Origin of the sequence: Kitasatospora sp. NPDC017646 (assembly GCF_044329365.1) — a bacterium.
Classification (GTDB): domain Bacteria; phylum Actinomycetota; class Actinomycetes; order Streptomycetales; family Streptomycetaceae; genus Kitasatospora.
In genome coordinates, this window is the sequence record NZ_JBIRJC010000018.1 from 1 (window position 1) to 111,642 (window position 111,642).

The 111,642-nt window shown below is 74.3% G+C and carries 103 protein-coding genes and 3 pseudogenes (1 of these 106 only partly in view); 53 read left to right on the forward strand and 53 right to left on the reverse strand.

Annotation, left to right across the window (positions count from 1 at the left end; genetic code table 11):
• The 5 genes from ACH4J0_RS25705 to ACH4J0_RS25725 all read right to left on the reverse strand — a co-directional run.
• A partial coding sequence (locus tag ACH4J0_RS25705) for a condensation domain-containing protein (RefSeq protein ID WP_396242926.1) occupies positions 1–1,470 on the reverse strand: 1,470 nt, incomplete at its 3' end.
• A gap of 78 nt (positions 1,471–1,548) precedes the next feature.
• Complete coding sequence (locus tag ACH4J0_RS25710; RefSeq protein ID WP_396242927.1) at positions 1,549–11,295, reverse strand: amino acid adenylation domain-containing protein; 9,747 nt, start codon at positions 11,293–11,295, stop codon at positions 1,549–1,551.
• Between the two features lie 143 nt (positions 11,296–11,438).
• A complete protein-coding gene (locus tag ACH4J0_RS25715; RefSeq protein ID WP_396242928.1) occupies positions 11,439–11,651 on the reverse strand; it encodes an MbtH family protein in 213 nt (70 codons plus the stop codon).
• Between the two features lie 108 nt (positions 11,652–11,759).
• A complete protein-coding gene (locus ACH4J0_RS25720; RefSeq protein WP_396242929.1) occupies positions 11,760–11,918 on the reverse strand; it encodes a hypothetical protein in 159 nt (52 codons plus the stop codon).
• 280 nt (positions 11,919–12,198) lie between these two features.
• Positions 12,199–13,479 (reverse strand): IS256 family transposase, encoded by a 1,281-nt coding sequence (locus ACH4J0_RS25725; protein WP_396242930.1) that lies wholly within the window; start codon positions 13,477–13,479, stop codon positions 12,199–12,201.
• A gap of 338 nt (positions 13,480–13,817) precedes the next feature.
• Between ACH4J0_RS25725 and ACH4J0_RS25730 the strand changes: the two genes are divergently transcribed.
• A complete protein-coding gene (locus ACH4J0_RS25730) occupies positions 13,818–14,801 on the forward strand; it encodes a LuxR C-terminal-related transcriptional regulator (protein WP_396242931.1) in 984 nt (327 codons plus the stop codon).
• Positions 14,802–14,847: 46 nt separating this feature from the next.
• Here ACH4J0_RS25730 and ACH4J0_RS25735 read toward each other — a convergent pair whose 3' ends face one another.
• A complete protein-coding gene (locus ACH4J0_RS25735) occupies positions 14,848–15,579 on the reverse strand; it encodes an MBL fold metallo-hydrolase (protein WP_396242932.1) in 732 nt (243 codons plus the stop codon).
• A 78-nt stretch (positions 15,580–15,657) separates the two neighbouring features.
• Between ACH4J0_RS25735 and ACH4J0_RS25740 the strand changes: the two genes are divergently transcribed.
• Genes ACH4J0_RS25740 through ACH4J0_RS25750 form a run of 3 tightly spaced genes read left to right on the forward strand, consistent with a single transcriptional unit; the run spans position 15,658 to position 18,200 of the window.
• On the forward strand, positions 15,658–16,917 hold the full coding sequence (locus ACH4J0_RS25740; protein WP_396242933.1) for a phosphotransferase: 1,260 nt from the start codon (positions 15,658–15,660) through the stop codon (positions 16,915–16,917).
• 42 nt (positions 16,918–16,959) lie between these two features.
• Entirely contained in the window at positions 16,960–17,529 is a 570-nt protein-coding gene (locus ACH4J0_RS25745) for a hypothetical protein (RefSeq protein ID WP_396242934.1), read from the forward strand.
• Between the two features lie 5 nt (positions 17,530–17,534).
• A complete protein-coding gene (locus ACH4J0_RS25750; RefSeq protein ID WP_396242935.1) occupies positions 17,535–18,200 on the forward strand; it encodes a hypothetical protein in 666 nt (221 codons plus the stop codon).
• 199 nt (positions 18,201–18,399) lie between these two features.
• Here the strand turns inward: ACH4J0_RS25750 and ACH4J0_RS25755 are convergent, their stop codons facing one another.
• Both ACH4J0_RS25755 and ACH4J0_RS25760 read right to left on the reverse strand, forming a co-directional pair.
• A complete protein-coding gene (locus ACH4J0_RS25755) occupies positions 18,400–18,657 on the reverse strand; it encodes a ferredoxin (protein WP_396242937.1) in 258 nt (85 codons plus the stop codon).
• Positions 18,654–19,874: a cytochrome P450 gene (locus ACH4J0_RS25760; protein ID WP_396242938.1), complete on the reverse strand. Its 1,221-nt coding sequence runs from the start codon at positions 19,872–19,874 to the stop codon at positions 18,654–18,656. The genes ACH4J0_RS25755 and ACH4J0_RS25760 overlap by 4 nt, the downstream gene beginning before the upstream one ends.
• 693 nt (positions 19,875–20,567) lie before the next feature.
• On the opposite strand from ACH4J0_RS25760, the gene ACH4J0_RS25765 reads away from it, so the two are divergent.
• From ACH4J0_RS25765 to ACH4J0_RS25775, 3 genes are all read left to right on the forward strand, one after another.
• Positions 20,568–21,653 (forward strand): S-(hydroxymethyl)mycothiol dehydrogenase, encoded by a 1,086-nt coding sequence (locus tag ACH4J0_RS25765; protein WP_396242939.1) that lies wholly within the window; start codon positions 20,568–20,570, stop codon positions 21,651–21,653.
• Entirely contained in the window at positions 21,650–22,282 is a 633-nt protein-coding gene (locus ACH4J0_RS25770) for an MBL fold metallo-hydrolase (protein WP_396242940.1), read from the forward strand. The genes ACH4J0_RS25765 and ACH4J0_RS25770 overlap by 4 nt, the downstream gene beginning before the upstream one ends.
• Positions 22,283–22,343: 61 nt before the next feature.
• Positions 22,344–22,745 (forward strand): pyridoxamine 5'-phosphate oxidase family protein, encoded by a 402-nt coding sequence (locus ACH4J0_RS25775; RefSeq protein WP_396242941.1) that lies wholly within the window; start codon positions 22,344–22,346, stop codon positions 22,743–22,745.
• 24 nt (positions 22,746–22,769) lie between these two features.
• Here ACH4J0_RS25775 and ACH4J0_RS25780 read toward each other — a convergent pair whose 3' ends face one another.
• The 5 genes from ACH4J0_RS25780 to bla all read right to left on the reverse strand — a co-directional run bounded on the left by ACH4J0_RS25780 (position 22,770) and on the right by bla (position 26,233).
• Positions 22,770–23,174 (reverse strand): SRPBCC domain-containing protein, encoded by a 405-nt coding sequence (locus ACH4J0_RS25780; RefSeq protein ID WP_396242942.1) that lies wholly within the window; start codon positions 23,172–23,174, stop codon positions 22,770–22,772.
• Entirely contained in the window at positions 23,171–23,485 is a 315-nt protein-coding gene (locus ACH4J0_RS25785; protein ID WP_396242943.1) for an ArsR/SmtB family transcription factor, read from the reverse strand. Before ACH4J0_RS25785 ends, ACH4J0_RS25780 begins: the two co-directional genes overlap by 4 nt.
• A gap of 114 nt (positions 23,486–23,599) precedes the next feature.
• Positions 23,600–23,974 carry a hypothetical protein gene (locus ACH4J0_RS25790; protein ID WP_396242944.1) on the reverse strand — a complete coding sequence of 125 codons (375 nt, stop codon included), beginning with the start codon at positions 23,972–23,974 and terminating at the stop codon, positions 23,600–23,602.
• Between the two features lie 142 nt (positions 23,975–24,116).
• On the reverse strand, positions 24,117–25,151 hold the full coding sequence (locus ACH4J0_RS25795; protein ID WP_396242945.1) for an MBL fold metallo-hydrolase: 1,035 nt from the start codon (positions 25,149–25,151) through the stop codon (positions 24,117–24,119).
• 149 nt (positions 25,152–25,300) lie between these two features.
• Entirely contained in the window at positions 25,301–26,233 is a 933-nt protein-coding gene (bla, locus tag ACH4J0_RS25800) for a class A beta-lactamase (RefSeq protein WP_396242946.1), read from the reverse strand.
• A 136-nt stretch (positions 26,234–26,369) separates the two neighbouring features.
• Between bla and ACH4J0_RS25805 the strand changes: the two genes are divergently transcribed.
• From ACH4J0_RS25805 to ACH4J0_RS25815, 3 genes are all read left to right on the forward strand, one after another.
• The gene (locus ACH4J0_RS25805) at positions 26,370–27,317 is read left to right on the forward strand and encodes a LysR family transcriptional regulator (RefSeq protein ID WP_396242947.1); all 948 of its coding nucleotides are present in this window, start codon (positions 26,370–26,372) and stop codon (positions 27,315–27,317) included.
• A 101-nt stretch (positions 27,318–27,418) separates the two neighbouring features.
• On the forward strand, positions 27,419–28,291 hold the full coding sequence (locus ACH4J0_RS25810) for a serine hydrolase (protein WP_396243079.1): 873 nt from the start codon (positions 27,419–27,421) through the stop codon (positions 28,289–28,291).
• A 10-nt stretch (positions 28,292–28,301) separates the two neighbouring features.
• Entirely contained in the window at positions 28,302–29,192 is an 891-nt protein-coding gene (locus ACH4J0_RS25815; RefSeq protein ID WP_396242948.1) for an NAD-dependent protein deacetylase, read from the forward strand.
• On the opposite strand, the gene ACH4J0_RS25820 is transcribed toward ACH4J0_RS25815, so the two are convergent.
• The 5 genes from ACH4J0_RS25820 to ACH4J0_RS25840 form a co-directional block, all read right to left on the reverse strand.
• Positions 29,155–29,991: a hypothetical protein gene (locus ACH4J0_RS25820; protein WP_396242949.1), complete on the reverse strand. Its 837-nt coding sequence runs from the start codon at positions 29,989–29,991 to the stop codon at positions 29,155–29,157. The genes ACH4J0_RS25815 and ACH4J0_RS25820 overlap by 38 nt on opposite strands.
• A 32-nt stretch (positions 29,992–30,023) precedes the next feature.
• Complete coding sequence (locus tag ACH4J0_RS25825) at positions 30,024–31,184, reverse strand: mechanosensitive ion channel family protein (protein ID WP_396242950.1); 1,161 nt, start codon at positions 31,182–31,184, stop codon at positions 30,024–30,026.
• Positions 31,185–31,658: 474 nt separating this feature from the next.
• On the reverse strand, positions 31,659–32,054 hold the full coding sequence (locus ACH4J0_RS25830; RefSeq protein WP_396242951.1) for an SsgA family sporulation/cell division regulator: 396 nt from the start codon (positions 32,052–32,054) through the stop codon (positions 31,659–31,661).
• Between the two features lie 132 nt (positions 32,055–32,186).
• Entirely contained in the window at positions 32,187–32,555 is a 369-nt protein-coding gene (locus tag ACH4J0_RS25835) for a PRC-barrel domain-containing protein (protein WP_396242952.1), read from the reverse strand.
• 93 nt (positions 32,556–32,648) lie between these two features.
• The gene (locus tag ACH4J0_RS25840) at positions 32,649–33,083 is read right to left on the reverse strand and encodes an SRPBCC family protein (protein ID WP_396242953.1); all 435 of its coding nucleotides are present in this window, start codon (positions 33,081–33,083) and stop codon (positions 32,649–32,651) included.
• Positions 33,084–33,308: 225 nt separating this feature from the next.
• Between ACH4J0_RS25840 and ACH4J0_RS25845 the strand changes: the two genes are divergently transcribed.
• The 5 genes from ACH4J0_RS25845 (at position 33,309) to ACH4J0_RS25865 (ending at position 38,094) form a co-directional block, all read left to right on the forward strand.
• Entirely contained in the window at positions 33,309–34,235 is a 927-nt protein-coding gene (locus ACH4J0_RS25845) for a SigB/SigF/SigG family RNA polymerase sigma factor (RefSeq protein WP_396242955.1), read from the forward strand.
• A gap of 316 nt (positions 34,236–34,551) precedes the next feature.
• Entirely contained in the window at positions 34,552–34,884 is a 333-nt protein-coding gene (locus ACH4J0_RS25850; RefSeq protein ID WP_396242956.1) for an STAS domain-containing protein, read from the forward strand.
• A gap of 98 nt (positions 34,885–34,982) precedes the next feature.
• Positions 34,983–35,453, forward strand: coding sequence for an ATP-binding protein (locus ACH4J0_RS25855; RefSeq protein WP_396242957.1), 471 nt, complete (start codon positions 34,983–34,985; stop codon positions 35,451–35,453).
• A gap of 179 nt (positions 35,454–35,632) precedes the next feature.
• The gene (locus ACH4J0_RS25860) at positions 35,633–36,319 is read left to right on the forward strand and encodes a hypothetical protein (RefSeq protein WP_396242958.1); all 687 of its coding nucleotides are present in this window, start codon (positions 35,633–35,635) and stop codon (positions 36,317–36,319) included.
• Between the two features lie 134 nt (positions 36,320–36,453).
• On the forward strand, positions 36,454–38,094 hold the full coding sequence (locus ACH4J0_RS25865) for a multicopper oxidase family protein (RefSeq protein WP_396242959.1): 1,641 nt from the start codon (positions 36,454–36,456) through the stop codon (positions 38,092–38,094).
• On the opposite strand, the gene ACH4J0_RS25870 is transcribed toward ACH4J0_RS25865, so the two are convergent.
• Positions 38,046–38,294, reverse strand: coding sequence for a hypothetical protein (locus ACH4J0_RS25870; protein WP_396242960.1), 249 nt, complete (start codon positions 38,292–38,294; stop codon positions 38,046–38,048). The two genes, ACH4J0_RS25865 and ACH4J0_RS25870, sit on opposite strands and share 49 nt — an antisense overlap.
• Positions 38,295–38,327: 33 nt before the next feature.
• The gene (locus tag ACH4J0_RS25875; RefSeq protein ID WP_396242961.1) at positions 38,328–39,536 is read right to left on the reverse strand and encodes a 4-hydroxybenzoate 3-monooxygenase; all 1,209 of its coding nucleotides are present in this window, start codon (positions 39,534–39,536) and stop codon (positions 38,328–38,330) included.
• Between the two features lie 57 nt (positions 39,537–39,593).
• On the opposite strand from ACH4J0_RS25875, the gene ACH4J0_RS25880 reads away from it, so the two are divergent.
• The 4 genes from ACH4J0_RS25880 (at position 39,594) to ACH4J0_RS25895 (ending at position 42,914) form a co-directional block, all read left to right on the forward strand.
• Positions 39,594–40,037, forward strand: coding sequence for a hypothetical protein (locus tag ACH4J0_RS25880; protein WP_396242962.1), 444 nt, complete (start codon positions 39,594–39,596; stop codon positions 40,035–40,037).
• Positions 40,034–41,119, forward strand: a complete 1,086-nt coding sequence (locus tag ACH4J0_RS25885) for an N-acetylmuramoyl-L-alanine amidase (RefSeq protein WP_396242963.1) — start codon at positions 40,034–40,036, stop codon at positions 41,117–41,119. The genes ACH4J0_RS25880 and ACH4J0_RS25885 overlap by 4 nt, the downstream gene beginning before the upstream one ends.
• Before the next feature lie 221 nt (positions 41,120–41,340).
• Positions 41,341–42,066, forward strand: a complete 726-nt coding sequence (locus ACH4J0_RS25890; protein WP_396242964.1) for a peptidoglycan-binding protein — start codon at positions 41,341–41,343, stop codon at positions 42,064–42,066.
• An 83-nt stretch (positions 42,067–42,149) separates the two neighbouring features.
• Positions 42,150–42,914 (forward strand): D-Ala-D-Ala carboxypeptidase family metallohydrolase, encoded by a 765-nt coding sequence (locus ACH4J0_RS25895; protein WP_396242965.1) that lies wholly within the window; start codon positions 42,150–42,152, stop codon positions 42,912–42,914.
• A 91-nt stretch (positions 42,915–43,005) separates the two neighbouring features.
• On the opposite strand, the gene ACH4J0_RS25900 is transcribed toward ACH4J0_RS25895, so the two are convergent.
• The gene (locus tag ACH4J0_RS25900; protein WP_396242966.1) at positions 43,006–43,476 is read right to left on the reverse strand and encodes a helix-turn-helix domain-containing protein; all 471 of its coding nucleotides are present in this window, start codon (positions 43,474–43,476) and stop codon (positions 43,006–43,008) included.
• Positions 43,477–43,844: 368 nt separating this feature from the next.
• Between ACH4J0_RS25900 and ACH4J0_RS25905 the strand changes: the two genes are divergently transcribed.
• Entirely contained in the window at positions 43,845–44,954 is a 1,110-nt protein-coding gene (locus ACH4J0_RS25905; protein ID WP_396242967.1) for a DUF2690 domain-containing protein, read from the forward strand.
• Between the two features lie 39 nt (positions 44,955–44,993).
• On the opposite strand, the gene ACH4J0_RS25910 is transcribed toward ACH4J0_RS25905, so the two are convergent.
• The 4 genes from ACH4J0_RS25910 to ACH4J0_RS25925 form a co-directional block, all read right to left on the reverse strand.
• On the reverse strand, positions 44,994–45,962 hold the full coding sequence (locus tag ACH4J0_RS25910) for a phosphatidylinositol-specific phospholipase C domain-containing protein (protein WP_396242968.1): 969 nt from the start codon (positions 45,960–45,962) through the stop codon (positions 44,994–44,996).
• A 70-nt stretch (positions 45,963–46,032) separates the two neighbouring features.
• A complete protein-coding gene (locus tag ACH4J0_RS25915) occupies positions 46,033–46,269 on the reverse strand; it encodes a hypothetical protein (RefSeq protein WP_396242969.1) in 237 nt (78 codons plus the stop codon).
• 119 nt (positions 46,270–46,388) lie between these two features.
• Positions 46,389–47,732 (reverse strand): glutamate-cysteine ligase family protein, encoded by a 1,344-nt coding sequence (locus tag ACH4J0_RS25920; RefSeq protein ID WP_396242970.1) that lies wholly within the window; start codon positions 47,730–47,732, stop codon positions 46,389–46,391.
• Positions 47,729–49,261, reverse strand: coding sequence for a flavin monoamine oxidase family protein (locus ACH4J0_RS25925; protein WP_396242971.1), 1,533 nt, complete (start codon positions 49,259–49,261; stop codon positions 47,729–47,731). The genes ACH4J0_RS25920 and ACH4J0_RS25925 overlap by 4 nt, the downstream gene beginning before the upstream one ends.
• A 555-nt stretch (positions 49,262–49,816) precedes the next feature.
• On the opposite strand from ACH4J0_RS25925, the gene ACH4J0_RS25930 reads away from it, so the two are divergent.
• From ACH4J0_RS25930 to ACH4J0_RS25940, 3 genes are all read left to right on the forward strand, one after another.
• Positions 49,817–52,069, forward strand: a complete 2,253-nt coding sequence (locus tag ACH4J0_RS25930; protein ID WP_396242972.1) for a hypothetical protein — start codon at positions 49,817–49,819, stop codon at positions 52,067–52,069.
• Between the two features lie 467 nt (positions 52,070–52,536).
• A complete protein-coding gene (locus ACH4J0_RS25935) occupies positions 52,537–52,899 on the forward strand; it encodes a hypothetical protein (RefSeq protein WP_396242973.1) in 363 nt (120 codons plus the stop codon).
• 158 nt (positions 52,900–53,057) lie between these two features.
• The gene (locus ACH4J0_RS25940; protein WP_396242974.1) at positions 53,058–53,681 is read left to right on the forward strand and encodes a sigma-70 family RNA polymerase sigma factor; all 624 of its coding nucleotides are present in this window, start codon (positions 53,058–53,060) and stop codon (positions 53,679–53,681) included.
• Here the strand turns inward: ACH4J0_RS25940 and ACH4J0_RS25945 are convergent.
• On the reverse strand, positions 53,678–56,524 hold the full coding sequence (locus ACH4J0_RS25945; protein ID WP_396242975.1) for a BTAD domain-containing putative transcriptional regulator: 2,847 nt from the start codon (positions 56,522–56,524) through the stop codon (positions 53,678–53,680). The genes ACH4J0_RS25940 and ACH4J0_RS25945 overlap by 4 nt on opposite strands.
• A 376-nt stretch (positions 56,525–56,900) precedes the next feature.
• Here ACH4J0_RS25945 and ACH4J0_RS25950 point away from each other — a divergent pair, with 376 nt between their 5' ends.
• From ACH4J0_RS25950 to ACH4J0_RS25960, 3 genes are all read left to right on the forward strand, one after another.
• Positions 56,901–57,371: a hypothetical protein gene (locus tag ACH4J0_RS25950; RefSeq protein WP_396242976.1), complete on the forward strand. Its 471-nt coding sequence runs from the start codon at positions 56,901–56,903 to the stop codon at positions 57,369–57,371.
• Between the two features lie 52 nt (positions 57,372–57,423).
• Positions 57,424–60,153 carry a BTAD domain-containing putative transcriptional regulator gene (locus ACH4J0_RS25955; protein WP_396242977.1) on the forward strand — a complete coding sequence of 910 codons (2,730 nt, stop codon included), beginning with the start codon at positions 57,424–57,426 and terminating at the stop codon, positions 60,151–60,153.
• Between the two features lie 238 nt (positions 60,154–60,391).
• The gene (locus ACH4J0_RS25960; protein WP_396242978.1) at positions 60,392–62,731 is read left to right on the forward strand and encodes a tetratricopeptide repeat protein; all 2,340 of its coding nucleotides are present in this window, start codon (positions 60,392–60,394) and stop codon (positions 62,729–62,731) included.
• Positions 62,732–62,759: 28 nt separating this feature from the next.
• Here ACH4J0_RS25960 and ACH4J0_RS25965 read toward each other — a convergent pair whose 3' ends face one another.
• Positions 62,760–64,052 carry a serine hydrolase domain-containing protein gene (locus ACH4J0_RS25965; RefSeq protein ID WP_396242979.1) on the reverse strand — a complete coding sequence of 431 codons (1,293 nt, stop codon included), beginning with the start codon at positions 64,050–64,052 and terminating at the stop codon, positions 62,760–62,762.
• 295 nt (positions 64,053–64,347) lie between these two features.
• Between ACH4J0_RS25965 and ACH4J0_RS25970 the strand changes: the two genes are divergently transcribed.
• Together ACH4J0_RS25970 and ACH4J0_RS25975 are read left to right on the forward strand one after the other, a co-directional pair.
• The gene (locus tag ACH4J0_RS25970) at positions 64,348–65,331 is read left to right on the forward strand and encodes a phosphatidylserine/phosphatidylglycerophosphate/cardiolipin synthase family protein (protein ID WP_396242980.1); all 984 of its coding nucleotides are present in this window, start codon (positions 64,348–64,350) and stop codon (positions 65,329–65,331) included.
• A gap of 82 nt (positions 65,332–65,413) precedes the next feature.
• Positions 65,414–66,322: an alkaline phosphatase family protein gene (locus ACH4J0_RS25975; RefSeq protein ID WP_396242981.1), complete on the forward strand. Its 909-nt coding sequence runs from the start codon at positions 65,414–65,416 to the stop codon at positions 66,320–66,322.
• A gap of 9 nt (positions 66,323–66,331) precedes the next feature.
• Here the strand turns inward: ACH4J0_RS25975 and ACH4J0_RS25980 are convergent, their stop codons facing one another.
• On the reverse strand, positions 66,332–67,624 hold the full coding sequence (locus ACH4J0_RS25980; protein WP_396242982.1) for an MFS transporter: 1,293 nt from the start codon (positions 67,622–67,624) through the stop codon (positions 66,332–66,334).
• Between the two features lie 82 nt (positions 67,625–67,706).
• On the opposite strand from ACH4J0_RS25980, the gene ACH4J0_RS25985 reads away from it, so the two are divergent.
• Together ACH4J0_RS25985 and ACH4J0_RS25990 are read left to right on the forward strand one after the other, a co-directional pair.
• Complete coding sequence (locus ACH4J0_RS25985; protein ID WP_396242983.1) at positions 67,707–68,231, forward strand: MarR family winged helix-turn-helix transcriptional regulator; 525 nt, start codon at positions 67,707–67,709, stop codon at positions 68,229–68,231.
• A 101-nt stretch (positions 68,232–68,332) separates the two neighbouring features.
• Entirely contained in the window at positions 68,333–68,932 is a 600-nt protein-coding gene (locus ACH4J0_RS25990; protein WP_396242984.1) for a hypothetical protein, read from the forward strand.
• Here ACH4J0_RS25990 and ACH4J0_RS25995 read toward each other — a convergent pair.
• Both ACH4J0_RS25995 and ACH4J0_RS26000 read right to left on the reverse strand, forming a co-directional pair.
• A complete protein-coding gene (locus ACH4J0_RS25995) occupies positions 68,920–69,969 on the reverse strand; it encodes a TolB family protein (RefSeq protein ID WP_396242985.1) in 1,050 nt (349 codons plus the stop codon). The two genes, ACH4J0_RS25990 and ACH4J0_RS25995, sit on opposite strands and share 13 nt — an antisense overlap.
• A gap of 157 nt (positions 69,970–70,126) precedes the next feature.
• Positions 70,127–70,597, reverse strand: a complete 471-nt coding sequence (locus ACH4J0_RS26000) for a DUF1348 family protein (RefSeq protein ID WP_396242986.1) — start codon at positions 70,595–70,597, stop codon at positions 70,127–70,129.
• A 101-nt stretch (positions 70,598–70,698) separates the two neighbouring features.
• Here ACH4J0_RS26000 and ACH4J0_RS26005 point away from each other — a divergent pair, with 101 nt between their 5' ends.
• The gene (locus ACH4J0_RS26005; protein ID WP_396242987.1) at positions 70,699–71,277 is read left to right on the forward strand and encodes a TetR/AcrR family transcriptional regulator; all 579 of its coding nucleotides are present in this window, start codon (positions 70,699–70,701) and stop codon (positions 71,275–71,277) included.
• 310 nt (positions 71,278–71,587) lie between these two features.
• On the opposite strand, the gene ACH4J0_RS26010 is transcribed toward ACH4J0_RS26005, so the two are convergent.
• Entirely contained in the window at positions 71,588–72,811 is a 1,224-nt protein-coding gene (locus ACH4J0_RS26010; RefSeq protein WP_396242988.1) for an alginate lyase family protein, read from the reverse strand.
• A 209-nt stretch (positions 72,812–73,020) separates the two neighbouring features.
• Between ACH4J0_RS26010 and ACH4J0_RS26015 the strand changes: the two genes are divergently transcribed.
• Both ACH4J0_RS26015 and ACH4J0_RS26020 read left to right on the forward strand, forming a co-directional pair.
• Positions 73,021–73,164 carry a hypothetical protein gene (locus ACH4J0_RS26015; RefSeq protein ID WP_158714175.1) on the forward strand — a complete coding sequence of 48 codons (144 nt, stop codon included), beginning with the start codon at positions 73,021–73,023 and terminating at the stop codon, positions 73,162–73,164.
• Positions 73,154–73,348 carry a hypothetical protein gene (locus ACH4J0_RS26020; protein WP_396242989.1) on the forward strand — a complete coding sequence of 65 codons (195 nt, stop codon included), beginning with the start codon at positions 73,154–73,156 and terminating at the stop codon, positions 73,346–73,348. The genes ACH4J0_RS26015 and ACH4J0_RS26020 overlap by 11 nt, the downstream gene beginning before the upstream one ends.
• A 4-nt stretch (positions 73,349–73,352) precedes the next feature.
• On the opposite strand, the gene ACH4J0_RS26025 is transcribed toward ACH4J0_RS26020, so the two are convergent.
• Positions 73,353–74,675, reverse strand: coding sequence for a DUF5685 family protein (locus ACH4J0_RS26025; protein ID WP_396242990.1), 1,323 nt, complete (start codon positions 74,673–74,675; stop codon positions 73,353–73,355).
• Between the two features lie 62 nt (positions 74,676–74,737).
• Complete coding sequence (locus ACH4J0_RS26030; protein ID WP_396242991.1) at positions 74,738–74,941, reverse strand: hypothetical protein; 204 nt, start codon at positions 74,939–74,941, stop codon at positions 74,738–74,740.
• Here ACH4J0_RS26030 and ACH4J0_RS26035 point away from each other — a divergent pair.
• Positions 74,940–75,626: an alpha/beta fold hydrolase gene (locus ACH4J0_RS26035; RefSeq protein ID WP_396242992.1), complete on the forward strand. Its 687-nt coding sequence runs from the start codon at positions 74,940–74,942 to the stop codon at positions 75,624–75,626. The genes ACH4J0_RS26030 and ACH4J0_RS26035 overlap by 2 nt on opposite strands.
• Positions 75,627–76,007: 381 nt before the next feature.
• Here the strand turns inward: ACH4J0_RS26035 and ACH4J0_RS26040 are convergent, their stop codons facing one another.
• Positions 76,008–77,420 carry a DUF2252 domain-containing protein gene (locus ACH4J0_RS26040; RefSeq protein ID WP_396242993.1) on the reverse strand — a complete coding sequence of 471 codons (1,413 nt, stop codon included), beginning with the start codon at positions 77,418–77,420 and terminating at the stop codon, positions 76,008–76,010.
• 143 nt (positions 77,421–77,563) lie between these two features.
• Between ACH4J0_RS26040 and ACH4J0_RS26045 the strand changes: the two genes are divergently transcribed.
• Positions 77,564–77,977, forward strand: coding sequence for a DUF2809 domain-containing protein (locus ACH4J0_RS26045; protein ID WP_396242994.1), 414 nt, complete (start codon positions 77,564–77,566; stop codon positions 77,975–77,977).
• 7 nt (positions 77,978–77,984) lie between these two features.
• Here the strand turns inward: ACH4J0_RS26045 and ACH4J0_RS26050 are convergent, their stop codons facing one another.
• Positions 77,985–78,767, reverse strand: a complete 783-nt coding sequence (locus tag ACH4J0_RS26050) for an SGNH/GDSL hydrolase family protein (RefSeq protein WP_396242995.1) — start codon at positions 78,765–78,767, stop codon at positions 77,985–77,987.
• A gap of 264 nt (positions 78,768–79,031) precedes the next feature.
• Between ACH4J0_RS26050 and ACH4J0_RS26055 the strand changes: the two genes are divergently transcribed.
• Both ACH4J0_RS26055 and ddaH read left to right on the forward strand, forming a co-directional pair.
• Positions 79,032–79,913 carry a 4Fe-4S domain-containing protein gene (locus ACH4J0_RS26055; protein WP_396242996.1) on the forward strand — a complete coding sequence of 294 codons (882 nt, stop codon included), beginning with the start codon at positions 79,032–79,034 and terminating at the stop codon, positions 79,911–79,913.
• Between the two features lie 158 nt (positions 79,914–80,071).
• Positions 80,072–80,896 carry a dimethylargininase gene (gene ddaH, locus ACH4J0_RS26060; RefSeq protein ID WP_396242997.1) on the forward strand — a complete coding sequence of 275 codons (825 nt, stop codon included), beginning with the start codon at positions 80,072–80,074 and terminating at the stop codon, positions 80,894–80,896.
• 9 nt (positions 80,897–80,905) lie between these two features.
• Here ddaH and ACH4J0_RS26065 read toward each other — a convergent pair whose 3' ends face one another.
• The 5 genes from ACH4J0_RS26065 to ACH4J0_RS26085 form a co-directional block, all read right to left on the reverse strand.
• On the reverse strand, positions 80,906–81,559 hold the full coding sequence (locus ACH4J0_RS26065) for a lactate utilization protein C (protein WP_396242998.1): 654 nt from the start codon (positions 81,557–81,559) through the stop codon (positions 80,906–80,908).
• A complete protein-coding gene (locus tag ACH4J0_RS26070; protein ID WP_396242999.1) occupies positions 81,556–82,971 on the reverse strand; it encodes a lactate utilization protein B in 1,416 nt (471 codons plus the stop codon). The genes ACH4J0_RS26065 and ACH4J0_RS26070 overlap by 4 nt, the downstream gene beginning before the upstream one ends.
• Positions 82,968–83,729, reverse strand: a complete 762-nt coding sequence (locus ACH4J0_RS26075) for a (Fe-S)-binding protein (protein WP_396243080.1) — start codon at positions 83,727–83,729, stop codon at positions 82,968–82,970. Before ACH4J0_RS26075 ends, ACH4J0_RS26070 begins: the two co-directional genes overlap by 4 nt.
• Before the next feature lie 98 nt (positions 83,730–83,827).
• The gene (locus tag ACH4J0_RS26080; RefSeq protein ID WP_396243000.1) at positions 83,828–85,009 is read right to left on the reverse strand and encodes a globin domain-containing protein; all 1,182 of its coding nucleotides are present in this window, start codon (positions 85,007–85,009) and stop codon (positions 83,828–83,830) included.
• 85 nt (positions 85,010–85,094) lie between these two features.
• Positions 85,095–85,538, reverse strand: a complete 444-nt coding sequence (locus ACH4J0_RS26085) for an RrF2 family transcriptional regulator (protein ID WP_396243001.1) — start codon at positions 85,536–85,538, stop codon at positions 85,095–85,097.
• Between the two features lie 321 nt (positions 85,539–85,859).
• On the opposite strand from ACH4J0_RS26085, the gene ACH4J0_RS26090 reads away from it, so the two are divergent.
• The 3 genes from ACH4J0_RS26090 to ACH4J0_RS26100 all read left to right on the forward strand — a co-directional run bounded on the left by ACH4J0_RS26090 (position 85,860) and on the right by ACH4J0_RS26100 (position 89,431).
• Positions 85,860–87,509: a beta-propeller fold lactonase family protein gene (locus tag ACH4J0_RS26090; protein WP_396243002.1), complete on the forward strand. Its 1,650-nt coding sequence runs from the start codon at positions 85,860–85,862 to the stop codon at positions 87,507–87,509.
• Positions 87,510–87,642: 133 nt separating this feature from the next.
• Complete coding sequence (locus tag ACH4J0_RS26095) at positions 87,643–88,287, forward strand: transcriptional regulator (protein WP_396243003.1); 645 nt, start codon at positions 87,643–87,645, stop codon at positions 88,285–88,287.
• 7 nt (positions 88,288–88,294) lie between these two features.
• Positions 88,295–89,431, forward strand: a complete 1,137-nt coding sequence (locus ACH4J0_RS26100) for an aminotransferase class I/II-fold pyridoxal phosphate-dependent enzyme (RefSeq protein WP_396243004.1) — start codon at positions 88,295–88,297, stop codon at positions 89,429–89,431.
• 64 nt (positions 89,432–89,495) lie between these two features.
• Here ACH4J0_RS26100 and nagB read toward each other — a convergent pair whose 3' ends face one another.
• The 3 genes from nagB to ACH4J0_RS26115 all read right to left on the reverse strand — a co-directional run bounded on the left by nagB (position 89,496) and on the right by ACH4J0_RS26115 (position 91,627).
• Positions 89,496–90,278 (reverse strand): glucosamine-6-phosphate deaminase, encoded by a 783-nt coding sequence (gene nagB, locus ACH4J0_RS26105; protein WP_396243005.1) that lies wholly within the window; start codon positions 90,276–90,278, stop codon positions 89,496–89,498.
• 301 nt (positions 90,279–90,579) lie between these two features.
• Positions 90,580–90,987, reverse strand: a complete 408-nt coding sequence (locus ACH4J0_RS26110; protein WP_396243006.1) for a hypothetical protein — start codon at positions 90,985–90,987, stop codon at positions 90,580–90,582.
• Between the two features lie 175 nt (positions 90,988–91,162).
• Entirely contained in the window at positions 91,163–91,627 is a 465-nt protein-coding gene (locus ACH4J0_RS26115; RefSeq protein WP_396243007.1) for an SDR family NAD(P)-dependent oxidoreductase, read from the reverse strand.
• 483 nt (positions 91,628–92,110) lie between these two features.
• Between ACH4J0_RS26115 and ACH4J0_RS26120 the strand changes: the two are divergent.
• The 3 genes and pseudogenes from ACH4J0_RS26120 to ACH4J0_RS26130 all read left to right on the forward strand — a co-directional run.
• Positions 92,111–92,338, forward strand: a pseudogene (locus tag ACH4J0_RS26120) (protein kinase); the annotation flags it as partial.
• A gap of 115 nt (positions 92,339–92,453) precedes the next feature.
• Positions 92,454–92,867 carry a transglycosylase SLT domain-containing protein gene (locus tag ACH4J0_RS26125; RefSeq protein ID WP_396243081.1) on the forward strand — a complete coding sequence of 138 codons (414 nt, stop codon included), beginning with the start codon at positions 92,454–92,456 and terminating at the stop codon, positions 92,865–92,867.
• 92 nt (positions 92,868–92,959) lie between these two features.
• Positions 92,960–94,067, forward strand: a pseudogene (locus ACH4J0_RS26130) (calcium:proton antiporter).
• 283 nt (positions 94,068–94,350) lie between these two features.
• Here the strand turns inward: ACH4J0_RS26130 and ACH4J0_RS26135 are convergent.
• Positions 94,351–95,379: an LPXTG cell wall anchor domain-containing protein gene (locus ACH4J0_RS26135; protein ID WP_396243008.1), complete on the reverse strand. Its 1,029-nt coding sequence runs from the start codon at positions 95,377–95,379 to the stop codon at positions 94,351–94,353.
• A 423-nt stretch (positions 95,380–95,802) separates the two neighbouring features.
• Here ACH4J0_RS26135 and ACH4J0_RS26140 point away from each other — a divergent pair, with 423 nt between their 5' ends.
• Positions 95,803–97,116 carry a geranylgeranyl reductase family protein gene (locus ACH4J0_RS26140; RefSeq protein ID WP_396243009.1) on the forward strand — a complete coding sequence of 438 codons (1,314 nt, stop codon included), beginning with the start codon at positions 95,803–95,805 and terminating at the stop codon, positions 97,114–97,116.
• Between the two features lie 276 nt (positions 97,117–97,392).
• The gene (locus ACH4J0_RS26145; RefSeq protein ID WP_396243010.1) at positions 97,393–98,784 is read left to right on the forward strand and encodes a hypothetical protein; all 1,392 of its coding nucleotides are present in this window, start codon (positions 97,393–97,395) and stop codon (positions 98,782–98,784) included.
• Between the two features lie 76 nt (positions 98,785–98,860).
• Here ACH4J0_RS26145 and ACH4J0_RS26150 read toward each other — a convergent pair whose 3' ends face one another.
• Positions 98,861–99,001 carry a hypothetical protein gene (locus ACH4J0_RS26150; RefSeq protein ID WP_396243011.1) on the reverse strand — a complete coding sequence of 47 codons (141 nt, stop codon included), beginning with the start codon at positions 98,999–99,001 and terminating at the stop codon, positions 98,861–98,863.
• Between the two features lie 84 nt (positions 99,002–99,085).
• Between ACH4J0_RS26150 and ACH4J0_RS26155 the strand changes: the two genes are divergently transcribed.
• The 3 genes from ACH4J0_RS26155 to ACH4J0_RS26165 all read left to right on the forward strand — a co-directional run bounded on the left by ACH4J0_RS26155 (position 99,086) and on the right by ACH4J0_RS26165 (position 101,834).
• A complete protein-coding gene (locus tag ACH4J0_RS26155; protein WP_396243012.1) occupies positions 99,086–99,682 on the forward strand; it encodes a GNAT family N-acetyltransferase in 597 nt (198 codons plus the stop codon).
• An 80-nt stretch (positions 99,683–99,762) separates the two neighbouring features.
• A complete protein-coding gene (locus ACH4J0_RS26160; RefSeq protein ID WP_396243013.1) occupies positions 99,763–100,389 on the forward strand; it encodes a TetR family transcriptional regulator in 627 nt (208 codons plus the stop codon).
• Positions 100,386–101,834, forward strand: coding sequence for an MFS transporter (locus ACH4J0_RS26165; RefSeq protein WP_396243014.1), 1,449 nt, complete (start codon positions 100,386–100,388; stop codon positions 101,832–101,834). Before ACH4J0_RS26160 ends, ACH4J0_RS26165 begins: the two co-directional genes overlap by 4 nt.
• Before the next feature lie 89 nt (positions 101,835–101,923).
• Here ACH4J0_RS26165 and ACH4J0_RS26170 read toward each other — a convergent pair whose 3' ends face one another.
• Positions 101,924–102,313 (reverse strand): VOC family protein, encoded by a 390-nt coding sequence (locus ACH4J0_RS26170; protein ID WP_396243015.1) that lies wholly within the window; start codon positions 102,311–102,313, stop codon positions 101,924–101,926.
• Positions 102,310–103,356, reverse strand: a complete 1,047-nt coding sequence (locus ACH4J0_RS26175) for a hypothetical protein (RefSeq protein ID WP_396243016.1) — start codon at positions 103,354–103,356, stop codon at positions 102,310–102,312. Before ACH4J0_RS26175 ends, ACH4J0_RS26170 begins: the two co-directional genes overlap by 4 nt.
• 203 nt (positions 103,357–103,559) lie before the next feature.
• On the opposite strand from ACH4J0_RS26175, the gene ACH4J0_RS26180 reads away from it, so the two are divergent.
• The 4 genes from ACH4J0_RS26180 (at position 103,560) to ACH4J0_RS26195 (ending at position 105,370) form a co-directional block, all read left to right on the forward strand.
• Positions 103,560–104,003: an HAD family hydrolase gene (locus tag ACH4J0_RS26180; protein WP_396243017.1), complete on the forward strand. Its 444-nt coding sequence runs from the start codon at positions 103,560–103,562 to the stop codon at positions 104,001–104,003.
• A 65-nt stretch (positions 104,004–104,068) separates the two neighbouring features.
• Positions 104,069–104,464, forward strand: a complete 396-nt coding sequence (locus ACH4J0_RS26185; RefSeq protein WP_396243018.1) for a DUF3040 domain-containing protein — start codon at positions 104,069–104,071, stop codon at positions 104,462–104,464.
• 21 nt (positions 104,465–104,485) lie between these two features.
• The gene (locus ACH4J0_RS26190; RefSeq protein ID WP_396243019.1) at positions 104,486–104,782 is read left to right on the forward strand and encodes a PRC-barrel domain containing protein; all 297 of its coding nucleotides are present in this window, start codon (positions 104,486–104,488) and stop codon (positions 104,780–104,782) included.
• Positions 104,783–104,785: 3 nt separating this feature from the next.
• Positions 104,786–105,370 (forward strand): type 1 glutamine amidotransferase domain-containing protein, encoded by a 585-nt coding sequence (locus ACH4J0_RS26195; protein ID WP_396243020.1) that lies wholly within the window; start codon positions 104,786–104,788, stop codon positions 105,368–105,370.
• 95 nt (positions 105,371–105,465) lie between these two features.
• Here the strand turns inward: ACH4J0_RS26195 and ACH4J0_RS26200 are convergent, their stop codons facing one another.
• From ACH4J0_RS26200 to ACH4J0_RS26215, 4 genes and pseudogenes are all read right to left on the reverse strand, one after another.
• Positions 105,466–106,320 carry a DNA ligase gene (locus ACH4J0_RS26200; protein ID WP_396243082.1) on the reverse strand — a complete coding sequence of 285 codons (855 nt, stop codon included), beginning with the start codon at positions 106,318–106,320 and terminating at the stop codon, positions 105,466–105,468.
• A 60-nt stretch (positions 106,321–106,380) separates the two neighbouring features.
• Positions 106,381–107,259 (reverse strand): annotated as a pseudogene (gene ligD, locus ACH4J0_RS26205) (non-homologous end-joining DNA ligase); the annotation flags it as partial.
• A gap of 82 nt (positions 107,260–107,341) precedes the next feature.
• Entirely contained in the window at positions 107,342–107,761 is a 420-nt protein-coding gene (locus tag ACH4J0_RS26210) for a VOC family protein (protein ID WP_396243021.1), read from the reverse strand.
• Between the two features lie 41 nt (positions 107,762–107,802).
• The gene (locus ACH4J0_RS26215) at positions 107,803–108,687 is read right to left on the reverse strand and encodes a helix-turn-helix domain-containing protein (protein WP_396243022.1); all 885 of its coding nucleotides are present in this window, start codon (positions 108,685–108,687) and stop codon (positions 107,803–107,805) included.
• A gap of 135 nt (positions 108,688–108,822) precedes the next feature.
• Between ACH4J0_RS26215 and ACH4J0_RS26220 the strand changes: the two genes are divergently transcribed.
• Positions 108,823–109,257 (forward strand): CBS domain-containing protein, encoded by a 435-nt coding sequence (locus ACH4J0_RS26220; protein ID WP_396243023.1) that lies wholly within the window; start codon positions 108,823–108,825, stop codon positions 109,255–109,257.
• 148 nt (positions 109,258–109,405) lie between these two features.
• Here the strand turns inward: ACH4J0_RS26220 and ACH4J0_RS26225 are convergent, their stop codons facing one another.
• Complete coding sequence (locus tag ACH4J0_RS26225) at positions 109,406–110,572, reverse strand: alanine--tRNA ligase-related protein (protein ID WP_396243024.1); 1,167 nt, start codon at positions 110,570–110,572, stop codon at positions 109,406–109,408.
• A gap of 295 nt (positions 110,573–110,867) precedes the next feature.
• Positions 110,868–111,642, reverse strand: partial view of a hypothetical protein gene (locus ACH4J0_RS26230; RefSeq protein WP_396243025.1) — the 3' portion only. 56 nt of this gene lie beyond the right edge of the window; the window shows 775 of its 831 coding nt (coding positions 57–831); its start codon lies off the right edge, out of view — the gene reads right to left on this strand; the stop codon is at positions 110,868–110,870.

Sequence of the window (111,642 nt, forward strand, 5' to 3'; positions counted from 1 at the left end):
GCGGACCAGCGCGACCGCCTCGGGCGTCGCCGCGGCCTGGGCCTCGAACAGCTCGGGCACCGTCCCCGGCGGCAGCTCGGTGACGGGACCGATCCAGCCCGACAGCAACTGCTCCCGCTCCGCCGGGCCGAGGATCCCGATCGTGCTGAGCGGCGCGTCGGGTTCGGCGGCGGCCGCCCGGAGCACCCGGACCAGGCGCTCGCCCAGGGTGGCGGCGGTGGCGTGGTCGAACAGGTCGGCCGCGTACTCCACGGCTCCGCTCAGGCCGTTGGCGACGCCGTCGGCGTCGTGCTGCTCGACGAAGGCGAAGGACAGGTCGAACTTGGCCAGGCGCTGGTCGAGGACGTGCTCCCGGCAGGTGAGCCCGGCGAAGTCCGAAGGGAGGTCCTCGTCGCTGTCCAGCGTCACCATGGTCTGGAACAGCGGGTGCCGGGCCGGGGTGCGGGCCGGGTTGAGCTGTTCGACCAGGCGCTCGAAGGGGACGTCCTGGTGGTCGAAGGCGTCCAGGTCGAGCCGTCGGACGCGCTCCAGCAGCCGGCGGAAGCTCGGATCGCCGGAGGTGTCGGTGCGCAGGACGAGGGTGTTGACGAAGAAGCCGACGAGGTCGTCGAGGGCCTCGTCGGTGCGTCCGGCCACGGCGGTGCCCAGCGGGAGGTCGGTGCCCGCCCCGAGCCGGGTGTACAGCGCGGCGACGGCGGCCTGCAGCACCATGAACAGACTGGCCCGCTCCTCGGCCGCCAACTCGGCCAGGGACGCGTACAGTTCGGCGTCCAGCGCGAGGTCGGCGGCACCGCCGCGGTGGCTGGGCATGCTCGGGCGCGGCCGGTCGTAGGGGAGGTCCAGCTCCTCGGGTGCGTCGGCCAGCGCGCCCTTCCAGTGGGCGAGTTGGGTGGCGAGCACGCTCTCCGGATCGTCCTCGGTGCCGAGCATCTCGTGCTGCCAGAGGGTGTAGTCGGCGTACTGGACGGGCAGCGGCTCCCACAGCGGCTCGGCGCCGGCGCGGCGGGCCCGGTAGGCGGCGTCCAGGTCGCGGAAGAGCGGCGGGACGGACCAGCCGTCGCTGGCGATGTGGTGCATCAGCACCAGCAGCACGTGCTCGTCGGCCGACAGGGAGAACAACGCGCAGCGGATGGGCAGTTCGGACGCCAGGTCGAAGACGTGCCGCACCGCCCGGTCCACCTCCGCGGTCAGCTCGGCCTCGTCGGCCACCGCCACCGCGGCCACCTCGGCGGACGCGACGGCGGGGCCGTCCGGCTCGGCGATCGACTGCTGTGGCCGGCCGTCGGTGGCCGGGAAGGTGGTGCGCAGCACCTCGTGCCGGGCGAGCACGTCCCGCAGTGCGAGGGAGAGGACGGCGGCGTCGATCTCGCCGGTCAGCCGGACGGCGAACGGCGTGTTGTAGAGCGCGCTCGGGCCTTCGAGCTGTTCGATGAACCACAGCCGCTGCTGCGCGAACGACAACGGGATCAAGGTCTGCCTCCGGCGGGTGACGTGCTGAGTGGGGACGTGGCGGTCGGGCCACCGGGGACGGCCGGTGGCGCGCGTGACCTACGACGGGCTGCCGGGCCGGCGCATCGGCCTGAGGGCGGGCCGGGCCTTGCGGGCCGCGGGCAGCGCGGTGGAGAGCTCGCCGACCGTGGGGTGGTCGAAGAGGGTGCGGATCGACATCTCGACGCCGAGGGTCGAGCGGATGCGGCTGACCAGCTTGGTGGCGAGCAGGGAGTGCCCGCCGAGGTCGAAGAAGCCGTCGTCGATGCTGACCGAGGCCAGTCCGAGCACCTGGGCGAACAAGTCGCACAGGCTCCGTTCCCGGGGCGTCCTGGGTGCCCGGCCTTCCGGGGTGCCGGTGTGGTCGGGGGCGGGGAGGGCGCGGCGGTCGACCTTGCCGTTCCCGGTCACCGGCAGGGTGTCGAGGGTGACGACGGCGCCGGGGAGCATGTAGGCGGGCAGGCGGTCGGTGACGAAGGTGCGCAGTTCGCCGGGCGTGGCGTCGCCGGTGACGTAGGCGACGAGGCGCTTGTCGCCGGGCTGGTCCTCGCGGACCAGGGCGAGGGCCTGGCGGACACCGGGGTGGGCGGTGAACGCGGCCTCGACCTCGGCGAGTTCGATGCGGAAGCCGCGGATCTTGACCTGGTCGTCGGCGCGGCCGAGGAACTCCAGGATGCCGTCGGCGTTCCAGCGGACGGTGTCGCCGGTGCGGTACATCCGGGCGCCGGGCTCGCCGTAGGGGCAGGCGACGAAGCGCTCGGCGGTGAGGTCCGGGCGGCCGACGTAGCCCCGGGCGAGACCGGCGCCGGCGATGTACAGCTCGCCGGGGACGCCCACGGGGACGGGCTGGAGGGTGTCGTCGAGGACGTACGTCCGGGTGTTGGCCATGGGCCGGCCGATCGGCACCACGTCCGGCACCGACTCGGCCGAGGAGAGAGGCAGTTGGGTCGCGCAGAGAGTGATCTCGGTCGGGCCGTAGAGCACCCGCACCCCGATCCCCGGGACGGCGGCCAGCACCCGGCGCACGGCGGCCGCGGAGACCACGTCCCCGCCCGTCAGCACCTCGCGCACGCCGTCGAAGACGCCCGGCTCCTCCTCCGCGATCACGCGGAACAACCCTGCGGTGACGTGCACGTGGGTGAGCCGGTGGGCCCGGACCAGCCCGCGGATGGCGGTGGCGTCCAGGTCGCCCCGCGGCGCGACGACCACCTGGCCGCCGGAGAGCAGCGGCGCCCACAGCTCGTACGTCGAGGCGTCGAAGGCGTGCGGGGCGTGGAAGAGGACCCGCAGCCCGTCGGGGTGCCGCCAGCAGGGGTCGGTGGCGAGCTGCACGACGTCCCGGTGGGTGATGGCGATGCCCTTGGGCTTGCCGGTGGAGCCGGAGGTGAACATCACGTAGGCGAGCTGTTCGGGGTGGGGCACGGCGCGGTGGGCGCGCCGCCGGCGTGGGCCGTCGAACCAGCCTTCGGCGAGTGGCAGGACGGGGCAGGGGGCGTCGGCGGCCAGCGGATGGTCCTGGTGCGCGGGGTCGACCAGGACGAGCGCCGCCCCGGTCTCGGCGGTGATCTGCCGCAGCCGCTCGGCCGGGTGCCGGTCGTCCAGCGGGACGTAGGTGCCACCGGCCTTGGTGATCGCGAGGACCGCCGTCACCAGCTCGGCGGAGCGGTCCATCAGCAGGACCACCGGGGTGTCGGCGCCGACCCCGGCCCCGGCCAGGTGGGCCGCCAGGTGCTCGGCCCGGGAGTCCAGTTCGGCGTAGCTCAGGTGCGCGGCGCCGGAGACCACGGCAACGGCGTCGGGGGCGGCGGCGGCCCGGGCCTCGAACAGCTCCGGCAGGGTGGCGTCCGGGACGGGCACGGCGGTGTCGTTCCAGCCGGTGAGCAGCTGCTCGCGCTCGGCCGGGGCGAGGACGTCGATGCCGCCGATCGGCGCGTCGGGGTCGGTCGCGACGGCGCGCAGCACCCGCAGCAGCCGCTCGGCGAGGGCGGTGGCGGTGGCGGCGTCGAACAGGTCGGCCGCGTACTCGATCGCCACCGTCAGGCCCGCCTGGGGGCCCTGCTCGGTGAAGCGGAAGGACAGGTCGAACTTGGCCACGTCCAGTTCGAAGGGGTGCTCCGCACAGGTCAGTTCGCCGAAGGCGGCGGGCACCTCGACGCGGCTCTCCAGGGCCACCAGGGTCTGGAACAGCGGGTGGCGGGCCGGGGTGCGGGTCGGGTTGAGCTGCTCGACGAGGCGCTCGAAGGGGATGTCCTGGTGGTCGAAGGCATCCAGGTCGGTGCGGCGGACGCGGTCCAGCAACTCGCGGAAGCCGGGGTTGCCGGAGGTGTCGGTGCGCAGCAGCAGGGTGTTGACGAAGAAGCCGACCAGGTCGTCCAGGGCTTCGTCGGTGCGTCCGGCGACGGGGGTGCCGAGCGGCAGGTCGGTGCCGGCGCCGAGGCGGGTGTAGAGGGTGGCGACGGCGGCCTGGAGGACCATGAACAGGCTGGCGTTCTGTGCGGTCGCCAACTCGCTCAGCAGCGAATGGAGTTCGGCGTCGATGACGGCCTCCGACAGCCCGCCGCGGTGACTCGGCTTCGCGGGGCGCGGGCGGTCGTAGGGCAGCGCCAGCTCCTCCGGGGCGTCGGCCAGGGCCTGCTGCCAGTAAGCGAGTTGCTCGGTCAGCAGCGCGGTGGGCTGTTCCTGGGTGCCGAGCAGTTCGCGCTGCCAGAGGGCGTAGTCGGCGTACTGCACCGGCAGCGGCCGCCAGGACGGGGTGGTGCCGGTGCTGCGGGCCCGGTACGCGGCGGCGAGGTCGCGGAAGAGCGGGGCGACGGACCAGCCGTCGCTGGCGATGTGGTGCATCAGCACCAGCAGCACGTGCTCGTCGTGCGGGAGCGAGAACAGCGTGCAGCGGACGGGCAGTTCGGTCGCGAGGTCGAAGACCCGACCGCCGGCCGCGGCCAGCGCGGTGCGCAGCTCGTCCTCGGTGGCCACCGGCACGGCCCGCAGGGCGCGTCGGGGCGCCTCGGTGACCAGCTGGTGCGGCTGACCGTCGGTGGTCCGGACGAGGGTGCGCAGCACCTCGTGCCGGGTCACCACGTCCCTGAGGGCCTCGGCCAGGGCTGCGGTGTCGACCACGCCGGTCAGCCGGACCGCGACGGGCGTGTTGTAGAGCGCGCTCGGCCCCTCGAACTGCTCGATGAACCAGAGTCGTTGCTGGGCGGGCGAGAGCGGGACGAGGGCGGGTCGGTCGGCGGGCCGCAGGGCCGGGCGGGCCGGTCCGGAGCCGGGCAGGGCGGCGGCCAGGGCGGCCACGGTGGGGTGGTCGAAGAGGGTGCGGATCGGCAGCTCCGCGCCGAGGGCGGTACGGATGCGGCTGACCAGCTTGGTGGCGAGGAGCGAGTGCCCGCCGAGGTCGAAGAAGTTGTCGTCGATGCTCACCGCTGCCAGCCCGAGGACGTCGCCGAAGAGTCGGCACAGCTCCCGCTCGGTACCGGTGCGCGCGGCGCGGCCTTCCGACGCGCCGGTGTACTCGGGGGCGGGGAGGGCGCGGCGGTCGACCTTGCCGTTGGGGGTGACGGGCAGGGTGTCGAGGACGACGACGGCGGCTGGCAGCATGTAGCCGGGCAGGCGGTCGGTGGCGAAGGCGCGAAGTTCCTCGGGGGCGGCGTCGCCGGTGGCGTAGACGACGAGGCGTTTGTCGCCCGGCTGGTCCTGCCGGACCGTCGCGAAGACCTGGCGGACGGCCGGGTGGGCGGCGAAGGCGGACTCCACCTCGGCGAGTTCGATGCGGAAGCCGCGGATCTTGACCTGGTCGTCCGTTCGGCCGAGGAACTCCAGTTCGCCCGTGGTGGTCCAGCGGACGAGGTCGCCGGTGCGGTACATCCGGGCGCCGGGCTCGCCGTAGGGGCAGGCGACGAAGCGCTCGGCGGTCAGGGACGGCCGGCCGACGTAGCCCCGGGCGAGGCCGTTCCCGGCGAGGTACAGCTCACCGGGAACGCCCACCGGCACCGGGCGCAGCCCGGCGTCCAGCACGTAGGCCCGGGTGTTGGCCAGCGGGCGGCCGATCGGGACGACACCCGGCACCTCGGCCGGGTCGGCCATGGAGTGGTGGGTGGCGAAGGTGGTGGTCTCCGTCGGCCCGTAGACGTTCACCAGCTTCAGGCCGGGGCAGCTCTCCAGCACCCGGCGCATGGCGGCGGGCGAGGCGATGTCCCCGCCCGTCCACACCTCGCGCAGTCCGGCGAAGGTCTGCGGGGCCTCGGCGGCCAGGACGTTGAAGAGGCCGACCGTCATCCAGGCGGCGGTCACCCCGCCCCGGCTGATGGTGGTGGCGAGTTCGGCGACGCCGAGGCGTCCGGCGGGGGCGATGACGAGCCGGCCGCCGGAGAGCAGCGGCGCCCAGAGCTCGTAGGTGGAGGCGTCGAAGGCGGTGGGTGCGTGGACCGGGACGACGGCGTGGCCGCCGCCCGCGAACGTGCCTCCCAGGGCGAGGTCGACGACGGAGCGATGGGTGACGCCGATGCCCTTGGGCCTGCCGGTCGAGCCCGAGGTGTGCATCACGTACGCCAACTGTGCTGAATCCAGCGGCAGTTCGAGATTGTCGGCGGCGGTCTCGTCGCCGACCGCGAGGGTGGTCAGCCCGGCGAGGGCGGGGTGGTCGCGGTCGGTGACGGCGATGGTGGCGCCCGCGTCGGCGAGGACGGCCCGCAGGCGCTCCTCCGGCTGGGCGTCGTCCAGCGGGACGTAGCTGCCGCCGGCCTTGAGGACGGCCAGCAGGGTGATCACCAGGGCGGGCGAGCGCTCCAGCAGCACCGCCACCGGCGTCTCGGTGGTGACGCCTGTCTCGACCAGCCGCCGCGCCAGGCCGTTGGCGCGGGCGTTGAGTTCGCGGTAGGTCAGCTCCTCGCCGCCGCGGACCAGCGCGACCGCCTCGGGCGTCGCCGCGGCCTGGGCCTCGAACAGCTCGCTCACCGCCCCCGGCGGCAGCTCGGTGACGGGACCGTGCCAGCCCGACAGCAGCCGCTCCCGCTCGGCGCCGGTCAACACGTCGACCGTGGCGACGAGTTCGCTCGGGTCGGCGACGATCCGGTCGAGCAGGGCGAGGAAGCGGTCCAGCAGCGCGCGCGCCTCGGCAGGCGTGAAGGCGTCCGGCTGGTGGTCCAGGCGCAGCTGGAGGCCGTCGCCGGGGGTGAGGGCGAGCAGCAACGGGTAGTGGGCGCTGTCGATGTCCTCGACCAGGGTGACGCGGGTGGCGCCGCTCGGGTCGGCGTCGTCCAGGGCGGACGGGTCCGGGTAGTTGCCGTAGACCGTGACGGTGTCGAACAGGCTCCCCAGCCCGGCGAGTTGCTGGATCTCGGTGAGGCTCAGGTGCTGGTGGTCCAGCAGCGCGGACTGTTCGTGCTGCAGGCGCAGAAGCAGCTGGCCCCAGCTCTCGGCCGGGTCGAGGGTGACCCGCACCGGCACGGTGTTGATCAGCAGGCCCATCATCCGCTCCACGCCCGGCAGGTCGTGCGGCCGGCCGGAGACGGTGGTGCCGAAGAGCACGTCCTCCCGCCCGGTGAGCCGGGCCAGCAGGACGCCCCAGGCGGCCTGGACGAGGGTGTTGAGGGTGACGCCGTAGCGGCGCGCGGTGCGGCCCAGGGCCTCGGTGGCCTCGGGGGTGAGGCCGGTGTGCAGGCGCAGCGGCAGCTGCGGGGCGGCGGTGGTGCGGCCCGGTACGAGCAGGGTGGGCTCGTTTACTCCGGCGAGGGCCCCGGCCCAGGCGGTGCGGGCGGCGGCGCCGTCGCGCCGGGTGATCCAGCGCAGGTACTCGCGGTAGGGAGCGGCCGGAGGCAGCGGCTGCCGGAAGTACAGGGCCCACAGTTCCTCGGCGAACAGCGGGGTGGACCAGCCGTCCAGCAGGATGTGGTGGGCGGCGGCGATCAGCCGGTGCCGGCCTGGGGCCAGGGTGAGCAGGGTGTAGCGCAGCAGCGGGGGCCGGGAGAGGTCGAAGCGGCGGCCGTACTCGGCGGCGGCGATCCGGTCGGCCTCGGCCGCCGGGTCGGGGTGGGAGGTCAGGTCGAGGACGGTGAAGGGCAGTTCGACGCGGTCCGGCACGACCTGGACGGGTGGGCCGTCGGGGCGCTGGTGGAAGCCGGCCCTGAGGTTGGGCTGGCGCAGCAGCAGTGCCTCGGCGGCGGCGCGCAGCCGGTCGGCGTCGACGGGCCCGGTCAGGTCGAAGGTGCAGACGGAGGTGTAGACGTCGGCGCCGTCGCTGTCGTACGCGGCGTGGAAGGCCATGCCCTGCTGGAGCGGGGAGGTGGGCCAGACGTCCACCAGGGCGGCGGGAGCGTGGTGTTCGGCGAGCCGGTCCAGCTCCTCCTGGCCGAGGGCGACCAGCGGGAAGTCGGAGGGGGTGTGCCCGCCGGCGTCCGGCCGTTCGGCGTGCTTCGCGAGGGCGCCCAGCGCCGTGAACCAGGCCTCGGCGAGTGCGCGGACCCGCTCCTCGTCGAGCAGTTCCCCGGCCCAGGACCACTGGGCGACCAGCAGCGGGCCCTGCGGGGTGTCGACGGTGGTGGCGTCCAGGCCCAGGACCCGGCCGAGCGCCAGGCCCGGGGCGGCGCCCTCGGACATCGCCTCGGTCCCGGCGAGGACGTCCTCGGCGGTGACGCCCCCGGGCTGGAAGCGGCCCAGGTAGTTGAACTCGACCTGCGGTTCGGCGTACCCGGCGAGCAGCTCGGCGGTGGCCGGGTTGAGGTGGCGCAGCAGCCCGTAGCCGATGCCGTTGTCCGGGACGGCGCGCAGCTGCTCCTTCACCCGGCCGAGGGCGCGCCCGAGTTCGGGCCCGGCGGCGGTGACGTCGGACCAGGACAGCTCCCCCGGGGCGAGTCGCACGGGGTAGAGGGAGGTGAACCAGCCGGCGGTGCGGTGCAGGTCGACGCCGTCGACGATCTCCTCGCGGCCGTGGCCCTCCAGGCCGAGCAGCACCGCGCCGTCCGGCACGGCCGGGGCGTCGCCGCGCCAGTGGCCGAGGGCGAGCGCCAGCGCGGTGAGCAGGACGTCGTTGACCTGGGCGTGGTAGGCGGCGGTGACGCGGGTGAGCAGTGCCCGGGTGGTCCCGGCGGGCAGGACGAGGCGCAGGGTGCCCTCGGTGGCGTAGGTGTCCTGGGCGGGGTCGAGGGGCCGCGCGCCGAGCAGCGGGTCCGGCGTGGACATGGCGGCCTGCCAGAGCGGGAGTTCGGCGGCGCGGCGGTCGGTGCGGGCCTCGGCGGTGAGTCGCTGGGCCCAGCGGCGCAAGGAGGTGGGCACCGGCGGCAGCGCCGGTTCGCGGCCCTCGCGGACGGCGGCGAGCGCGGCGAGCAGGTCCTCCTCGACGATGCGCCAGGTGACGCCGTCCACCACCAGGTGGTGGATCACCAGCAGCAGCCGGGAGGGCAGTTCCGGGCCGGCGTCGAAGCGGACGGCCTGGAGCATCCGGCCGTCCTCGGGGGAGAGGCGGTCGCGGGCGGCCTCGGTCGCGGCGCGCAGCGCCTCCCCGGTGGCCGGGCCGGCGGCGGTGCGCAGCACGGACTCGGCGGGGACGGCGCCGGGGGCGGGGACGTGCAGCGCCCAGGGGCGCTCGGCGAGCGGGGAGGTGCGGGCCCGGAAGGCGTCGTGGTGGTCGAGCAGCGTCTGGAGGGCGGTGACCAGCTCGGCGTGCGCCGTTCCGGTGGGGAGGGTGAGCACGGTGGACTGGTGGAAGCTCTCCACGGCGCCGCGCTGCTCGGACAGCCAGTGCACGATGGGCGTCGGGGGCACCTCGCCGAGGCCGGCCCCGGCGGGCTCGACAGCGACCGGCCCCTCCAGCGGGCGGGCGATCCGGGCCAGCGCCTCGACGCTGGGGGCGTCGAAGACCGAGCGGGGGGTGAGCCGCAGCCCGGCGTGCCGGGCCCGGGAGACCAACTGGATGGCCACGATGGAGTCGCCGCCGAGCTCGAAGAAGGACTCGGTGGCACCGACCCGGGGGATCCCCAGCACCTCGGCGAAGAGCCGGGCGAGGGTGTGCTCCAGCTCCCCGGCGGGCGCCCGGCCGCCCTCCTCGCCCGCGCCGAACACCGGCGCCGGCAGGGCGCGCCTGTCCACCTTGCCGTTGGGCGTCAGCGGCAGCCGGTCGAGCACCACGACGGTGGGCACCATGTGGTCGGGCAGCCGCTCGGCGCAGTGGGCGCGCAGCTCGGCCGGGTCGGCGGCGCCGACGGTGTAGCCGACCAGCCGGCGCTCGCCCGGGCGGTCCTCGCGCACCAGTACCACGGCCTGGCGCACCCGGGGGTGGGCGGACAGGGTCTGCTCGATCTCGCCGAGCTCCACCCGGAAGCCGCGGATCTTCACCTGGTCGTCGGCCCGGCCGAGGAAGTCCAGCTGGCCGTCCGGCCGGTAGCTGCCGAGGTCGCCGGTGCGGTACATCCGCTCGCCGGGCCCGCCGAACGGACAGGCCACGAAGCGGTCGGCGGTCAATGCGGGGCGGCCCAGGTAGCCGCGGGCCAGGTGCGGGCCGGAGACGTACAGTTCGCCGACGGTGCCGGGCTCGACCGGGCGCAGCCGCTCGTCCAGCACGTGGATCCGTACGTCCTGGCAGGGGCGGCCGATGGGGGGCTGCTCGGCGCCGGTGAGCGGCTCGCTCATGGTGACGATGACGGTGGTCTCGGTGGGCCCGTAGCTGTTGAGCATCAGCCGGTCGCGGCCGAGCCGGGCGGCCAGCTCGCGCGGGATGGCCTCGCCGCCGCCGATCAGCGTGCGCAGCGTGGGCAGCGGGGCGTCCGGCAGGGTGGCGGCCATCGCGGTGGCGACGTCGGCGTGGGTGACGCCGTGGCGGTCGATCAGGGCGGCCAGCGCGTCGCCGACCAGCTCGCTCTGCTCGCGGGGGAGGACGAGCGCGGCGCCGGTGGTCAGTGCCACCGCCAGGTCGGAGACGGAGACGTCGAAGCTGAGCGAGGCGGCCTGGAGCACCCGGCTGCCGGGGCCGACCCCGGTGGCGGCGACCTGGGTGCCGATCATGCTGGGCAGCCCGGTGTGGGTGACGGCCACGCCCTTGGGCACGCCGGTGGAGCCGGAGGTGTAGATGACGTACGCGGTGTTCCCGGCGCTCAGCGGCCGGACCCGCTCGGCGGCGGTGAACGGGGTGCCGGGCCGGTCGGCGAGCGCGGCGAGGTGCTCGGGGGAGTCGAGCAGCAGCCGGGGCGCGCCGGTGTCGGGCAGCCGCTCGGCGGTCGCGGCGGTGGTGAGCACCAGGGCGGCGCGGGAGTCGGTGAGCACGTGGCGCAGCCGCTCGGCGGGGTAGGCCGGGTCGGCGGGCAGCCAGGCGGCGCCGGTCTTGGCCACGGCGAGGATCGCCGCGACCGCCTCGGGGGACTTCGGCAGGGCGAGCGCCACGACGTCCTCGGTGCCCAGGCCGCGGTCGGCGAGCACCCGGGCCAGCCGGTTGGCGCGGGCGTCCAGCTCGGCGTACGTGAGGGTGGCGTCGTCCGTGTACAGCGCGGGGGCCCGCGGGGTGCGGGCCACCTGGGCGTCGACCAGCGCGCTGAGGGTGGGGCGCGGGTCGGGGCGGGCCGGGGCCCGGTCGGCCAGCCGGGTGGCCAGCGCGGAGGGGGTGGAGGCGTCCAGCAGGAGCGGCAGCGGCACGCGGAAGCCGAACTCGGCGCGTACCCGGGCCAGCAGCCGCACGGCGGCGGGCCGGTCTCCGCCCAGCTCGAAGAAGCCCGCCGCGGGGTCGACCGACTCCCGCCCGAGCACCTCCGCGAACAGTCGACACAGCACCTCGGCCGATGTGGGCCGCGGATCGGCTCTGTGCGTCTGCTGGTCCCCGGACATGTGCGTCTCTCCCTCGTCGCGGCTTGACCCGCGGGGCGGTCGGCCCGGTCGGCCCGGGGTGTCCGGGCGGCCGGCGGAGCGTGCGGTGGGATGGTTCGGTGCGGACGGGCCGGCGCCGCGGCGGCGCCGGGGCGGCCCCGCGGTCAGTCGGCGGACAGGTGGGCGACCAAACTCTTCGGGCGCAGGTCCTGCCAGTGCTGCTCGACGTAGTCGACGCACTCCTGGCGCCCGGTGGCGCCGAAGACTCGCTGCCAGCCGTCGGGCACCGGGCTGAAGACCGGCCACAGCGAGTGCTGGCCCTCGTCGTTGACCAGGACGAGGTACTCGGCCTCGGGGTCCTCGAACGGGTTCGCCATCGTCGGTTTCCTCTCTGTTCGGAGAATTACGAGGAGGGGGGAATTGCGCCGGAGCGAGGTGAACGGACTACGTCGACTTCCGGTTCACCGGTTTCGTGCCGAGTGCTTTCACGGGCCCCAGCCGGAGTCGTCCCCGTGCATGACCGAGGGCCCGGCGGCAACAGCGGACTGGTACGGTCCGGTGTGGCTCTGGAAGCCGAGGACGGCGACCAGCAGTACGGCGAGAATCCCGAGCATCTTGTGAATGCGAGCGGCAAGATTCGTCATGGCGAATTCCTCTTCCTGAGGCGGGCGGTGTGTGCGCTCGTCGCTGTGAATGAATCCTGCCGAGGCCCAAACTGGCGTGGAAGCTCTGGCCGTTATCGGGATCACGCAATGCGGGAACCGGAAGCGTGAACAGACTGTGTCAAAATCGGGCAGATCTGATGCAAAGAGCACCTGGCTCTGTCAGATCAGTGGTGGGAGACGAGGCACGCGGAGGCCCGGCTCAGCGCCGGGAACCCCCGGTCAGTGAGGGAAACCCCCGGTCAGTGCCGGGACCTCCCGGTCAGTGCCGGGACCCCCGCCGCAGCTCCTCACGGACGGCCGGCCAGTCCCCGGCCCCCGGCCGGGCGGCCCCGGCCGGCGACTCCAGGGCCAGCGTCGCCAGGTAGACCCGCTTGAGCGCCGCCCGCTCGTCCCGCACCCGCCCGGCGGCCTGCTCGATCCTGCGCAACCGGGCGTGCAGCCGCTCCAGCGCGCCCCCGCCCGCGAGCAGCCGCCGCGCCTCGGGACCGAACCCGAAGCCGGGCACCAGCAGCGGCCAGGCCGCCCGCCACACCCGGAACACCTCCCGGTGACCCGGCCCCCACTCCCGCTCGGCCCGGCCCAGCCGCTCCAGTGCCGCGGCCTCGGTGGGCGCCGTACAGATCTCGCGCAGCGTCCGGGCCAGCCCGCTCCAGTCCTCGCCCGGCGCGTGCCGCAGCGCGGCGTGCAGCAGGTGGGGCACCGAGGTGTGCACCACCGTGCGCGGCCACCGCGCGGCCGCCGCCTCGGCCAGCCCCGCGCCGGCGTCACCGACCAGCACCCAGACCTCGCGCACCCCGCGCTCGGCCAGCCCGGCCAGCACCTCCGGCCAGTGCTCACCGTCCGCGGCGGGCCACAGGCCCAGCACCTCGCGCACACCGTCGGCGGAGATCCCGAGCGCCAGGTGCACCAGCGGTCCGCCCGATCGGCCGCTGCGCACCGAGTCGAGGAAGACCACCGGGTAGACCGGGTCCAGCGGGCGCCCGCGCCGGTCGGCGAGCTCGTCGAGCACCTGGTCGGTGATCACCGAGACGGTCTCCCGGCTGAGCTCCACGCCGTACACCTCGGCCAGGTGCGCCACCAGCTCGCCCGAGCTGAGCCCGCGCGCGGTGAGCGAGACCACCAGCCGGTCGAGGCCGGGCAGCCGGCGGGCTCGGGACCGCACCGTACGGGGGGCGAAGCTGCCGTCCCGGTCGCGCGGCACCCGCACCTCCACCGGACCGATCTCGGTGAGCAGTCGTCTGGCCCTGGCACCGTTGGGGCCGTTGGGCCCGCCGGGACGGCCGGTGCCCGTACGGCCGTTGGCACCGGTGGAGCCGTTGCCGCCGGCGCCGCGCAGGTGCTCCTGGAGTTCGAGCTCCAGGGCTCGTTCGATCAACTGCTTGGCGAGCGACTGCAACAGCCCGCCGTCGCCCAACAACTGCACCGCACCGGAGCCGACCTGCGCCGCGGCGGCCTCCGCGAGCTGCCGCACCAGCCGCTGGTCCACCAGTTCGGCCGGGTCCACGGGTGCGGGCCGCGGGTCGGGATCAGCTCGCAACAAGGGATCGCCCTCCGTCCGTCGGCCGGCCAGTCCACCGGCCGTTCGCTCCGGCCGCCCCTGACGGGCCGACACGTGCAATGCGGCGGCCATCCGCCCGTCACCAGTACCGGGTACGGTCGTCCTCGCCGTCACCACCGTCGGACGCCGTTGCCGGGCATGCCCGGTTTCGCCGTGACCCGCTGATTTCCGCTCCTTCAGGGCGTACACTCGCGGCTGTCGTGGCCCGGGGGGGATGCGTCCGAACGGCAGGCAAGCACCATCCTGCCCCTTCGGGTGCCTGGCTGTTGCCGGTGCGGGCATTCGTGAAAGCGCAATGCCGAAGCCGGAAGGATGCCCAGATGTGCGTATTCCAGGACACCTGCACGGAAAAGGGGACGCCCCAACTCTGTGACCGGGGCATCGAGTACTACCGGACCGCCCTCGCCGAGGGCGGCGCCGCCGGGCAGGCCCCCGAATGCCTTCTGAGCATGGGCCTGTTGCGGACCCTGCCCGGCGCCGGGCAGCGGCTCGCCCCCGTCCCGCCCGACCTCGCGGCCACCGGACTCACCCGGCCGCTCGAACTCGCCGTCCTGGCCCACCAGGAGCAGCTCGCCGAACTGCGCACCGCCTTCACCGCCGCGGAGCAGGCCTACCGGGACGTGATGAGACAGGCCCAGCTCCCGATCCGCCTGCTGGCCGGCGAGGAGATCAATCCCGCGCTGGAGAAGGCCGTCGCCGCCTGCACCGAGGAACTGCGCACCGCCCAGCCCGGCGGCGGCCGCGGCGCCGACCAGCTCGCCGACGCCCTCCCGCGCGACCTCGCCCTCGCCGAACGCGGAGTGCGCCAACGCACCCTCTACCAGCACACGGTGCGCTCGCACGGACCGACGCTCGCCTACATCGAGCAGGTCACCGCCCGCGGCGCCCAGGTGCGGACGCTCAACGAGGTCTTCGACCGGGTCATCATCTGCGACCGCTCCACCGCCTTCATCCCGGCCGGCGCCAAGCGCGAGGCCGCCGCGGTGCTCATCCAGTTCCCGCCGCTGGTCGAGTACCTGCTCAAGATCTACGAGCTGATGTGGGAGCGCGCCGAGCCCGTCACCTACCTGGAGGGCCACCACCGCCCCCAGCTGCTCACCGACCGCACCCGCCGCAACGTGCTGCGGCTGATGGTCAACGGCTTCACCGACGAGGCCATCGCCTCCCGCCTCGGCATGAGCACCCGCACCGTCTCCAGCCACATCCAGAAGGCCAGCGAACTCCTCGGCAGCCGCAGCCGCGGCCACCTCGGCTACATCATCGCGCGCCAGGGCGTGCTGGACGACCCGCTCGACGAACTCTGACGCCGCGCCAGGAGGGACCGTCGGGAAGGACCCGGGCAGCCAAGCCTCAGCAGGGGAGCACCATCCCCTCCTCGGCCGCGACGACCTCGCCCGCGAACCCGCTCCCGGCCTCGGAGACCGACCCGCTGCGGTCGGCGCCGGGCCAGAAGTGGGTGAGCAGCAGACGGCGGGCCCGGGCGCGGGCGGCCCAGGCCCCGGCCTCGAAGGCGCTCAGCAGAAGCGGGTCGCGGTCGGTGCCGCGCAGGGTGACCCCGGCGATGAACAGGTCGCAGTCCGCCGCGAGTTCGGCCAGCGGCTCGCCCGGCCCCGCGTCGCCGCTGTAGGCGACGGCCAGTCCCGGGGCGGTCAACCGGACGCCCGCGTGCGGGACATGGTGCGGCAGCAGCGCGGACTCCAGTCGCAGCGGCCCGACCTGGCAGCCGTCCGAGGGGAGCCGGTGCACCTCGAAGACCTCGCCCAGCTCCTCGGACGGCTCCATCGCCTGGACCCGGTCGACCACCCCGGGGGTGCAGTACAGCGGCAGCCGGGCGCCCCGCGGCTCGGCGAAGTAGCGGGCGCGGCACAGCGCGCTCAGGTCGGCGCAGTGGTCGGGGTGCTCGTGGGTGATCACCACGGCGTCCAGCTCCCCGGCGCCGCAGTGCTCCAGAAGCCGGGGGAGCGTCCCGTAGCCGAGGTCCAGCACCAGTCGGAACCCGTCGTACTCCAGCAGGAATCCGCTCGCGGCCCGCCCGGCCTCCGGCCAGGCCCCGCACGTTCCCAGGACTGTCAGTCCGCGCACCACAGGATGCTCCCACGGATCGCACGTCCGGTGGAAAAGCGTTCGCGTTCCCGGGGGACGGTCGGCGAAGCTGCCCGGATGCAGCGAGCGAGCAGCCGGACCGTGACGGTCGACCTCACCCACCGGGACGAGTACTTCGGGCAGGTGGGCCCGTTCGAGGCGGACCTCGGATGGTGGTCCTCGGTGGACGGCGTCGTCGCGCGGGCGGCGGAACTGGCCGGAGCGCCGGTGCTGGTGACCAGGCTGGTCGACGGACACAGCGACGACCCCGGCCACGGCGGCCGGGTGCGCTACCACGCCGAGGCGCTCGAGCGGCCGACCGCCCTCGAACCCCGCCCCCTGGACGGCGAGACGGCCGCCCTGCTGGCGCCCGCCGCCCGGCGCGCCGCCTGGGCGACGCCCGAGGGCCTGGGCGCGGCGCTGGCCTGGGCGCAGAGCCGGCTCGCCGAGGCGGGACGCCCGGCCGCCGCCGCACGGCAGATCAGGACCTGGAACCTGTCCGCCCTCTTCCGCCTCCCCACCGCCACCGGCACCGACGCCTGGCTGAAGACCACCAGCCCGCGGTTCAACGCCCTGGAGGGGGAGGTCATCGCGCTGCTCGGCGGCGTCGACCCCTCGCTGGTCCCGACCGTCCTCGCCGCCGACCCGGTCCACGGCCGGCTGCTGCTCGACCACGTCCCCGGCGCGGACTGCTGGAGCCCGTCCACCCGGACCGTCGCCGACGTCCTGCCGCGTTTCGTCGCCGCCCAGGCGGTCCTGGCCGCCCGCCCGACCGCGCTCGCCGGCCTGCGCGACCGTACGCCCGCCGCACTGCACGCCCAGTTCGTGGCGCTGCTGGACCGGCTCCCCGCCGAGACCGACCTGACGGCCGGAGAGCAGGAGCGGCTGAGGGATCTCGCCGCCGACCTGCCCGCGCTGCTGGCCGAGCTGGCAGCCTGCGGGCTCCCGGAGACGCTGCTGCACGGCGACTTCCACCCCGGCAACTGGCGCACCAACGACGGCAGCCCGGTCGTCGTCGACTACGCCGACGCCTGCCTCGGCCACCCCGCCCTGGACGGTCTGCGCCCCCGCGCCTACCTCACCCCGGAGGCCTGGCGGCACGCCGCCGAGGTCTGGACGGCGGCCTGGCGCGAGCACGCCCCCGGCTCGGACCCGCGCCGCGCCCTCGAACTCGCCGAGCCGCTCCACCACCTGTCCTACGCGCTGCGGTACCAGGAGTTCCTGGACCACATCGAGCCCAGCGAGCGCCCGTACCACGAGGGCGACCCGGCCGCCGAACTGCGAGCGGTCCTGGCCCGGCGGCCGCCCGGCGGGGGCCCGGACGTTTCGACCCGCTGATTCTGGGCAGCGGCTGGGCACCGAAGGACGAGGGAGGACCTGATGTCAACCGGGACCCTCATCGCGATCATCGTCCCCGTGGTGGTCGTGCTGATCCTGGCCGCAGTGGCGCTGTGGTACGTGAACCGCCGCCGCCGGCTGCAACAGCGGTTCGGCCCGGAGTACGAGCGTGCCGTCCGCCGTACCGGCAGCCACCGGTCGGCCGAGCGGGACCTGCGGGAGCGGGAGCAGCGCCACGACCAGCTGCGGATCACGCCGCTGGCGCCGGACGCGAGACGGCAGTACGCCGAGGACTGGCGGCGGGTCCAGCAGGAGTTCGTCGACCGGCCGGGCGAAGCCGTCCAGCACGCCGACCGGCTGGTCACGCTGCTGATGCACGACCGCGGCTATCCCACCGAGGACTACGAACAGCAGCTCCGGGACCTGTCCGTCGACCACGGGCGGACGCTGGAGCACTACCGCACGGCCCACGCGGTCAACGCCTCGGCCGGACGGAAGGACGCCACCACCGAGGAACTCCGGGGCGCGATGGTGCACTACCGCGCGCTCTTCGCGGAGCTCCTGGACGGTGACGAGCCGCCGGGCCGGGCCCGCGGAGCCGAAAGGAGCTGACCGACATGCCACACATGCACTTCGACGACAAGGGACGGATGACCACCGGGAACACCGCCGAGGAGGAACAGCGGACCGCGCCCGTGGAGGACGCCGCCGCGGTGTTCGGCTCCGAGGAACGGGAGGAACCCGAGGAGCGGCAGGAAGGGGCGCAGCGTGCCGTCTTCCCGGGCGAGGCCACCGGCCCCACCGATGCGACCGGTGCCACGGGCACGACGGACGCGGCGGACACGGGTGGCACGACGGACACGGGTGGCACGACGGGCACGAGCGGTATGACGGGCACGACCGACGCCGGGACGCCCGAGGCGGGCAGCGGCCCCGACGAGGCGGGTGCCCACACGGGCCGGGCCGAGGAGGGCGAGGTCCGGGACCGGTCGGGCGACGGCCACAGCGGCGACCGCGAACCGCTGCTCCCGGCGGCGGAGGCCCAGGAACTGCGCGAGCGCTGGCAGCAGGTGCAGACGGACTTCGTCGACGATCCCCGTCAGGCCGTCCACACGGCGGACACCCTCGTCGCCGACCTCATGCAGCGGCTGACCGCGTCCTTCGCCGACCGCCGCAGCAGTCTCGAAGGCCAGTGGAACCGCGGCGACGCGGTCGAGACCGAGGAACTGCGGGTCGCCCTCCAGCAGTACCGCACGTTCTTCAACCGCCTGTTGCAGAGCTGAGCGAACAGGGCCCGCCCGCGGCATGAGCTGCCCGGCGGGGGCGCGAGGGTTTCCGCAGGTGTCATGCGACCAGCTCATTCGCGGGCGGGAGGGCCGAACAAGATCGAATACCCCATCGACCCACGAGCCGGGCTCATCGTCCGGAACGGTCGGGCCGGTGTCGCCCGGCGCGGGCGCGACGGGCGACACCGGCCGGCCGTCACTCCGCCGGAGCGATCCGGTACCCGCCGCTCGCCGAGTGGAGGGCCAGCGCCTCGACCGGGCAGAACTCCACCGCCTCGGCCAGCCCGTCCGTCAGCTCCGCGCCCCCGTCGGCGTACTCGGCCACCGGCCGGGCCCGTCCGTCGGCGTCCAGGACCAGTGAGTCGGGAGCGCTCAGGGCGCACATCCCGGAACCGATGCAGCGCTCCCGGTCGACCCGGACCACCACCGGCTCCGTCCCGGCGGGGCCCGTCACCAGGTGACCCGAAGTGCGTTGGGACTGCGGGTGAGCAGCCCGCGCCGCCAGTCGATGTCCTCGACCGGGTCGGCCATCCGCAGCGCGGGCAGCCGTCGGGCGAGCCGGTGCAGGGCGAGTTCCAGCTCCATCCGGGCCAGCCAGGCGCCGAGGCAGTGGTGCGGTCCGGCGCCGAAGGTGAGCATCGGCGCGGCCAGCGGGGAGAACAGCTCGGTGCGCAGGTCCCCGGTGAAGACCTCCGGGTCCTGGTTGGCGGCGCCGGTGTCGGCGGCGACGACGCTGCCGGCCGGGATGACCACCCCGCCGATCTCGACGTCCTCCACCGTGCGGCGCAGCAGCCCGGGCATGTGCTCCGCGGCGTCGCCGAGCGGGACGGCCCGCAGGATCTGCTCCGTCGCGGCGGCGGCGCTGGTCTCGTCGGAGGCGAGCCGCTGCCAGGCCTCGTGGCCGTCCTGGAGCAGGTAGACCAGGGCGTTGCCGAGGCTGGTCATGGTGGTCTCGTGCCCGGCCACGACCAGGCCGATGACCAGCGCGATCAGCTGGCCCTCGGTGATCGAGCCGTCCTCGGCGGCGGCCGCGAGCAGGCTGCTGACCAGGTCCTCGCCCGGGTCGGCGCGGCGCTCGGCGATCACCTCGGCGCCGAAGGCGGCGAACTCGGTCATCGCGGTGGCGATCGCCTCGGCGCTGTGGGCGGTGGTGGAGAGCGCGTGGTCGCTCCAGTGCGCGAGGCGCTTGCTGTCGAGGTTGTCCAGGCCCATCAGGCGGCTGATCACCGCGACGGGCAGCGGCCGGGTGTAGGCGCCGACGATGTCGGCGGGGGAGCCCCGGTCGATCAGCTCGTCGATCAGCGACTCGACCACCGAGGCCACCCAGGGCTTCCAGCGGGCGATCGCGCGCGGGGTGAACGCCCGCTGCACCGTGCGGCGCAGCCGCTGGTGTTCGGTGCCGTCGATGTTCAGCATGCTCTGCGGGTCGTCCAGGATGTTCGGCGTGACCATGAGCGGCGGGGCGTCCGGCGCGTAGAGCGGGGCGCGGCCCAGGCGCGGGTCGGTCAGCACCTGGCGGACGTCGGCGTGCCGACTGACCAGCCAGACCGGGGTGCCGGTGGGCAGCGCCGCGAGTCGGGGCGGGCCGGGCTCCAGGTGGCGCAGGCAGTGCATCGGGGGGAGCGGGGCGGTGCCGGTGCCGGCACCGGTCGCACTGTTCTCGGTGGACATCCGTACTCCAGACTCCAGGGCAGGGACCGCTCGGGGCGGTCCGACGGGGGGTGGATCCGGGGTTTTGGTGCGGGGACGGGTGGTTCGGCCGGGGCGGCTCGACTCAGGGCCGGCGGTGCGGGTGGTGTCGGTTCTCGCGGTGGTTCAGGCGGTGCGGTGGTTCAGGCGGTGCGGTGGTTCAGGTGGTGCGGTGGTTCAGCGGTGCGGTGGTTCTGGTGGTTCCGGTGGCTCCGGGGGGAGCGGTGGTACCGGGGACGGCTGCCCGCGCGGGGGCGCGGGCCGTGCGCGGGATGGCGCGAAACGTGCGGGAGCGTAAGGTCGGTGCGCCCCCGGCACGCGCGGCGCGCGGTGGCGTGCCGTCAGGTGGGACGGATGTGCTGAGCGTGGTCGCGTGGACCGTCTCAGCTACGACCGTACGTGGACGGCGGGGCGCCCGTCTGCGGCACTTCCAGCCAACGGCGGCGCTTTCCGGGCAGTTCGTGGCACGCTGACGGGCGCTCAGCGCCACCCGCGCGCCCCTCGGCGCCGGGCCGCGCGGGGGCGGGCGCCGCGTCGGCGGCCGAGTGGGTGGACGCTACCCTTCGTAGGCAGTCTTTCAGCAGTGCTCCTACAGTTCTCCTGCAGTCCCTCTGCAGTCGTTTGTCGCAGGTCACGCCGGTGCAGAGGCGCATCGGCCGACGGAGGTGGAATCGGATGGCCCAGCAGGTCAAGGCAGTCGTCGCGCGCGCCAAGGGCGCGCCCGTGGAGGTGACCACGATCGTGGTACCGGACCCGGGGCGGGGCGAGGCGGTGGTCCGGATCCAGGCGTGCGGCGTCTGCCACACGGACCTCCACTACCGCGAGGGCGGCATCAACGACGAGTTCCCGTTCCTGCTCGGCCACGAGGCCGCGGGCATCGTGGAGTCGGTCGGCGAGGGCGTGACCGAGGTCGAGCCCGGCGACTTCGTCGTCCTCAACTGGCGCGCGGTGTGCGGCCAGTGCCGGGCCTGCAAGCGCGGTCGCCCGCAGTACTGTTTCAACACCCACAACGCGAAGCAGAAGATGACCCTGCTGGACGGCACCGAGCTGTCCCCGGCGCTGGGCATCGGCGCCTTCGCCGAGAAGACCCTGGTCGCGGCCGGCCAGTGCACCAAGGTCGACCCGGCCGCCGAGCCGGCCGTCGCGGGCCTGCTGGGCTGCGGCGTGATGGCGGGCCTGGGCGCCGCGATCAACACCGGCAACGTGGGCCGCGGCGACACCGTCGCGGTGATCGGTTGCGGCGGCGTCGGCGGGGCGGCCGTGATGGGCTCCCGGCTGGCCGGCGCCTCGAAGATCATCGCGGTGGACATCGACGACCGCAAGCTGGAGACGGCCCGCAAGCTCGGTGCCACCCACACCGTCAACTCCCGTACCACCGACCCGGTCGAGGCGATCCGCGAGCTGACCGGCGGCAACGGCGCGGACGTCGTGGTGGAGGCCGTCGGCCGCCCCGAGACGTACAAGCAGGCCTTCTACGCCCGCGACCTCGCCGGCACCGTCGTCCTGGTCGGCGTGCCGACCCCCGAGATGACCCTCGAACTGCCGCTGCTGGACGTCTTCGGCCGCGGCGGCGCGCTCAAGTCCTCCTGGTACGGCGACTGCCTGCCCTCCCGGGACTTCCCGATGCTGATCGACCTGTACCTCCAGGGCCGCCTGGACCTCGGCGCCTTCGTCACCGAGACCATCGAACTCGACGCGGTGGAGCAGGCCTTCGAGCGCATGCACCACGGCGACGTCCTCCGCTCGGTGGTGGTCCTGTGACCGGCGCCCGCATCGACCGCCTGGTCACCGCCGGGACCTTCGAACTCGACGGCGGCAGCTGGGAGGTGGAGAACAACGTCTGGATCGTCGGTGACGACCAGGAGGCGGTGGTGATCGACGCCGCGCACGACGCCGACGCCATCGAGGCCGCGCTCGGCGGGCGCCGGCTGCTGGCGATCGTCTCCACCCACGCCCACAACGACCACGTCGACGCCGCCCCGGCCCTGGCCGAGCGCACCGGCGCGCCGATCCTGCTGCACCCGGACGACCTCCCGCTGTGGAAGCTCACCCATCCCGAGCGGCTCCCTGACGGCGCCCTCGCCGACGGCCAGCGGATCGAGGTGGCCGGCACCGTGCTGACCGTGCTGCACACCCCCGGCCACGCGCCGGGCGCGGTCTGCCTGTACGCGCCCGAACTGGGCACCGTGTTCACCGGCGACACCCTGTTCCAGGGCGGCCCGGGTGCGACCGGCCGCTCGTTCTCACACTTCCCGACCATCATCGACTCGATCCGCGAACGGCTGCTGTCCCTCCCGGCCGACACGGTGGTGCGCACCGGCCACGGCGACCCGACCACGATCGGCGCCGAGGCCCCGGCCCTGCCGGAGTGGATCGCCCGCGGCCACTGACGGCCGCACCGGTACGGCCCCCCGGACTTGATCACTCCCCGGGGGCCGTACCATCGCGATCATGGCCCACGACCCGCGCGACCTCGACGACGCCTTCCTCGCCTTCTGGCGCGAGCGGCACATCTCCACCCTGACCACCACCCGCCCGGACGGGACCCCGCACGTGGTGCCGGTGGGCGTCACCTTCGACCCGGCGACCGGCACGGCCCGGGTGATCACCAGCCGCACCAGCCGCAAGGCCCGCAACGTCGCGGCCGCCGGGCCCGAGGGTCTGCCGGTCGCGGTCTGCCAGGTCGACCGGGCCCGCTGGTCCACCCTGGAGGGCGTGGCCGTCCTGCGTGACGAGCCCGAGCAGGTCGCCGACGCGGAGCGCGGCTACGCCGAGCGCTACCGCACGCCGCGGGAGAACCCGGACCGGGTGGTCATCGAGATCACCGTCCGGCGCGTCCTCGGCCGCGCCTGACCGCCACCGGACTCCTCACGGCGCTCACTCCGCGAGCGCCGGGGCGATCCTGCGCAGCACCGACGGCCAGCCCTGCCCCATCCCGTGGTGGGCCTGCCGACCCATCGGGGTGTCCAGGTCGAACCCCGCGTGCTCCAGCAGCAGCCGGGTTCCGTGGCCCTCGGGCACCAGCCGCCAGGTGACGGTGGTGTCCAGCGATCCGGCGGCGAAGCTGTACCGCAGCAACCGCTCCACCTCCACCTCGACCACCTCGCACGGCTGCTGCCCCCACGGCCCCATGTCCAAGGTGAACCGGTGCCCCACCACCGCCTTCACGTCCCCGGCGGCCCACCACCGCGCGTGCAGCTCCGGATCGGTCAACGCCTCCCACACCCGCGCCGGCGGGTACGGCAGGAACTCGTCGCAGTGGATCGCTGCCTTCTCGGTCATGAACCCTCCTCGTCCAGGAGTTCGCGCAGCGAACGCATCCGCGTTCGCCAGTACCGCTCGAACGGATGGAGCCACTCCTCGACCTCGGCCAGGGGCCCGGGCTCCAGGTGGTAGTACCGATGCCGCCCGCGCGGCTCCTCCCGCACCAGCCGGGCGTTGCGGAGCACCGCCAGGTGCTCGGACACGGCCGGCCGGCTGAGCTCGAACTCCCCGGCCAGTTCCCCGGCCGCCCGCGGCCCGGCCTGGAGGCTCTCCAACAGTTTCCGCCGCACGGGGTTGGCCAGCGCGCTGAAGACATCGACGTCCGCCATGCCCCCACCATGCGTCGGAGACTCCCGACATGTCAACTTCTTCCGACACGAGAAGCCCGGATCGCCCACGGATCCGGCGAAGGCTCCGACCGCTGAACGAGCAGGGGAGCGGGATCAGTTGTACATGCCCCAGGAGAGCGCGAGGCCGAGGTTGTCGATGATCTGGGTCCGGACGGAGTGGCCCGGACCGTCGTAGATCCAAGGGGACTGGGCGCCGCTGTAGGAGTCGTACCGAATCTGGCCGTTGTCCCAGACCAGGAACTGGCAGTGGCCGTTGGTCCGGGTCGGGTCGATGGCCTGGAAGTCGTGGTACAGGCCATCGGTGTAAAGGCGTGGTTCGATCTTCTGGATGGCGTCGCAGTTCGGGGTGGAGGTCATCGGAAAGTCGCCTTCGACGGCGAAGGCCGGCGTGGACGTGGTCAGGACGAGCAGGGTGCCCGCGCCGAGGACGGCGAGGGCGGTCCGCAGCGGAGTACGGCGGGACGGCATGGTGTGGTTCCCCCGGCAATCGGTACCCGGCACACGCGTCGACGGACGGCTCCGCCGGGGTACGGCCGGACGGAGCGATGCTTCCAGCGGCCGATCGCCGTGACAAGGGCCGGTTTTCGGACGTTCGGAACCACACCCCGCGTCAGAAGGTGAAGGCCTCCAGATGGTCGAGCCGCAGGAAGCGGGCCTCGGGGCTGGCCCGGTGGACGGCGGCTTCGAGGGCGGGGAGGCCGCCCCAGTCGCGGGCGGGTTCGCTGAGGGGGTGGTCGAAGTCGTCCCAGTGGGTGGGGACGACGTACGGGGGGTGGTCGAGGACGTCGAGGAGGCGCGGGACGTAGTCGGGGACGGAGGCTCCGCCGGGCTGGATCAGGAGGACGTCGGGGGTGAGGCCGGTGAGGTGGCGGGCGTCGTAGTTGGCGCCGCCGCTGTCGAGGATGCTCAGCTTGTCGCCGACGGTGATCAGGTAGGCGAGGGTACCGCCCTCGACGAGGTCGGAGATGACGCGCGGGCGGGGCGGCGGTGAGCCGGGGCGCGTGCCGGGGAAGGGCACCCTGGAACGGGGGCCGGTCATCGAGTGCAGCGAGTTGATCACCTGGATGGTGTAGCCGTCGAACTGCAGGTACTCGCCGCCGTGCACCACCGACAGCTGGTCACCGGGCGCGCCGAGCGCGGTCAGCAGGTTGGCGTGGGTCTCGGTGCCGAGGACGGTCGCGCCGGTCCGGGCGGCGAGGTGCGGGATGTCGGGCAGGTGGTCGTAGTGGCCGTGGGTCACCAGGATCTGGTCGGCGCGCAGCCGGAGGCCGTCGATGAGCGCGGTGTCGACGCTGAGCGGGGTGGCGGGGTCGGCGCCCTTCGGCGTGTACGTCCCGGTGGGGAACCGGGTGATCCAGGGGTCGATCAGGATCGTGGTGGGCCGGTCGGGGTCGCCGAAGGTGATCTCCCAGCCGTTGTTGCCCAGCCAGCGCAGCCGTACCCCGGCCGAGCCGGGCGGGCCGGGCCGGTGTCGTCGGCGGTCCGACGGTCCGGCCGCCGGGGCGGCCTCGTACCCGGCCGCCCCGGTCAGGGCCGCGGTGCCGGAGAGGGCCGCGGCGCCGGTCGCGGAGGCGGTGAGCAGACGGCGGCGGGACAGACGGTCGGCGGTGGTGGCCCGCCGACCCGGCATCTCGAACAGGGTCATCGTCAACAATTTTCTCGCGTGGGGTCGGTGTGCAGGGCGGCGAGCTGGGCGAGGCGGAACCGGGAGAAGTCGGCGGCGGTGGCGGTCCGCCGAGGCGGCTGGATCATGGCAGGCGGGACTCCTCGGGCCTGGGCGATCGGGTTCGAGGGTCAGCCGAGGGCGGTCACGACGGCCTTGGTCGCCTCGGCGATCAGCGCGTCGTCGGAGGTGGCGTCGGGCTTGCCGCGGTCGGACAGCACGACCAGGACGATCGGGCTGCGTCCGCCGGGGGGCCAGGCGACGGCGACGTCGTTGCGGGTGCCGTAGCCCCCGTTGCCGGTCTTGTCGCCGATCCTCCAGTCGGCGGGCACGCCCGCGCGGATGAACGGGGCGCCGGTGGTGTTGCCGACCAGCCAGTCCGTGAGCAATCGGCGCCGGTCCTCCGCCAGCACGTCGCCGAGGACGTAGCGGCGCAGGTCGGCGGCGAAGGCGCGGGGCGTGCTGGTGTCGCGCGGGTCGCCCGGGGTCGCCTCGTTCAGGGTGGGTTCGGTGCGGTTGACGTTGGTGGTCGGGTCGCCGAGCTCGCGCAGGGTCCGCTGGACGGCCTCCGGGCCGCCGAGTTCGGCCATGAGGAGGTTGGCGGCCGTGTTGTCGCTGTACTCGATGGCGGCGGCGGCCAGGTCGCGCACCTTCATGCCGGTGGCCACGTGCTGGGAGGTGATCGGCGCCCACGTCAGCACGTCCTCCTGACGGTAGGTGACCACCTTGTCCAGCTCCTCGTCGGTCGCCCCGCGCAGCAGGGCCCCGGCCAGGAGCGACTTGATCGTGGAGGCGAAGGCGAAGCGCTCGTCGGAGCGGTAGGCGACCTCCCGGCCGCTGCCGGTGTCCACCGCGACCACGCCGAGGCGGGCGCCGAACCGCTGCTCGAGTCCTTCGAAGGCGCCGTCGGTCGCGACGGTGGAGGCCGTGGCGGCGGTGGTCGCGGCCGCCGCCGGAGTGCTGGTGCCGCCGGAGGTGCCGTGGCCGCAGCCGACCGTCAGGGCCGCCGCGAGCAGGGCGACGGCGGGCAGCGCGGTACGGGGGCGCCGGAACGCGGACGTCATCGGTGATCTCCAGATCAGGGGGTACGGGAAGGCCCTCGTGGCCGGGCCGTGGCCTCAGCTAAACAGGCCGTCAGCTGCCCGGTCCAAGACCATGATGATGAAGGGACCGATACCGAATTGCCTATGATCGCTGTTCATGGACCTGTTGGGGCACCTCCGCCACTTCCGCGTCGTCGCCGAGGAACGGCACTTCGGGCGCGCCGCCGAGCGGCTGCGGATCGCCCAGCCCTCGCTCTCACAGCGGATCCAGCGGCTGGAACGCGAACTCGGCGTCACCCTGTTCGACCGCGGTCCGCGCGGGGTCGCGCTCACCCCGGCGGGCCGGCTGCTGCTCGACGAGGCGGAGGAGGTGCTGGAGAGCTCCGCCCGCCTGCTGGCCGTCGCGGCCGACCTGCGCACCGGCCGGGCGGGAACCCTGCGCGCGGCCGTACCGCCCGACCTCGGACCGGCGGCCCTGGCCGCGCTGCTCACCGGCTTCGAGAGCGCCTCCCCGGGCACCCGGCTCGACCTGCGGGAACTGCCGGTCGCGGCCGCGGTGCGCGAACTCGCCCAGCAGACGGTGGACGTCGCCGTCGTCCGCCACCCCTGCCCGGCCGCCGGCCTGGCCTTCGGGCCGGTGCTGCACCAGCCGCTGGGCGTGCTGCTCGCCGCCGACGGCCCGCTCGCCGACTGTCCGGACCTGGCGGTGGCGGAGCTGACCGGGCGGCGCCTGGTGCTCTTCCCCCGCGCCACGGCCCCGGCGCTGTACGACGAGATGCTCACCACCCTGGCCCGGCACGGCTGCACCCCGGAGGCGGTCGTCGACCCGCCCGGCCCGGACGTCGCGGGCGCGCTCGTACTCACCGGCAGCGCCGTCGCCCTGGTGCCGCGCACGGCGGCGCCGCCGGGTACAGTCTGGCGTCCGCTCACCGGCACCCCGCTGACCTGGCGCACCTCCACCGCCTGGCCGGCCGGGCGCGAGGGGCCCGCCGTCCGCCTGTTCGCCGAAGCCGCCCACCGGGCGCTCACCGAACCCGGCGGCCTGCTGCCCCAGCCGCCCCACCGCCCGCTCTTCCCCCGGCCCGCAATGGAGTTCCCGCTGTGACCAGCGACCGTACGAGGGGTGACCGAGCCCGCAGAGACCGTCAGGGAGACGCCGCCCCCGTCCACCGCGACCCCGCCGGCACCCGGGCCGCGCGCGCCCGCATCGCCGCCGCCTTCGCCGAAGCCGGCGTCACCGGCCTGCTGCACGCCCGCGACCTCGACACCGGCGCCGAACTCGCCCTCGGTGCCGACACCCCGGTCAGCACCGCCAGCGTCCACAAGCTCTGCCTCCTGGTCACCCTGCACCGCGAGGCCGCCGCCGGGCGGATCGACCTGACCCGGCCGGTGGACCTCCCCGCCCCCGGCCGCACCCCGGGTCGTACGGGCCTGTCGGCCATGCTCGACGCCGCCCGGCTCTCCCTGCGCGACCTCGCCTACCTGACCGTCGCGGTCAGCGACAACGCCGCCGCGGACGTGCTCTGGGACGTGATCGGCCTGGACACCGTCAACCGCACCATGACCGAGCTGGGCCTGACCCGTACCGTCGCCGTCCACACCGTCCGGGAGCTGATCGGCGCCCTCGCCGAGGACACCGGTCAGGACTCCCCGCTCGACCCCGCCGTCGTCGCCCGGCTCAGGGTCCTCGACCCGGCCTTCACCAACCGCAGCACCGCCCGCGAGATGACCGCCCTGCTCGCCGCCCTCTGGCACGGCGAGGCCTGCCCCGGCGAACCCGGCGCCGCGCTGCGCCGCCTGCTCGGCCTCCAGGTCTGGCCGCACCGGCTGGCGTCCGGCTTCCCGTTCGACGACGTCCGCGTCCACGGCAAAACCGGCACCCTGCCCACGCTGCGCCACGAGGTCGGCGTCGTCGAGTACCCCGACGGCGGCCGCTACGCCCTGGCCGTCTTCACCCGCGCCGCCGCCACCAGCATCACCCTCCCCACCGCCGACGCCGCCATCGGCACCGCCGCCCGCCTCGCCGTCGACGCCCTGCGCCTCATGCCGACCGCACGCAACGGCGCGGACGGGTCATAGGCTGGACGGCATGGGTGTGCCGGTGGCGAGTCCTGGTGGTACGGCGGCCGATGCGGTCGGGCTGGAGGTGCTGGTGCGCCTGTTGGCCGGGCGGGGGGTGGTGGTGCTCAGCGGGGCGGGGCTGTCGACGGAGTCGGGGATCCCGGACTATCGGGGGGAGACGGGCAGCCGGCGGCGCGGGGTGCCGATGACGTACCAGGAGTTCACCGGGAGCGAGGCGGCCCGGCGGCGGTACTGGGCGCGCAGCCATGTGGGGTGGCGGACGATCGCGGGGGCCGAGCCGAACGCCGGGCACCGGGCGGTGGAGCAGCTGCGGCGGTCGGGGCACGTGTCGGCGGTGATCACCCAGAACGTGGACGGCCTGCACCGGGCGGCCGGGACGCGCGGGGCGGTGGAGCTGCACGGTGCGCTGCACCGGGTGGTCTGCCTGGCGTGCCGGCGGACCGGGTCGCGCGAGGAGCTGGACCGGCGGCTGGAGGAGCTAAACGGCGGCTTCCGGGACGGCCCGGCGCGGGTCAATCCGGACGGTGACGCCGAACTGTCGCAGGAGCTGGTGGACGGGTTCCGGGTCGCCCCCTGTGCGGCGTGCGGGGGAGTGCTCAAGCCGGACGTGGTCTTCTTCGGCGAGAGCGTGCCCCGGCCGAGGGTCCAGCGCTGCTACGAACTCGTGGACGCCGCCCAGGCGTTGGTGGTCCTCGGCTCATCGCTCACGGTCATGTCGGGGCTGCGCTTCGTGCGCCACGCCGCCCGGGCGGGCACGCCCGTGGTGATCGTCAACCAGGGCGCGACCCGCGGGGACGAGCTGGCCGCGGCCCGGGTCGCGCTGCCGCTGGGTGCGGTGCTGACCGAAGCGGCCCGGCGGGTCAGGGCCGGGTGGCGAGGGTACGCAGGGACGCCTTGAGGGCGGCGACGAACCGGTCCCGGGTGGCCTCGTCGACCAGGTCGAGGGAGAGGTAGGGGTTGAGGTCCTCCAGCTCGACGAGGAGCAGCCCGCCCTCGGGGGTGCGGCAGGCGTCCACCCGCTGGATGCCGTGCTCGACGGTGTTCCAGGCGATGAAGCGCTGGGCGAACTCCAGGTCGGCGGCGGTGGGTTCGTACGGTTCGAGGCGCCAGCGCCGCTCCGGGTCGGGGGCGTGCAGGGCGTACTGGAAGGCGTCGTCCACGAAGTAGAACGAGACCTCGTAGGCGAACCGGATCAGCGGCTGGACCAGGACGTCCTCGTCGTACGGGACGGTGTCGAGCTGCTCGCGGGGGACGATCCGCAGGCCGATCGAGTCGGCGCCGAGCTTCGGCTTGACGACGTACTCGGGGACGACGGGCAGCCGGGCGAGGTCCCCGGCCCGGTCGACGGTGGGGATCACGGGGTACCCGGCGGCCGTGAGGTCGAGCAGGTACTGCTTGCCGGCCATGTCGGCGCGCCCGGTCAGCTGGGTGTACACCCGGGCGCCGCGTTCCAGCGCCTGGCTGCGGAAGTCCTCGTACTCGGCGCGGTAGTTGAGCACCGGGCCGCTGTTGCGGACGAGGACCACGTCGAAGGAGTCCAGTAGCGCGGCGGCGTCCAGCGGGTGGCACAGGGCGACGTCGAAGTCCTCGCGCAGACGGGCGGAGAGCCGGATGTCCTCGTCGCAGTACCGCCGGCCCCTGGCCTGGTAGGCCAGGTCGGTGACGAGCAGGACGCGGGGCCGGGCTGCGGCGGGCATGGTTCTCCTGAAGATCATCTGATCCGCCCAGCCTACCTGGCGTCCTGCCCCCGTCGGCCCGTGGCCGGCGACCGGGGGCCGCGGGGGGTGCGCGGGGCCTCGGCGCAGTCCGGGCGGCGCACCGGGGCCTCCGCCACCGGGGCCTCCGCCACCGGGGCCTGCGCCCCGGGGGCCTCCGCCACCGGGATGCGCGGCAGGGCGTACGGGTGCTGGTCGCGCAGGTAGCCGATGAGGTGCTCGCGCAGCCGGCAGCGCAGCTCGAAGGCGTCGCTACCGTTCGCCGCCGTGGCCAGCACCCGGACCACGATGGTGGTCGGGGTGGTGTCGACCACCTGGAGGGCGCTGCCCTGGCCGTCCCACAGTTCACTCTTGGCGAGGTAGTCCTCGAACTCCTCCCGCAGCAGCCCGACCGGGGCGTGGTGGTCGAGGTGGAGCAGCGCGGTGCCGGTGATCCGGCTGGAGCGGCGGGACCAGTTCTCGAACGGGCGGCCGACGAAGTACGACATCGGCATCACCAGCCGCCGCTGGTCCCAGGTCTCGATCACCACGGCGGTGAGGGTGATCTCCTCCACCGTCCCCCACTCGCCGGCCACCACCACGACGTCGCCGATGCGGGCCAGGTCGCCGAAGGCCATCTGCACCCCGGCGAAGACGTTGGCGAGGGTGCTCTGCGCCGCCACCCCCGCCACCACGCCGACCAGCCCGGCGGAGGCCAGCAGGCTCGTACCGACCCCGCGCACCGTCGGGAAGGTCATCAGGACGGCCCCCAGGGTGACCACCGCGACGACCGCCTGGCATATCCGGCCGAGCAGACTGGCCTGGGTCCGGGCGCGGCCCGCCCAGGCCGGCTCGCGGCGGTACACGGCGAGCCGGGCGGCGCCGTCCACCAGGACCGCCACCACGCGGGCGCACAGCCAGCCGCCGGAGGTGATGGCGAGGATCACGGCCAGGTGCCGCAGCCCCTCGCGGGCCTCGGACGGGGCGTTGATCCACGGCTGCGCGGCGGAGAGCAGGAGGCACCCGGTCAGTACCAGGACTGGGCGACGGCACCTGCGCAGCACCTCCGGGACGCCGCCGGCACCCCAGGGGGCCGCCAGCCGCCGCGCCAGCACCTGGACGGCTCGGTCCAGGCCGTAGGTGAACAGGGCGGTGGCGACACCGGCGAGGGCGAGGCGGAGCAGGCTCCACCACATGTGCGGCGCTCCTTTCGGGTTCCGGCGGCGGGCCGATGCCGACCTGGACCGGGGGCGGTACGGCGCCGGTCCAGCCACGGGTTCGGGGACCGCCTGGACGGGCGGTTCGGCGCCGGGCGGTTCGGCGCGGGGCAGTTCGGTCGGGCGGTTCAGTCGGGCGGTTCGACCGGGTGGGGACGGCCAGGGTGCGGTGTGACCGGTTCGGGCACCGGGCCCGGTGCGGGCCGCGGCTCCGTCGGAGGGACGGGCGAGCCGGGCGGGGGCGGGGGGTCGGGCACCAGCGGCGGGCCGGGCGACGGCGTCGGCCGCGGCGGCGCCTCGGGCTCCGGCGCGAGAGGCGGCAGACCGGGCTGGGCGGGGGCGGTCGTCATGACGGGGGGTCCTCTCGGTGCGGTGCGGTGCGGTCCTGTGCGGTGCGGCGCGGTGCTGTGCGGTTCTGTGGGGTGCGGTGCAGTGATCTGCGGCTCGGCGGGTTCAGGCGGCCAGCAGGTCCTCCAGGCCCCGGTCCCAGTCGATCCGGGCGTGTTCCTGCCCCGGCGGGACGAGCCTGACGGTGGCGGCCAGGAACTGCGCGACCTCCGCGGCGAGGACGGACAGCAGGGCGACGCCCTCCCGGCCGGAGAGCGCGATCAGCAGGTGGGTGTCGTCGAACGGGGTGACGTGGACGTCCCCCTCGCCGGAGGGCTCGTGCACGCCGGCCATCAGCAGGTCGCGCGAGAGCGACCACACCGCCTCGGCCTGGTAGGACGTGAAGTCCAGCTCCACCGCGTGGGGTTCGTCGGCCCGGTAGGACCAGTCGACCTCCAGATCCCGGCTGCGTTCGTCGCCGGTCATCAGTCGCATGGTGATCCGGGTGGTGAGACGTTCCATGGAAGGGTTCCCTTTCCCGGGTTCGTCGGGCGGGGACGGCCGAGGCTGTCCCCGCCCGCTCGTCCGTGGTGCCTGTCGGTCTGTCGGGTCGGGTGCTGTCCGGTTCTCCCGGCGGGTCCTCCGGCTGCCCGCTCAGAGGATGCGGCCGCCGTAGAGCCGGTCGTAGTAGGGCCCGAAGCGTTCTCGGGTGTCGTTCTCCTGCTCGGGCCCGGCGTCGTCCAGCTCCGGGCTGTGCTTGATCTCCTCCTTGGACCGGTCGACGTAGACCTTCTGCTCGGCGATCTCGATGCGCGTCACGGTGCCGGCCGGGAGCAGGACCCGTCGGCCGAAGATCCACGGTCCGGTGTCGACGACCAGGTACTGCTCGCCGACCTCCTCCGACAGCTTGTCGACCTTGCCGATCGGACCGTCGCTGGCTTCGACGTGGAAGCCGATGAGGTCGGTGCCGGCGGTGTGCCCGGCGGCGGTGCGGAACTCCCAGATGTCGTGGCGCTCGTTCATGACTGCCTCCGTTCGTCCGAGTGGGGCGTACGGGCTCGGCTGCCCCCGATGCCGCGGTCCATGCCCACGGATTCGCGATCCGTCGGCGGCAGTTCAGCCTTCGGGCGTCCCGCTGGTCTGCTCCACGTGGTGCTTGAAGTCGTTCAGGTCGTCGATGACCCGGCGGTCGACGAAGCCGAGCGCCTCGGCGAGGTGGGCCCAGAGCCCGTGCGGCTCGACCTCCAGCTGGAGCATCACCCGGGTGGTACGGTCGTCGACGTGGTGGAAGGTCACCACGCCGTTGTGCCGCACCGGGCCGGTCCCGCCGTCCCAGGCGACCCGCTCGCCCTCCACCACCTCGGTGGCAACGGCCTCGAACTCCCTTCGCCCGCCCGCGGTTTCGACCACCCAGCTGCTGCTGCCGCGGCCGGACACGTCGACGCTCACCACGCCGCGCATGAACTGCGGGAAGTTCTCGCAGTGCACCCAGTGGCGGTAGACCTCGCCGACCGGTGCGGCGATCTCGACCGATTCCTCGATCCGTCCCATCGTCCCCTTCTCCTCCCTCTCCTCCTCGACCTTCGGTCCTGCACCGTGTCCGGGTGCCCCGATCCCCGCCCGGCATGCACGGGCCGCGACCCGAGATGCACGGAGCGCGCCCGCCGCTCCAGCACCCGGCCGTTCGTTCACGCAATCCTCACAGAACGGCCCGGCATGCAACCGGCCTCGGCGGGTACCCGGGGACGGACCGTACGCCGAGGGGAAAGGACCGACATGGCCACGACCAGTGACGAACTCCTCCACCGCGTGACAGCCCCGGCCCCGGACGAGGCCCCGACGGTCGACGCGCCCGGTGCCGACCGCGCCGCCGCCCCGGGGCTCGCCGGACACCCGCAGATCCCGGAACTCGCCGACATCGAGGACCCGCGCCAGGTGGCGCCCGGCGACGCCCGTGAGCTGACCAGGGTGCTGCTGGCCCGGCTGTCGACCCTGGAGGAGGGCACCGCCGAGTACTCGTACGTGCGGGCCACACTCATCGAACTCAACCTGTCCCTGGTGCGCTACGCGATCCGCCGGGTCGGCAACCGCCAGGAACCCGAGGAGGACCTGCTACAGGTCGGCTCGCTCGGCCTGATCAAGGCGATCGACCGTTTCGACCCCGACCACGGTGCGGAGTTCGTCACCTTCGCCCTGCCGACCATCCTCGGCGAGATCCGCCGCCACTTCCGCGACGCCACCTGGGCCGTGCACGTGCCACGCCGTTTGCAGGAACTGCGCATCACCCTGGCCAAGGCCCGCGACGTGCTGTTCCAGCGGTTCGGCCGCTCGCCCACCGTGGCCGAGCTCGCCGAACACCTCGAACTGTCGGAGGAGGAGGTGATCCAGGGTCTCGCCGCCGCCAACGGGCACACCGCGGGTTCCCTGGACGCCCCCGCGACCGAGGGCGAGGACGACCTCGGCCCGCTCGCCCAGCGCCTCGGCGAGGAGGACACGAGGTTCGACACGATCGAGAACCTGATCGTCCTCAAGCCGCTCGTCGCCGCCCTGCCGGAACGAGACCGGCTGATCCTGTCCATGCGCTTCGGCGAGGAGCTCACCCAGTCCCAGATCGGGGCCCGCCTGGGGCTGTCCCAGATGCACGTCTCCCGTCTCCTCAACCGCACGCTGACCAGCCTGCGCGCGGACCTCACCGCCACCTGAGTCGGCCCCACGGCCCCCAGGAACAGCCACGACGCCACGCACGTCACCCGCGGCCCGGTCACGGCCTGGCCCCGCGCCGGGTGCCGTGCGTAGGCTCGTGGGGCACACCCGTGGAGGGAACACGACGACGATGCCAGCCGAGAAGACGATGCCCGCAGAGAACGAGTCCGTGACCGTGCCGCCGACCACCGCACCCTCCGAACCGGCCCGGACGGGCGCTCCGTCCGGATCGGACGCACCCGGTTCAGACCCGTCCGGATCAGAGGCGCCCGGATCAGACCCGTCCGGGCCCGACCCGTCAGGGCCGGCCCTGGCCGTGCGCACCTGGCACACCCACGCCCGGGCCGCCGTCTGCACGCTGGCGGGCGACCTGGACATCGAGACCATGGAGCCCGCCCGCAGCGCCCTGGACGACCTGGTGGGGCAGCACCCGCCGCTGCTCGTCGTCGACCTCGCGGGCGTCGACTTCTGTGACTCCTCCGGCCTGAACCTTCTGCTCCAGACCAGGATGGCGGCCGTCGCGGCGGAGGTGGCCTTCCGCCTCGCGGCGCCCTCCGTCACGGTCCAGCGCCTGCTGGAACTGACCTGCGCCGACACCGTGTTCTCGCTCCACCCGACCCTGGACGCCGCCCTCGCCGCGCACCCGTGAGCGCCGCGACCGGTCGAGGGCACGCATACTTCGGCAGTGGCCGGGAAACCGAGCAGACGAAGCGGAACACAGCGCCGAAATCGAAGGGGACCCCGCACATGACGACCAGCCGGGCAACCCTCGACGGCGACCGCCCGGGCACCGGCCCCACACTGCCGCCCGGGGGCCAGCGCCGGCGCCTGTACCTGGCGGGGCTGCCGAAGCCGGTCGCCCGCGCCCGCGCCTACGCCGCGCAGGCGGTCGCCGACTGGTCGTGGCCGACCAGTGCCTCCGGCGCCGAGGAGGACATCGTGCTCCTGGTCGCCGAACTGGTCGCCAACGCCATGCTGCACGCCGGGGGCCCCGTCGACCTGGTCCTCGACGCCTCCGAGGCACGCCTACGAATCGAGGTCAGCGACCGCTCGACCGTCCTGCCCGAGCCGCGCAACCCCCACCGCCCGGGCCTGCCGGGCGGCCACGGGCTCTTCATCGTCCAGAAGGCCGCGACCCGCTGGGGAGCCCTGCCGCACGCCGAGGGCAAGACGGTCTGGGCCGAGATCGACACCCGGCCCCCGCACCCCGGCGGCTGACCGCGGATCCCGGTCGCCGGCCGCGGCCGCGAGGAGCGCGCGCTGACGGCCGTGCCCGGGCGCTCGGGGTGGACCGTGGCCGGAGTCGGCGGTGAATTGCCCTGCCGTCGCGTCAGGTTCCCGGTACCATCTGCGCGTTCGATCACAGTGGCGCGGGCAGGGCATGGGGGGACGGGGCCGTGGCAGGAACCATCACGTTGTGGGTGTTCGGACTGCTCTGCTTCGTCGTGGCCTTCGCGAAGGAGGCCGCGAGCGGGGCGGGGATCAGCCTGCCCGGTCCGAAGAGCGGGGGAGCCCGGGTCGGGGTGATCGCGGTCGGGGTGCTGGCGCTCATCCTGGGGACGGCGATCCGGCCGAAGGACGGCACACCCGCGGACCCGACCCCGGCGGCGGGCACCGCGGTGGCGACCCAGGGCACGGCGGCGCCCGCACCGGCCACCGCCACCACCGGCACCGCCGCGCCGGCTCCGCCCGCGCCCTCGCCGACCGGGCTCGCCGTGGCCTGGAGCGGCCAGGCCGGGATCTCGATGGAGGGTGGCATCGACTTCGACCTGACCCCGCCGGGGCGTCACCCCGGGTTCCCGCAGGGCATCTACGCGACCGGGTTCACCGCGACCACGGCCGTGCTGCGGGAGGAGATCCAGAGCGACCACGACAGCTTCGGCCTCTGGACGGGCCAGGCGCCGCCCTCCGCTGCCGCCTGCGCCGACTGGGCCGCCAGCCACTCGGGTGACTCGGTGCACGTGAACGTCGGGTCGATGGTCTGCCTGAAGAGCCCGGGCGGCCGTACCGCGCTGATCAAGATCGACTCCATCGCGCCGGCGGACTACCAGCTGGAAGCCACGGTCACGGTCTGGTCGGCCTGACCCCGCCGAGGAGGGCGGCCGAGGCCCGCGAAGGGGTGGAGTCGGGTCAGGACTGGTACGGAAGGCCCAATGTGGGGCGGGTGCGCGGTGCGCTTTCCGGGCGACATCGGTGAGTTGATCTAGATTGCCCGACCATGAGTGAAAATGTCGGAATCAGTCGTCGGTCGATGCTCAAGGCGATCCCCACCGCCGTCCTCGTGGCGGCGTCCGACGGGATCCTCTCCCGGCGGCGCGCCGCCGCGGCGCCCGTACCCTTCCCGCAGCCGGCCCTCCGGACCCGGCGGCCGGTGCCCGGCACGCCGGGGGCTGTGCTGGAGCAGACGCTCGACGTACGGTTCACGGACACCGTCGTCCCGGGGTACGGGACGGCAACCACCCGCACCTACAACGGCACGATCCCCGGGCCGACCCTGCGGCTGCGCGGCGGGGACACCCTGCGGCTCACCCAGGTCAACGGGCTGCCGCCGAACGAGCCCCACAGCGGCGGCCACAACCGGCCGCACAACCTCAACAGCTTCAACGTGCACACCCACGGCCTGCACGTCTCCCCGTCCGGGGACGCCGACAACGTGCACCGAGAGTTCGCGCCGCGCACCGCCGAGCAGGTCGACGCCGGAGACCCGGAGCCGACGTACGTCACGACCGTCGAGATCCCGGCCGACCACCCGGCCGGCACCCACTGGTACCACCCCCACCTGCACGGGGCCACGGCCGTGCAGGTCGCCGGGGGCATGGCCGGGGTCCTCATCGTCGAGGGCGACGTCGACGAGGTGCCGGAGATCGCGGCGGCGGCCGACATCGTCGTCTGCGTCAACGAACTCAGGCTCAAGGACGGCAAGGTCCCCGAGTTCACCTCCGGGAACGCGCTGGCCGCCGTCCCCGCGACGCTGACCGTCAACGGCGAGGTCAACCCCACCCTCACGCTGCGCCCGGGCGAGGTGCAGCGCTGGCGGCTGGTCTGCGCGACGGCGTTCACCGCGCTGTCGCTCCAGCTCACCGACGGTCAGCAGAACCTCACCCTCCACCAGATCGCCCAGGACGGCGTGACCTTCCCGGCCACGGTCGCCACCGACAGCCTGCGCCTGGCCATGGGCAACCGGGCCGACGTGCTGGTCCGCGGCGGCGACCCCGGCAGTTACCAACTGCGGGCCGACGGGGTGTCCGAGCCGCTGATGACGGTCGACGTGACGGGACCGGCCGTCGAACCGCCGATGGGGCTGCCGACCACCCTGCCGGCCGGCAAACCGTTCCTCGACGAGGGCGACATCGTCAACCCCGACGCGGACCGCGAGGTGGTCTTCCACATCGACTCCGGCGTCTTCGGCGGGACCTTCCCCAACGCCTACCGCGTCCTGGGGAGCAATCCGACCCCCGCGGCCGATCCCGACGGCGACTCCACCCAGGACCCGGCCTACGGCCTGTTCGACCCCGGCTACGTCAACCACACCCTGAAACTGGACACCGTCGAGCGGTGGACCGTGCGCACCGATGAGACCCGCCAGGCCTCCAGCCACCCCTTCCACCTGCACACCAACCACGTGATGGTCACCCACCGCAACGGCGAGCGGCTCGACCCGCCGGTCTGGCAGGACACCGTCGACCTGGCCGGCGGCAGGCCCGGGGACACCGTCACCTTCCTGGTCCGGTACGAGGACTTCACCGGCAGCACCGTCGCCCACTGCCACCAGCTCCAGCACGAGGACCTCGGGATGATGCAGACCGTCGACTACGTCGAGCCCGGGCGGCCGGGCCGGCACCCGTCGCGCCCGTCCTGAGGGAGGACCGGGGCGGGCGGCGGGCCGGCCGGGGTCGGGACGGTGGCCTTGCGGGCGTGCGGGACGGCGGCGCTCAAGGGGAGCGGGGTGGGGTCCGGGAGGCGCAGCCCGGCCTCGGCGAACAGCGGGAGCAGGGTGGCGGTGTCGTGCTCCCTGACGAAGTCGGCCGTCGCGCGCAGGCGGGCCGAGTCGGCGGTCATGGCGAGGGGTCCTTCGTCCGGTGGACGGGACGGTCAGATGCCGACGTAGTTCTCGGCGAACCAGTCCTGGTGGGTGCGCGAGGTGCGCAGGGATTCGACGCGGGAGCGCCGCATGCCCTCGTGGAAGAACGATTCCCCGCCCGCTCCGGCCGGGGCGTGCAGGAGCTGGATCATCCAGTGGGCGAACTCCTGCGCCCGCCATATGTGGTCGAGGCAGCGCCGCGAGTACCGGTCGAGCGCCCGGGAGTCACCGCGGGTGAGCTCGTCGATCAGGGCCTCGGCGAGCAGTTCGGCCTCCAGTACGGCGAGGTTGGCGCCCTTCGCGGCGGCGGGGGCGGGCAGGCTGGCGGCGTCCCCGGCCAGCAGCAGCGCGCCGTGCCGCAGCGGTTCGATCACGTCGGACTCCAGGTTGACGACGGAGCGCTGGAGGATCCGGCCGTGGTGCAGCGGTCCGTGGTCGGCGGTGAACATCCGCAGGTCGAGCGCCGCCCAGATCCGCTCCTCGGACCAGGCGTCGCCGGGGGTGCCGCGCTCGTACTGGAGGTAGTAGCGGGTGACGTCGGCGGTGCGGGCCATGTGGCCGGCGAAGCCGTCGGGGTGCATCGCGTAGCCGACGGCGTCCAGGCTCGGGGGCGCCTCGGCGAGCAGGCCGAGCCAGGTGACGCCGTGGTCGCGGTGGTACCGGCGGGTGCCGGCGGGCAGGGAGCGGCGGGCGGCGCCGTGGCGGCCGTCGCAGCCGGCCACGTACCGGGCCCGCCACCGGCGGGGGCGGCCGTCGGCCTCGCGGACGGCGACGGCGGGGCGGTAGCCGGCGGCCTCCCCCACGGACTGGGCCTCGGTCCCGAAGCTGATCCGGCCGCCCGCGTCGAGGTAGTGGGTCAACAGGTCGGTGACCAGGTCCTGTTGGGGGTAGACGGTGTGCTGCTCGCGGCGGCCGAGGGCGCCGTAGTCGAGTCGGAAGCTGCCGTTCTCGGCGCGGAACTCGCAGGTGCCGTGCGGGTGGCCGCGCCGGTGCAGGCCGTCGGACAGGCCGTGGCGGTCCAGCACGCGAACGGTGTTGGCGGCGAGGAAACCGGCCCGGGCCCTGGTCTGGACGTGGGCGCGGTCGGCGCGTTCGAGGACGACGCAGTCGATCCCGGCGGCGTGGAGGATGTTGCCGAGGGTGAGTCCGGCCGGTCCGGCGCCGAGGATGACGACGTCGGCGGATTCATCGGCTGTTCGGTTCGTCTGACGTTCGGTCACAGTAAGGGGAGCTTAGTCACTGCTGGATGCAGGGAAGGGACGGAACGGCTCGCAGCGGTGAAATGCACCACGCATGACGAGATGGAGGCGCAGACCGACCGGGCCTTCCTGCGCAGCAGCGCACACACGGTGGTGCTCGCCGACCGGACCAAGGTCGGCCGGGTCACCTTCGCCACCATCTGTCCGCTCGCCGACGTCCACGACCTGGTGACGGACTCCGGACTCCGGACTCCCGGACGCCCAGGAGCACGCGATCGCGGAGTGCGGCGTCCGGGTGCGACGGGCCTGACGGCCCGCGGCCGAAGCCCAGGGGCCGTCCCGGGACGGCGGGGGGACAGGGGAGGGACGGCGAAGCGTGGTGGACCGGACCGCCGCGCTCCTACCGTGGCAGTCGTCCGGTCCGACCCCCCTTGCACCCCTGCCCCCGCGCCGTCAGCAGGCCCGGCGGCAGGGGCCTTTCCGTCTCCCCTGACCCGCGAAGGACCAGGTAGTCCCGTATGAACCACGTTGACCCCGCCGGCCCCGTCGGCCCCGGCCGCCGCTCCTTCCTGGCCGGCGCCCTCGCCGTCGGCACCGGTGCCCTGCTCGGCACCGCCCTGACCGCCGGGGCGGCCCGCGCCGCCACCGGACCGGTGATCGCCGACACCGGCGCCTGGGGCGCCCGGCCGGCGAGCAGTCCGCTCACCTTCCTGGCGGGCGCGCCGGACAAGGTGATCGTGCACCACACCGCGACGCCCAACGTGACGGACTACTCGCAGGCTGCGGCGTTCTCGCTGGCCCGCTCGATGCAGACCTACCAGATGGACTCCGAGCGCTGGATCGACACCGGACAGCACTTCACCGTCAGCCGGGGCGCGTACGTCATGGAGGGCCGGCACAGCAGCCTGGCCACCCTGCGCGATGGCACCCAGCACGTCGAGTCGGCCCACTGCACCGGGCAGAACACGGTGGCGATCGGCATCGAGAACGAGGGCACGTACACCACCGTCGACCCGCGCAGCCAGCAGTACGCGGCGCTGATCGACCTGATCACCTACATCTGCCAGCAGTACGGGCTGCGCGCCTACCAGGTCTACGGCCACCGGGACTTCAACAACACCGAGTGCCCGGGCGACCGCCTCTACGCGCTGATCCCGCAGATCCGCCGCGACGTCGCGGCGCGGATCGGCGGGGACCCGACCGGCCCGGTCTGGCCGGTGCTCAGCGGCGGCGCCTCGGGCGAGAACGTGAAGACCCTGCAGTACCTGCTGGTGCAGCGCGGCCAGACGCTGACCGTGGACGGGGCGTACGGGCCCGCCACCCAGGCCGCCGTGACGGCCTTCCAGAACACCACCCACGCCTCGGCCGACGGCGTGGCCGGCAACCAGACCTGGTCGCAGGCCGTGGCGCCGCTGGCGCGGGGCGCCTCGGGCAGCGCGGTGCAGGGCGTGCAGAGCCAGCTGGTCGCCCACGGCATCCAGGTGAGCGTGGACGGCGCGTTCGGACCCGGCACCCAGGCGGGGGTGACGTCCTTCCAGTCCTCGGCGGGGCTGCCGGCCGACGGCGTGGTGGACGCCCGGACCTGGAGCCGGCTGCTCGCCTGACCCCTGTGCACCGGTGGCCGGCCCGTCCGTGGTGAACGGGCCGGCCACCGGCCGTCCCCGGCCCCGTCGCCAGCGTCCCGACGCCGTCCCACGGCCGTCCCACGGTGTCCCCGGACCGCACCGGGACGTCCCCGCTGCCGCCGTTCCGTGGCGGGACGGTCGGGTGGCCCCCGAGAGTGGGCGGCACCGCCTGATCACCCGACAGGCACCGGAGGAATGGGATGACCGTGAAGACAACCTCGGCCCTGCGCGGGCTGGCCGTGGCCGTGCTCGCCTTCGTCGCGCTGGCCCTGCTGCCGGCCCAGGCCCAGGCGCTGGACAGCACCACCTGGGTCCAGCGCAACCTGGTGGGCATCGGCTACCTGGCGAGCAGCGGCGTTGACGGCGACTACGGCCCGCAGACCACTGCCGCCGTCCGCAGCTTCCAGCACGACAACGGCCTCGACGAGGACGGCGTGTACGGCGCCCGCACCGAGCTGGCCCTGCACAACAAGGTCGCCGAGGTCCAGCGCGCCGCCGGCGCGGGCGCGGACGGCGCCTACGGCTCCGGCACGACCGGTTCCGTCACCGACTGGCAGCGCGCGCACAACCTGGGCGCCGACGGCATCGCCGGCCCGGCCACCATGAACGCCATGGGCATCGCCCGCACCGTGCAGATCACCGCCCAGTGGAAGTTCCCCAGCCACGGCTGGAGCGTGAGCGGCCAGTTCGGCTGCCTGGACCAGATCTACATCCACGAGAGCGGCTGGAAGGTCTACGCCACCAACCCGTCCTCCGGCGCCTACGGCATCCCGCAGTCGCTGCCCGGCGACAAGATGGCCACCGCCGGTTCCGACTGGCAGACCAACCCGGCCACCCAGATCCAGTGGGGCCTGGACTACATCAAGGGCCGCTACGGCGACCCGTGCTCGGCCTGGAGCTTCTGGCAGGCCCACAACTGGTACTGACAGGCCCCTCCGGTCCCGGCTCGTTCACCCCTGATCGTCCCCGCTCGACGTCTTCCCGTGCCGACTCCTCGAAGGAGCACGTAGTGAACAGCTCTTCCCTCGACCGCCGCTCACTCCTGCGCTACGGCACCGGCGCCGTGGCCGCGGCCGGGCTCGCCGCGGTCGCCGACATCGGGTTCGCCCGTCCCGCGGCCGCGTACGGCTGGTCGGGCAACCTCAGCCAGGGGTCCTCAGGTTCGGCCGTGTCCGAGCTCCAGATCCGGGTCGCGGGCTGGGCGGCGGACTCCGCCTCGCAGTCCTACGTGGCCGTGGACGGCTCCTTCGGGCCGGGCACCGCCGCCGCGGTGCGCCGCTTCCAGGCCGCGTACGGGCTGAGCGCGGACGGCGTCGCCGGCCCGCAGACCTTCGGCGTGCTCAACTCGCTGGAGAAGTCGGACGGTTCCACCGCCCATTTCAACTGGTCGGAGTTCACCAGCCACGACGGCTCGGGCTTCGGCGGCGGCAACGTCGGCTCCGGCGAGGTGCAGGAGAACGTCCGCCGCACCATGTACAAGCTGGAGGCGCTGCGGAAGAAGGCGGGCGACCGCGCGATCACCATCAACTCGGGCTTCCGCAGCACCGCGTACAACTCCTCGGTGGGCGGTGCGGGGAACTCCATGCACACCTACGGGGTGGCCGCCGACATCGCCGTCTCGGGGCTGTCGACGCTCTCCGTCTACCGGATCGCCGAGACCTGCGGTTTCTCCGGCCTGGAGACCTACACCGTCTCCTGGCAGCACGTGGACAGCCGGATCGAGCACTCCAACTACGGCTCGGGCTTCTGGTGGTGGCAGGACGGCGTCGCGTAACGGCGAGCGCCGTCCGCGTGCCGCGGCACCGCGCCCTCCCCACGGGGCGCGGTGCCGCGTTGCGTATGTGCCCTTCTCGCGCCCGGTCCGGTCAGACCTCGCGCCGGAACGGACGCCGGCCGGCGGCGGCCAGCACCCCGCCCGCCCCGAGCGCCAGGGAGACCAGGGCCACCCGCCGCAGCAGGGTGGCCTCCCGGCGGTGCGGGCACGCGGAGTCCGCGTCCCCGGCCGGGCTCCCGTGGGCCGGCTCGGCCACGGGCGCCGTCGCGACGGGCACCCGGGCGCCCAGCGGGACGAACGTGATCCGGCGGCTGTCCGCGAGACGCCAGAGCTCCAGCAGGCGCTCGGCGTCGCCCCCGCAGACGGACGCGATGCTCTGCACCGCGTCACGCGGGGGGAACTGCTTCCCGTTGACCCAACGCTCCCACGAGGACTTCGCGTAGTGGGTGCGTTCGCTGAGCCGGGCGTAGGTGAGCCCCGACCCGGACTTCAGCGACTGCAGCTCGCTGGTGAGCTGGTCGGCGGGCGACGGTGTTGTGATCTCGGACGTCTGGCGGCCCATGAGGTATTTCCCCGAACTTCCTCTGAGATGACCGTTGTGGTGCGCAGTACTCGGTGGTGCACCGGGCGCCCTCGTCCGCTCTGACTCGCGGAGGTCTTTACCCGAACCAGGACCGGTGTTGACCTCGGGGCTACCCGGCGTAGCCAACTCTGCGCGATCGTGCGCGAATCTTCGACCGTCTCCGAATGTTCTGAGACGAGCGGACCCGTTCCATGGCCTCTGAGCTGGGGGTTGGGACGCCGGAGTGGAGACGGTTGAGACGGAGGGCCGGATTCCGCAGGAGGCGAGGGCGGAGCGCGATTAAGCTGATCATCCTAACGAAGACCAGTCCATGTCAGCCGTCGACCCGCCCGAGGTGCACCCACACGATGAGTCAGTCCTGGAAGCCGCTTCCTGACGACCTTTCGGAGCCGGCCCGGCGCCTGGCCGAGGAACTGCGCGCGGTCAAGGACGCGCACCGGATCTCGCTCGCCGAACTCGGGAAGCGGACCTACCTCAGCAAGGCCTCCTGGGAACGCTGGCTGAACGGCAAACGCCTGATCACCCCTCAGGCGCTGGCCGGGATGATCGCCGCCCTGGACTGCGACGGGGAGCTGCTGACCTCCCTGCTGCGGCAGGCCGAGGCGGCGCGCGACGCGGCCGAGGGGCCGGTGCCGGATCCGGTGCCGGAACCGGTGCCCGCGCCCGTGCCGGTCGCCGTTCCGGCGTGGCCGACCGAAGCGCCGGTCCAGCCCTCCGGCCGACGCGGGGCGCGGGTCGAACGGTTGACGGACCTGCCCGCCGTCCTCGCCCGCGCCGCCGGGTGGCGCCGCCCGTCGGCCCTGCTCGCGGTCGCCGTCGGCCTCGCGCTCGTCGTGGTCGCGAGCCTGTACATGCACGGCCTGAACGGTGACACCAGCGCCGCGGCGGCCGGGCTCCCGACCGCGAGTGCGGCGGCCGGGCCCGCCCCGCTCTGCCAGGGCATCGGCTGTGCCGGCAAGGATCCCCAGCTCATGGGGTGCGAGGCCGACGACCACACCCTGCTGACCGGCAACGTCGGCCAGGTGATCCTCTACCTCCACTACAGCCCGCGCTGCCGCGCCGCCTGGGCGGGGATCACCGACGGCGCCCCCGGGGACACGGTCACCATCACCACCAACACCGGCTGGCAGGAGACCGCCCTGATCCACTGGGGCTACGACAACTACTCAGTCATGGTCGACGCCGGCGCGGCCGACACCACCCTGAAGGTCTGCGGCCACCAACCGGGCGGAAACGGCTGCATCCCGGTGGTCACCGACCCCGCGGCCCGGGCCGGCGCCATGCAGACCCCCGCCCCGGCGCCCATGACCTCGGTGCCCGTGACCCCGGTGCCGGAGACCCCGACGGCCGCGAGTCCGGTGCCGGAGACCCCGGTGCCCGTGACCCCGACGGCCGCGAGCCCGGTGCCCGTGACCCCGACGGCCGCGAGCCCGGTGCCGGGAGCCGCGAGTTCGTGAGGGCGGCTCGGTGGCCGGGCCGCCCTCCGACCACCGGGCTCAGACGAAGTTCTTGTCGACGAGCATCTGCAGCACGTTGACGTGGAGGTCCGGGAAGTCCATCGGGACGATGCCGAACCGGGCGCGCTGCCCGGTGCGCGCGGCGAGGTACGGGTAGACGCTCCGGTCCATCAGGGTCTGCGAGCTGGTCCTGGGCCAGTAGCCACCCGCGTACGAGCAGAAGTTGACGAACATCTTCGGGTAGGACGCGTTGGCGGAGGCCTTGTCGAACTGCTCGACGATGCGCCGGCCCTTGGTCCCGAGGGGGTCGAGGCCGCCGGTCTGCCAGAGGTCCTGGGTGTCGAAGTAGCCGTTCTCGCCGCTGGACCAGTCGATCAGGCCCCACGGACTCGCGAAGTCGGCGATCAGGACGACCTTCCCGCGGGCGGTGGCGAGGGTCGGCCACCCGTGGAGGTGGAACAGGCCGCGGTAGCCCAGCGCGTCGAGGTAGTGGTCGACCCGGCGCAGGAACTCGGTGTCGTCGAGCGACTGGCCGCCGGCGCGCTCGTTGCGCAGCCGCATCAGGACGGTCTCGCCGGGGTGGGCCTGGAGGAAGGAGCGGCACTGGTCGAGCACGTCCTGGAGGCGGATGTGCTGATAGGCGTCGGAGTGGTAGATCCCGAGTTCGTCGGGCGCACCCTCCAGGCCGTTGCAGCGGATGTCGAGGAAGCGGACGCCCTCCTGTAACTGCTGGGGAACGCCCCAGTTCTGGGTGTGCGACCACTCGGTGCCGTACCAGGGGTTCTGGCAGCACGAGTCGTGGGTGCCCGGGACGGTGAGGTCGAGCAGCGACAGGCCGCCGTCCAGCCGGCTCATCCAGCTGTCCGTCGGCAGCCCGCCAGGGGTGGCCGAGGAGGAGGCCGTGGCCCGGGCGGCGGTGGAGGCGGCCGGTCCGAACAGGCTCCCGACGGCGGCCGCGCCGCCCGTTACGGCTCCCCACCTGAGAAGGTCACGACGTGCGATGTCCATGGCCCGGCTCCTCCACCCCGTGTGCGGCTGCGACGACTTGACCTGACACTGGTCCAACGCGGCCGCCGCGTCAACGGGTTCGGCGCGAGCCCGGCTCCCGCGCGTCCGGTCCGACCACCAGCCACCAGGCGGGCCGCGGTCCGGCCGGGCGGGAGGTCGAGCGCGGCGCTCCCATCGCCCGGAGGACGGGGCTGTCCAGCGGGCTGGCCGCGAGGCGGTCCAGCACCAGCGAGAACGCGGCGCGCGGCCCGTGGCCCCGGCGGCGGGTACCGGGGGCGAGGGAACGGGACGCGGTGACGACGGACATGCGGCTCACCTCCGGAGTGCCTGCGGACGTCCCCCAGATTGCACCGTTCCGCCCGCGTCCGGCGTCGGATTGACGGGCTGCTGACGTGCTGCTGACAGGCTCCTGACGACCGGTGGGCCTCAGACCCGGTGGGCCGCGACGTAGCGGGCCGGGTCGCGGCCGAACTCGCCGTGCCAGCGGTCGAGGCACTGCTCGGCGAAGGTGCGGCCGGTCGCGACGATCTCGTCCAGCGGGTCCAGGTAGCCGGGGACGTGCGGAGGTTCGCGCCCGGCCGCGACCCGGGCGCACAGGCCGGCCCGGGCGAGGCGGAGGAGTTCGGCGGCCAGTGGACGGACGGGGTCGCCGCCCAGCCGGGTGGCGAGGCCCTGGACGGGCAGCTCGGTGAGTGCGGCGCGGTGCTGCGCGAGGGCGTGGTGGCCGAGCAGTTCCCAGACGGCGGCGCGGGATTCGCGGTGGTAGGTGAGACCGGTCCACAGGGCCGGGACGGCGGCGATGAACGGGTAGGGCGGTCCGTCCGAGCCTCGTAGTTCCAGGGTGTTGCGGACCCGGGTGTGGGTCCAGAGCTGGTTCAGGTGGGAGGCCCAGTGGGCGGCCGTGGGGCGCGACCCGTCGTCGTAGCCGTGCCGGAGGAGGTCGGCGAAGGGGCGGTCGGACGCCGGGTGGTAGCGGCCGTCCGGGGTTCGGTAGTGGATCAGGGGGAGGCCGAGGGCCCAGTCGATCACGTCGTCCACGCCGACGTCCGGGCGCAGCGCGGGCGCGAGCACGCCGCACCGGCGCGGGTCCATCCGCAGCCAGGCCCAGCTGCGGTGGGACAGCAGGCCCTCCGGACGTCCCTGCTGGATCGGTGAGTTGACGAGCAGGGCGGCGACCACCGGCGCGGCGGCCATCTGGGCCCGCAGCTTCTCGGTGAAGTCCTCGGGCGAGAGGTAGTCCAGGGTGACCTGGGTGGAGAGCGACAGCGCCATGACGTACCGGGCCCGGTCACCCGCCGGGCCCAGCCGGGCGAAGTAGTCCCGCATGATGGCGCCCCTGGTCATGGGCACCCACTGCACGTCCGCCAGCCGGTCGAACGGGAGGTTGGCGCCGGGCACCAGGGCCAGGCCCAACCGTCTTGCCAGGTCGGCGAGTTGCTCCAGCGCGGCCCGCATGTCGTCCACCGCCTCGGCCACGCTCGGGACGGGCACCGAGGAGTATTCGAGCTGGCCGCCGTGCTCCAGGGTGATCTGGCTGCCGTCCGGGCGCAGCACGCCGGTCAGCCGTCCGGCGTCCTCCTGGCGCTCACCGCCCCAGCGGGCCAGCACCGCCTCCAGGACGGCCAGCACGCCGTGGTCCCCGAAGTAGCGGGCGGCCAGCCCGGTGGCCGGGTCGAGCAGGCCGCACTCGACCTCGATGCCGATCTGCTCGCTGCCGGCGGGCCGGAACGGGGCGCGGAGGTCGTCCCGGGTCGGCTCCCGGTCGGTCACGCGGTGCCCACCCGCGTGGCGATCCGGGGGTGGCCGGCGCGGTCGAGGACGGCGTCCACCGCGTCGAGGGCGGACCGGGCGGCGCCCTGGCACCAGGCGTGGGCGCCGGACAGGTGCTCGCCGGCGAAGAAGATCCGCGGGTCGTCGGCCGGGTGCGGCGAGCCGAGCACCGTCAGGTAGCGGGTGTGCTCGCCGGGTGTCAGGTGGGCGAAGGCACCGCCGCCCATGCCGGTCTGCACGTCCCAGTCGCAGTGCAGGATGTCGTCCACGTCGGCGGAGATGCCGGGGTGTAGCCGCTCCAGGCAGTCCAGGACCAGGGCGTCGCGGTCCGCCGGGGGCAGGGCGGCGAAGCGCCGGGCGTTCGCGCCCCACTGGTAGGCGCCGAGCAGCGCGGTCGGCTCGGCCGAGCGCAGCGGGTCGCGGGCGGCCCAGCGGTGGTCGGCGCTGCCGTTGACCCCGTCCGTGACCGGCATCGCGTTGTCCGACGGGTACCAGCACTGCTGGATCGGCAGGTCGGTGAAGCTCCCGCCGCCGTGGATGCCGTCCTCCAGCTCCCAGCGGCGGCGGGTGAGGTGGAGGACGGTCTTGCTGCTGCTGGCGTAGCTGATGCCGCGCACGGCGTGCCGCTGGGCATGGGGCAGGCCCGGGCTGACGGTGATCTGGTCGAATGCGGGCGCCGGGACGCAGCACACCACGTAGTCGGCGCGGTCCTCCAGCGGGGCGCCGAGCCGCTTGCCGCGGATCCGGACGCCGTCCGTGGTGAGCGCCAGTTCGTCGATCCGGCTGGAGAGCCGGAGGGTGTCGGGGCGCAGGGCCCGGACGAAGGCGTGGATCAGCGCGTCCAGCCCGTCCACCAGCTCGACCTGCCCTTCGTGGAACAGGCCGAAGTAGTCGACCAGGACCTCCAGCAGGGAGGACTGCTCGTAGTGGGCGAGCCCGCTGGCGTGGCCGATGAGGTCCCAGGCGTCCTGCGACAGGTGCTCGTGGACGAACTGCCAGAGGGACACCGAGGCCGCCTGCTCCAGCGCCGGGTCGTCCCAGTGGCCGGCCAGCGTGTGCTCCTGCTGCTCGACGGTGAGCGTGCGCCACACCGGGCCGAGCAGGCGGTCCAGCACCGGCGTCGGGGCCTGGCGCTCGTCCGGGCGCAGCGCGTACGCGGGGTAGAGGGAGGCCACGTCCTGGACGCGGACCCGGCGGCCGCGCAGGTGGTAGTAGGCGCGCGGGTTGGCATTGACGAAGGGGCGGGTCTCCAGGCGGAACCGGGAGACGTAGTGCAGCACGCAGTGGTGGTTGCCGGGGATGCGCATCGCGCCGAGGTCGACGTGGGTGCCGTCCCAGAAGCGGTGGGTCCGCACCCGTCCGCCGGGCCGGTTCGACCGCTCGTAGACCACGACGTCGAAGCCGCGCCGTTCGAGCTCGTACGCGCAGACCAGGCCGGCGATCCCCGCGCCGACGACGGCGACCCGCCCCCGAGCGCCCGCCACCGGGTTCAGCAGGGAACGCGGGAACGCAAAGCTCGTATCGAACATCGACACCGCACCCCTCTGGCGACCGGACTTCCGCCTCAGCCTGGTCCACGCCTGGTTCGTGTGCCACTCAGCGGCGCCGACGCGAGTGACGGGACGGACCCGGCGTGAAGGGCCAAGGTTGCTACCCGATTGCCCCGCTCCGGCGCGTGGGGCGATCGGGCCGGGCACGGCGGCGAAACCGGCTTCCACGCGCCGGGGCGGGCCTTCGCGCGGAGCCCGGAAATTGACCTGACCGGTATTCCGGCGGCGGCGCGGAAAAGCCGGTTCGGTGTACACGCCAGGGTAATTGTCAGGCGCCCGCCAGAACCGCGGGATGCGGCCGCCTCGGAGGTGGCAGGACGGGCAACACCACTGGTTGTGGCGGTGTGCGCATGGTTCCGTCAAATTCCGTTCACGTCGCGGACATTGAGTGCGGGCCGGTTCCCGGTCCGCTTCTGCCAGCAATTCCCCACCCCTTGGCAAATCTTGTTCCCAGGCTGCTGCGCCGGGCCGATCCGGCCGGGCATCATCGGCTCCCATGAGTCGACTCACCGCAATACCGCAGGGGGCTTTCGCGTGAGAGCCTTCCGCTTCCTCCCCGTCGTCGCGCTGGCCGTCGCCACCGCGGTGATCGGGTTGGCCACCGTCGTGCCGGCCTCGGCCACGAGCTCACGGGTGGACCTGAACGTCCTGGTGGTCACCGACGGGAACCCGTGGGTCGAGGGCATCCGGCAGCAGCTCTCCGCCGAGGGCGTTCCGACCACCGTCATCGACCTGACCAGTACCAGCCGTGCCACGATCGCCGCCACCTTCCTGGCCGACACCCTCGCGGACGGCACCCCGCACGGGCACTTCGAGGGCGTCGTGCTGCCCAACGACGCGCCGGCCCAGCTCTCCGCGGCCGAACTGAGCGCGCTCAGCGGGTACGAGCAGACCTACCAGGTCCGGCAGGTGGACGCCTACGTCTGGCCCGGTGCCGACACCGGCCTGTCCGCCCCGAGCTGGTCCGGTTCGTTCGACGCCACCACCGCCACCGCCACCGCCTCCGCCCGGGCGGACGCCTTCCGCTACCTGAACGGGCCGGTGACCTTCGAGGGCACCGCCGGCGGCAACGGCTCGTACGGCTACCTGCCGACCCCGCTGCCCGACAACCCGGCCACCGGCTCGCACTTCGAGCCGTTCCTGACCGAGACGATCCCCGGCACCGAGACCCAGGGCACCCTCGCCGGGGTCTACAGCTCCGGCGGGCGCCAGCAGCTGGTGCTGACCTTCGCCTACAACTACTACCAGCAGCAGTTCCGGCTGCTGGCGCACGGCATCGTGGACTGGGTGACCAAGGGCGTCCACCTCGGCTACTGGCGCAACTACTTCTCCGCCCACATCGACGACCTCTTCAACGCCAACTCCCGGTGGAGCCAGGTCGGCAACTGCACCCCCGGCGAGGGCGACTGCGTCGGCACCGTCCCGGCGACCACGCCGATCCGGATGACGCCCACGGACGTCAGCGCCACCGTCGCCTGGGAGCAGCAGAACGGCTACACCCTGGACTTCCTGTTCAACGGCGGCCCCAGCCTGGACTACGCGGCGGCCAACGGAGGCACCGACCCGCTGACCACCGCGCTGCTGGCGAACAAGAACAGCTTCATGTGGCTCAACCACACCTACCAGCACCCGTTCCTGGGCTGCGTGCAGAACTTCACCGTGATCCCGTGGAAGTGCCAGACCGACTCCACCGGTGCCATCCAGTACGTCGACCAGGCCACCGTCAACAGCCAGATCCAGCAGAACATCCAGTTCGGCCAGGCCAACGGACTGCCGTTCCGCCCGGGCGAGCTGATCGCCGGTGAGCACTCCGGCACCGTGATGCTGCCGCAGCAACCCGCTGACAACCCCGGTTTCCTCGCCGCGCTCAGCCAGAACAACATCCAGTGGCTCGGCGTGGACGCCTCCCGGGAGACCGGCCAGCGGCAGATCGCCTCGGCGCTCGGCGTGCCGCGCCACCCGATCAACGTCTTCTACAACGTCTCCACCCAGTCCGACGAGGTCAGCGAGTACAACTGGCTCTACACCTCGAAGGCCAACGGCGGAAGCGGCAACTGCGAGGCCAACCCGACCACCACGACCTGCATCTCGCCGCTCGACCTCACCACCGGCTGGGCGAGCTACGTCCTGCCGATGCAGGTGAAGATCACCCTCGGGTACGTGCTCAGCGACGACCCGCGCCCGTTCTTCATGCACCAGTCGAACCTGACCGACGACCGGCTCGCCCTCCAGACCCTGACCAACATCCTCTCCACGTACCGCGGTTGGTACACCGCCGACACCCCGGTGGTCAACCAGACCCTCACCGACGCGGGCACCACCCTCCAGGAGCAGACCGCCTGGCAGCAGAGCCTGACCGCCGGCAGCGTCAGCGGCTACGTCCAGGGCGGCGTGGTCACCGTCCAGGGCCCGGCCGGCACCACCGTCCCGGTCACCGTGCCCTCCGGCACCACCGTGACCGGCGGCGCCGCCTTCGGCAGCGTCTACGGCGGCGAGCAGTCCGCGTTCACCACCCTCGGCACGACGCCGACAAGCCTCACCGTGGCCAGCGCCCTGTTCGGCACCGCGCCCAGCGCCGGTGCGACCCCGAGCACCGGGATCGCCCTCGCCTCCTACTCGATCGGCTCGCCGCACGACGTGCGCCGCAACGGCAACGCCGTGACCGTCACCGACCCCTTCGGCACCCACGTGCTGCCCAGGCTCGCCGGCAAGCCCGACGAGGAACTGCACGTCGGCAGCACCCACCACCACCCCTACCAGACCCCGGTGGCGCAGACGAAGAAATAGCGAACACCGAGTACCGACGGCCGGTCGGGGCAGCTGCCCCGACCGGCCGTCGGAAGGCCGTCGGAAGGCCTTCCGACGGCCTTCGGTGGGGCCGGCTGCGCTCCCCGTGTGACGTGCACGGCGGATGCCCGGTTGGTGGCGGGCGAGGACGAACGGAGGCCGCCGGACGCGCTCTTCGTCTCCGGAGAGGGCCCGGGGAGGCGTGGGGACCGGCGCCGACGATCCGCTGACGGAGGTCCGGGAGGTCGAGGTGGCGACGGAGCCGGGGGCGACCTCGTGACCTTCGCGGCGGACGAGGACAATGCGGTCTGGCTCGGCCGGGCGGCGGACGGAGCGGTCGCCTCCGTCGTGGCGGTCGGCGGCTTACCGGCCGTACCCGTACTGCCCGGGTGGCGGCCGCCGGGCGCGGCTGAACCCCGGTCGACGGAAGCCACGTAGAGCGGAACGGGACGGGGAAGGAACAGGGGATGGATGCGGACGGCCCGGAGGTGCGCGCGTACATCGCGGCCCTGGTGCGGATGGGCACGCCGGAGGTGCCGGGGCTGCCCGCACTGGAAGTGCCGGCCGGCACCGCGGCGGAGGTGACGGCCGTCGCCCGGCGGCTGGCGCTGCGGGCGCTGCCGGAGCGGCAGCGGCGGCCGGAGCCGACGCCCGGGCTGCTGGCCGTGGCGCGGTCGCTGGTCGTGGAGGTGCACCCGTCCGCGCCGGGGTGGACGGTGGCCGAGCGGGAACGGCTGGCGGGGTGGGTCGCGGTGCTGATCGAGCACCGGGGCGAGGACGGCGTCCAGGAGCTGGTGCGCGAGTTGGTTCGGGAGGCCGGCGAGGGCTGAGCGGTGGCACTCGGCGGCGGGCTCGGTGTCGCAGGCCGGGGCGTTGGCGGATCGTTGGCCGGTCCTTGGCGGCGCCCGGCAGGCTGCTGTCCGACCGCCACGGGGGATGTACGGCGGAAGCCCTGCCATGTGCCCTTGCCCGACCTGAGAGGTAGCGCGTGTCGAAGCCGTCCGTCGCCCAGTCCACGCCCGTCGCCCAGCCGCCCGCGGGCCCCCCGGCCGCCACGGCGGCGACACCCGAGCCGGCCCCGGCCCGACCGACCCTCGACCCCGACACCCTGGCCGAGATCCACCGGCTGCACGGCGGCTACCTGCTGCGCGCCCTGATGCGCACCACCGGCGGGGACCGTGGCAAGGCCGAGGACATCCTCCAGGAGACCCTGCTGCGCGCCTGGCAGCACCCTGAGGCCCTGGCCGCGGGCCCCGCGCAGGCCCGCCCCTGGCTGTTCACCGTCGCCCGGCGGATCGCCATCGACCACTACCGGATGGCCGCCGCCCGCGCCAAGGAGGTGATCGGCGAGCCGGTCGAGGACCGCCCGCTCGCCGATGACCCGTACGAGCAGGTGGTGGTCGCCCGGGACATCGCGCTGGCGCTGCGGCGGGTGCAGAAGCACCACCGCGAGGTACTGGTCGAGCTGCACCTGAAGGACCGCTCGGTAGTGGAGGCCTCGGCCCGGTTGGGAGTGCCGCCGGGGACGGTGAAGTCCCGGAACTTCTACGCGGTCCGGGCCCTGCGGCCGGTCCTGGCGGCGGAGCACGGGTACGCGCCGGTCACCGGTTAGGGTCCCGGCTCAAGGGTGCGCAGGCTGAGCGAGGCCTCCAGGCCCGCGGTGAACTCGCTGCGGTGGGCCGCCAGCCGGTCGTGCCGACGGAAGCGCTCCAGCGCCGAGGCCAGCCGCGCCCGCACCTCCGGGGCGCGGCCCCGGGCCACCAGGTGGGCCGCGTAGGACCGCTCGGTGACGGCGTGCAGGTAGAGCAGGCCCGCCTCCTCGCAGGCGGCCAGCAGCCGGTGCCAGGCGAGGTCCGCCGCGTCGTCCCGGACGGTCGGCGGCAGCGCCTGCGCCTCGGTCAGCAGCGACCACAGGTGCACCTGGGTGACCGGGCGCGGCGGCAGCAGTTCCCTGGCCTCCCGGGACCGGCGCTGCGCACCCGCCGGATCGCCGGTCGCCAGGCTCACCCAGCCCTGGTGCACCAGGGCGTCGACCAGCCGCTTGCGGTTGCCGGACTCGACGGCCAGCGCGGCCGCCCGGGCCGCCAGCCGCCGCGCCTCGGCGGAGTCCCCGAGCATCGCGGTGACCAGGCCCAGCGTGGCCAGGGAGCGGACCCGTGCCGAGGCGGCGGCGGGCCCCTCGGCGGACTCGGCGGCGGCCACGCCCTTCCGCGCCGCCTCGGCCGATTCGTGGCGGCGCTCCAGGGCGACCAGCGCCTGCGCCCGGCAGTTGTGCAGGAAGGCCACCGCGACCGGGTCGGCACAGCGCTCGGCCGCCGCCAGGCCGACGTCGGCCCGGGCCAGCCAGTCGGTGAAGCGGCTGGCGCCGTAGTAGAGGGAGCCGGTGGTCAGGGCGAGCCGCCAGGCCCGGTCCGGATGGGTGACGGCGGCCCCGTCGATCAGCGCCCGGATCGCGGGTTCCTCGGCGCGGAACCAGTCCAGGGCGGTGCGGATGTCCACGACGGGCGGCAGGGGCTGCGACGGCTGGGCGGGCGCCCCGGCGTCCTCCTGGCCGGGGTCGAGGTAGGTGCCGCAGTGCTCCAGGGCCGCCTGGTAGTGGTCCAGCAGGCGCAGGAGGGCCCGCTCCCGGCGCTGTCCGGACGGTGCGGGCTGCTCGGCGAGCAGGTCGATGCTGAACAGCCGGACCAGGTCGGAGCGGTGGTAGCGGCCGGGGGCGACGCCGGTGAGCAGGTGGTGGGAGGCCAGCTCGCCGAGTGCCCGGTGGGCGGTCGCCGCGTCGGTGCCGAGCAGCGCGGCGGCGGCGTGGCTGTCCAGCTCGTGGCCCGGGTGGAGGGCGAGCAGGGCGAGCAGTTCCGCTGCTTTCCCGTCCAGTTGACGTATGGTCAGGCGGAGCTGCTGCCGCAGTCCGGTGTGCGGGTCGAGCTCCAGGGCGGCCAACCTGGCCGGCTCGTCCGCGAGTTCGGCGACCAGTTCGGCGACCGTCCAGCTGGGGTGGGCGGTCAGCCGGGCGGCGGCGATCCGCAGGGCGAGCGGCGACTGCTCGCAGAGCCGGACGAGTTCGGCGGCCGACTCCGGCTCGGCGCGCAGGCGTTCGGGCGTCAGCAGGTGCTCCAGCAGGCCCAGGGCGTCGTGCTCGGGCAGCGCGGTCAGGCGCAGCAGGGCGGCGTCCTCGGTGGCGACCAGCTTCTCCAGCGAGCCGCGCGCGGTGATCACGGCGGCGCAGCCCGGCCCCTCCGGCAGCAGGTCGGTGAGCTGGTCGGCGTCGGCGGCGTCGTCCAGGACCACCAGCAGGCGGCGGCACCTGGTGTGATCCCGGTAGAGCGCGGCGCGGTCGGCCGGTTCGGCGGGGACGGCGTCGTCCGGGACGCCCAGGGCGCGCAGGAAACGGCCGAGGACGGCCCCGGGCTCGGCCGGCCCGGCCGGGTCGAGACCGCGCAGGTCCGCGTACAGCCGGCCGTCCGGGAAGCGGTCGGCGGCCCGGTGGGCCCAGGCGGTGACCAGGGTGCTCTTGCCGATCCCCGCCGGGCCGACCACGAGGGCGGGCCCGTCGGTGGCCCGATCGGGGGCGCAGGCGCGGTCCAGCCACTGGATCTCGGTGGTGCGTCCGATCAGCTCCACGCGCTGGCGGGGGAGCTGTCGAGGGGCCCGATGGCTCGGTCCGGCGGTCGGGGGAGCGGCGGCGGTGACGGCGGTGGGGGAGGCCGGGGGTGCCTCCGGGTGGTCGTCCGCCAGCACCTCGGCGAACGCGGCCCGCAGCGCCGGCCCGGGGCGGATGCCCAGCTCACGGTCCAGCCGCAACCGGGCCCGGTGGTAGGCGTTCAGCGCGTCCGCGGGCCGTCCGGCCTGGTGGAGACAGCGCACCAGCAGCGCGACCAGCTCCTCGCGCAGCCCGTCCCGCCGGACGCTCTGCTCCAGCACCGCCACCGCCGCCGCACCCGTGCCCTGGCGCAGCCGCAGCCCGGCCCAGCGGAGCAGCGCGGCGGTGGAGGACTGCTTCAGGTGGTCCGCGGTGGCGGCGCGCAAGGGGGTGTCGGGCAGATCGGCCAGGGCCTCACCGCGCCACAGCTGGAGCGCCTCCTCCAGCAGCGCGATCGCCTCGTCGGCGGCCCCGCGGTCGGCGCGCTCCCCGGCCCGCTCGGCGAGGGCCGCGAACCGCAGCGCGTCCACCTCCTCGGCCGGCCCGCTCAGCAGGTAGCCGGTGGCCCGGGTGTGCAGCTCGAACGGGCTGTCGGCGAGCACCTTGCGCAGCGCCGCGACATGCCCCTGCACCGCCGCCCGGGCGCTGGCCGGCGGCCGCTGCCCCCACAGCAGCTCGCAGAACTGGTCCATGCTGACCACCTGGCCCAGCCGCAGTGCCGGCAGGGCCAGGACCGCGCGCCGCTGCGACCCCGCCAGTGTGGCGAGACCGCCCGCCGCGACCTCCAGCTCCACCGGCCCGAGCAGCCGAATCCGCACCAGTACCCCCACCTCGCCGCACCCGAGACCCTGAGGCGGCCTCCGGGGTCGAGCAGTGTAGTGCGCGCGGGTGTCCGGTCCGCACTCCAACGCTCGCAGCCGGCGGAGCCGCCACGGGTACAGAGGCCCCGGGGGCGGAGGATGGTTGCCTCCCGAAACCAGGACCGCTGATTCCGACGGTCCAGGCGGCCGGGTGGTTCTTCCGGCGCGCACCGCCGCCGGCACCTCGCCGCCGTCGCCGATCCCTGTGTGGAGGCGCCGCAGCTGGGCGGGCGCTCGGCGGGACCGCTCACGGGCCGGAGCCCACGGGCGAGGACCGGCACCGCGGTGGGAGGGGGCGGAACAGGGCGTCGCGGCGGGCCGGTAGCGTGCGGGCATGGACGAGACTCTCGGGAGACACGTGAACGCCCGGTTCGAGCGGTTGGCCCAGCGGGTCCGCGACGAACTCGCCGCCGCCGGGCTGCCCGTGGTGGCTCCGGGCCTGGACCGGGGCCTGGCCGCCGGTGCGGAGGTCCGGGTCAGTGCCTGGAACCAGCACTTCGGCGAGGATCCGGAGGTGGTGGTGAGCTGGCACGTGAGCCCCCGGCTGCGCGGCAGGGCGGTGGCGGACGTGCAGCGCGACCACGGGGTGACCCCGGCGATCCGCCGGTCCGGCGAGGTGCAGGAGGCGATGGCCGCCGCGGTGATCGCGATCCTGTCGCTGGCCGGCTACACGGCCCGGGACCGCGGCAGCGAGTACTCGCCCTTCGACGTGCTGGTCCTCGCCGGTCCGGAACGCGGGGCCGCACCGGTCTGGTCCGACCGCGCGGAGGGCCCGGGCCGTACGGAGGGCGAGCCCGCGAAGTGAACCGGCCCGGCCCGGTTCGGCGTACTGTCCCACGACGAGAGGGAAGGGGAGCATGCACATCGAGCTGCTCGGGCCGATGGTGGTCCGGCGGGAGGACGGCACGGTGGCCACGCCCTCGGCGCCCAAGCGGCGCGCGCTGCTGGGGGCGCTGGCGGCACGGCTGAACCAGCCGGTGGGCGCCGAGGAGCTCATCGAGCTGGTCTGGGACGGCGCCGCGCCGCCCACCGCCCGGGCGGCGCTGCAGGGCCATGTCGCGGCGCTGCGGCAGCAGTTGGACGATCCCCGGCTGCTGCTCGGCACCCGTGGCGGCGGGTACGTCCTGGAGGGCGACGCGGACCGGGTGGACCTGGTGCGCTTCTCAGCGCTGTGCGACCGGGCGGGGCTCCTGCTGCCCGATGCGGCGGCCCGGGTGGGGGCGGACGACCCGGCCGTTCCGCTGCTGCGCGCGGCCCTCGACCTGTGGCGCGGGCCGGCGCTCGCCGACTGCGGGTCCGCCCTGTTGCGCGAACGCACCGTCCCCTGCCTGACCGACCGGCGGCTGCGCGCCCTGGACCGGCTGGCGCAGGGGCTGGTGCTGGCCGGTCGCGGCGGCGAGCTGGTGGCCGAGCTCACCGAGGCGGCGGACGCGCACCCGGGCCGGCAGCCGCTGGCCGCCCGGCTGGTCGAGTGCCTGGAGCAGGCCGGGCGCGGCCTGGAGGCGCGGGAGCGGTACGAGCAGGCGGTCGCCCGGCTGTCCGGCCCGCCGGGGCCGGAACTGCGGCAGGCGGGTGAGCAGTTGGCGCGCCACGCCGCGCCGGACCGCCGCTTCGTCGGCCGCGCCGCCGAACTCGCCCGGCTGCACGAGGCATTGGCCGTCGCCGCCCGGACCGCCCGGCCGATCCTGGTCACCGGACCGGCCGGCGTGGGCAAGACCGGCCTGGTCCGGCACTGGGCGGCGCAGCGCTTCCCCGAGGGCGTCCTGCACGCCGACCTGCGCGGCTGCGACCCGGACGGCCCGCGCCGGCCCGCCGACGTCCTGGCCGGGTTCCTCACCGACCTCGGCGTCGCGCCGGAGGCCGTCCCCGCCGGGCTGGAGGAGCGTGCGGCCCGCTACCGCGAACTCCTCGCCGACCGCCGGATCCTGATCCTGCTGGACGACGCCGCCTCGTACCGGCAGCTCGCCCCGCTGCTGCCCGACCGGCCCGCGGCGATGAGCACTGTCCTCGGCCCGGTGGCCGTCATCACCAGCCGCGACCGGCTGCGCGAACTGCTGCTCCACGAGGACGCCGTGGTGCTGCCGCTCGGCCCGCTCGGCGCCGAGGAGGCCCGGGCGCTGCTGGCCCGCGGGCTCGGCCCGGACCGCCCGGTCACCGATCCGGGGACGGCCGCCGAACTCGCCGACCTCGCCGAGCGCTGCGACCGGCTGCCGCTCGCCCTGCGCCTGGCCGCCGCCAGGCTGGCAGCCCGCCCGGACTGGTCCCCGGGCGACCTCGCCGCCGAACTCGCCGACGAGCAGACCGGCCTCGCCGCCCTGGCCGGGGCCGGTGCCGCGCGCGGCCCGATCGGCGTCGGCGCGGCCCTGGACCGCACGTACCGGTCCCTGCCGCCCGCCGCCGCCCGGCTGTTCACCCTGCTCGGGCTGTACCCGGGCGCGGAGATCGACACCGCCACCGCCGCCGCGCTCGCCGACCTGCGCCCCGCCGCCGCCCGCGCCCTGCTGACCGCGCTCGACGCCGTCCACCTGCTGGCGGAGTCCACCCCGGGCCGCTACGCCCGGCCCGAACTGGTCCGACGCTACGCCGCCGGACAGGCCGCCGCGCTGGACTGCGAGGAGCGGTTCGGTGCCCTCGACCGGCTGATCGCCCACTACCTGGAGCTCACCGCCCCGTGGGCCGGCGAGGGCGGTGACGGAGGAAGGCTCCCGTCGGCCTGGTTCCGCCGGGAGGAGAGCGCCCTGCGCGCCGTGGTGCTCTGCGCCGAGCAGTACGGGCGCACCGGCGCGGCCTGGCAACTCGCCCACCGGGTCAGCCTGTTGTACGAGCGGTCGGACGAGCCCAGCGGCCGGGACCAGGCGCACTGGCGGACCGTCGCCGAGATCGGGCTGCGCGCCGCGCACGCCGACCGGGACGAGGCGGCCCTCGCCCGGCTGGGCACCGACCTCGCCGTGGTGCACGTGCGCCGGGCGGCCCACCGCACCGCCCTGGAACACCTGGTCACGGCGGTCGCGGCCGCCGACCGGGCCGGGGACGCGGTGCTGCGCCACCACTGCCGCAGCCGGGTGGCCGCCGCGCTGGTGCGGGCCGGGCAGTACGACCGGGCGCTGCCGCTGCTCACCGACCTGGTGACCGCCGCCCGGACCCCGAGCACCGGGCACCTGCTGGTGCGCGCCCTGACCGACCTCGCCGAGGCCCTGGTCCTGGCCGGTGCGCCGGAGCGGGCGCTCGCCCACGCGGACGAGGCGGTCCGCGCGGCCACCGCACGCACCGACCCCGCTCGCACCGACCCCGCCCGTATCGCCGCCGCCCATCCGGAGGGCGGCCTGCCGGCCGGCGCGCGCCCCGACGGCGTCGAGACGGTGCTCGCCACCCACAGCCGGGCCCGCGCCCTGCACGCCCTCGGCCGCCGGGACGCCGCGCTGTCCTCGGCCCGGCTCGCGGTCGCGCTCGGCCGCACCGTGGGCGACCCCGCCGTGGAGGCGCGCTCGCACGGGCTGCTCGCCGACCTCCTGTACGAGCTCGGCCGCAGCGTCGAGGGGGCGGAGGCCCGACGGCAGGAACGGGTGCTGGCGGCGGGGGAGCGCTGACGGCGAGCACTGCGGACCGGTGCACAACTGCCTCCCCCCCCGCCGGCATAGGCGGAAGTATCGGCGGTTCCGGCACGCGGATCCAGTCGCCCGGCCGCCGCGTCCCCGGCATCCCCGCAGGCGGAGGGCTGGTACGCGCGCCACTTCCGCCGGGGCATACTTCTGCCTGAGGGGGAACTGCCCGGCCCGGCGCCCGGCAGAACTGCGGACGTACGGAACCAAGGGGCGGGGCGGGGACATGACGGTGGTGAGCGGAACCGGGGAGTTCGGCCACCTGCTGGCCGGGTACCGGGTGGCAGCGGGCCTGACCCAGGAGGACCTGGCCACCCACGCGGGCGTCAGCCTGCGGGCCCTCGGCGACATGGAGCGCGGACGCACCCGTGGCCCGCAGCGGCGCACCGTCCGGGCGCTGGCCGCCGCCCTGGGCCTGGACGGCGCGCAGACCGCCGCACTGGAGGGGGCAGCCCAGTCCGGTCGGCCCCGGGGCGTGCGGCTGGTGCCGCCGCAGGGGCAGGCCGCCCGGCGCGTCGGCCCCACGGTGCCCGTACCGGAACCGGCGGCGCCCGTACCGGACGCCGCCGCGGAGCCCGCGACCCCCGGCGCGCTCGCCCTCCCGCGTGACCTCGCCGACTTCACCGCCCGCGAGCAGGCCCTCGCCGAACTCGCCGCCCTCACCGCCGACGAGCACCCCGCCCACCCGAGGGTGGTGCTGATCAGTGGTCAGCCGGGGCTGGGCAAGACCGCCTTCGCCCTGCACGCCGCTCACGCGCTCGCCCCGGCCTTCCCGGACGGCCAGCTCTCCCTCGACCTCGGCGGCATGGCCGCCACCCCGCTGCCCGCCCGTGAGGCCCTCGGCCAGGTGCTGCGCGCCCTCGGGGTGGCGGACGGCGCGGTGCCCGCAGGGACGGAGGAGCGGGCCGGCCTGTTCCGTGCCCTGGTCCGCGACCGCAGGCTGGTCCTGGTGCTGGACAACGCCGCCGACGAGGGTCAGGTGCGCCCGCTGCTGCCCGGCTCCGGCCCGGCCGTGACCATCGTGACCAGCCGTCACGCCCTGCCCGGCCTGGAGGCGGTGCACCGGCTGCGGCTCGACGCGCTCTCCCCGGCCGAGGCGTCGGCGCTGCTGGCCCGGATCGCCGGGCCCGAACGGGTCGAGGCCGCCCCGGACGCGGCCGCCGAGCTGGCCCGGCTCTGCGGCTACCTGCCGCTCGCGCTGCGGATCGCCGGGCAGCGGCTGGTCGCCCGCCCGCAGCAGCCGGTGGCCCAGCTGGCGCGTCAGCTCGCCGTCGAGGAGAACCGGCTGGACCTGCTGGAGACCGGGGACCTGGCCGTCCGCCCGGCCTTCGAACTGTCCTATCGCCGACTGCCCGCCGAATCCCGGCTGGTGCTGCGCCGCTGCGCGCTGACGGCCGGGGCGGACTTCACCGCGGCCGTCCTGGCCCGCTACGCCGGGCTGTCGGCCGCCCGCACCGAACTGGTCCTGGAGCAACTGGTGGACGCCGGCCTCGTGCAGCCGGCGACCCCGGAGCGGTACCGGCTGCACGACCTGGTGCGGCTGTACGCGGGTGAGCGCCTGGCCGCGGACGAGACGGCCGAGGCCGTGGCCGAGGCCCGTACCCGGGCGGGGAGGTGGCTGCTGCGCGAGGCGGCCGCCCACGGCCTGCGGTTCGACCCGGACCACGCGGCGGCCGACGGGGCCGCGCCCGCCGAGGGCGGCTCCGTCCCGCTCACCGAGGCGGCGCGCTGGCTGGAGGAGGAGCACCCGGAGTGGCTGGCCGCGCTGTACCGCGCGCAGCGGGAGGGCCGCCACCGGGAGGTGATCGACACCGCCGAGGCCATGCACTGGTTCTCCGACCGCCTGCTGAGCTGGGACCTCTGGGGCGAGGTGTTCCAGCTGTCGGTGGACGCGGCCCGCGCGAGCGGCGACCGGCAGGCCGAGGCGGTGCACGTGAACTACCTGGCCTGGACGTACGTCACCTGTCTGCACCGCTACCAGCGCGGCACCGAACTCGCCAACGAGGGTCTGGAGTTGGCCCGGAGCGTGGGTGACCACGAGCAGCAGGGCTGGGCGCTCACCTACCTCGGCTCCGGGCTGCGGCACCTCCAGCGCTACCGGGAGGCGAGCGAGAGTTACCAGCGGGCGGCGGAGGCCTTCGCCGAGGTCGACAACCGGGCCGCGATGATCGGCCGGCTGGTCACCCTGCGCGGCGCCGCGACCTGCCTGCGCCACCTGGGCCGGGCCGAGGAGGCGCAGGACCTCCGCCGCCGCGCCCTGGCGCGCGCCCTGGAGCTGGTGGAGCGCTGGTCCTCGCCGCTGATGCACCTGATGGCGGCCATGACGGCGCACGAACTCGGCCAGGACCGGGCGGCGCTGAAGCGCTGGCCGGCCGCCGAGAAGGCCTACCGGCAGGCGCTGGTCCACTACGAGGCGATCGGGCGCCCGGACAGCATGACCAAGACGCTGACCGAGCTCGGCACCGCGCTGATCGAGCAGGGCCGCGCCGACGAGGCCCGGGAGATCCTCACCGAGGCGCTCACCGACCTGAGCGCGGACGGCCGTCACGGCCGGGGACCCGTGTAGCGGGGCCCCGGGCCGCTGCGGTGAACGGTCAGATCCGGGTGTCCTCCACCACCGGCAGCCCCTGGTCACCCCGGTCGCCCTGGTCACCCGGCTCGTTCCGGGAAGCGGCCGGGGCGAAGGCCGTCCGCGGTGCGGCCGCCGGCTTCTTCCCGCAGAAGGCCGGCTCCAGCGCGTTCATCAGCCCCTGGGTGACGGAACCGTTGTTGGAGGCGTTGGCGAAGACCACCACCGAGCGGTGCCCGTCCGGGGTGGTGAAGGACTGGGACTGGTAGCCCTGGACGATGCCGCCGTGCCCGTACACGTCCCCGCAGGACAGCGAGACGCGGCGCAGCCCCAGCCCGTAGGAGATCTTGGCGGTCGGCGTGGGCAGCGCGGCCTCCATCTGGCGCAGCGAGTCGTCCGAGACCAGCCTGCCGGAGCTGCCGGCCATCAGCGCGGTGAGGAAGGTGTCGAGGTCCTCGGCGGAGGAGATGACCGCCCCGGCGGCCCACACCCAGGAGCCGGTCTGCTCGGTCGAGTCCAGCAGCGGCTTGCCGCGGTCGTCGTTGGTGAGGTAGCCGGTGATGTGGGCGCCCGCGATCCGCTGGTCGGGGACGACGAAGGAGGTCCGCTTCAGGCCGAGCGGCTCGATGATCCGCTCGCGCAGCACGTCCGCGTACGGGCGGCCGGTGAGGTGCTCGACGGCGAGGCCCATCAGCACGAAGTCGGTGTTGGAGTAGGAGTAGCGGCTGCCGGGGGCGTACTGCTGGCCGTGCTTGACGGACATCGCGACCAGATCGGCCGGGGCGTACGCCTTGGTGCGGATGCGGGCCTCGAACGCGGCGGTGGTCTCCTCGCCGGGCTGCTCCAGCAGGTCGTTGGTGTGGTCGTAGACGCCGGCCCGGTGCTCCATCACCTGGCGGCCGGTCATCGTCCAGCCGTCCGGGAGGGTGCCGGCCGGGAGGTAGTCGCGCAGCGGCTTGTCGAGGTCGATCCGGCCCTGTTGCGCCAGCTGCATCACGAGAACGGCGGCGAACATCTTGCTGTTGCTGCCGACCCGGAACCTCCACGCGGAGTTCATCGGCGTCCCGTCCAGGTTCGCCTTGCCGACGGTCAGCCAGCGGGTCCGGTCGCCGCCGCCGTGGTCGCGGATCACCGCGAAGGCGCCCGGGGCGCCCGCGCCGGTGGTGGCCTGGAGTGCGCTGAGCACCGCGGCCGTGTCGGGGGCCGGCAGCGCCGCGCCGTCCCGGTCGGCGGCCAGGGCGGGCGTGGACGCGCCCGCCACCAGGACGGCAGCGGCGGCGGCCATCGCGAGCGGACGCAGAAGGCTGGTCTTCGCCATGTTCCTCGGCTCTCTCGTGGTCTGACGCGATGTCGGATCGCGTCCATCTGCGATCACTATCACCGGTTCGTGCGGCTGGTGGCAATGTGAACCGGATCGTCGGCATTGTCCGTTGTCGGGCCGGTCCGCCGGGCGCACCGTTCGTTTTCCGGCCCGGGGGCAAGGTTTTACCTCCCGTCATCTACCCGCGTTGACCGCGCCGCCGCATGCTGTTCGGGCGCTCGCTCCGCCGTCCGGTGCCACACCGCACCGGCCTCCCCCTCAGCGACCCCCCCTCACCGACCACGGAGTCCCCATGCCCCTGGCCACCCTCGCGCGCCGTGCCGGCGCCCTGCTGCTCGCCGGTGCCGGCCTGATATCCGCCACCGGCACCGCCCACGCCGCCGGCACCTACACCGCCGTGGTCTTCCCCGACCAGGACCACACGGTGGTCTACGACCTGATCAACTCCGCCACCAGGACGATCGACGTCACCATGTACGAGCTGCGCGACACCACGGCCGTCGACGACCTGATCGCCCGTCAGCGGGCCGGCGTCAAGGTCCGGGTCATTCTGGATGGCCGGCACACCTCGGTCAACGGCACCGCCTACAACGCGCTGAAGGCGGCCGGCGTCGGCGTCACGTACTCGTCCTCGGCGTTCGTCTACACCCACCAGAAGACCGTCACGGTGGACGGCACCACCTCCCTGATCCTGACCGGGAACCTGGACGCCACCTACTACTCCGGCAGCCGCGACTACGGCGTCCTCGACACCGACGCCAACGACGTGGCCGCGATCGAGCAGGTCTTCGCCGCCGACTACGCCAAGACCTCGGTCACCCCCTCCGACGGCGACGACCTGGTCTGGTCGCCCACCGACTCGCAGGAGCGGCTGCTGGCGCTGATCAACGGCGCGCAGACCTCCCTGGACGTCGAGGAGCTGGAGTTCGGCGACCCGGCTCTGGTGGACGCGATCACCGCGGCCGCCGACCGGGGGGTCACCGTGCGTGTGGTCGGCATGGACCCCGGCTCGTACGGTTCCTCCTTCGACGAGGTCACCGCGGCCGGCGCCAGGGTGGTCACGTACTCCTCGACCACCGGCCTGTACGTCCACGCCAAGGCCATCGTCGCCGACTACGGCACCTCCACCGCGAAGGTGTTCGCCGGTTCTGAGAACTTCTCGGACAACTCGCTGAACAACAACCGCGAGCTGGGTCTGATCGTCTCCGACTCCGGCGTGCTCAACACGATCGAGTCGACCTTCGCCACCGACTTCGCCAACGGCACGCCCTACTAGGCCGTCGGCGAGAGCACGACAGACCGTCACCTCCCGTTCCGGGCGGCCCGGCCGGGGCCGCCCGCCCACCCGAGGACCTGTCATGACTTCGTCCGCGAAGCCCCTGAACGACTCCCCCCGCCCCCGATCCCGCCGCACCGCGACCGCGCTCGGCTCGGCCGTCGCCCTCGTCGCCGCCTCGGCCGGGCTGTGGGCGGCCACCGCCACCACCGCGCAGGCGGCCGGGCTGCCCACACCCGACCACATCATCGTCGTGGTGATGGAGAACCACTCGTACAGCCAGATCATCGGCAGCAGCAGCGCGCCGTACATCAACAACACCCTGAAGGCGGGCGGAGCCAACCTCACCCAGTCCTACGCCATCACCCACCCCAGCGAGCCGAACTACTACGCGCTGTTCTCCGGCTCCACCCAGGGCCGGGTCGACGACAGCTGCGTGACGGTCGGCGGCTTCCAGGCCCCGAACCTGGCCTCCGAGGTGCTCGCCGCCGGGAAGACCTGGGCCAGCTACAACGAGTCCCTGCCCGGCCAGGGCAGCACGGTGTGCAGCAGCGGCAACTACGCGCAGAAGCACAACCCCTGGTTCGGCTTCGGCAACGTGCCGCTGAACAGCGCCATGACCTTCGCGCAGTTCCCGACCGACTACACTGCCCTGCCGAAGGTCTCCTTCGTGATCCCGAACCTGTGCAGCGACATGCACGACTGTTCGGTCAGCACGGGCGACACCTGGATCAAGAACAAGCTGGGCGCGTACGCCACCTGGGCGCAGAGCCACAACAGCCTGCTGCTCGTCACCTTCGACGAGGACAACAGCTTGTCCGGCAACCGGATCCCGACCGTCGTCTACGGCGCCCACGTCACCCCGGGCAGCAGCTCGGCCACCACCTACAACCACTACAACGTGCTGCGCACCCTGGAGGACCTCTCCGGGGCGAGCGGCCACGCGGGCAACGCCGCGACCGCGACCGACATCACCGGCATCTGGAACTGACCCCAGGGCCTAGGAGTCGACGGGGACCGGCGGCCGTTCGGCGGCGGCCGGTCCCACGGCTTCCGGCGCGGCGCCCAGCCGGCGCACCCCCGGGACCGCCGCGGTGCCCACGCACGCCAGGGTCACCAGCGCGGCCGCGGCCAGCAGCGGCGCCCGGCTGCCCCAGGCGTCGGCGGCCAGCGGGGCCAGCACGTAGCCGAGCGGCGCGGCGGCCAGCGAGAGCAGCCAGTCGTACGAGGTGACCCGGGCCAGCACCTGCGGCGGGAACTCCTCCTGGACCACCGTCTCCCACACCGGGTTGAGGAACCCCAGCCCGGCCATCGCCACCCCGTACGCCGCCACCGTGACCGGCGCGGGCGCCGGAACGGCGAGCGCCAGCAGCGGCAGCCCGTACAGCGCCAGGGCCAGGTTGCCGACCAGCACCGGGCGCCGGGGCCGCAGCCGTCCGGCCGCCACCGAGCCGAGCAGCAGGCCGACGGCCCCGGCCTGGGTGACCGCCACCCAGACGCCGTCGCCGCCGAGGCGGGTGGCGGCGATCAGCGGACCGAGGGTGAGCGCGACCGCGCTCGCGCCGTTCCACGCCCCGTGGGCGACCAGGCTGGTCCAGTACCAGTCCCGGGCGCGCACCTCGCGCCAGCCCTCGGCGAGGTCCCGGCGCAGCGGGCGCGCCCCCGCGGCCGCGATCGGATCGCGGGCCGGGGCGAGGCGGACCCGGGTGAGCAGGGCGGCGCTCAGCAGGAACGAGACGCCGTCCGCGACGAAGGCCCAGCCGGGCCCGGCGGTGTACACCAGGAGCCCCGCGAGCGCCGGGCCGCCGAGTCGGGCGGCGCTGGTGGCGGAGCCGAGCAGGGAGTTGGCGCGCAGCCGGTGCTCGGTCGGGACGGCGGCCCGCACCAGCGGGGAGGTGGTCGGCATGGCGAAGGCCGAGGCGAGGCCGCCGGCCGCCGAGGCGACCGCGATGTGGGTCAGGTCCGGTCGGGCGCCGAGGAGTTCGAGGCCGACCAGCAGCTGGGTGGCGGCGCGCAGCAGGTCGGTGGTGAGCGCGACCAGGCGCGGGTCGAGGCGGTCGCCGGCCACTCCGCCGAAGGGCAGCAGGAGCAGCCGCGGCACCATCGCGCAGCCGAGGACGAGGGCGAGCGCGGCGGAGGAGCCGGTCGCGCGGGTGATGGCGATGGCGAGGGCGGCGGGGACGACGGCGTCGCCGAGGGTGGAGACCGTCCGGCCGAGGAAGAGCAGGCGGAAGTCGCGCAGGGCCAACGGGTGTCGGGCCGTCGGGTGCCGGGGTGCGGGGTTTCGGGTCACGCTGCGGAACTGTATTTCGGTAACGAAATTTTGGCAACGAATATTTTGGTGCCGATGCATTCGCCCTTTGTAGACTCCTCCCATGCCCCAGCACCCCCACCAGCAGCCGACCCCGCCCCGCGACTGGACGGACGGCCACCTCGACCGCTGGCTGCCGGTGCTCCCCGAGCTCGACCCGGACATCGAGGGCGCGGTGACCCGGATGTCCCGGCTCACCCGCCACCTCGGCCGGGTCCGCGAACAGGGCGTCGCCGACTACGGCCTGCACAAGCACGAGTTCGACACCCTGCACGTCCTGGCCGGCCGCGGCGGCCACGCCGCTCCCTCCGACCTGCGCGCCGACCTCAACCTCGCCCCCGCCTCCGTCACCGGTCGGCTGGAGGCCCTGGAGCGCCGCGGCTTCGTGCTGCGCACCCCCTCGACGGAGGACCGCCGCAAGGTCGACATCGTGCTGACCGAGGCTGGCCGCGCCGCCTGGCAGGAGGCCCTGGACGTGGTCGGCCGCGAGGAGCACCGACTGCTGGGCGTGCTCTCCGGGGGCGAACGGCGCACGCTCTCGGACCTGCTGCGGAAGGTGATGCTCGCGCAGGAGTCGGCGGGGGAGTAGGGCGCCACCCGGATACGGGCCCCACGCCCGGAGGGCCGCCCGGTGGTGGAGTGTCAGCCCGTACTCGACCGGTGGTGCGTGCGCCTGGTATCGATAGGGGCGTGCGATTCGAACTAGTGCCGATGCCGGACGAGGTGGGGGAGCGGCCCCGGGACGGGCGCGGGTACCCGGTGCCGGCGATCACGCCGTGGCAGGACGGGCAGCCGCAGTTCGCGCTGACCGACCACGGGCGCAGCGCCGACTGCGCGTTGGAGCGCCGGTGTTCGGTGTGCGGGGTGTTCATGGCGCGCGGGCCGGTGTGGCGGGTGGTCGGGCCGGCCGAGAGCGCCGCGATCGCCGAGGCGATCGCGGCGGGGCGGCCGTACCGGAATCTCGCGCCGACCATGGAGGGCCCGGGGCACCGCGCCTGCATGCTGTACGCGTCGATGGTGTGCCCGTACCTGGCCCGGCCCAACGCCCGCCGGAAGGTCACCGCCGAGAACGGGGAGGACCGGCTGACCGCCGCCGCCGTCCGCGGTGCGGTCCGTGGCGGCACGGGCGCGGTGGTCGGGTTCGGTGACTACGAGTACGCGGTCACCGAGACCCGGGTGCTGTTCCGCTTCCTCGACGTGGTCGAGTTCCTGCCGCACGAGTCCGCCGACGAGCACCTGGCCGAGCTGCGGGCCGAGTTGGACCGGTCGGCGCGGGATCAGGGCCGGTAGACCGGCAGGCCCGGGAGGGTGGAGACCTGGGCCGGCGCGGCGGAGCCGTCGGCCGGCACGGTGTCGATGCCCTCCGGGGTCCGGGCGGCGACGGTCTTGCCGTCCGGGGACCACGCGGGCTCGGTGAAGTCCGTGGTGGCCGAGGGGGTGAGGTCCTTCTCGGCCTTCTGGTCGTGCTCGGTGGAGCGGGTGAACAGGTGGTCGTGGCCGTTCACCGCGCGGACGAAGACGATCTGCCCGCCGTCCGGGGACAGGGCCGGCTGCGAACCCTTGCCGATGTCCTGCGTGGCCGAGCGGATGTAGTCGTCGTAGATGTACACCTCGTTCGCCGGGGTGTTGGCGAACGCGATGGCGGCCTGCTGGCCGCCCGCGTTGGCCCAGGTGTTGCCGGTCTGCGGCGGCTGCGGGAGGCCCGAGTTGTCGCCGCCCTCGGAGTTGTACGGGCTGAGGTCCTCGACGGCGCCGCCCTTGGCGGGGACCTTCACCAGCCGCAGCGTGCCGGCCTTCTTGGCGGTGAACACGATGTTGTTGTAGCGCTCGGTCTCGTCGGGGACGACGCCGCCGCTGGGCCCCTTCGCGGCGTGCTGCCAGGTCGGGTGGGACCACTCCTCACCGTCCGGGTGCTTGGCGAGGGTGGACTTGCCGCTGCCGTCCGGGTTGGCGGTCATCAGGTCGCCGCTGTCGCCGACGTAGACGACCTTCTTCCCGTCCGGCGACCAGGCGAGGTCGCGCACCACGGAGCCGAAGTCGACGAGGGTGCCGTTCATCGCGACGTTCCTGGTGCCCGTGCTGATGGTCAGGTGGTTGGCGACCGAGGTCCCGTTGACCTCCTTGCCGCCGGGGGCCGGGCTGCCGGAGTGCGAGGCGCCGCCGGGCGCCGCCGTTCCGGTCGCGTTGCTGCCGGGTGCGGCGGTGCCCGGCGCGGCGGTGGCGCCGGAGTCGGCGTTCTCAGGGCCGCAGGCGGAGAGCAGGACCGCGCTGACGGTGGTCATCAGCGCGATCGCGGCGGCGCCGCCGAATCGGTTGCGCACGGACATTCCGGTTCCCCCTTGGTGGTGCTGTTCGCTTCCGTCGAAGAGGTTCCCAGTCCAAGGTCAGCGCCCGGTGCCCGCTCTGTCACAGCCCTGGAACATTTCGGCTGATGCCTCGTCAGTCCGCGTGCCCCGCAGGGCGGATGCCGATTCCGGCGCGCGCTCAGAGGCCGAGTTCGGTGAGCCCCGGGTGGTCGTCGGGGCGGCGGCCGAGCGGCCAGTGGAGGAGCCGCTCCCCGGGGGAGATCGGCAGGTCGTTGATCGAGGCGAGACGGTGGGCCATCAGGCCGTGCTCGTCGAACTCCCAGTTCTCGTTGCCGTAGGAGCGGTGCCACCGGCCGTCGTCGTCGTGCCACTCGTAGGCGAAGCGGACGGCGATCCGCTCGCCGCCGAACGCCCACAGCTCCTTGACCAGGCGGTAGTCGTGTTCGCGCTGCCACTTGCGGGTGAGGAAGGCGGCGATCTGCCCCCGGCCGGTGAGGAACTCGGCGCGGTTGCGCCAGCGGCTGTCCGGGGTGTACGCGAGGGCGACGCGCTGGGGGTCGCGGGTGTTCCAGGCGTCCTCGGCGGCCCGGACCTTGCGGCGGGCGGTCCCCTCGGTGAAGGGCGGGACGGGAGGGCGCTGCTCGGGCATGGGTCTCTCCTTGAGAACGGGCGTTCCGCTGGCGAGAACGATCGTTCTCGCGTCGTTCGCTACCCTAGGAGAACCATCGTTCTCACGCAAAGGCACGGCAGATGGAGCAGACGGAACAGGTCGATCCGCGGAACCGGATCCTCGACGCGGCCGAGGAGCTGTTCTACGGCCAGGGGGTCCAGGCAGTCGGGATGGACGCCGTCCGGGCCGCCTGCGGACTGACCATGCGCCGCGTCTACCAGCACTTCCCGTCCAAGAACGACCTGGTCGAGGCCTATCTCCGGCGCCGCGACGCGCGCTGGCGGGCGAGCCTGGCCGTCCACGTCTCGCGGGCCGGCGGCACGCCCCGGGACCAGGTGCTCTCGGTCTTCGACTGGCTCGGCCGGTGGTTCGCCGAGCCCGGCTTCCGTGGCTGCGCCTTCGTGAACTCCTTCGGCGAACTCGGCGCCACCACGCCCGCCGTCGCGGCTGCCGCCCGGCACCACAAGGACGAGTTCGCCGGGTACCTGGCCGGCCTGGTCGAGGCCGCCGGTGCCCCGCCCGCCACCGCCGCCCAGCTGGCCCTGCTCGCGGAGGGCGCGATCACCACCGCGGCCGTGCACGGGGACCCGAGCGCCGCCGCCGACGCGGGGACGGCGGCCCGGCTACTCCTGGACGCCGCGCTGGACGCCCGGAGTTGACACCGGCCGGGTGCGGGACCGGTCGGGGTCCGGGCCCGCACCCCCGGGCCCCGGCCGGTACGGCTCAGCCGGTGGTGTAGCCGGAGCCGTAGGCGGTGATGTCGAACGGGCCGTCCAGGTCGTAGTCGCCGGTGGCGGCGATCCGGCGCAGGCACTCGACCCGGTCGACGGACTTGCGCCACTCGTCCGCGGTGGAGGAGTTGGCCGGGTTGTTCAGGGTCGATCCGGACGTCGAAGAAGGCGTCCAGCCCAGGCGCGCTCACCGGCGGCGGAGGGGCGGCCGATCTTGGCGTTGGTGCGGCCGATCAGATCAGCTGGCCGGCGCGTCGGTGTGGGTCAGGGTCTCCCAGCCGATGAAGTAGTTCGCCCCGAACGGGCTGTGCGCGGCCACGTACTGCTCGGTCTGCGGCATCGGGAGCCCCTCGCGCAGGTGGTACTCGTCGTACGCGAGCTGCACGGCCGGGCCGAGGCCGGTGTTCACCGAACCGTCGCACAGCCAGTCCGGCACGCTCGCGCCGTTGTCGTAGCGGGTGTGGAACTCCACTGCCTTGACCAGCCGTTCGCGGCCCTCGCCCCACAGGTCGACGCCCTGCAGCCGGGCGGTCTCGGCGGCCTGGGCGGCGGCCTCCAGGCCCCAGCCGGTGTGGCCGAAGTCCCGGCAGGTCTCCTGGGACAGCCCGTCGACGAAGGTGGACTGCCCGTTCCAGTACTTGACCAGCGCGGATTCGCCCCCGATCCCGGCGTTCGGCGGGGGCACCGGCAGGTCGCCGTCCGAGGTGAGGTAGACGTACGCGGGCAGCCGGTGGCGCCACAGGTCGACGGCCCGGTCGAACAGGCCGCGGTCGTCCAGGAACACCGCGATCCCCATCAGGGCGTCGGTCTCGATCAGTTCCCAGTTGCCGTTCTTGCGCGGACTGCCGGGGGTCAGCAGCGGCACGTAGACGGTGCGCAGCATGGTGGCGAAGCGGTCGACCGAACCCGCCGACCAGCCCGCGCCGGTGTGGCGGATCAGCTCGGCGGCGCGGGCCCAGTTGTTGCCCGACCAGCCGGTCTGCAGTGGGGCGTTGGTGTTGGTGTGCTGCCGGATCACGCCCGACCAGGCGTCCATGATGGAGATCGCCTTGTCGGCGTACCGCTGGTCGCCGGTGAGCACCCACTGCAGGGCCTGGGCGTAGGCGGCCATCGAGTCGTCGCGCTCGTCGGAGCATCCGTTGTCGGGGTGCGAGCTGGATCCGCACTCGACGGTGGCGCGCGGCTCGGGCTGCCAGGCGAGTGAGGCGTACTTGCTCGTCCGCAGGCCGGCGAGGGCGGACGTCCAGGGCTGTGCTCCGGTGGCCAACTTGGCCTTCACGAATTCGAGTTGCCGCGCACCGACCAGCACGCCCGGGTGCTGGAAGGCGGCGGCGCCCCGGGTGGCCGCCGCGGGGGTGCGGGCTTCGGCGGCGGGGGTGGTGGCGGCGGGCAGCAGGAGGGCGGCGAGGGCGGTCCCGCTGATCAGTGTCCTGAGGGTGTTCCTGGTGCTGCTACGGCCCATGGGTAAGTCGTCCTCTCGGTGGGAGGAGGTCGTGCTCGGGTCCGGCCTTGCTGGATGTTAGGAAACCTTCCTAACCAGTGGCATTGAACCACCAACTCATGTCCACGCCAAGCGGTCCGGGGTCCCGGAATTCGGCGGGATTGTGCCCCTCCCGTCCCACCAGCCCCTCGTTTATCGCCCGTTGATCGTCGACGTCTAGCGTCGGGACCATGGACGACAGGACGGCCGAGTGGCCGGGGGCGGCGCCCGAGGGGCGGATCACGGAGCAGGACACCGAGCGGTTCCGGCAGTTGTTGGCCGGGCTGGAGAGCTCGCTGGCGGCGGACCGGGAGGTGGCGGGGCGTGAGGCCTGAGGCCGCCGAAGCGCGCGGTCCGGCGCCCGGGTCCGCCGAGTGGGGCCCGGTGGCGGTGCTGCCGCTCTGGCGGCGTGACGAGCGCGGGGAGGAGTGCCGGGACGCGGACCGGCCCGGGGTGCTGCGGGGGCACCCCGGGCCGGTGGCGTCCGATCGGCCGGAGGCCGCACCGGACGAGGCTTGACGGATCAGGAGCAGTCGCACCCGCAGCCGTCGCAGCCGCAGTCGTCGCACCCGCAGCTGTCGCAGCAGTCGCACCCGCACTTGCAGCAGTCGCAGCAGCCGGGGTCGCAGGAATTGCAGCAGTCGCAGCCGTCGCAGCAGTCGTGCCGCTCGCAGAAGCCCTTGCGGCGCTCGCGGCTGAACGGGTCGTTGTGCTCGCAGCAGAGCAACTGGCAGGTGCAGGCCATCAGCGCCCAGACCGCGCACCCGGCGAGCAGGTTGCGCCGCTGCGGAGGCTTCCCGCCGGGCGGGGTGAAGCCGGGGCCCTGCGGCACCCACGGGGGGACCGGCGCCTGGTTCGGGTCCTGGCCCGGGTGCGGACCACCCGGGTAGCCGGGCGGCACCTGACGCGGCGGCGCGTCCTGCGGGTGCTCGGCGACGATGCCGTGGGCGGCGCCGTGACCGCCGCTGCGGCAGCTCGCCCCGTGCCCGGCCCGGCCGAAGACCCGGTCCACCGCGCTCTCCGTCTCGTGCCCGAGCAGCACGTGCACCAGCGCCCGGTCGGTCAGTTCGACCTCGCGCAGCGCGAGCCGGATGCCGTGCACGGCGTCGCGGCAGAGCCGTTCGGCCTCGGCGCGGTCGGTGCCGGTGGCGGTCAGCGGATTCCAGGCGCCCGAGGCGGCGTCGGCGGCCTGGTCCTCGGCGGCGTCGAGGAGGTGGGCGAGCCGGCCGAACAGGCGGCCCGCCTCGGCGAGCGGCGCGGCGTTGCCGGGGCGGCCGGCGATCACGGCGGTGTGGGCGAAGGCGGCCGAAGTGGCGGTCTCGGTGGGCTCGGTCACCAGCAGCACGGAGCCGCCGGGCAGCAGCGAGCGCTCCAACTCGCCCTGCCGGGAGGCGGCGTCGAGCAGCACGGCGGTGTCGAAGCCGACGGCGGAGGCGCTGCCCGCGCTCTTGCGGTCCCAGCGCCGGGTCACCGCGCGGGCCCCGACGGCGACCGGGCGGCGGGCGAACACGCCGTCCCGGTCCTCGACGTGGTCGCGGATCTTCACCGAGGCGAGCGCGAGCGAGACGGCCGCCGCCAGCCGGGCCCCCTCGCCCTTGGCGACGGAGGCCGTTCGCATGCCGCGCAGCGGGCACGGCCCGGCGGTGCGGCGCCAGCTGGAGTCCTCCCGGGCGGCCTGGGCCTCGACCAGGACGGAGATGATCAGCCCGTCGTAGTTGGTGGCGGTCCGGGCGAGCTGCCCGTGGTCGTCCCGCAGGGCGAGGCAGAGTCCGCACAGGTGCGCCATCCAGGAGGCCTGGAGACGTTCGGACAGCCGGTGCCTGCACGGTCTGATGATGCCGAACACGATCCTCGTCCCCCTCGCCGATGGGCCGCTGACCGGCCACTTTCTCGGCGGACATCATATGATCACCGGCCCGCCGGGGTGGACCGGTCGGCCGAACCGGAGCCGACCTGCCGTCGGACCGTCACCCGGCCGTCGAAGAGCCGCGCCGTCCCCGGTGTTCGCCGGCCGGTGAGCGGCGGGAAGGGCCGTCGGAGGAGCCGGTCGCGCTGAGCCGAGGGCGAACAGCCGTCCGGTAGCGGCCGGTCGGCGCGTACGGTGGCGGGCATGACGACAGTACGGACGGTGCGGTTGCCCGGACTCACCCTCGCCTACCGCGAGAGCGGACGCCCCGACGGCCCTCCGCTGGTGCTGCTGCACGGCCTCGGCGAGCGCGCCACCGGCTGGGACACGGTGCTGCCCGACCTCGCCCCCCGCCACCACGTGTACGCCCTCGACCTGCGCGGCCACGGCGACAGCGGCCGCACCGCCGCCTACGGCCTGGAGGCGATGCGTGAGGACGTGCTCGCCTTCCTCGACGCCCTCGGCCTGGACCGGGTCGACCTGGTCGGCCACTCGATGGGCGGCGCCGTCGCCTACCTGCTCGCCCAGGCCGCGCCCGAGCGGGTCGAGCGGCTGGTCCTGGAGGAGATCCCCGCCCTGCACCCGCGCCCGTCGAGCGTGCCGCCCGAAGGAGCGGACGAACCGGCGCACTTCGACTGGGCGATGGTGCGGGCCGTCAAGGCGCAGCTCGACACCCCCGATCCGGCCTGGCGGGAAGGGCTGACCCGGATCACCGCCCGCACCCTCGCCGTCGCGGGCGGGCCCACCAGCCACGTCCCCCAGGAGCGGATCGCCGAACTCGCCCGGCTGATCCCGGACTGCCGCCTGGTCACCATCGAGGCCGGACACCTGGTGCACAACGCCCGCCCGGCCGAGTTCATCGCCGTCGTGGCGCCCTTCCTGGAAGCCTGAGCCGGGACGCCGGGACGCCGGGACGGCGCACCGGCGCCCCGGCCTGCCCCGCCCCGGCCGTCACCCGAAGACGGTGGCGTGGCCGGTGGCGAGGCAGGCCCGGTACGGCTGGTGCCAGGCGAAGACCTCCGGCCCGAACGGATCGTCGCCCGGCAAGGCCTCCAACCGGTGTGACTGCGCAAGGGTCGAGAGAACCGTCGGCCGCCGGCCGGATCCCGATGGCTGCGAAGAACCCTCGGAGCTCCGCGAGCAGGGCGCCGCTGGAGCCCACCATCCCGGCGCCGGGCACATCGGCGTCCTCCGGGAGGAAGAGCGGGTCGGCGTCGTCCCGCAGCTCCGGGGTGCCGAGCGTCCGACACCGATGGACAGTCCCGTGCCCCGCTACACCCCCTGCTCGGCGGGCAGCCGCCCGCTGCGCACCGCGGCGACCAACTCGGCGTGGTCGGCCTCGGTCCGGTCCGCGTAGGCGACGGCGAAGGCGGCGATCGCCTCGTCCAGGGCCTCGCTCTTGCCGCAGTACCCGGCCAGCAGGCCCGGGTCGGCGGTGTGGGCGTGCGCCCGGGCGAGCAGGGCGCCGGTGATCCGGGCGTAGTCGTCGAGCTGGGCGGGCAGCAGCACGGCCGGGTCGACGCTGCCCTTGCGGTTGCGGAACTGCCGTACCTGGTAAGGGAGTCCCTCGACCGTCGTCCAGCCGAGCAGGGTGTCGCTGACCACCTGCATGTGCTTCTGGCCGAGCACCACCCGCCGACCTTCGTGCTCCTCCTCCGGACGCCGCCCGTGGCCGTCGAGGTACGGCAGCAGCGCGGACGGCCGGGCCTCCTTCACCTGGAGCACCAGCGGCTGGTCCCGGTGGTCGGTGAGCAGCACGACGTACGAGCGGGTGCCGACACTGCCCGTGCCGACCACCCGGAAGGCGACGTCCTGCACCCGGTACCGGGACAGCAGGGTGCGCACCTCGGCGGGCACCGTCGCCACGTACGGGCCGAGCGCCCCGGCCACCGCGCGGGCGGTCGCGTCGGTGACCTCGGTCAGCACCGGCGGAGCGGCGGTGAACCGCCAACCGCCGTCCGCGGTACGGGCGGTGCTGCGGGCAGCGAACCGGGCACTGGTGTTGCCGAGAGCCTTCGCACCGACCTTCCGGAGCACCTCGGTGAGGTCGTGCGCCTCGGCGAAGGACACCAACTGCTCGTCGGCCACGGCGTTCCAGGCGTCCAGGGCGGGCAGCTTGGCGAGCGTGCGCAGGGTGCGGCGGTAGGAGCCGGCCGCGTGCTGGGCGGCCGCGCGGGCGGTGGTCCCGCTCGCCCCGGTCTCCCGGCCCGCCAGCACCAGGCTGGTGGCGAGCCGCTTGAGGTCCCACTCCCAGGGGCCGGGTACGGTCTCGTCGAAGTCGTTGATGTCCATGACGAGTTGGCCGCGCGCGTCGCCGTACAGCCCGAAGTTCGCCGCGTGCGCGTCCCCGCACAGCTGGGCGGTGACGCCGGTCACCGGCGTGCCCGCGAGGTCGGCGGCCATCAGCCCGGCCGACCCGCGCAGGAAGGCGAAGGGCGTGGCGGCCATCCGGCCCACCCTGATCGGCACCAGGCCCGGGATCCGGCCGGCGTTGGACGCCTGGAGCGCCGCCACCGCCGTGGGCCGGTCGGCCGCGGGCGCGAACTCCGCGTGCCGCTCCCGGGGGACGCGTCCCCGCAGCGCCTTGCCCTGCTCCCGCGCCCGCTGCGCCCGGCCGTCCGGCCCGGTCGCGAACCCGGGGACGGTGAACTTCCGCCGCCCCGTGGTGTTCTCCTTGTCCGTCACTGTTCCCCGCCCGCTCGCCCTGCTCGAACTCCCGCCCGTGACCTGCACGGATGGCTCATCAGGGGGAGTGACGTCCGGCGTCGCGCGGTGGTTCCGGGGACTGCCCGGGTTGGGCGTGGGGGCCACCACGTAGCCTGGGGAGGGTGAACGGTCTCCGGAGGGGCCTGGCGGTCCGACTCCCCGCAGCCGCAGCCGCGTTGCTCGTCGTGGCGGCCGGCCTCGGCGTACGCGCGGCGATGACCGGCGACCCGGCCAAGTACGCGGGTGACGCGCTCTACACCGTCCTGGTCCACGCCCTGGTGGTGCTGGTCGCGCCGGGGGTGCGGCCGGTGCGGGCCGCGCTGGTGGCTGCCGGGGTGAGCTGGGCGGTGGAGCTGTTCCAGGCCACCGGACTGCCGGACGCGTGGGGGCGGCGCAGCGGGCTGGTGCACCTGGTGCTCGGGTCGACCTTCAACCCGCCGGACCTCTTCTGGTACCTGGTCGGCGCGGCCTGCGCCGCACTGCCGCACGGGGTGCTGCGGTCAGGTCGGACCGCAGCACCCCGTGACGCTGTCTGACCGACCGTCAGAGCGGAAGCAGATCGGGCCGCTTGGCCTCGACGTGGTCGCCCGAGGACTCGCCGCGCAGACGACGGCCGACCCACGGGATCAGGTACTCGCGAGCCCACTGGAGGTTCTCCCGCCGCTGGTCCGCGGGGGTGAGGACGCGGGCGCTCGGCCACGGGGCCTCCGGGTCGGCCTCGGTGCGCAGTCCCAGCGAGCGGGCGGCCAGCAGGGCGACCCGCTGGTGCCCCTCGGGGGACAGGTGCAGCCGGTCCTCGCTCCAAGCACGGCGGTCCTGCACCGCGCGCAGCGACCACAGGTCGGCCACCTTGCAGTCGTAGCGGTCGGCGACCGCCCGCATGTGGCCGTTGTAGGTGGCGATCTTGCCGCGCAGGTGCTTGAGCAGCGGTACCTCGCGGGTGTCGAAGCCGGTGCAGATCAGCACCGTGCCCGCGCTCCCGGCGAGTTGGGCGATGGCGGCCTCGAAGCGCTCGGCCACCTCGTCCGGGTCGCTGCCGGGCCGCAGGATGTCGTTGCCGCCGGCGCAGAAGGTGACCAGGTCGGGCTGGAGCCGGCGGACCTGCGGCACCTGCTCGGCCACGATCTGGTCCAACAGCCGTCCGCGCACCGCCAGGTTGGCGTAGCGGAACCCGCCCGGCGGCCTGCCCTCGGCGAGCATCCCGGCCAGGCGGTCGGCCCAGCCGGCGAAGGCGCCGTCGGCACCGGGGTCGTTCAGACCCTCGGTGAAGCTGTCCCCGAGGGCGGCGTACGAACTGAGGTCAAGGGTCTCCTGGAGGTTCGGCATGAAAGAGATAGTTCACCCATTCAAGTGACCTACGCCACCGTAGGTGACCCTGGCGGCACGTGAGATGGGCCACGTACCCTGCGCGACCCCCGGCGCGACTCGTCGCGGCCCCTCGCGGCTCCCCTTCGCACCGCCGCGCCGCAGAGCGCCCGGTCGCGGAAAGCACAAGATCCGCGCCCCCTTCCGCTTCCCGGCCCGTTCGGCCCATGCTCGAAGCACGGCGCGCCGTACCGGCCGCCGTTCTTCCTGGGGGACGACCACACCATGAACCTCTCCGAGAACTGGACCGTCGACGACCGCTGCACCAACTGCGACGTGGCCCGCCAGCTCGCGCCCGACCTGATCCGCGAGCACGCCCGCAAGTCCGAGCTGATCCGCCAGCCGCGCGACGAGGCCGAGCAGCGGCAGCTGCTCGCCGCCGCCCACGCCTGCCCGACCCGCTCGATCCGCCCCGGCACCGGCCGGCTCGACCAGGCCACCGACCCGTTCCCGCTCCCGCTGGACGAGGCCGGAGACGTGCTGCTGCTCGGCCACAACTCCCGGCAGACCGCGGGCGCCAACTCCTACCTCTGCCGCCGGCCCACCGGCTGGGCGATGATCGACACCCCCCGCTACAGCGAGGCGCTCGCCGCCCGCTACCGGGCGCTGGGTCCGGTCACCGACGTCCTGCTCACCCACCGTGACCACGCTGCGCACGGTCGGGAGTACGCCGACCGGCTGGGCGCCCGGCTGTGGATCCACGAGGGCGACCTCGCCTCCGCCCCCGACGCCGACGAGGTGCTGCGCGGCACCGACCCGGTGGAGGTCTCGCCCGGCCTGGTCGCCCACCCCTTCCCCGGCCACACCCTGGGCAGCGTGCTGTACGTCGCCGACCAGCGCTACTGCTTCAGCGGCGACAGCCTGTACTGGTCCCGCACCAACCAGGACATCGAGGTGCAGGAGGCGGTGACCTGGTACTCGATCGAGGAGCAGTCCGCCTCGCTCGACCGCAGCCTGGACGCGTTGCGCTTCGAGTGGCTGCTGCCCGGCCACGGCGACAAGCAGCGGATGCCCGCAGAGGAGGCGGACCGCCGACTGCGCGCCCTGGCCGTCCGGGCCCGGGCGCTGCGGACCGAGCCGGTGGACTTCGCCGCCGTGCGCTGGTGACCCCGCGCGGATCGGCCGTGCGCCGGGGCTCGCGCCGGGTGCGCGGGGGGTTGCGCCCGCCGGGAACGCCCGCGCGGGTGTGCGAACGGTGGCGACGGGGCAGCCGCCTGTCGAGCGATGCGCACTCCGAACCCCCGCGATCCGAGGACGGTTGAGCAATGCCCACGCACACCCAGGCGCGCACGGCGCGACCCCGGCGCTACCTGATGTGCCGGCCCACGTACTTCACGGTGGACTACGCGATCAACCCGTGGATGGACCCGGCGCAGCCCACCGACACCGAGCTCGCCGTCCGCCAGTGGGAGCGGCTGCACCGGACGTACCGGAGCCTCGGCCACACCGTCGAGCTGATCGACCCGGTGCCGGGCCTGCCCGACATGGTCTACGCCGCCAACGGTGCGACCGTGCTGGACGGCCGGGCCCTGGTGGCGACCTTCCGCTACCCGGAGCGTGCCGCCGAGTCCGAGGCCTACCAGTCGTGGTTCCGTCTGCACGGCTACCGCGCGGTGCGCCGCGCCGGCCACGTCAACGAGGGCGAGGGCGACCACCTGGTGGTCGGCCGCCGGGTGCTCGCCGGGACGGGCTTCCGCACGTCGCGGTCCGCGCACGCCGAGGCGGAGCAGCTGTTCGGCGTGCCGGTGGTCAGCCTGACCCTGGTCGACCCGCGCTTCTACCACCTGGACACCGCACTGGCCGTCCTCGCCGACGACCACGTCATGTACTACCCCGAGGCCTTCGACGCCGACAGCCGCTCGGTGCTGCGCACGCTCTACCCCGACGCGATCCTCGCCGACCGGGCCGACGCCGAGGTGTTCGGGCTGAACGCGGTCTCGGACGGCCGCCGGGTGCTGCTCCCCGAGACGGCCAAGAACCTGGCGGGCCGGCTCGCCGAGCACGGCTACGAGCCGATTCCGGTGGACGTCTCCGAGCTGCTCAAGGGCGGCGGCGGGGCGAAGTGCTGCACCCTCGAACTCAGGCCGTGACCCCTCGCCTCACGCGGTGACGAGCAGGACCTCCAGGGTGCGGGGCCCGTGCACCCCCTCGACCCGGTCCAGTTCGATGTCGCTGGTCGCCGACGGGCCGGAGATCCAGGTCTGCGGGCGCGCCGGGACGAGCCGGGGCAGCGCCAGCGGGACGGAGGCGACGACCTGCTCCGGCGCCCGGACCACGCAGAGGTGGTGGTCCGGGACGAGCGACAGCAGCCGTCGGCCCTGACCGGGCCCGCCGTCCAGCACGATCGTCCCGGTCTCGGCGATCGCCAGCGCGCAGCCGGTGACCACGCTGTCCACGGCGTCCAGCCGGGCGGCGGTGAGGCTGCCGTCGTCCGGCAGCAGCTCGGTGTCACCGGCCGCCGAGAGCCAGGAGGGCGGCAGCCCGGCCGGCAGGACGACCGTGCGGCTGCCGCGTGCCGCGAGCAACTCATGGATTCGGGAGGGGAGTTCCGCCTCGGTGCAGCGGTGCACCAGGGCCCGGTAGTCGGCCAGGTTGCGGTGCAGGAGGTCGAGCAGCGCCGCCGGGTCGTCGGCCGGGGCGTGGGTGCTCAGGTACCCCCGCGCCAGCGGCTGTTCGGGCACCGTGCTCGCGTCACCGAGCGCGGCCCGGACCCGCCCCAGGATCAAGTCCCGTGCGGAGGGGAGCGGGTTCATGTGCGGTTCCTCCGCCACCAGTCACGGAACGGTTCGGCCGGCACCTCCGGCAGGTCCCGGCTGTCCGTCCAGGCCCGCCCGGGCCCGGGCAGTCGGCGCGGGTGCAGGGCGCGGGTGCGCCCGGCCAGCCGTTCGGCGGCCGCGAGCGCCGCCGGATGGTCCAGGACGTACCCGGCGGCGGACATCGCGGCCCGCTCCACGGGGTGGCCGCCCTGGTCGGCGACCCGCTCGCGCAGGTGCACCAGCACCTCGGGGATGTCGATCGCCACCGGGCACACCTCGTAGCAGGCCCCGCAGAGCGAGGAGGCGTACGGCAGCGAGGCGTCCACCGGGCTCGTGGTGCCGCGCAGTTGGGGGGTGAGGACGGCGCCGATCGGCCCCGGGTAGACCGAGCCGTACGCATGCCCGCCGGCCCGCTCGTACACCGGGCAGACGTTGAGGCAGGCCGAGCAGCGGATGCAGCGCAGGGCCTGCCGGCCGACCTGGTCGGCCAGCGCGGCGGTGCGCCCGTTGTCCAGCAGCACCAGGTGGAACTCGGCCGGGCCGTCGTCCCGGGCCGTCCCGGTCCACAGCGAGGTGTAGGGGTTCATCCGCTCGGCGGTGGAGGAGCGGGGGAGCAGCTGGAGGAAGACTTCGAGGTCCCGCCAGGTCGGTACGACCTTCTCGATGCCGACCACGGAGATCAGGGTGCGGGGCAGGGTGAGGCACATCCGGCCGTTGCCCTCGGACTCGACCACCACCAGGGTGCCGGTCTCGGCGACCATGAAGTTGGCGCCGGAGACGGCCACTCGGGCGCGCAGGAACTTCTCCCGCAGGTGCAGCCGGGCGGCCTCGGCGAGTTCGGCGGGGGAGTCGGTGAGGCCTTCGGGCGCGGGGCGGCCCCAGGCGGCCATCCGGTCGGCGAAGATCTCCCGGATCTCGGCGCGGTTGCGGTGGATCGCGGGGACCAGGATGTGCGAGGGCCGGTCCTCGCCCAACTGCACGATCAGCTCGGCGAGATCGGTCTCGTACGCGGTGATCCCCTCGGCGGCCAGCGCCTCGTTCAGCCCGATCTCCTGGGTGGCCATCGACTTGACCTTGACCAGCTCCGTCTCGCCGGTGGCGCGGACCAGCCCGGCGACGATCCGGTTGGCCTCCTCGGCGTCCGCCGCCCAGTGCACGGTGCCGCCGGCCGCCGTGACGGACTCCTCCAACTGCACCAGGTAGCGGTCGAGATGGCGCAGGGTGTGGTCCTTGATCGCCTTCCCGGCCGCGCGCAGCTCGGCCCAGTCCGGGAGTTCGGCGACGGCCCGGGCCCGCTTGTCGCGGATGGTGTGGGTGGCGTGCCGCAGGTTGGCGCGCAGCCGTCCGTCCCGCACCGCGCGGGCGGCGGCCCGCGGGAAGGCGGGCATGCCGAGGAAGCTCTCCGTCACGACGGCCTCCAGGGGTGCGCCTCGGTGCTGGCCAGGATCTCCGCGAGGTGTAGCGGCCGCAGCGGCTCGCCCCGGCGGCGCAGGGTGCCGCCGAGGTGCAGCAGGCAGGAGTTGTCGGCGCCGCACAGCACCTGGGCACCGGTGCCGAGGGCGTTGGCGAGCTTGTCCTCGGCCATCGCCGCCGAGACCGCCGCGTTCTTGACGGCGAAGGTCCCGCCGAAGCCGCAGCACTCCTCCGCGCCCGGCAGCTCCACCAGCTCCAGCCCCTTGACGGCGCGCAGCAGTCGCAGCGGCCGCCCGCCCAGCCCGAGCAATCGCAGGCCGTGGCAGGAGGGGTGGTAGGTGACGGTGTGCGGGAAATACGCGCCGACGTCCTCGACCCCGAGCACGTCGACCAGGAACTCGGTGAGTTCGACCACCCGGGGTGCCAACGCCAAGGCGGCATCGGTGAGTTCACCGCCCCGGCCCTCGGCGGCGGCCCGGGCGCCGATCCGGGGGTAGTTGTCCCGGACCATCGCCACGCAGGACCCGGAGGGCGTCACCACGTGGTCGTATCCGGCGAAGGCGCGGGCGGTCCGCCGCACCAGCGGCTCGCAGGCCCGGCGGTATCCGGTGTTGTACTGCGGCTGCCCGCAGCAGGTCTGCCCGGCGGGGAAGTCCACCGTCACGCCGAGGCGTTCCAGCAGCCGCACGGTGGCGACCGCCGTGGCGGGGAACAGCGCGTCGTTGACGCAGGTGGCGAACAGCGCGACCCGCAATCCGAGCTCCTCACGTCGAAACGGCACCGGCCCGCCCGTGATCGTAACGGGCGGGCCGGTGCCGGTGAAGGAGGCCGCGCGGGAACTCCTGGAGGGGCTCAGGCGCCGGCGCCGAGCCAGAGGTCGGGGCCGAACACCTCGTAGTGGATGTCCGCGGCCGGGACGCCCGCCTCGATCAGCTGCCCGCGCACGGCGCGCAGGAAGGGCAGCGGGCCGCACAGGTAGGCGGTGGTGCCGGCCGGGACCTCGACGGTCGACAGGTTGACCAGGCCGGTGCGCTCGGCCGGCCACTCGCCGAGCGGCTGCTCGTAGAAGACGTGGGCGGTGGCGTTGGCCAGCTTGGCGGTCAGCTGCTCCAGGTCCGCACGGAAGGCGTGGCTGAGCTGGTCGCGGTCGCCGTGCACAGAGATGACCTGCCGGGTGGAGCCGGTGGCGGCCAGGTGGTCGAGCATCGCGGTCATCGGGGTGTTGCCGATGCCGGCGGAGGCGAGCAGCACCGGGCCGTCGCCCTCGGCGAGGAAGATGTCGCCCAGCGGGGGAGCCAGCTCGACGGTGTCGCCGGCGTGCAGGTGGTCGTGCAGGTGGCCGGAGACCTCGCCGTCGCGCTTGACGCTGAAGCGCAGTGCGTCGTCGGCGCCGCCGGACAGGCTGTACTGGCGGATCTGGTGGGCGCCGTCGGCCAGCTCGGTGCGCACCGAGACGTACTGGCCGGGACGGGAGGCCGGGAGGGGGCCACCGTCGGCCGGGCGGACCAGGTAGGTGGTGACGGTGTCGGTCTCCTGGTGGCGGGCGACCACGGTGTAGGGGCGCCACAGGTCGGTCTGGTCGGCGCCGGCGGCGACCTCGGCTCGCAGCCGCTCCTCGATGGCCATCAGGGCGTTGGCCATCAGCCAGTAGACCTCGTCCCAGGCGGCGGCGACCTCGGGGGTGACGGCCTCGCCGAGGACCTCGACGATCGCGGCGAACAGGTGCTCGTGGACGACCTTGTACTGCTCGTTGTCGATGCCGACCGAGACGTGCTTGTGGGCGATCCGCGCGAGCATCGCGTCCGGGCGCTGGTCCGGGTTGGCGATCAGTGCGGTGGCGAAAGCGGCTATCGAGCCGGCCAGCGCCTCGCGCTGGGTGCCGTTGGCCTGGTTGCCCCGGTTGAACAGGTCGCGCAGCAGCTCCGGGTGCGCGGCGAACAGCCGGTCGTAGAAGCGCGGGGTGATGTCACCGATCGCGCCGCCCACGACTGGCAGGGTGGCCTCGACGACCTCGGCGGACTTCGCGGACAGCATCAGAGAAGCTCCTGACTGGTAGCTGAGAACTGGTATCTGAGATTCGCATTAAAGGCCGTGGGCGCCGACCGACCCCCGGGGGGGGTCAGTCGGTGGGTCTGGCGGTGAGGCTGAGCAGCACCGGGCCGGTGGGGGAGGCCACCAGGTCCTCGATGCTGAGCGGGTCGAGCGCGGCGAAGAACGCCTCCTGCGCGGTGCGCAGCGCCCCGCGCAGCCGGCAGGCGGCCCGCAGTGGGCACGGCGGCTCGTCCTCGCAGCCGACCACGTCGCCGATGCCCTCCAGCTCGCGCAGCAGCAGGCCGAGTGAACCGGTCCGCCCGGCGAAGGTGATCATCAGCCCACCGCCGCGTCCGCGCCGGGCCTCCACCACCCCGAGGTGCTGCAGCCTGCTGACCACCTTCGCCGCGTGGGTGTACGGCACGCCGACCGACTCGGCCACCTCGCGGGTGGTCGGGTTCTCGCCCTCGCCGAGTACGGCGAGTCGCATCGCGATGCGGAGGGCGATGTCGGTGCTCTTGGTCAGCCTCACGATTGAAAGCTAACGAATACGACTCTAAAACTCCAATTTCTTGCCCGATTCTGACTGAGACCCTGGTCACGTCCTTGGTCAGGGCTGGTGACGCGGCTGGTCGACCCTGGTCGCGCCGCTGGTCGGGGCGGGCGGTGGGCCGGGGATCGGGGGCGGCTTCGGCGACCGCATCTCGGTCGAATCCGAACACTTGGCGACACTACCGATCAGCTCCTGACCCGCCATCAGGGGCCGATCTACGCTTCCCCCCGGCTCCGGAGCCACGTCACGCACCGCACGTCCTCCATGCACCGCGCCCTCCCCCGACCCCCTGGAGAACCCGTGAGATCACGTCGTGCACCCCGGCGCACCTGGACGGCCGTGGCGGCGATATCCGCCGCCACGGCCGCACTGCTCTCCCAGCCCGCCACCGCCGAGGCCGCCGCGCCCGCGCCGACCGTGACCGCCCACGTGCCGGTGGCGCCCTACCCGGCCGGGGTCGCGCTCACCCCGGACGGCGCCCGGGCCTACCTGACCAGCCAGAGCAGCGGCACGGTCAGCGTCCTGGACACCGCTGGCAGGGCCGTGACCGGCAGCTTCACCGCGGGGACGGGCTCGTACGCGGTCGCCGTCTCGCCCGACGGGCGGCGCGCCTACCTGACCCACCACCTGGACGACACGGTCAGCGTCGTGGACACCGCGAGCAACACCGTCACCGCCACCGTCCCGGTCGGTACCCAGCCCTGGGGCCTGGTCCTGTCGCCGGACGGCGAGCGCGCCTACGTCAGCAACGCCGGGGCCGGTACGGTGAGCGTGCTGGACACCTCGTCCGGCACCGTCACGGCCACCGTCCCGGTCGGCGCCGAGCCGCACGGGCTCGCCGTCTCGCCCGACGGCAAGCGCCTGTACGTCGCGGCCTCCGGCGCCAAGGCGGTGAACGTGGTCGACACCGCGAGCAGCACGGTGAGCGCCACCGTCCAGGTCGGCCACAGCGCCTTCGGCCTGGCGCTCAGTCCCGACGGCAGCCGGCTGTGGGCCGCCGACGGGGACGACACCACGGCCGCTGTGCTCGACACCGGCGCCGACACCCTCGTCGGAACCGTCGCCGTCGGCAACGGCCCGTACTCCGTGAGCCTCGCCCCCGACGGGTCCACCGCGTACGTCTCCAACTACGGGGACAACACCCTGAGCGTGATCGACGCGGCGAGCCGGACGGTCACCGCGACCGTACCGGTCGGTGCCGGCCCGTACACCCTGGCGCTGAGCGCCGACGGGCGGCGCGGCTACCTCGCCGACTTCAGCGGCAACGCCGTCGACGTGCTGAACTTCCCGCTGCCGGTGCCCGTGGTCACCGCGATCAGCCCGAACGGCGGCTCCGGGGTGGGCGGCACCACGGTGACCGTCACCGGCACCGACCTGAACGGTGCCACCGGCGTCACCTTCGGCGCGGCCGGCCCGGCCGCCTTCTTCAGCTGCACCCGGACCACCTGCACCGCCACCGCCCCCGCCACCACGGTGACCGGCCCGGTGGACGTCCAGGTCACCACGCCCGGCGGCACCAGCGCCCCCGTCGCCGGCGACCGCTTCAGCTACACCGCGCCCAGCGCCCACCTGGGCGTCGCGCTCGCCGCGACCCCGGTGACCAGCCTGTTCGCGAGCCGGGTCGACTACACCGTCACCCTCACCGGCCAGGGCCCGGACCCGGTCACGGCGGCCACCGTCGCCGCCGACCTGCCCGCCGGCCTCACCGCCACCTCCAGCGACTGCACCGTCGCCGGGGGCAGGCTCACCTGCACCCTGAGTGCCCCGCTCGCCAAGGGCGCGACCACCACCCGGCACTTCTCGGTCGGCGGCGCCGCGCTGAACCTGGTCGCCTCCTGGAACGTCACGGTGGCCCGTACGGCCGGCGCCCCCGCCGACCCCTCGCCCGCCACCAGCAAGGACAGCCGCAGCTGCACCTCCGTGCTCGGTCTGCTGATCACCTGCGGCTGAGCGGCCTGCGCCCAAGGGCCCCGGCCGGACACCGGACACCCGGCCGGGGCCCCGCTGTCAGTACCGCTGGACTCGGCGCTTCTGGACCCGGCGGCCCTGGACGAAGTGTCCGAGATGGACGTACAGTCCATCCATGCCTGCCGAAACCCCTGACCCGCGCGTGCGGACCTGGTCACCCGTCTGCCGCGCGGTGGCCCTGCTGCTCGGGCCCTACGCCGAGGTGGTGCTGCACGACACCGCCACCGACCGGGTGCTGGCCATCTGGAACCCGATGACCACCCGTGCCCCCGGCGACGCCTCCCTGCTCGGCGAACTGGACGGGCTGGACCCGTCCGCGCCCGACGTCTACGGGCCGTACGAGAAGCTGCTGCCGGACGGCCGGCGGCTCTCCTCGGTCAGCGCGGTGCTGCGGGACGAGGCCGGCAAGGCCTCGGCGGTGCTCTGCGTCAACCTGGACCGCGGCCCGCTGGAGCAGGCCGCCGCCCTGCTGGCGAACTTCGCCGCGCCCACCGCCCCCCGCCCCGAGCCGCTGTTCGAACGCGACTGGACGGAGCGGATGAACGACGTGATCGGCGGCCACGTCCGCGCGCAGGGCCGCCCGCTGGAACGCTTCACCCGCGAGGACCGGCTCGCCGTACTGCGCGAGCTGGACGAGGCCGGGGTGTTCGCCGTCCGCCGGGCCGTCCCCGCCGTCGCCACCGCGCTGCGGATCTCCCGCTCCACCGCCTACGCCCTGCTCGCCGAGCTCAAGCACCCGGCCGCCCCCGGGAAGGACTGAGAACCAGATGACCCAGCTGCCCGACTTCCGGCTCGAAACCTACTTCTCCCGCTGGGAGTTCACCGCCCGGCACCACCTCACCGCGTCCGACTCCCAGAGCATGACGATGGCCGAACTCCTCGCCCTGGCCGGTCCCGAGGACCGCGAGGCCTGGGACACCCTCGCCCTCGGCTACACCGAGACCTTCGGCGATCCGGGCCTGCGACGGGCGATCGCCGGGATGTACGAGCGGGTCGAGGCGGACGACGTGATCTGCTTCGGCGGCGCCCAGGAGGGCATCAACCTCGCCATGCAGGTGCTGCTCGAACCGGGCGACCACGCGGTGGTGCTGACCCCCAACTACCAGTCGGCGGAGACCATTCCGCTCTCGCTCTGCGAGGTCACCGGCGTCGCGCTGGACGAGCGGCAGGACTGGGCGCTCGACCTGGACGCGGTCGAGGCGGCGCTGCGGCCGAACACCAAGGTGCTCTCGGTCAACTTCCCGAACAACCCGACCGGCACGCTGCTCCCCGCCGCCGACTTCGCCCGGCTGGCCGAACTCTGCGAGGAGCGCGGCATCCGGCTCTTCTCGGACGAGGTCTACCGCGGCCTGGAACGCGACCGGGACCGCGCCCTGCCGCAGGCCGCCGACCTCTCCGCGACGGCCCTGTCGCTCAACGTGACGTCCAAGTCCCTCGGGCTGCCCGGCCTGCGGATCGGCTGGATCGCCTGCCGGGACCGCGAGCTGCGCACCCGCCTGGAGCGGGCCAAGCACTACACCACCATCTGCAACTCGGCGCCCAGCGAGGTGCTGGCCCGGATCGCGATCACCGCCCGCGAGCGGATCCTGACCCGCAACCGGGGCATCATCGCCGAGAACCTGCCGCGGTTCGACGCCTTCTTCGCCGAGTTCCCCGAGCTCTTCGACTGGCGGGCCCCGGAGGGCGGTTGCGTCGCCTACCCGCGCTACCTCGGCCCGGACGGCGTCGAGGACTTCTGCACCGCCCTGGTCGAACAGGCCGGCGTGCTGCTGATGCCCGCGAGCATGTTCCGCTCCGACCTCACCCCCACCCCCACCGACCGCTTCCGGATCGGCGTCGGCCGCCGCGACCCCGGCCCCGCCCTGGACGCCTTCGCCGACTGGCTGCGAAAGCGTCGGCGCTAACGGACACGAGCAGCCGGGGTGCCGGCCCCGCGGATCGGCACCCCGGCTGCTGTGACCGTACGGGTCAGAGCTTCTGCCAGGCCGGCTTCGCCGCGTAGGTGTCACGGAAGTAGTCGGCGAGCTTGAGGCGGGAGGCGGCGGCCTCGTCGACCACCACGGTGGCGTGCGGGTGCAGCTGGAGCGCCGAGGCGGGGACGGCCGCGGCCAGCGGGCCCTCGACGGCCAGGGCGACGGCCTCGGCCTTGGCCTCGCCGGTGGCCAGCAGGACCAGGTGGCGGGCCTCCAGGATGGTGCCGATGCCCTGGGTGATGACGTGGTGCGGGACCTCGTCGATGCTGTCGAAGAAGCGGGCGTTGTCCACCCGGGTCTGCCGGGTCAGGGTCTTGATACGGGTCCGGGAGGCGAGCGAGGAGCACGGCTCGTTGAAGCCGATGTGGCCGTCCGTGCCGATGCCGAGCAGCTGCAGGTCGACGCCGCCGGCCTCGGCCAGCGCGCGGTCGTAGGCGGTGGCGGCCGCGGCGATGTCGGCCGCGTTGCCGTCCGGGCCCAGGAAGGAGTCCTCGGTCAGACCGAGCGGCTCGACGACCTCGCGCAGCACCACCGAGCGGTAGGACTCCGGGTGGCCGGCCGGCAGGCCGACGTACTCGTCCAGCTGGCAGACGCGCGCCCGGGAGGCGTCCAGGCGGCCGTCCCGGACCCGCGCGGCGAGGGACTGGTAGACCGGCAGCGGGGTCGAGCCGGTCGCGACGCCGAGCAGGGCGTCGGGCTTGTCGGTCAGCAGATCGGTGATCGCCGTGGCGATGAGTTCGCCGGCCGCTGAGGCGTCAGGGACGATCACGATTTCCATACTGGGTCCACCGTTCTGAGGCGAGTCTGAGGTCTAGACCTCCAAGGTCTAGACCAGTTTGCCGTGAACGGGGCCCTCCGGTCCACCCGGGGGCGGTGTCGGGGCGGGTGCCGGACCTCGGGCGTCCGGCCCGGTGGAGGCCGCTCGGGACGCTCCTGAGCTCGGCGACGGCTTGCCGGGGCGCACGTGCGAGGAGCCGGGGCCCGTGACGGCCCCGGCTCCCTGCGCCCTGTCGTACGGGCTGCCCTGTCTTACGGATGCCGTTCCACGGGTGAACGGCCGGGGGGCCTGACCGCGGGGGTCAGAACGGGTTGGTACAGGTGGTCACCTGCTTGCTGGCGTCCAGCGCCGGGCCGGCGGTGGCGCAGATGATGTGGGGGGCGGGGCCGGTGACCTTGGGGGTGGCGGCCTGAGCGGAGCCGAGTCGGACGGCGGACGCGCTGGCGACCGTCTCCCACGGGCTGCCCCAGGCCTGCTGGGCGCGCACCTCTACCTGAACCATCGTCAACTGGGTGGGGTCCGCGTTGACCTGGGCTATGCCGACGATGCCGTCACCGTCGACCTGGTGCGTGATGCAGGGGCGGTTGAGCACCGTGGCGCAGGCGACGGTGCCGGCCTCGGACGTCGCCGTGGCGGCCATGGCGGGAGCAGCCGACAGCGCTGCGATCCCTGCCGCCGCCACCATCACGGCTGCAATCCGAGTGCGCATGATACGAACCTCCTTGGAAATTAAGGGAATCTCACTGGATGAGACGAGTCTTGCACACATCCTGGGATTCACGCGTGTGCGTTGCGTCACACCCATGGTGACCGTTCAACTACTGGCTGCAATCGTTCGCCGGATGTTCAGCGCGCGGACGAGTTGCGGTCTGACGGAGGATCAGTCAGTGGGGCGGCAGAACCATCCGCCGCCCGGCCGTCGCGCCGCCGTCCACGGGCACCGACGCGCCGGTCTGGTAACCGAAGTCGTCCGAGGTCAGTGCCAGGATCGCCCGGGCGATCTCCTCCGGTTCGGCCATGCGTTCCAACCCCTCGATGTTCAAAGGGCCGTAGGCCTTCTTGAACTGTACCCAAGCCTCGTCCGGCACGCCTGCCGGGCGGACGAAGGCGGTGTCAGTGGTGCCGGGGAGGATCGCGTTGATCCTGATGCCCCGCGTCCCGTACGCCAACGCCGCTGCTTTGACCAGACCTTGAATCGCCCTTTTGCTGGCCGTGTACGCGCCGCCGTCCGGCCGGGCCTGCTCGGCGGCCGCCCCGGCCAGGCCGAGCGCGGAGGCGCCGAGCAGGGCCCGCCGGGCCGTCCCGGGTGCGGGAGAAGTTGTGGAGGGGGAAGGGGAGTTGATGTCCATGGCCGCCACCCTGGCCGCAGTCGGCCCGCCCCCGCCTCGGCCGACCGGCCCGGCGTCCCGGACGGCCGGTCCGCATCGACCGGCCGCGCGGACGGGACCGGTCGGCCGTACGGGCCGGTCGGCCCTGGGGAGGAGTCGCCGTCCTCCCCAGGGCGGAGGGCAAGTCCTCGCCGTTCGGCCCGGGTTGGCCGTACCTCGACGGCGACCCGGGCGGCGCCGACGGTGAACGCACCGTCAGCCCCTTCGCCCTGGACCCGATCCGGGCGCCGCGCCGGGCGCCGCTTCAGCCGCCGCGCCGACCACCCCCACCTGATCCGCACCCTCGCCGTGATCACCGTCGACGACCCCCCGCCCCGAACTGGACGGCGCCGTCGCCCTGGTGATGGAGCGCGCCGCCCGCGGCCTGCACGACGTCCTGGCCACCGCCCGCGCCGGAACGGCGGTGCCCGGCGCGGGCGGATCCTCGCCGAGCTCTGCGCCGGACTGACCCACACGCACCGGCGGGCTGGGTGCACGGGGGACCTCAAATCGGCCAACATCCTGCTGATGCCCGACGGCACCGCCAAGATCGCCGACTTCGGCCTCACCGCCGAACTGGAGGGCACCCACGCCTACGCCCCGCCGCTCGGCTCGCCGGACCACGTCCCGCCCGAGTGGTGGTCCCAGCGCACCTGGGCGCGCGGGGTCGCGGTGCGCCCGAGCGCCGACGTCCGGGCCTTCGGGGTGATCGCCCACCAACTGCTCACCGGCGGGCTGCACCCCTTCCTCGGCGCCGCCGCCCGGGGCGATCCCGGCCGGCTCCGACGTCCCGACGGCCTACCGGGGCATGATCGAGGACGCCGCCCGACGGTGCCCCGAGCCGGAGATCACCCCGGTCCTGCTGGCCGCGATGCTCAAGGCGGAGAGCGGCTTCGATCCGAACGCTGCCCGCCCGGAGACCGGCGAGTACGGCATCGCGATGTGGACGCCCGCCGTCTTCGAGGCCTGGGCCAGGGCAGCCAACCACGACGGCCCGAAGCCCTACCTGGACCCGGGCGGCGCGATCGCCGCCATGGGCAACTACGTCTGCTGGCTCGACCAGCAGGTCGAGCGCCGCGGCTTCACCCGGGACCTGCCCGCCCTGGTCGCCGCCGCCTACCGCACCAGCGACAAGTCGGTGGCCGCCGCCGGGGGAGTCCCGGAGCGGGTCCGCCCGCACGTCGACATGGTGCTCCGCCACCTCGCCGACTACGGAGGGTGAGGGCGCGGATCGGGACGAGTTCTGCCCCCCATCCCCGTATTCCCGGCGCGGGTGCCGGGGCGACCGGGCTCCGGTCTGGGATCCTCGGGCGCATGATCACGAAGCTCCGCGCGGTCTCCGCGCAGTGGACCCTCGTCGTCCCGGTGGTGGCGTTCGTCGTCCTGGTCCTGACCTGGCACGAGAACCTGCCCGGCTGGGTGGTCGGCGTGGTCGCCGTGTTCCTGATGGGGGCGGTGCTGGCGGCCGTGCACCACGCCGAGGTCATCGCTCACTGGACCGGCGAGCCGTTCGGATCGCTGGTGCTGGCGGTGGCGGTCACCGTGATCGAGGTCGCGCTGATCGTGACGCTGATGGCCGACGGCGGGGACAAGTCCTCGACCCTCGCCCGGGACACCGTGTTCGCCGCCGTCATGATCACCTGCAACGGGATCATGGGCCTGTCGATCATCGTGGCCGCGTCCAGGTACCGCACCGCCGTCTTCAACGCCGAGGGCACCGGCACGGCGCTCGCCTGCATCGCCACCCTCGCCACGCTCTGCATGGTGCTGCCGACCTTCACCACCAGCACCCCGGGCCCGCAGTTCTCCACCACCCAGCTCGGCTACGCGGCCACCGCCTCGCTCGTGGTGTACGGGTTGTTCGTGACCACCCAGACCCTGCGGCACCGGGACTACTTCCTGCCCGTCACCCCGGAGGGCGAGATCCGCCGGGACGTGGACGACGACCACGCGAGCCCGCCGACCCTGCGGGCCGCCGGGGGTCAGCCTGCTGCTGCTCGCCGTCGCGCTGGTCTCGGTGGTGGGCCTGGCCAAGGGCGTCTCGCCGACCATCGAGTCCGCGGTCGACAGCGCCGGACTGCCGCACGCGGTGGTCGGTGTGGTGATCGCCCTGATGGTGCTGCTGCCGGAGACCATCGCGGCGCTGCGCGCGGCCGTGCGCAACCGGGTGCAGACCAGCCTCAACCTGGCCCTGGGATCGGCGCTGGCCAGCATCGGCCTGACCATCCCGGCGGTGGCGATCGCCTCCACCTGGCTCTCCGGCCCGCTCGTCCTCGGCCTCGCACCGTCGCACATGGTGCTGCTCACCCTGACGGTCGTGCTCGGCACCCTGACCGTCATCCCGCGCCGGGCGACCCTGCTGCAGGGCGCGCTGCACCTGGGGGTGCTGGCGGAGTTCGTGGTGCTGGCGGTGAATCCGTGACGACGGTGAACCACTGAGGCCGTGGTGGCCGTGGTGAAGAACGGAAGCCCCTGACACGTCCCCCCGTGCGGTCAGGGGCTTCCGTCGTCTCCGGCCGTGCCCGCTGGGAGGGGCGGGGTCACGGCCGGGAGCCCCGGCACGGCTGCCGGCTGCCGGCGGGCCAGGGGCTCCGTGGCGCCGCGGCTCAGACGCGGCGCTGCGGCCTCCGGAGGGCTCAGACCTCCGGAGACGGCGCGATCGGGCCCTGCGGCACCTCAGCGGTGCCGCAGGCTCCTGGGAACGGTCAGGAGGTGCGGCGACGGCGGGTGTAGACCACCGCGCCCGCGCCGGCGACCAGCAGGGCGGTGCCGGCGCCCGCGTACAGCAGGGTGCCGTCGCTGCCGGTGGAGGCCAGCTTCTTGCCGTCCGAGGCGCCCGGGATCGGGGTCGGGACGCTGACCTTGGCCGGCACGACCAGCGGCTGGTCCGGGGTGACCTTGGTGCCGGTGCCGGCGTGCACCGGGACGGTGGCGGTCGGCGGGGTGGACGGGCCGGCGCTCGGGACGTCGCTGGGCGCGCCGGTCGGGACCTCGGCGGCCGGGGTGGTGGGCGCGGGGGTCTTGGCGGGCTCCGTGGCCGGGGTGGTCGGCGCGGGGGTCTTGGCCGGCTCGGTTGCCGGAGTCGTCGCCGGGGTGGACGGCGTCGGGGTGGCGGACGGCGTGGCGGAGTGCGAGGGCGCGGGGGTGTGCGACGGGGTCGGGGTGTGCGAGGGGGTGGTGCTCGGCACGGCGGTCGGGCTCGCCGACGGGGCCTTGGTCGGCGTGCCGGTGGCGCTCGGCTTGCCGGTCGGGGTCGGGGTCGCGGTCTGGCCGCCGCAGTCGACCTTGAAGACCTTCTGCTTGGGGTTGCTGACGTCGGGGTGGTCCGGGAGCTCGCCGTTGACCAGCGGGACGGCCTTCCAGAACAGCTTGTAGTGGCCGTCCGGCAGGTTGATGTCCTCGGTGCGGATGTGGCCCTTGTCGTCGACCGGGAGGTCACCGAACACGACCGGCTCGGTCATGTCGCTGTTCATGTCGAAGATCGCCCAGAGCACGTCCTGGTTCGGGTCGAAGCCGAAGGAGTCCAGGTAGAAGGTGCAGACCTTGGGCTCGTTGCGCAGGTCCTCCTGGCCGGTGGCGGCGTCGTGGATCTTCACGGTGCCGTTGTTGCCGGGGTGGCCCTTGCCGTTGCCGTTGCCACCGGCGGCGGCGTGCGCCACGGGGGCGAGCAGCATCAGGGCGGCGGCGGTCGGGACGGCCACCAGGGAGCGTGCGGCGGTGGAGCGGATGTGCATGCGTCTTCCATCGGGTAACGGCAGGCCGGGGGAGCCTGTGCGGGGGGAGGGAGCTCTCGGTCGGCCGCCGGGCCGGGGACCGGATGCGTACGACGTGAGGGGCACAAAAGTTCCCGCAGTGGGAAACGTGACGCAAGGGAGGTTTGGCCGAAATGCATCGCTGAGGGCGATTGGTCCGGCTAGTCCCTCGCAACGATCTGATCACCCGATTGTGGTGGACTCGTGCGTGCCGCAGGCATGTCATGCGATGGCCGGTATTGGCCGGTCCGCGCCCGGGGCCCGCGTGTCGGGGCGGCGGGCGGAAGGCGGGGTTCTCTATCGTCCGTCTGTAACCGCCCAGTCCGCCGATTCCGTTGTGGGTGCGGCCGACCGCGTGAGCAAGCGGTCGGACCCGCAGCCGATCCGACCCAGGGGGAGTGCTCGATGCCCGGCCCAGAGCAGCAGGTGCGACCGGAGCGGCAGCCGACCGCGCCGACCGAGGACAGCGCCGACGTCATCGTGGTCGGCGCCGGCCCGGCCGGCTCCACCGCCGCCTACCACCTCGCCCGCACCGGCCTGGACGTCCTGCTGCTGGAGAAGTCCGCCTTCCCCCGCGAGAAGGTGTGCGGCGACGGCCTCACCCCGCGCACCGTCAAGCAGCTGGTGGACATGGGCGTCGACGTCTCCGAGGAGGCGGGCTGGCTGCACAACCACGGTCTGCGGCTGATCTCCGGCCACCGCTCGCTGGAGTTCGACTGGCCCGAACTCTCCGCCTTCCCCGGCCACGGACTGGTGCGCCGCCGCGCCGACTTCGACGAACTGCTCGCCCGCAAGGCCGCCGCGGCCGGCGCCCGGCTGGTCGAACGGGCCAACGTGGCGGGCCCGTTGACGGACGAGCGGTCCGGCCGGATCGCCGGCGTCAGCGTCAAACTGGGCGAGGAGCGCAAGCCCGTCGAGTACCGGGCCCCGATCGTGGTCGCCGCCGACGGCAACTCCACCCGGCTGTCCGTCGCGATGAAGCGCTACCGGCGCACGGACCGCGCGATGGGCGTGGCCTACCGCACCTACTTCACCACCCCGCGCCACGACGACCGCTACCTGGAGGCCTGGCTCGACCTGCGCGACCCCCATGACCCCGCCCACCGCGTCCTGCCCGGCTACGCCTGGGTGTTCGGCATGGGCGACGGCACCGCCAACGTCGGCCTCGGCGTCCTCGACACCGACGGCACCGACCTCGACTGGCGCGACCTGCTGCGGCGCTGGTGCGCCGACCTTCCACCCGGCTACGCCTACACCCCCGAGGCGGTCACCGAGCCGATCCGCGGCTCCGCCCTCCCGATGGGCCTCAACCGCCAGCCCCACTACGCCGACGGGCTGTTGTTGATCGGCGACGCGGGCGGCACGGTCAGCCCCGGCACCGGGGAGGGCATCGCCTACGCGATGGAATCCGGCCGCTACGCCGCCGAGACCATCGTCCAGGCCCACGCCCGCCGCACCGACCGCGGCCGCGAACTCGCCCTGCGCGCCTACCCGCAGAAGCTGCGCTCCGCCTACGCGGGCTACTTCGCCCTCGGCCGGCTGGCCGCCGACCTGCTCGGCCGTCCCCGGCTGCTCGGCGCCGCGGGCGCCGTCGGACTGGGCCACCCGGCGCTGCTGAAGGTGGCGTTCCGGCTGATGGTCAACCTGACCGAGCCCAACTCCAAGGACGCCCTCGACCGGCTGCTCCACCTGCTCGGCCGGGTGGCCCCGGGGCGCTGAGTCCCGCGCCGGAGATCACCCACCGTCGGATGATCGGCCGATCCGATCGCGTGGTCCCTATCCAGCCGCGCAGGGGCGGCGCAAGACCCCTGCGTGGCATTCCGGAATCTGAACCGGCCCCGCACACGACGTGCGAGCTGTCTCCACAGCTGCCCGGCTTCGCGATCGGCGCCCGGGGGAATCCGTCCGGAGGCGGTGGGCGGCCCCGCTGCTGACGGCCCGCCACCCCCACGCAAGGTTCCCCCAGGCTCCCTTCCCCCCTGAGGAGATCAGCCCGTGCGCGCACGTCCCGGCACACTCAGATCCCTGCTCGTCGGCCTCTGCGCCGGAGCCGCCGTCATCGCCCTCACCACCGGACCGGCGCAGGCCGCATCCGCCGGTACCGCCGTCGCCGCGGGCCCGGCCGCCCACGTGGCCGCCGCCTCGTACGTGGTCAGCACCCCGACGAGCATCTCGGCCTCGTGCTCCGGGCAGAACGCCGAGACCATCCAGGCCGTCGATCCGGCGGCGAACGCCGTGTACGACGCCTGGATGGGCTGCAAGGGCATCGGCTTCGCCGGTTCGCCCGACGGTGGATCGACCTTCGGCACACCGCTCACGCTGCCCGGCAGCACCGGACAGAACGGCAGCCGGTCCTGGGACCCGGCGATCACCGTCGCGCCGGACGGCGCGGTCTACGTGGCGTTCATGGTCGCCCGCTCCGGCCTGACCTACCCCGTCGTGGACGTCAGCACCGACCACGGCGCCAGCTTCAGGACCGCGGGCCAGATCGCCCCGCCGGACGCGAACAACTGGGGCGACCGGGACTTCATCACCGCCGGCCCGGACGGAACGCTCTACCTGACCTGGGACTACGGGCCGAGCGCGGCGGCGGTGACCTTCGTCTGCGCGGCGTCCGGCAGTTGTTCCTTCGCCACCGGTGACGTCAACGCGGTGCTGCAGAAGTCCACCGACGGCGGCCGGACCTGGAGCGCGATGTCGCACGTCAGCCCCGGCTACCCGAACAGCGGGGCCGACAGCGCACCCGTCACGGTCGAACCGGACGGCTCGATCGACGTGCTCTACCAGGGTTACGTCGTCACCGACGTCCCGACCGACAACCTGACCGTCGCCCACACCTACGCGACCCGCTCCACCGACGGCGGCACGACCTGGTCGCCGCCGGTGCGGATAGGCGGCGGTGCCGGGTCGATGAACAACAGCGAGTGGTGGATCGACGGCAGCGAGGCGCTCGGCCCGGACGGCACCCTGTACGCCACCTGGGACACCCAGGGCTCGAACAGCGACACCGGGTGGCTGTCGTACTCCCGGGACCACGGGGCGAGCTGGTCCCCGCCGGTGCAGGTGCCCTCGGACACGCTGAACGTACCGCACGTCATGCAGGTCGTCGCCGGCCCGCCCGGGATCGCGTACGTGGGCTGGCTGTCGAGCAGCGACCCGCGCGGCTACGCGCAGTACCTGCGGACCTTCTCGACCACCCGGGGCTGGCTGTCCGCGCCGGTCCGGGTCTCGCAGGACTTCGGCACCGCCACGGTGTGGCCCGGGGACACCTTCGGGTTCTCCGCGACGGCGCCCGAGCGGCTGGTGCTGGCCTGGGGCAGCGCGGTCGCACCCTCGGCCTCGAACGACAGCATCTGGACCGCGACGGTCGGCGTGGCGCTCTCCTAGGGAGTCCCGGGCAGGCCGGCCGCGAGCCTTCGGGCCGCGCGGCCGGCGCGCCCCGGTACCACGCCGGGGCAGCCGGTCACCGGACGTCGCCGCCCCGCCGCTCGCAGGTCGGCGGGCCGGTCAGGTCCAGCGGTGCCACTCCCGGCAGCACGAACACCGCACCCTCCGCCACGGCGGGTTCGACGTCGGCCGTACGGGTCGTCAACAGCTCGATCACAGCCCCTTTCTCGCACCCGGGCGGGCCGGGCGGCACCGGATTAATCGCTGGCGGCGGCAGCGGGAGCGGCGGTAGGAAGGCGGGGTGACCACCAGTGACCCGGCGACCGACCAGCGCCTCCTCCGCCCCGACGTCCTCGACCTGGGCGACGTCCTGCTCCGCCCGTGGGGCCGCGGCCTCGACCTGCCCGGCGGCACCCTCGCCGCGGTGATGGCCGCCGCGGCCGACCCGGAGATCGCCCGCTGGAACCCGCTGCGCGACGCCACCGACCGCGCGGGCGCCGAGGCCTACCTCGACCGCGCCGACTCCCGCTGGGCCCAGGGCGGCACGGCCTCCTTCGCCGTCACCGACGCCGCCGACGGCACCCTGTGCGGCAACGTCGCCCTGCGCTGGACCGACCGGACCGACGGCGTCGCCATGGTCGGCTACTGGCTGCTCGCCGCCGCCCGCGGTCGGGGCCTCGCCACCCGCGCCACCTCCGCCGTCGCCGCCTGGGGCGTCCGCACCGCCGGGGTCCGCCGCATCGAGCTCTACCACGCCGTCGGCAACGAGGCCTCCTGCCGGGTCGCCACCCGCGCCGGCTTCCCGTACGAGGGCACCCTGCGCGCCTCCTACCGTTACGGCGACGGCCCGTACAACGACGAGCACCTGCACGCCCGGCTGGCGTCCGACCCCTCGTAGCGCGCGGTTCCCGGTCGCGGACCGCCCGGATTCCGCACGGTCCATTGACGGAGTGAGTACTCACTCCGTAGCCTCGAGGTATGGCAGAGAACACCTCCACCCCGCCCGCCCGGCGCCGCGCACCGGCCATGGACCCCGAGCAGCGCCGCGCCGTGATCGTCGCGGCCGCCCTTCCGCTGGTCGTCGAGTACGGCGCGTCGGTGACCACCGCGAAGATCGCCCGCGCGGCCGGCATCGGCGAGGGCACGATCTTCCGCGTCTTCGCCGACAAGGACGCCCTGCTCGCCGCCTGCCTGGCCGAGGCCCTCCGGCCCGACGTCGCCGTCGCCCACCTCGCCTCGATCGAGCTCGACCAGCCGCTGGCAGCCCGGCTCGCCCAGGCGGCCGACGTGCTGAGCGGCCACCTGGCCCGGGTCGGCGCCGTCATCGGCGCCCTCGCCGGCGCCGGGCGCCCGGAACGCCCCGCGCCGGCCGGACCGCGCCGGGCGGCCGATCGCGACGCCGGCCTGGCCGCGCCGCGCGCGGCGCTCGCCGCCCTGTTCGAACCCGACCGGGAACGCCTGCGACTGGCCCCCGAACGGCTCGCCGACTCCTTCCAGCTGCTGCTGATGTCCGCCGGCCGTGCGGGCACGCCCGAACCGCTGTCCACCGAGGAACTCGTCGACCTCTTCCTGCACGGCGCGATCGCCGCCGCGGGGGAGGCGTGAACCCGTACGAGGACCTCCGGCCCCGCCGCCGGAACCCGGCCACCGCGGCTCTCCTCGGCTGCGCCTTCCTCGCCGTGCTGGACGGCACGGTGGTCGGCACCGCGCTGCCCCGGATCGTCCGGCAGATCGGGGGCAGCGGCACCTGGTACGTCTGGCTGGTCACCGCCTACCTGCTGACCTCCTCCGTCAGCGTGCCGGTCTACGGCCGCTTCTCCGACCTGTACGGGAGGCGGCGGTTACTCCTCGGCGGGCTCGCCGTCTTCCTGGTCGGATCGACCGCGTGCGCGCTGGCTGCCACCATGCCGGTGCTGCTGGCCTCCCGCGCCGTGCAGGGCCTGGGCGCCGGCGCCCTGCTCACCCTCGGCATGGCCCTGATCCGCGACCTCCACCCGCCGTCCCGCCCGCAGGGCCTGATCCGGATGCAGACCGCCCTGGCGACCATGATGGTCCTCGGCATGGTCGGCGGCCCGATCCTCGGCGGACTGCTCGCCGACCACGCCGGATGGCGCTGGGCGTTCTGGCTCAACCTCCCGTTCGGCCTCGTGGCCTGGCTGCTGATCGCCCTGTTGCTTCCTGGTCACCGCCCCGCCGCCGCACCGTCCGGCCGCCTCGACGCCGCCGGGATCCTGCTGCTCACCAGCGGACTCGGGCTGGTCCTGATCGGCCTCAGCCTCAAGGGCAACACGGCCGACGGGCGGTGGAGCGACCCGGCGGTCGGCGGCTGCCTGCTCGGTGGACTCACCCTGCTCGCACTCCTGGTCCCGGTGGAACGGCGGGCCGCCGTACCCGTGCTTCCACTGCGGCTGTTCCACGACCGCACCTACTCGGCGCTGCTGGCCGCCGGACTCCTCTTCCAGGTCGCGGCCATGCCGGTCGGGATCCTCCTGCCGCTGTACTTCCAACAGCAGCGCGACTACTCCGCCACCGCCTCCGGCCTGCTGCTCCTGCCCCTGCTGATCGGCATGACGGTCGGCAACCGGCTCACCGCGGCCGCCGTCACGCGCGGCCGGCAGGTCCGCTCCGTCCTGCTGACCGGCGCCGCGCTGCTCACCGCCGGCACGGCCGGTCTCCTCGCACTCGGGTCGTCAACCCCCTTGCCGCTGACGTCCGTTCTCCTGCTGACCGTCGGGCTCGGCACCGGTCCGGCGATGGGCGGTCTGACCATCGCGACCCAGAGCTGTGTCCCGCCCGCCGACATGGGAACCGCCACGGCGGGCTCGGCGCTCGCCAAACAGATCGGCGGCGCCTTCGGCCTGGCCTGCGCCCAGAGCCTGCTCGCCCGCTCCGACACGGCCGTCGGCCCCACCATCGCCTGGACCGGTGTCCCCGCCGGACTGCTGGCCGCCGGTGCACTGCTGCTGGTGCGCGACCTCACCCTCGCCACGCCCAACCGACCGCTGTCGGAGGGAAGTCCGAGGCCCACCGGGCAGAAGGGCCGGGTCTGAGCCCGGCTCACGCCCCGCGAACGCGGGCGGAGTCGCGGCACCTGATACCAGCGTTCGCGGCGGACCACCCGCTGAACCCACCAGGGCGATCAGCGGTGGAACTGGGCGAGCTGGATGAGGTTGCCGCAGGTGTCGTCGAGCACCGCGACGGTGACCGGGCCCAGGGCCGTCGGTTCCTGGGTGAAGCGCACTCCGAGCCGGTGCAGGCGGTCGTACTCGCCGTGGACGTTGTCCACGGCGAACTGGGCGGCCGGGATGCCGTCCTCGAGCAGGGCCGTCTTGTACGGCTTGACCGCCCGGTGGTTGTCGGGCTCCAGCAGCAGTTCGGTGCCGTCGGGCTGTTCGGGGGAGACCACGGTGAGCCAGCGGTGCTCGCCGAGCGGGACCTCCTCCTTCTTCACGAAGCCCAGCACCTCGGTGTAGAAGCGCAGTGCCTTGTCCTGGTCGTCGACGAACACGGTGGTCAGGTTGATCCTCATGGGGTGCCCTCCGATGCGGCCCGGTGGTGGTGGCGGTCGCCGAGCCGATCGTAGATCGCGCGCAGCCAGGGCTGCCGGACGGCGGGCAGCCGGGCGAGGCGGTGGCGAAGCAGGTGCCGGTCGGGCTCGAACAGCCGGTTCGGGCGCAGCGGCAGCGGGTCGTCGCGTTCCTCCCCGGCGGGCAGCCGGGTGCCGGGGCGCACGGGCGGAAAGGCCAGGTGGGTCCACACCCCGGCGTCCAGCGGGACGGGCACCCCGTCGTCGGAGGGCGGCGGCTGCCAGGCGGCGCCCGTCCACGGGTGGCGGGGGACGAGAACGATGTCCGACAGCGGTCGGGACGTGAGGCCCGGCCCGGCCAGGCCCAGGGTGTGGACCGGGGCGCCGGCCGGGAGCAGTCGCTTCAGGGTGCGACCGAAGGTCTCGGCGAGCAGGCCGCCGGGGGCCACCGCCACCGGTCTGCCGCCGGAGGCCGCGAGGACATCGGCCAGGGCCGTCCCGACCGCGGCGCTCCACCGGTCGCTCCACCAGCCGAGGGGCTCCAGCGGCGGCGCCGGCGCCACCGCCCAGCCGTCCCCGGCCGGACGGGCCGGGCCCGCGACCGGTAGCCGCCGGACGGCCCGCGGATACAGCCAGACCGCCTGCCAGCGGTAGCAGTCGTCGATCCGGGCGCCCACCGTCCGCCCGCACCGCTCGCAGGCCAGGTTGGGTCCTCCGGCGGAGGCGCAGCAGCCGTCGCACTGCTCGGGAAGCAGGGCGGTGCCGCGGGTGTCGCCCGGGGCCAGCAGGACGGCCCCGCCGGGGCCGGACCACAGTCCGTCGACCGGTGCGTACACGCCCCGGGCGGCGGCTTCGGCGGGAGTGATGGCGGCCCAGGGTCGCCAGGGCCGCTCGAAGGGCTCCGGGTCGACGGCGAAGGTCCCGGGTTCCAGCAGCGGCGGGAGGTACCGGTCCCCGCCCTCCCGGTGCGCGTGCGGCGGCAGTGCCACCTCCGTCACCGGTACGGTCAGCTCCGCACCGCACCCCGCGCACGCGAACACCGCCACGCTTCTCCCCCCGCTCGCCCGTGGACCTCCGGAGTATGGCGCCCCGCGCACCGCCCGCCAAGCGGTTTTGCCCCGCGGGGGCGCCCGGCCCCGGCAGGCAGCGCGCCGGGCCGGGGAGCGTCCTAACCTGGAAGGGCGAGCACGGCGTGCGGCCTGTGACGGAGGCACGGGAGCCGGGCGACGGAAGTACGGGAGCGGTGACCATGACGGTGATATCGGCGGCTCTCTTCGGTACCGACTGGCGGCCCCGGCCGCCCGGCGGCGCCGAGCTGCTGCGCGAGTGCGCCGCGCGCGGTTGGACGGTCGTGCTGACGGGCCCCGGGCCGGCCGGGGTGCCCGTCCTGACCGTGGCCGCCCCCGGCGGCGACCCCGTGCGGGCCGCCCTGGAGCTGGTGGACGGCGAGCCCTCGCACGCCGTCGCCGTCGCCGGGAGCGTGCGCGAGGTGCTGGCTGCGCGGCGGGTCGGGGTGCCCTGTGTCGCCCTGGAGGCCGGCGGGGACGCCGGTCCCGAGCTGCGGGCGGCCGGCGCGGTCGAGGTCCACCGCGACGCCGCCGCCCTGCTGCGCGTCCTGGACGACAGCCTGCTCGCCCGTCCCCGGGCCTTCGGGCGCGTGGACGCCGGAACGGGCGGTGCCCGGAACGGTTGACGCCGGCCCGTACCGGGCAACCGCCCGGGGGCGAGCACGTCACCGGAATGTCGGAGGTGACCGAGATGGACGGACCCGCGTTGAGCGGATGGGAGCGGCGGCTCCTCGAGGAGATCGAGTCCGACCTGCGCCAGGACACGCGCCTCGACCGGAAGTTGAGCACGATGGGGGCGAAGCGGCCGAACCGGGCCGCGAGCGCGCTGCACGCCGTGGGGCGCCGGATCTCGGCCGGGGTGCTGCTGACCGTGCTGGTGATGACGTCGATCTGCCTCGGCATCGGGGTGCGCACCCCGGCCACTTCCGTGCTGGTCGCCCTCGGGGTGGTCTGGGCCGCCTCGGTGGCGGCCTCCGTGGCCGCCACCGAGCTGCTGCGGCGGCGCCGGGGAGACCGGGCCGAAGCCGCCGATCCGCTGCGGGAGGAGCGGCGTGAACGCCGGCCGTGGGACCGTCCGGAGGCGTGACGCGATGAAAGGCGTGACCTGATGAGCACCGACCTGTGGGAGTACCGCCCGGGCTCCCATCCCGCCGCCGACCTCGCCCTGGTCGGGTACGAGGTGCACGCCACCGACGGCCCGCTCGGCCGGGTGGAGCACGACGGCGGCGACCACCTGATGGTCGACGCCGCACCCTGGGTGCCGGGCGCCCGGGTGCTCGTCCCGAGCGGCCTGGTCGCCCGGATCGACCACCTCGACCGCACCGTCCACCTCGACTGCCCCCGGGCCCGGATCGGCACCGCCCCACCGCCCGCCGAGGACCTCACCACCCGCCGCCCGGATTGAGCCATGGGCTGGCCGCTGACCACCCTGACCGGCCGGACGATCGCCTTCCTGGTCGCTCCGTACGGCGTCGAGCAGCGGGAACTCAGCTCGCCCTGGCAGGCGGTCGCCGAGTCCGGCGGCATCCCGCGACTGCTGTCCACCGCCCCCGGCCGGGTCCAGGCAGTCCGGCACCGTGAGCCGGGGGACACCTTCGCGGTGGACGGCCTGGTCGCGGAGGCGGATCCGGCCGACTACGACGGGCTGGTGCTGCCCGGCGGCGTCGCCAGTCCGGACCACCTGCGGCTGGACCGGGCGGCGGTCTCCTTCGTGCACGCCTCCTGCGCCTCCGGCCGCCCGGTCGCCGCGATCTGCCACGCCGCCTGGACGCTGATCGAGGCCGACGCCGTCCGCGGCCGCACCCTCACCTCCTGGCCCAGCCTGCGGACGGACCTGGTCAACGCGGGCGCCCACTGGGTGGACGAGGAGGTGCACGTCTGCCGGAACGGGCCCGGCCCGCTGGTGACCAGCCGCAAGCCCGCGGATCTGCCGGTGTTCGAGGACGTGCTGGTCACCGAGTTCGCCCACGCGGCGGCGAAGCGGCGGAGGTGACGCGCGTCCTCACCCGGCCCGCACCCGGCGCCGGGCAGGTCGAGTGGGCCCGACTGGTGCCTGGGAGCGGCGGGTTGGGCGCCGCCCCGGAGGTCTCAGTCGCCGCGCAGCCGGACGAAGGTGGCGGCGGGCGGCCGTCCGGTGAGGGTGAGTTCGGCGCGCAGCGGCCCGGTGAGCGGGTGCACCTGGCCGTAATCGGGGTCGGTGGCGGGCGGGCCGAGCAGCGGTCCGGCGACCCGGGCGACCTCGCGCGCCTGGACGGGGGTGAGCCGGGGGGTGGACAGGAAGACCCGGCCGTCGTCGAGTTGGAGCACCAGCGCGTGCGGCCGGGCGGCCGGACCGGTGAGGGCGCGGACGGTGGCGTCCAGCGTGTCGCTGCGCCGGTACTTGACCCAGGTGCGGCTCGCACCGCGCGCCCGGTAGGGGGAGGCCGCGGCCTTGCAGACCAGGCCCTCGACGCCCGTGTCGGCCAGCTGCTCCATCCACTCCAGCGCCTCCGCCCGGTCGGTGGTGGCCATCACCGGCTGGATCGGCGGCGGGACGTCGGCCAGCGCGGCCAGCAGCAGGCGGCGACGGTCGGTGAGCGGCAGGCGCCGGACGTCGCGACCGGGCAGGGCGAGCAGGTCGAAGGCGATCAGCCCGAGCACCACGTCCGGCGCCGCGGCCCGGGCCTGGCGGGTGTGCAGCAGTTCCTCGAAGGCGAACCGCCCGGCCCGCCAGGCGACGAGCTCGGCGTCCAACACCAGCCCCTCCGGCAGCCGGGCCACGGCGCCGGCGATCGGCGGGAACTCCGGGGCGAGGTCACGGCCGCTGCGGGACTGCAGGAACGCCGGACGGTCGCCACGGGCGAAGGCGACGCAGCGGAAGCCGTCCAGCTTCAGCTCGTACTGCACGCCGCCCCCGCCCAGGCCGTCGGCGGGCGGCACGGCGGTGACGGCGGCGGGGCGCATCACCTCGACGGGTGGGTGCAGCACCTGCCGGGGCTGCACCGGTGCCGCCCTGGGGGTACCGGGCAGCGGCCGGGCCTGTTCCGGGTCCAGCAGCGGCGCGAACAGGTCGCCGTGCGCCGCCAGCCGTCCCGGCAGCTCGGCCAGGGTGAAGACCAGTTCCGCCTCTCCGCGCGCCCGCTCCAGCTCCGCCCAGGACAGCGGCGTGGAGACCGTCGGCAGCGGCTTGGCGCGCAGGGTGTACGGGGCGGCGGTGGTCTTCTTGGCGTTGTTCTGCGACCAGTCGACCAGCACCCGGCCCCGGCGCCGGGCCTTGGCCATGGTGTGCACCACCAGGTCCGGGTGCTCGACCTCCAGCGCGGCGGCCAGCGCCTTGGCGTAGTCGGAGACCTCCGTGCTCGGGGTGGGCTCGATCGGCACCAGCAGGTGCAGGCCCTTGGAGCCGGAGGTCTTCACCCAGGCGGACAGCCCGTCCGCGGCCAGCCGCTCGCGCAGCAGCAGCGCGACCGCCCGGCAGGTGAGGATGTTCGCGCCCTCGCCCGGGTCCAGGTCCAGGACCAGCCGGTCGGCCAGCGCGGGCGCGGCGGCGTGCCACTGCGGGACGTGCAGCTCCAGACAGCCCAGGTTGGCGACCGCCAGCAGCGCCGCGCCGTCCTCCAGCACCACCTGGCGCAGCTCCCCGCCGGTGCTGGGCACGTCCACCGTGCGGACCCAGCCCGGGGTGCCCGGCGGCGGGTTCTTGGCGACGAACACCTCCGCCTCCACGCCGTCCGGGCAGCGCAGGAAGGACACCGGGCGGTCGCGCAGGTGGGGGAGCAGGGCGGTGTGCACGGCGGCGTAGTAGCGCAGCACGTCGCCCTTCACGGTGCCGATGCTCGGGTAGTACACCTTGTCGAGGTGGGACAGGGCGAGGGTGCGTCCGTCCACCGTCATCTGCGGCATGGGCCGTCTCCGAAGACTCCCGCGGGTGGCCCCCGCAGCCAGTCTGCCCCGGTCCGGCCGCCGCTGCCCCGGCAGCCGGGGATCAGGAGGACGGGACGGGCCGGGGCGCGCCCGGGTACGTACCGAAGTACCAGTGGTTGCCCTCCGGGTCGGCGGCGGCGAAGTCACGCGAGCCGTAGTCGGTCCCGTGTGGCCCGGCGGTGATCCGCGCCCCGGCGGCGACGGCCCGGGCGTGCACGCCGTCCGGGTCGGCGGTCACCACGTACGCGCTGAAGCTGCCCGGTCGGCCCGGCCACTCGCCCGGCGCCGTCTCGCGCACCGAGCCCAGCATCACGCCGCCGCCCTCCGGCCAGGCGAGCTCGGCGTGCGCGACGAACTCGCCCTCGCCGTAGCTGGCCACCTCCTGGAAGCCGAAGGCGTCCGCCAGGAAGCGGATCAGGGCCCGGGCGTCGGTCGCGCGCAGGGTGGGCCAGACCTGCGGGGCGGGGGTCTCGGTGTCCATGGCGGTCACTCCTCGGGTTCGGTGGTCACGGGGTGCGATGGTCACGCCTCCCACCCTGCGGCCGCCCGGGCCGCCCCGCCTTGGACGTTTCGGAACTTCGCCGCCTCCGGCCCCTCCGTCGCCAGCCAGACACTCGGCGCGGCCCCGGCCAGCGCCCGGAACTCCCGGGCCAGATGTGCCTGGTCGAAGTAGCCGCAGCGGGCGGCCAGTTCCGCCAGCCGGGGCGGCGGCGAACCGGCCGCGAGCAGGTGCCGGGCCCGGTCGAAGCGGATCACCCGGGCGGCCGCCTTGGGGGTCAGCCCGGTCTCCCGGCGGAACCGGTCCTGGAGGTGCCTGGCGCTCCAACCGGTCTCCCGGGCCAGCTCCGCCACCGGCAGCGCACCGCCGCTGCGCCGCAGCGCCCGCCAGGCCCGGCCCACCTCCGGCGGCACCAGCCCGGACGGCCGGGCGGCCCGCAGCAGCGCGGCGTCCAGCACGGCGAACCGCTCCGTCCAGTCGGCGGCCGCGTGCAGCCGCTCCCGCAGTTCGGGGGCGAGCCGCCCGAGCACCTCCTCCGCCGGGACGTCGATCCCCGCCAACTCCCCGGCGGGCAGCCCGAACAGCGCCCGGGCGGCGAGCGGGTGCACGGCGATCTGCACCCCTGACTGCGCCCCTTCGTGGGTGATCAGCGCGGGCGAGGTGTGCAGCCCGCCGAGCAGCGTCGGGTAGCTGCCGGGCGGCTGCGCCGGGTCGGGGTGGCCGGCGACCACCAGCGGCTCGTCGAGGGTGAGGATGTAGGTCAGGTACGGCGAGGGCAGACCGCGGTGCACGGCGGGGGCCAGGCCGCGCTGCCGGTACCCCGAGTACCAGGCCACGTACGGGCGCAGCGCCGTCGCGGGCCTGGCGCGGACGGCCTCGTCGACCGCTCCGGCGGCCCTCGTCGTCACCCGTCCAGTATCGGCGCTCGCGGTCGCGGGCACGGCCGTGGTCGCTTACGGTGAGGGAACGGTCACCCCGCGAGCGGCGCTGTGGACCGCCGCGGGGGAGGACCGTCGGGGGGTAACACCGACGAAGGAGTCCCCGTGACCACTGCCCGAGACATCATGCACACCGGCGCCCAGTGCATCGGCGCCCACCAGACGCTGGACGAGGCCGCGAGAATGATGCGCGAGATGCACGTCGGCGCGCTGCCGATCTGCGGCGACGACCAGAAGCTGCACGGCATCATCACCGACCGCGACATCGTGCTGCGCTGTGTCGCCGAGGGCAAGGACCCGGCCAAGATGACGGCCATGGAACTCGCCGGACACCTGCACTGCGTGCGGGCCGAGGACAGCATGGACACCGTGCTGAAGAAGATGGAACAGCACCAGATCCGGCGCATCCCGGTGATCGACGGCGAGCGGTTGGTCGGCATGATCAGCGAGGCCGACCTGGCGATGGGTCACCGCGACGGCCACCGGCTGACGGACGAGCAGATCATCAAGTTCATGGACAGCGTCTACATGAAGCAGTGACCCCCGCTCGCCCCACCCGCTGAGCGCAGCCCCGTCCGCGCCCCGGTGACCGGCCGGTCCCCCCGCACCGGCCGGGCCTTCCGAGGGTGCCGGACGGGGCCCTCGCGCGTCTTGTACAAATGCGCAACGCCCGCCGGGCGCCGACGCCTCACCGCGGGCGCAGGTCGAGGACCAGGTCCCGGGGGAGGCCGTGGGTGTCGTGGAGGTAGTGGAGGTCGTCCTCGGTGAGCGGGCCGCGGAAGCGGGGGCGGGAGAGCACCTGGCGGCCGCGCTCCAGGAGGCGGGTGAAGCGGTGTTCCTCGTCGAGGATCACCCCGCGGACCGACTCGGGGCGGACGTCCTGGCGGAAGTGGTCCAGGGTGTGCCGGATCAACTCGTCCGGCAGGTCGCCGAGTCCGCGCCGCGGGTCGTCCCGGCGCAGCACGGTGAGCACCCGGCGCAGCAGGCGGCGCAGGACGTAGCCGCGGCCGGTGGTGGAGGGGCGGACGCCGTCGCCGATGACGACGACGGCCGAGCGCAGGTGGTCGCAGACCAGGCGCAGTGACGGTTCGTCCAGCTGCCACAGGGTCGGGACGAGCTGGCGCCACGGGTCGAAGACGTCGCACTCGAAGACGGAGGAGCGGCCCTGGAGCAGCGAGGAGAGGCGTTCCAGACCCAGACCGGTGTCGATGTTGCGTTGGGGGAGCGGGACGAGGGTGCCGTCGCCGAGGCGGCGGTGGCGCATCATCACGTGGTTCCACACCTCGACCCAGCGGTCGTCCCGGGTGGGGGTGGACCGGGGCGGGGTGTCGCCGGTCCACAGGAAGATCTCCGAGTCGGGGCCGCAGGGGCCGGTCGGGCCGTTGGACCACCAGTTGTCCTCGACGGTGAGTTCGACCGGCACGCCGCGGTCCTGCCACAGCTCGAGGGAGTCGGTGTCGGGGCCGGCCTGCTCGTCGCCGCCGAAGACGGTGACGTGGAGCCGTCCGGGGTCGATGCCGAAGCCGTCGGTGAGCAGCCCGTAGCCCCAGTCGAGGCTCTGCGGGCCCTCGTAGTCGCCGAGGGACCAGGTGCCGAGCATCTCGAAGACGGTGAGGTGGGTGCGGTCGCCGACCTCGTCGAGGTCGGTGGTGCGCAGGCAGCGCTGGACGTTGACCAGCCGCCTGCCGAGCGGGTGGGGGCGTCCCTCCAGGTGGGGCGTGAGGGGGTGCATGCCGGAGGTGGTGAACAGCACCGGGTCACCGGGCGGGGGCAGCAGGGTCGAACCGGTGATCCGGCGGTGGCCGCGGTCCTCGAAGTACTCGATGAAGGTGCGGACGAGCTGGTCGGTGTTCACGGGGTGGCTCCTTCGCGTGTGCCGTGGCGGGAGGCACCAGACAACGAGTCCACGCGATCATCGGAGCCGAGGCGCGGAACGCCTCGGGCCACCACCGGCGGACCGTTTCCGGTCGCCGGGGGAGGGGGTACGTCAGGCGGCGGCAACCGGCGAGCTGGTCGCTCGCGCGGTGGCGGTGGTGTGGCCGGTGACGTTCATGAGGCCGAGGGTAACGCGGTCGGCGCTCCGGGGCACCTGGTTTTGCGCCGCGGAGCGGGAGGGCGGCGTCGGACTTCCCGCTCCGGGCGCCACGCGGTCACAGCGGCAGGCTCTGCCAGCCGTTGAAGCCGGTGGCCGTGGTGCCCGTGCGGTAGGAGACGCGGCCGTCCGTTCCGATGGCGAACACGTGGAGGACGCCGGCGCCGTCGACGACCGCGGTCGGGTGGTCGAGGACGGTGCCGCCGAGGTCCTGCCAGGCGCCGTAGCCGGAGTTCGGGGCGGTCCGCGCGGTGGTGCTCACCCCTGCGCCGCGGTTGCGCTCGAACAGGACGACCCGTCCGCCGAGGGTGGCCGCCGCCGGCTCGCCGACGCCGCCGTGTCCGCCCACGGGCGCCGGGGACTGGCTCCACGAACCGCCGGGCCGGGTCTGGTGGCTGACCACCATCGCGCCGGTGTCGGCCTCGCGGTAGGCGAGTTCGATCCGGCCGTCCGGCGAGCCCTGCCACCAGCCGAGGACGCCGGTGCGGGTGCCGGCGAACACCTCGATCGCCCCGACGCCGTCGCGGATCGCGGTGACCGGGTCCTGGAGGTCGGTGCCGCCCAGGTCCGTCCAGGCGGTCGTCCACACCCCGCCCGGGGTGGTCTGCCGGATGGTGCTGAGGCCGCCCCCGCCGTTCTTGACGAACAGCTCCAGCCGCCCGTCCTGGGAGTCCGCGACCACGGGCACGCCGACCTGGTCCTCGTTGCCGAGCCCGGCGTTGGGGTTGCCGTGGTCGGCCCAGCCGTTCCACCACCAGCCGTTGGGCGTGGCCTGCGGCAGCGAGATGACGTGGTGGTCGGTCAGGCGGCGGGCGAAGACCTCAAGGCGGCCG

Coding starts and splice junctions, on each gene's coding strand:
- ACH4J0_RS25960 (WP_396242978.1), top strand. CDS start 60,392: ATGACGGTGGTGAGCGGAACCGGGGAGTTCGGCCACCTGCTGGCCGGG.
- ACH4J0_RS25820 (WP_396242949.1), bottom strand. CDS start 29,991: ATGCCCGCCGCAGCCCGGCCCCGCGTCCTGCTCGTCACCGACCTGGCC.
- ACH4J0_RS26030 (WP_396242991.1), bottom strand. CDS start 74,941: ATGCCCGCCACCGTACGCGCCGACCGGCCGCTACCGGACGGCTGTTCG.
- ACH4J0_RS25995 (WP_396242985.1), bottom strand. CDS start 69,969: ATGTCCGTGCGCAACCGATTCGGCGGCGCCGCCGCGATCGCGCTGATG.
- ACH4J0_RS25815 (WP_396242948.1), top strand. CDS start 28,302: ATGGGTGTGCCGGTGGCGAGTCCTGGTGGTACGGCGGCCGATGCGGTC.
- ACH4J0_RS26135 (WP_396243008.1), bottom strand. CDS start 95,379: ATGCACATCCGCTCCACCGCCGCACGCTCCCTGGTGGCCGTCCCGACC.
- ACH4J0_RS25835 (WP_396242952.1), bottom strand. CDS start 32,555: ATGAACGAGCGCCACGACATCTGGGAGTTCCGCACCGCCGCCGGGCAC.
- ACH4J0_RS26210 (WP_396243021.1), bottom strand. CDS start 107,761: ATGGACACCGAGACCCCCGCCCCGCAGGTCTGGCCCACCCTGCGCGCG.
- ACH4J0_RS25975 (WP_396242981.1), top strand. CDS start 65,414: ATGACTTCGTCCGCGAAGCCCCTGAACGACTCCCCCCGCCCCCGATCC.
- ACH4J0_RS26065 (WP_396242998.1), bottom strand. CDS start 81,559: ATGAACCCGCTCCCCTCCGCACGGGACTTGATCCTGGGGCGGGTCCGG.
- ACH4J0_RS25715 (WP_396242928.1), bottom strand. CDS start 11,651: ATGGCGAACCCGTTCGAGGACCCCGAGGCCGAGTACCTCGTCCTGGTC.
- ACH4J0_RS25865 (WP_396242959.1), top strand. CDS start 36,454: ATGAGTGAAAATGTCGGAATCAGTCGTCGGTCGATGCTCAAGGCGATC.
- ACH4J0_RS26005 (WP_396242987.1), top strand. CDS start 70,699: ATGGAGCAGACGGAACAGGTCGATCCGCGGAACCGGATCCTCGACGCG.
- nagB (WP_396243005.1), bottom strand. CDS start 90,278: ATGGAAATCGTGATCGTCCCTGACGCCTCAGCGGCCGGCGAACTCATC.
- ACH4J0_RS26000 (WP_396242986.1), bottom strand. CDS start 70,597: ATGCCCGAGCAGCGCCCTCCCGTCCCGCCCTTCACCGAGGGGACCGCC.
- ACH4J0_RS25730 (WP_396242931.1), top strand. CDS start 13,818: ATGTGCGTATTCCAGGACACCTGCACGGAAAAGGGGACGCCCCAACTC.
- ACH4J0_RS25750 (WP_396242935.1), top strand. CDS start 17,535: ATGCCACACATGCACTTCGACGACAAGGGACGGATGACCACCGGGAAC.
- ACH4J0_RS25775 (WP_396242941.1), top strand. CDS start 22,344: ATGGCCCACGACCCGCGCGACCTCGACGACGCCTTCCTCGCCTTCTGG.
- ACH4J0_RS25965 (WP_396242979.1), bottom strand. CDS start 64,052: ATGGCGAAGACCAGCCTTCTGCGTCCGCTCGCGATGGCCGCCGCCGCT.
- ACH4J0_RS25805 (WP_396242947.1), top strand. CDS start 26,370: ATGGACCTGTTGGGGCACCTCCGCCACTTCCGCGTCGTCGCCGAGGAA.
- ACH4J0_RS26170 (WP_396243015.1), bottom strand. CDS start 102,313: ATGAGGATCAACCTGACCACCGTGTTCGTCGACGACCAGGACAAGGCA.
- ACH4J0_RS25955 (WP_396242977.1), top strand. CDS start 57,424: ATGCACATCGAGCTGCTCGGGCCGATGGTGGTCCGGCGGGAGGACGGC.
- ACH4J0_RS25985 (WP_396242983.1), top strand. CDS start 67,707: ATGCCCCAGCACCCCCACCAGCAGCCGACCCCGCCCCGCGACTGGACG.
- ACH4J0_RS26140 (WP_396243009.1), top strand. CDS start 95,803: ATGCCCGGCCCAGAGCAGCAGGTGCGACCGGAGCGGCAGCCGACCGCG.
- ACH4J0_RS25935 (WP_396242973.1), top strand. CDS start 52,537: ATGGATGCGGACGGCCCGGAGGTGCGCGCGTACATCGCGGCCCTGGTG.
- ACH4J0_RS25950 (WP_396242976.1), top strand. CDS start 56,901: ATGGACGAGACTCTCGGGAGACACGTGAACGCCCGGTTCGAGCGGTTG.
- ACH4J0_RS25710 (WP_396242927.1), bottom strand. CDS start 11,295: ATGTCCGGGGACCAGCAGACGCACAGAGCCGATCCGCGGCCCACATCG.
- ACH4J0_RS26195 (WP_396243020.1), top strand. CDS start 104,786: ATGGGCTGGCCGCTGACCACCCTGACCGGCCGGACGATCGCCTTCCTG.
- ACH4J0_RS26035 (WP_396242992.1), top strand. CDS start 74,940: ATGACGACAGTACGGACGGTGCGGTTGCCCGGACTCACCCTCGCCTAC.
- ACH4J0_RS26160 (WP_396243013.1), top strand. CDS start 99,763: ATGGCAGAGAACACCTCCACCCCGCCCGCCCGGCGCCGCGCACCGGCC.
- ACH4J0_RS25745 (WP_396242934.1), top strand. CDS start 16,960: ATGTCAACCGGGACCCTCATCGCGATCATCGTCCCCGTGGTGGTCGTG.
- ACH4J0_RS25790 (WP_396242944.1), bottom strand. CDS start 23,974: ATGCCGTCCCGCCGTACTCCGCTGCGGACCGCCCTCGCCGTCCTCGGC.
- ACH4J0_RS25720 (WP_396242929.1), bottom strand. CDS start 11,918: ATGACGAATCTTGCCGCTCGCATTCACAAGATGCTCGGGATTCTCGCC.
- ACH4J0_RS26100 (WP_396243004.1), top strand. CDS start 88,295: ATGACCCAGCTGCCCGACTTCCGGCTCGAAACCTACTTCTCCCGCTGG.
- ACH4J0_RS25890 (WP_396242964.1), top strand. CDS start 41,341: ATGACCGTGAAGACAACCTCGGCCCTGCGCGGGCTGGCCGTGGCCGTG.
- ACH4J0_RS26185 (WP_396243018.1), top strand. CDS start 104,069: ATGGACGGACCCGCGTTGAGCGGATGGGAGCGGCGGCTCCTCGAGGAG.
- ACH4J0_RS25915 (WP_396242969.1), bottom strand. CDS start 46,269: ATGTCCGTCGTCACCGCGTCCCGTTCCCTCGCCCCCGGTACCCGCCGC.
- ACH4J0_RS25830 (WP_396242951.1), bottom strand. CDS start 32,054: ATGGAACGTCTCACCACCCGGATCACCATGCGACTGATGACCGGCGAC.
- ACH4J0_RS26010 (WP_396242988.1), bottom strand. CDS start 72,811: ATGGGCCGTAGCAGCACCAGGAACACCCTCAGGACACTGATCAGCGGG.
- ACH4J0_RS25845 (WP_396242955.1), top strand. CDS start 33,309: ATGGCCACGACCAGTGACGAACTCCTCCACCGCGTGACAGCCCCGGCC.
- ACH4J0_RS26055 (WP_396242996.1), top strand. CDS start 79,032: ATGAACCTCTCCGAGAACTGGACCGTCGACGACCGCTGCACCAACTGC.
- ACH4J0_RS26200 (WP_396243082.1), bottom strand. CDS start 106,320: ATGCGCCCCGCCGCCGTCACCGCCGTGCCGCCCGCCGACGGCCTGGGC.
- ACH4J0_RS25855 (WP_396242957.1), top strand. CDS start 34,983: ATGACGACCAGCCGGGCAACCCTCGACGGCGACCGCCCGGGCACCGGC.
- ACH4J0_RS26180 (WP_396243017.1), top strand. CDS start 103,560: ATGACGGTGATATCGGCGGCTCTCTTCGGTACCGACTGGCGGCCCCGG.
- ACH4J0_RS25910 (WP_396242968.1), bottom strand. CDS start 45,962: ATGGACATCGCACGTCGTGACCTTCTCAGGTGGGGAGCCGTAACGGGC.
- ACH4J0_RS25765 (WP_396242939.1), top strand. CDS start 20,568: ATGGCCCAGCAGGTCAAGGCAGTCGTCGCGCGCGCCAAGGGCGCGCCC.
- ACH4J0_RS25780 (WP_396242942.1), bottom strand. CDS start 23,174: ATGACCGAGAAGGCAGCGATCCACTGCGACGAGTTCCTGCCGTACCCG.
- ACH4J0_RS25785 (WP_396242943.1), bottom strand. CDS start 23,485: ATGGCGGACGTCGATGTCTTCAGCGCGCTGGCCAACCCCGTGCGGCGG.
- ACH4J0_RS25840 (WP_396242953.1), bottom strand. CDS start 33,083: ATGGGACGGATCGAGGAATCGGTCGAGATCGCCGCACCGGTCGGCGAG.
- ACH4J0_RS25970 (WP_396242980.1), top strand. CDS start 64,348: ATGCCCCTGGCCACCCTCGCGCGCCGTGCCGGCGCCCTGCTGCTCGCC.
- ACH4J0_RS25905 (WP_396242967.1), top strand. CDS start 43,845: ATGAGTCAGTCCTGGAAGCCGCTTCCTGACGACCTTTCGGAGCCGGCC.
- ACH4J0_RS26050 (WP_396242995.1), bottom strand. CDS start 78,767: ATGCCGAACCTCCAGGAGACCCTTGACCTCAGTTCGTACGCCGCCCTC.
- ACH4J0_RS25900 (WP_396242966.1), bottom strand. CDS start 43,476: ATGGGCCGCCAGACGTCCGAGATCACAACACCGTCGCCCGCCGACCAG.
- ACH4J0_RS25795 (WP_396242945.1), bottom strand. CDS start 25,151: ATGACCCTGTTCGAGATGCCGGGTCGGCGGGCCACCACCGCCGACCGT.
- ACH4J0_RS25870 (WP_396242960.1), bottom strand. CDS start 38,294: ATGACCGCCGACTCGGCCCGCCTGCGCGCGACGGCCGACTTCGTCAGG.
- ACH4J0_RS26015 (WP_158714175.1), top strand. CDS start 73,021: ATGGACGACAGGACGGCCGAGTGGCCGGGGGCGGCGCCCGAGGGGCGG.
- bla (WP_396242946.1), bottom strand. CDS start 26,233: ATGACGTCCGCGTTCCGGCGCCCCCGTACCGCGCTGCCCGCCGTCGCC.
- ACH4J0_RS26125 (WP_396243081.1), top strand. CDS start 92,454: ATGATCGAGGACGCCGCCCGACGGTGCCCCGAGCCGGAGATCACCCCG.
- ACH4J0_RS25760 (WP_396242938.1), bottom strand. CDS start 19,874: ATGTCCACCGAGAACAGTGCGACCGGTGCCGGCACCGGCACCGCCCCG.
- ACH4J0_RS25825 (WP_396242950.1), bottom strand. CDS start 31,184: ATGTGGTGGAGCCTGCTCCGCCTCGCCCTCGCCGGTGTCGCCACCGCC.
- ddaH (WP_396242997.1), top strand. CDS start 80,072: ATGCCCACGCACACCCAGGCGCGCACGGCGCGACCCCGGCGCTACCTG.
- ACH4J0_RS26190 (WP_396243019.1), top strand. CDS start 104,486: ATGAGCACCGACCTGTGGGAGTACCGCCCGGGCTCCCATCCCGCCGCC.
- ACH4J0_RS26115 (WP_396243007.1), bottom strand. CDS start 91,627: ATGGACATCAACTCCCCTTCCCCCTCCACAACTTCTCCCGCACCCGGG.
- ACH4J0_RS25885 (WP_396242963.1), top strand. CDS start 40,034: ATGAACCACGTTGACCCCGCCGGCCCCGTCGGCCCCGGCCGCCGCTCC.
- ACH4J0_RS25740 (WP_396242933.1), top strand. CDS start 15,658: ATGCAGCGAGCGAGCAGCCGGACCGTGACGGTCGACCTCACCCACCGG.
- ACH4J0_RS26080 (WP_396243000.1), bottom strand. CDS start 85,009: ATGCTGTCCGCGAAGTCCGCCGAGGTCGTCGAGGCCACCCTGCCAGTC.
- ACH4J0_RS26110 (WP_396243006.1), bottom strand. CDS start 90,987: ATGCGCACTCGGATTGCAGCCGTGATGGTGGCGGCGGCAGGGATCGCA.
- ACH4J0_RS25925 (WP_396242971.1), bottom strand. CDS start 49,261: ATGTTCGATACGAGCTTTGCGTTCCCGCGTTCCCTGCTGAACCCGGTG.
- ACH4J0_RS26095 (WP_396243003.1), top strand. CDS start 87,643: ATGCCTGCCGAAACCCCTGACCCGCGCGTGCGGACCTGGTCACCCGTC.